The organism is Marinobacterium arenosum, assembly GCF_019795155.1.
GTDB classification, from domain to species: Bacteria; Pseudomonadota; Gammaproteobacteria; order Pseudomonadales; family Balneatricaceae; genus Marinobacterium_C; species Marinobacterium_C arenosum.
Genome location: NZ_JAILYN010000011.1, coordinates 1 through 98,195 on the forward strand (window position 1 = coordinate 1; position 98,195 = coordinate 98,195).

A 98,195-nucleotide genomic window follows, 5' to 3' on the forward strand; every position below is an offset into this window, starting at 1 on the left:
CTGCTACGGGGCTCTGTGGTAGCAGCCCGCTCCGAGGGCGAAATCCACGGGGCGTGCCAGACCTGTCGCGGTCGGAGCCCGCTGCTACGGGGCCTGTGGTAGCAGCCCGCTCCGAGGGCGAAATCCACGTCGGTGCCAGGCCTGTTGCGGTCGGTACCCAAGGGGCATGCCAAGCCCGCTGCTACGGGGCCTGTGGTAGCAGCCCGCTCCGAGGGCGAAATCCACGTCGGTGCCAGGCCTGTTGCGGTCGGTACCCAAGGGGCATGCCAAGCCCGCTGCTACGGGGTTCTGTGGTAGCAGCCCGCTCCGAGGGCGATATCCACGTACGGTGCCAGGCCTGTCGCGGTCGGAGCCCGCTGCTACGGGGCTCTGTGGTAGCAGCCCGCTCCGAGGGCGATATCCACGGACCGTGCCGGAACCCTCGCGGTCAGTACCCAAGGGGCATGCCAAGCCCGCTGCTACGGGCCTGGGAGGTTTGCCGCAGCAATAACCCCCTGCTACGTTTTACGCTGGTTGATGCCAGAGATAACAGGGAGGTTAGGTATGGCGACTGCAGGCTTTCGTAGCCAGAATCTACGTAAGGGGCGCAGTTCAGTGCCCCAGCAGATATACATGATCACTACCGTCACCCATCATCGGCTGCCGCTCTTCACAGATATCCAAACTGGCCGTTGTGTGGTTAAAGCACTTCAGGAGGCTAGTTCCTCCGCTCGAACCCTCGCCTTTGTCGTGATGCCCGACCACCTCCACTGGCTGATGCAGTTGAACGAGGGATATTCCTTGTCCCAGAGCGTTCAGTTCGTCAAAAGCACCTCCAGCCGGTTGATTAACCGATCTCTATCCAAGACGGGGCGGGTATGGAGCAAAGGTTATTATGATCAAACGTTACGTCGTGAAGACGATATTATCGGGTACGCGCGCTATATCGTGGCCAACCCGCTGCGTGCCGGTTTGTGTCGATCGGTTCGGTATTACCCATTGTGGGACGCCATCTGGTTGTAAAATCCGCACCGAGGGCGAAATCCACGGGGCGTGCTAGACCTGTCGCGGTCAGTACCCAAGGGGCATGCCAAGCCCGCTGCTACGGGGGCCTGTGGTAGCAGCCCGCTCCGAGGGCGGTATCCACGGACGGTGCCAGGCCTGTTGCGGTCGGTACCCAAGGGGCATGCCAAGCCCGCTGCTACGGGGCCCTGTCGTAGCAGCCCGCTCCGAGGGCGATATCCACGGACGGTGCCAGACCTGTCGCGGTCGGTACCCAAGGGGCATGCCAAGCCCGCTGCTACGGGGCCCTGTGGTAGCAGCCCGCTCCGAGGGCGACACCCACGGCGGTGCAGGGCCAGTCTGTAATCTCTACTTGGACAGGTATTTGATGCCTGCTTCCAGCCCTTCCAGCGTTAGCGGATACATATGGCCGTCGACCAGCTGGTTGATCAGCTCGATGCTCTGGGTGTACTGCCAGTAGCGTTGCTGGGCCGGGTTCAGCCAGATCACCTTGTCCCAGTTGGCCATGATCCGCTGCAGCCAGACCTGGCCAGGCTCCTCGTTCATGTGCTCGACACTGCCGTACTGGCTGACGATTTCGTAGGGCGACATCGAGGCGTCGCCGACGAAGATTACCCGGTAGTCGCGGGTATAGGTATGCAGCACGTCCAGGGTATCGATAGTGTTGTCGAAGCGGCGGCCGTTGTCCTGCCACAACTTCTCGTAGACGCAGTTGTGGAAGTAGAAATACTCCAGGTGCTTGAACTCGCTGCGGGCGGCGGAGAACAGCTCCTCGCAGGTGCGGATGTACGGGTCCATCGAGCCGCCGACGTCCAGGAACAGCAGTACCTTGGCGGCATTGTGGCGCTCCGGCACCAGCTTCAGGTCCAGCAGGCCGGCGTTGTTGGCGGTGGAGCGGATGGTGTCGTCCAGGTCCAGCTGGTCGGCGGCGCCGGTACGGGCGAACTTGCGCAGCTTGCGCAGTGCCACCTTGATGTTGCGGGTGCCCAGCTCGACGCTGTCGTCCAGGTTGCGGAACTGGCGTTTCTCCCACACCTTGACCGCGCGCTTGTTCTTGCTCTGGCCGCCGATGCGGATCCCTTCCGGGTTGTAGCCGCTGTGACCGAACGGCGAGGTGCCGCCGGTGCCGACCCACTTGTTGCCGCCGGCGTGGCGTTTCTGCTGCTCGTCGAGCCGTTCGCGCAGCGTCTCCAGCAGCTTCTCCAGCCCGCCCATCGCCTCTATCTGGGCTTTCTCCTCGTCGCTGAGCTGCTTGATGAAGTCGGCTTCCAGCCAGTGCTCGGGGATCAGCGCCTCGGCAAAGCCCTCAAGCGATTCCAGCCCCTTGAAGTAGTGGCCGAACGCCTGGTCGAAGCGGTCGAAGTACTTCTCGTCCTTGACCAGGCAGAGCCGCGCCAGCAGGTAGAATTCGTCGATGCTGCCGAAGGCGAGCCGCTGCTGCAGCGCTTCCAGCAGCACCAGCAGCTCCTTGATGGTGACCGGCACCTGCGCCCGGCGCAGGGTGTAGAAGAAATCGATCAGCATCAGCGCGACTCGCGGCGGGCCATGAATGCCAGCCGCTGCAGCATGTGCAGGTCCTGCTCGTTCTTCAGCAGGGCGCCGTACAGCGGTGGGATCGCCTGGCGGCTGTCGCGGTTCTGCAATACCTCGGCCGGGATGTTGTCGGCCAGCAGCAGCTTGAGCCAGTCGATCAGCTCGGAGGTGGAGGGCTTCTTCTTCAGGCTGTTGATCTCGCGGACCTGGAAGAAGATCTCCAGCGCTTCGCGTACCAGTGCCTGCTGGATATCCGGGTAGTGGACCTGCACGATCTGCTGCATGGTCTGCTTGTCCGGGAAGTTGATGTAGTGGAAGAAACAGCGGCGCAGGAAGGCGTCCGGCAGCTCTTTCTCGTTATTACTGGTGATGATGATGATCGGCCGGTGCCTGGCCTGAATACGCTGGCCGGTCTCGTACACCGAGAACTCCATCTTATCCAGCTCGACCAGCAGATCGTTGGGGAACTCGATGTCCGCCTTGTCGATCTCGTCGATCAGCAGCACCACCTGCTCGTCGGCTTCGAACGCCTGCCACAGCATCCCCTTGCGGATGTAGTTGCCGATGTCGTGCACCCGCTCGTCGCCGAGCTGGGAGTCGCGCAACCGCGATACCGCATCGTATTCGTACAGCCCCTGCTGGGCCTTGGTGGTGGATTTGATATGCCAGCGCAGCAGTTTCTTGCCCAGTGCGCCGGCCACCTCTTCGGCCAGCATGGTCTTGCCGGTACCGGGCTCGCCCTTCACCAGCAGCGGCCGCTGCAGGGTGATCGCGGCGTTCACCGCCATGCGCAGCTCCTCGGTGGCAACGTACTGATCGGTACCTTCAAACTTCATTGCAATGCCCTCGGCTGAAAACGTAACAGCCTGGCAGTGTACCAGAGCAATTAGGGTATATCCCAATGCTTTGGCGCGGCTGCAACAGTGCGTTGCCGGGATGGCGTATCAGGAGGGGAAAAGGGTGAAGCCGGGCAGAGAGATAATCAAGATGCCCGGCTTCATGGGCTAGCTGATGAAAGCTATAGGTTTGAGGAGCTTGCTGGACGGAAGTTCCCGCGCTGTCTGAATTTTTTGGTGCTTTGCGGATGCGGCTCTACAGAACATCATTCGTAAAACAAACAACCAGCCTTGCGGGCGATAGGCTCTGCGGTCATCGGCTCATCCGGATGGTCGCGGATAAATCCCCTCCTACTAAGAGGCGTCAACCGCCTGTGGCGGGCGACCTGGTTCGACGATCTGCTTGCCGCTTGCCGCTTGCCGCTTGCCGCTTGCCGCTTGCCGCTTTTCAGCTCGCTGAAAGCCTGAATTAGACGATTTGATAAGGGCTTCCGGCGGCCAGTCGGCACATTATGAAGTAGAGATCGAATAGCCGTGGAGGATGGCGCTTTGGTTGCGAATGACTGGCCGATCAGCCGATTGAATATGAATCTGCAGGGCATGGAGCCTTCTGCCACTGTATCGATCAACGAACGCAGCAATCAGCTGCGCGCCGAAGGCGTTCAGATCTACAAGTTGGGGTTGGGCCAGTCGCCGTTTCCGGTGCCGCCGTCGCTGGCCCAGGCGCTGCGCGACAACGCATCGCAAAAGGATTATCTGCCGTCGCAGGGGCTGCCGTCGCTGCGGCGGGCGATCGCCGATTACTACCATCGCGAGCTGTCGCTGAGCTATCAGCCGGAATCGATCCTGGTCGGGCCCGGTTCCAAGGAACTGATGTTCATCCTGCAACTGGCGCTTGATGGCGAACTACTGCTGCCGAGCCCCAGCTGGGTCTCCTACGCCCCCCAGGCGAAGATCATCGGCCGACCGGTCAACTGGTTGCCGACCCGTTACGAGGATGGCCTTAAGCTGACCGCCCAGACCCTGGAACAAAACTGCGAAAATGGGGGAGAGCGGCCGCGGCTGCTGGTGCTGAACAGCCCCAATAACCCGACCGGGGTCTGCTACCACCCCAACGAGCTGAAGGCGCTGGCCGACGTGGCGCGCCGCCACCGGTTGCTGGTGCTGTCCGACGAGATCTACGGTGCGGTGTCGTTCAGCGGCGAGCAGGACAGCATCGCCCGCTACTATCCTGAAGGCACCATCATCAGCAACGGGGTCAGCAAGTGGTGTGGCGCCGGCGGTTGGCGGCTCGGCGCCATGCTGTTCCCGCCGCAGCTGCAACCGCTGTTGCAGGCGATGATCACCATCGCCAGCGAGACGTTTACCTCCACCTCGGCACCGGTACAGTTCGCCAGTGTCTGGGCGTTCGAGGATTCCAGTGAATTGACCAGCTACCAGCGCGATTGCCGCGCTATCCTGAGCGGCCTGGGACGCCACTGCTGGCAGCGACTGCAGGCGGCGGGCGCCGAGTTGCCGGAGCCGAGCGGTGGTTTCTATCTGTTTCCCAGTTTCGAACCGCTAAGGGCGCAACTCGAGGCACGCGGCGTCAGCAACGGCCGCCAGTTGGCCGACCGACTGCTGGGGGACACTGGCGTGGCGGTCTTGCCCGGCGAGTGCTTCGGTCGGCCAGCGGAGGAGTTGTCGCTGCGATTGGCGTTCGTCGATTTCGATGGCACCCGCGCACTGGCCGGGCTGACCAACGCCAGCCGCCCTGAAGAGCACTGGCTGCGGCGCTACTGTGCGCCGGTGGTCACCGCCATCGACCTGATGGTGGACTGGCTGGGCAGTTAACCGCAATCCAGACTACATTGTCATAACTGCCTTCAATGACCATGGCCGGCTGTTGGGCTGGCCATTGCAATAAAAAAAACACAGGGAGCTGTGACGATGAGGAAAGGGATCGCTTTCAATTCTTTCAATGGTAAACGTATTGCGTTGCTGGGTGCCGGCAGCCTGCTGCTGGTGGCCTGCTCTTCACTGCCGGACCGTGAGCCGGTGGATAAGCAGGTCTGGCTGGAGCAGAACTGGAGCGAACAGCAGCGCCAGTGGTTCCACCACACCAGCCAGGGCACGGCGACCATTCCGCTACCCTATGAGTGGTTCGCCGCGCTGGAACAGCCCGGCCTGAGCCTGTTCGGCACGCCGAAGATGCTGCTCGATGCGGACTACATGCGCCAGCTGGGCTTTATCCCCGGCGAGATCAACCGGTTCAACCAGGCCGGCCTGCCGGTCGGGCTCTCGGTCGATTACGGCGCCACCAACCCGGTGACCGGCGAAAGCTATAACGCTATCGGTTTCACCTGCGCCGCCTGCCATACCGGCCAGATGACCTACAACGGCACCGCCATCCGCTATGACGGCGGCCCGGCGATGACCAACCTGCCGCAGCTGACCACCGTGCTGTTTCAGTCGATGCTGGAAACCCGCTACAGCAAACGGCGCTTCAACCGCTTTGCCGAGCGGGTATTGGGCGAGCGCAATACCGAGCAGAATCGCCAGGCGCTGAAGAAACAGTTTACCAAGGTGTTCAAGGGCTTGATCGCCAGCCAGTTCGCGGTGATCCGCGCATCGGACAACAAGGTGATCGAGGCCGACATCGAGGCCGGCCGGGAGAGCAAGATCCTGCGCGATATCGCCGAGAACATCGAGGACAACCTGCGCAATATCGAGGGCTATACCCGGCTGGACGCCCTGAACCGGATCGGCAATACGGTGTTCGCGATGGATACCGGCAAACTGGAGAACTACGTGCCGGTCAATGCGCCGGTCAACTATCCGCATATCTGGACCGCCTCCTGGTTCGACTGGGTGCAGTACGACGGTTCGGTGATGCAGCCGATGGTGCGCAATGCCGGCGAGGCGATGGGGGTGGCGGCGCTGGTCGATCTGCGCAGCGACAGTCCGAACCAGTACGCTTCGTCAATCCCGGTCAAAAATCTGTATCGCATGGAGGAGCTGCTAGCCGGACCGCATCCGTTGTCCAGCAAGCAGTTCGAAGGGCTGCGGGCACCACGTTGGCCGGACCAGATCCTCGGCCGGATCGACCTGCAGAAAGCGCGGCAGGGCGCCGGCCTGTACCGGGATAACTGCCAGCACTGCCACCTGCCGCCGACCGACAGCCAGGCGTTCTGGAGCGATAAGGTCTGGAGCGCCAAGGACCTCAGCGGCCAGCCGTTGCTGAAGATGCCGCTGGTCAAGCTGGACTATATCGGTACCGACCCCGGCCAGGCCGAGGTGCTGATGACGCGCAAGGTGAACACCGAGGGGTTGCAGCTGGGTACCGAGATCTATACCGGTGGCGAATGCAACAGCACCACCATCCAGCCGAGCAATGACACCCTGTTTGCCTTTGCGCTGGGCGCAGTGGTTCAGAACACCCTGGATCACTGGTATCGCACCCATCAGGTGCCGGCAGCGGAGCAGCGGCAGATGAACGGCGACCGGCTCAACTGCCTGCAGGCCGGTGCCGGTTACAAGGCGCGGCCGTTGAACGGCATCTGGGCCACCGCACCTTTCCTGCATAATGGCTCGGTACCGACCCTGTACCACCTGTTGTCGCCGGTCGAGGAGCGGCCCAGCGAGTTCTATCTCGGCAACCTGGAGTTCGACCCGCAACTGGTCGGTTACCAGAGCCACGAGGAGGATGGCCTGACGCTGCTGGATACCCGGCTGAAGGGCAACTCCAACCTTGGCCACGAGTTTGCCGACAAGCCGAAAGGTGGTGGCGTGATCGGCCGGGCATTGAGCGAACAGGAACGCTACGCGCTGGTGGAGTATCTGAAGACGCTGTAGTGCAGCAATTCGATTAAATCCGAAAACGCCGGTGGAAGCATCGCTACCATCGGCGTTTTTTTGCTTTCCGGTTTGTTCGTCGGTGTACGAAAAAGTCGCCCTCGGAGCGGGCTGCTACGGCAGGATCGCCTGTAGCAGAGGGCTTGGCATGCCCTTGGGTACCGACCGAGACCGGGGCGGCACGACGGTTCGAGGATGTCGCCCTCAGAGCGGGCTGCTACGACAGGCACCCGTAGCAGCGGGCTTGGCATGCCCCTTGGGTACCGACCGCGACGGGTCGGCACCGACGTGGATTTCGCCCTCGGAGCGGGCTGCTACGACAGGCCCCGTAGCAGCGGGCTTGGCATGCCCCTTGGGTACCGACCGCGACAGGCCTGGCACCGTGCGAGGGTGTCGCCCTCGGAGCGGGCTGCTACCACAGGCCCCCGTAGCAGCGGGCTTGGCATGCCCCTTGGGTACCGACCGCGACAGGCCTGGCACCGTGCGAGGGTGTCGCCCTCGGAGCGGGCTGCTACGACAGGCACCCGTAGCAGCGGGCTTGGCATGCCCCTTGGGTACCGACCGCGACAGGCCTGGCACCGTGCGAGGATGTCGCCCTCGGAGCGGGCTGCTACGACAGGCACCTGTAGCAGCGGGCTCTGACCGCGACGGGTTTGGCACCGACGTGGATGTCGCCCTCGGAGCGGGCTGCTACATACCCCGATCGACCTTAAATCAACGGTCGTTGTTAACCCATTTCTCGGCTGGTGGCTGGTAGCGGGCGAAGGCGTCCAGGATCAGCTCGGGCTGATCGTGCACGGTAACCATCTCGCGATAGTGCGGCCGCATGAACTCGGCGCTGACCATATTGTCGACGAAGTCGACCAGCCGGTCGTAGTAGCCGTTGACGTTCAGGAAGGCGCAGGGCTTGCGGTGGTAGCCGAGCTGGCCCCAGGTCCAGACCTCGAAGATCTCCTCCATGGTGCCGACTCCGCCGGGCATGGCGATATAGCCGTCGGCCAGTTCCGACATCCGCGCCTTGCGGGTGTGCATGTTGTCGACGATCTCCAGGCGGGTCAGGCCGGGGTGGGCGATCTCCTTGGTCTGCAGGTCTTCGGTGATAATGCCGGTTGCCCGGCCGCCTGCTTTCAATACCGCGTCGGCCACGGTGCCCATCAAGCCGACGTTGCCGCCACCGAATACCAGCTCTATATCGCGGGCCGCCAGTGCCTGGCCCATCGCTTCGGCCGCCTGTCGGTAGGTCGGGGAAGCTCCAAAGCTGGAGCCACAGTACACGGCAATTTTCATCGCTGTAGGTCCTTCTGCAAATGACGGAAAGGCGCCATGGAAGCGGATTTTTGGGGACTGGTCAAGTATCCAGTGTTTTCGGCCGGGGGATGGCGATCAGCGCAGCTGGCGTACCTTGAACTGGCGCCCTTTGATCTTGCCGTTGCGCAGCTTGGCCAGCGCCTTGCGTACCGCGCTGCGGCGTACCGCGACATAGGCGTGGAATTCGAAGATATCGATCTTGCCGACATCGGCGCCGGCGATGCCGTCCTGGCCGGTCAGTGCTCCGAGGATATCGCCGGGCCGTACCTTGTTCTTGCGACCGCCGTCGATCGCCAGGGTGGCCATCGACGGCGTCGGCAGCAGCTCGGGAAGCTCCGGCAGGGTAGCGGCATCGGCCCAGCTGACTTCGGCCTGCTGGTACTCTTCGATGGCGTTGACCTTGTAGGCCTCCTTCGGGGTCACCAGGCTCAGCGCCAGACCCTTCTGGCCGGCGCGGCCGGTACGGCCGATCCGGTGCACGTGCACCTCGGGGTCGCGCGACAGCTCATAGTTGATCACCGCCTGCAGGTCCTTGATATCCAGCCCGCGGGCCGCCACGTCGGTGGCCACCAGGATTGAGCAGCTCTTGTTGGCGAAGCGCACCAGCACCTGGTCGCGGATCTTCTGTTCCAGGTCGCCGTGCAGTGCCTGGGCATAGAAGCCGAGCTGGCTCAGGTAATCCGCCACCTCCTGGCAGGCTTTCTTGGTATTGCAGAACACCACTGCGGATTCCGGTTGGTGGTGGGCCAGCAGCCCGGCCAGCACCTGATTGCGCTGGTCCCGCTCGATCTCGTAGAACTGCTGCTCGATATGGCTGTGGCTGTGGATAGACTCGACGGTCACCTCCACCGGATCGGTCTGGAACTCGGCGCTGAGCTCGGAGATGCTGTCCGGGTAGGTGGCCGAGAACAGCAGCGTCTGGTGCGGTCCTGGAATATAGCTGACCACATTGCGCATCGCATCGGCGAAGCCCATGTCCAGCATCCGGTCCGCCTCGTCCAGCACCAGGGTGTTCAGATCGTCCAGGTGCAGGGTGCCCTTGCGCAGATGCTCCTGTACCCGGCCCGGCGTGCCGACCACGATATGGGCGCCGTGCTCCAGCGAGCCGATCTGCGGCCCGAACGGCATGCCGCCGCACAGGGTCAGCACCTTGATGTTCTGAGTGAAACGGGCCAGCCGGCGCAGTTCCTTGGCAACCTGGTCGGCCAGTTCCCGGGTCGGACAGAGCACCAGTGATTGCACCCGGTAGCGCTGTACTTCCAGTCGGCTGAGCAGGCCGAGCCCGAAGGCGACGGTCTTGCCGCTGCCGGTCTTGGCCTTGGCGATCACATCGCTGCCCTCCAGCATCGACGGCAGGCTCTGCGCCTGGATCGGCGTCATCTGCTCGAAACCGAGCGTATGGAGGTTTTTCAACATTGCCGGACTCAGCGGCAGCGAAGCGAAATCAGCTGTGCTCACAGGGGGACCAAATCAGTAGAGGGTGAAAAAGAGATGCGAAATCGAAGGCGACAATAGTAGCAGATTTAGCGCGGCAAGTTAGACGCACCCGCTATGAAGTTGTGTTACTGGTTTCTGTTAACTGGCAACTGTTCAATAATCAACCTTGCGTCGCAATGCCTTGTTGCGGCCGTGCTTGGTTTTGCTATCCATCCTGCGCTTTTGGGAACCGCGGGTCGGCTTGGTGGCCTTGCGCGCCTTCTGCACCACCATCGCACTACGGATCAATTCGGCCAGTCGCTGCAGCGCATCCTCGCGATTTTTCTCCTGGGTGCGGAAACGCTGGCCCTTGATGATGATCACCCCGTCGCTGCTGATGCGGTGGTCGCGCATTGCCAGCAAGCGCTCCTTGTAGATTGCCGGCAGAGACGAGGCATTGATATCGAACCGCAGGTGGACCGCGCTGGAGACCTTGTTGACGTTCTGGCCGCCGCTGCCCTGGGCACGGATATGACTCAGCTCGATCTCCTGATCGGGAATACTGACGCTATTGGAGATCGATAACATGAGGGGAACTTCCGACTACTGTCCAGCGGGGATGCTGGATTTTCCGCTCATTATAGCTTGTCCGGCTCGGTTGATCAGTGCCCGTTAACGGGAGACTTTGCTGTTTGGCTGGGAGAAGTCGAACAACTGCTTGACCGGCACCTCGAGCACATCGGCCAGCTTTTCCAGGGTATCGAACTTGGGGCCGAAGATGCCGCGTTCGATGTTGCTGATCGATTCGGTGGTCAGTCCGGTCAGGCCCGCCAACCCTTCCTGGGTGATGCCGTGACGCTTGCGAAGTTGTTTAAGTTGTTGACCGAATTGGACTTTCAGGGTGCTCATTTCACTTCCATCCTTAGCGTGAGTGCAGGATATTGAACCCGATCTTTATTGGTAATGAAGTATGGCTTCGAATTTCCGCTGCCGCCAACGCCGCAATTACCGGAGCCTCCCGGATGCGTTTCAATAGCTGTGCCGATCGGTGATTCGGGTTTTGGTGATCTTTTTTGTTATTGGATAATGCTAACAGCAAGTGGTTATTGAATGATCTTTATGACGGTTCGTCAATAACGATTTTTCTATGATTTTTGTCAATATTCGGAACACTGCGTTGGCGATTAGTTCCTAGCCTGATTGTGATGGCGGAACGAATGGGGGGGGGCTGCTAAACAAGTTCTTCGTGGGGTAGCGGGAATCATCTACATCAGGTAAACAAGCGCCGCGTGGGCACAAAAAACGTGCCCAACCTACAAGGTTGAACCTGACCGGCCAGAACGCCTCCTACAACGGGCCATCCTGTAGGAGGGGATTTATCCGCGACCAACAGAAGTTTGCCCTATTGCAGCGGTCTGGCAATCGCGTTGGCCGGATCAGTAGCTATAGGAAAGCGACAGCGAGCCGAAGGCGTGCCGCTTGGCCTGGCCGTGAAACTCCCGGCTGCGGTGGACCCGGGCGAAGCTGAGCTTCCAGCCACGGTAGAGCAGTGCCACACCGGTGGCCGCCTCGCCGACCAGCGAATGTTTGTTGACCGAATGGCTGTCTTCGAAGGTATTGCCGTCCAGGAAGATATCGCGCAGCACCCAGCGGCCGTCCATGGATACAAAGGCGTGTAGGCCCAGGTTGTTGTCGCGGCGGCTGGCCCGGTAGCGATCGTCCTGCAGGCCGGGTGCGCTGTTGTCGCCGCCGGTACGCAATGCGGAAGTACCGAAATCCTGTGGTAACCGCCAACCGAGCCGCCATTCTGCACCGCCGTTGACGAAAGTGGCGATGTTGCCCAGGCTGACGCCGGCGTGGCCGATCAGGTCGCTGCCGAGCACCCCGCCCAGCCGTGCGTTCCACAGCCGGCGCTTATGTTCGTACAGCAACTGGATGCCCGGTTCGTTCTCCAGTTGGTTGTCCCAGCCGTTGAACTTGTCGAAGCCGCGCAGCGAATGGATCCAGTCCTGGGCCTGTTCGCCCATTGCCGCCGGGCCGACGATGCCGAGATTAAGTGCCAGGGTATTGAGCCGGTTGCCGGTACGGGCATGGTAGGCGATGCCGCCATACAGCCAGCCGGCATAGGGGCGGTCGTTCGGGTCCACGTCGTAGCGCTCGATATCTTCCGGGGTGTAGATCTGCTGTCCGAGCGTCAGTACCAGGTTGCGCTGGACATTGGCATCGACCGGGTCGTCGGGGTCGGCGAGCAGCAGCCAGTCGTTGAGCCGGTTCAGCCAACCGGGCAGCTGCGGGTCGTCAAGGTAGCTGTCGATATTGGGCGATACCCAGGAGACGCGGATGCCGTTGGTGTAGTTCTGGTCGGTCTCGGCGAACAGGTCGTTTTCAAAATAAAGGTTGGCGGTCCAGGGCGCCGGCTCGGCCGGGCTGGTGCTGGCCGCTGAGACGGCAGGCAATATCAGCAGTGTGATCAGACCTGGCGCCAGCCGTATCATCAGCTGAAGATCGAGCGGTTGACCGCCCTCTTGCGCAGCTGCTTCCAGACCAGCAACAGCAGTAGGGCGAAGATAATAACCGCCTGTTGCGGCAGGCTCAGACCAAGCAGTGGCGGCGTGTTGATGGCGCACTCACTGCCGCTGTGCAGCAGTGTTTGCAGCGGATCGGCAAACGGCAACTGTTCGAGCAGTGGTTCCAGGCCGCTGATGCAGCGGGTGGCCAGCGGGTCCGGCTGCTGCTGCAGCCAGAGGTAGCGTGCCAGGCCAGCCAGGCCGGTCAGGCTTAGCAGCAGGTTGATCAGGCCGTAGAAGCGCTGGCCGGCGGTGCCGGGGTTGTGCAGAAAAGCCAGCAGAAAGACGCCGGCCATGCTCAGCAGCAGCAACCGGGTCAGCATACAGAGCGGGCAGTCGAGGGGGGTGGTGGGGGACTGCAGGTAGAGAGTGGCGGCACCGACGGCGCCCCCGCTTATCAGCAGGCCTAAAAGATTGATCCGTCGATAGTTGAGCATTTGGTGGTTGTTATTCTGGCTCAAGGTCGGTCCCTACATCTCAGAGCGCGTTATTTTTTTATCCACCGTCCATCGGAGCCGCGGATGAACTGACCGCTGGGCGCCCGTTGTTGCAACCGTTGGCCGATCCGCAGCTCCATCACACCGAGATCGACGCCGGCGTTGGCGGCTTTATCGCTATAGGCGGCGCGGCGTTTGCGGTTGATCTCCTCGACCAGCGCCCGTACCTCGCTGTTCGGTCGGCTGTCGACGATGCCGAGGTAGCCGTCGCTCTGCTCGCCGACCAGGCCGCGGGCCTTGGCGTCATCCAGCGAAAGTGCCCAGCCCGGCAGGCTGACCAGGAGCAGGGCGAGCATCATCAGCAGTGGCTTGAGCGGATTTTTCATGGTCGGGTCCCTAGAACAGATCGCTGTTTTCGTCGAACAGTGTGTCGATCTCTTTATCGACTTTCACCAGGATCTCGTGGCGGATCTTGACGTTCATATTGATCGTGATCGGCTCGTTCGGCATGGTGACCTGCACCTTCGGAGAGCAGGCCGCCAAACTGGCCGAACAGCCGAGCACGATCAACAGGCTAATCAGTATGCGTGGCTTGACCATCGCAGGCTCTCCCTTGGTCACTTGACCTTAACGGTAACGCTTCTCGATCGATTTCGTCAATCGATCGGTAATTTGCAGGGTTTTGATCAGCTGGGGCAGGTTTTCTTCAATATTGAGATTGAAATTGACCGGCTGCCCCGCATTCCAATCCGGGTTATGACCGCTTAGACGGGTATTGAGCAGGGTCGTTCCATCCGGTTGGTAATTGATGCCGACTTCCAGTTGTTGATATTGAAAGTTTTCCAGCGCCTGCAGTGCCAGGCCCAGGCTCGGCTGGCTGGCGGCCAGTGCGGCGACCCGCTGGTCTGGCTGAAAACGGATCCAGCCGCCGGGGGGATGGCTGCGGATCTGGCCGTCACTGACGCGGAATTTGCCCTGCTGGTAGTCGATCGGCACCGTGCCGGACAGTACCCCCTGGCCTGTGAGACCGGGCTGTTGCTCCAGGGCCAGCAAGCCCGCCAGTTGCAGTTGGTCCAGCGTCAGGGTGCTGTGGAAGCTGTCGTCGCGGCGAGTGTAGTTCAACGCCGCCAGGCTGGCCCGGCCGCCCAGCAGTTGCAGCTCGCTCGGTTGCAGCTCCAGCTGCCAGTTGCCGCTGGGTGGCCGGTAGAAACGGTAGCCGGTGCGCAGTTCTGTCAGTGGCAGACCGATATCGAGCCGGCGAGCGTTGAACCGGCCCTGGTCTATCAGGCTGCCTTTGGCCGTGAGACGGCTGCGCGATTGCCAGTGGCCCTGTTGCAATTCCATTTTGTCCCAGCGGGCCTGCAGCCGTTCGACATTCTGCCGGCTGCTGGCGTTCAAGGTGCCGGCCTGCCAGCGGGCCTGGCCGCGATGGTTCAGGGTGCCGGCCTGGATGCTCAGTTCCGCCGGCAGTGTCGGCAGGTAGTTGGCCAGCTGCTTTTCGATCCCTTTAAGGGCGCGCGGTTGTAGCTGCCAGCTGAGATCCAGTCGCTGATCGGCGGTGTGCCAGCCGGCCTTGCCATCCAGCTGCAATGCCAGGGCCGGGACTTTTAGTTGGTACTGCTGTTCGGCGTGTTCCGGGCTGGCATTGAAGTGACTGCTGAAATGCAATTCCGGCCACTGTTTCAGTAGCGGTTTCTGGCTGGCGGCAGGGAGCAGTTGTAAACGTTCGCTGCTAAGCCGGCCATGCAGCCGCGGCTGTGTTAATTGCAGCGGTTCCGTTGCCAGCTGCCAGTCGCTGGCGGCGAGACTGATCTGGTCCAGCTTGATCGGCGGCAGTTGCAGCTGCAGCCGTGCCTCGCCAACTCTGGCCTGGTCTGGTTGGCTTAGCGGCGCCTGCAGTTCGATCGGCTGCCGGCTGGTTAGCAGCAGAGGTCCGCCCAGCTGAGAAAGAGCGGCGGATGGCGTCAGCTGCAGCTGGCTGTCTGTTGCCAGCGAGGCGCCGAACTGGCCGGCGTCGAGCGTCAGCTGACCGCTGGCGTTGAGTTTAAGCCGCTCGATTTCGGTGGCGGTCGGGCGGCCCTGTAGCTTGATCTCGAAGTGGCCGTTCGCGGTCAGTTGTTGTTGCCATTGATTCTCGGCCAGTTGCAGCCGTTCCGGCAGTTTCACCACGCCGCTGGCCGTCAGGCTGCCGTTCAGCTCTGTGAGCGGAATGGTGTCGGTCTCCGATCGTTGCAGTGTGGCTAACCAGGGGGAGAGTTCAGCCAGGTTCAGTATCGGCGCCAGCTCCAGCTGAAAGCTGGGTGCGGTGGTTATCCGACCGTTCAATTGCAGCAGCGGCGGCTGGTCTGGACGGCGCAGCTGCCAGTGAAATTCCGATTGCCGGTTCAGGTAGAAGTCGCTCCAGCCGAGCGGCTGGTCATCGCGACTGACCAGGCTGTGGCCGATCAATTCGTCGCGGGTCAGGTCGAATGCGCCGGTGATCCGCCAGTACGGTTGCCCGGCTTGGCTGAAATGCAGGTCCAGCTGGCCAATCTGCAGCCGTTCGGCCGGTAAGCGGCCGATCAGCTCGCCGGGCAACAGCGGCAGCAGCGCCAGCTCGCCCTGTAATGGTTGGCTGCGTTCGGCGAGACTGTGCAGTTCGAGACGTGCCCGTGGGATCTGGATCTCGCTCAGGCGCCGTTCCAGCAGCAACTGCAGCGGCTGGTAGCGGATCAGGATCGGCCCGGCGTCCACCGCCAGCCGGCGCTCGTCACGTTGCCGGCTAAGTTGCAGGTGCTTGATGCGCAGTTCGTTCCAGGCCGGATGGCTGATCGAGAAGCGGGCCTGCTGGAAGCCCTGCTCGGTCAGCCAGAGTTCAACCAGCTGACGGGCGGCGTAGGGCAGCAGGGCGTAACCGAGCGTGACCGCCAGCAGCAGGACCAGGCATCCGATCAGCAGCCGACGCATCCGTTCAGTCCTCCCAGCCCTCCAACTCAAGGTCTTCCAGCCGCTCGATGGCGTCATTCAGATGGAAGATCAGGTTGGAGTAGCTATCGCTGTCCTGCTCCAGATCCAGCTCGCTGAGCCGATCGGCGGTCTGCGCCAACGACTCGCCGCGGTTGTCGACGCCGTGCTCGATCAGCAGCCACATCATCAGCCCTTTGATCTCCGCCTCTCCGGCGACCTGGTTCAGGTCGTCGAGGTAGTGCTGGCGCACCTGGCGCAGCAGCGGCTGCAGGGCATCGTTCTCGTCAGTATTGAAATAGAGTTGTAGCAGATCGTCGGCGCGGCGGATCGGCCGGTCGTCGGGCTGCAGCGCCGCATCCAGCGTTGCAGCCTCGGCAAAGTAGGTCAGTTCGGGCGGATCGCCGGTACGGATCAAAAAAAACATCAGCGGACCTTGCGTACCACGTTGAGGCCGTCGCGCACCGTCAGGAACACGTTCTCGACATTGTCGTCGGCGGCGATACGGCGGTTCATCTCAACCAGCACGTCGTCGATCTCCGATTCCGGCTGCAACACCTTGCCGGACCAGAGCACGTTGTCCAGCACGATCAGGCCGCCCGGGCGGGTCATCTCCAATACCTTCTCGTAGTAGTTCAGGTAGTTGCGCTTGTCGGCGTCGATAAAGCTGAAGTCCAGCTCCATATCGAGGGTTTCCAGCGTATCCAGTGCGCGGCCGAAGATCACCTCGATCTTGTGGCCGTGCGGGCTGCGCTCGAAGAACGTCTTGGCGAACTCGATGGCACGCGGGTTGGTTTCGCAGCAGATCATCTTGCCGTCGTCCGGCATCCCCTCGGCGATCGACAGCGCCGAGTAACCGGTGAACATGCCGATCTCTAGCACGTTCTTCGGTTGGGTCAGCTTGGCCAGCATCGCCAGGGTGCGGCCCACCAGCCGGCCGGACAGTTTTTGTGGCCAGCCCATGTTCTCGTTGGTGGCGTCGATCAGCTCCTGCAGCAGTTCCGGCTCGGCGCCGGTGTTCAGGAAGGCATAATCTTCAATCGCTTCGTTAACCAGAAATTCCGCCATGGCGTTTTCGTACTCACCTCGTTGACTGCTGTGTGCGGCGATGTTGTTTATATTCCAAGTTTTCCTGGGTCGGATTGCCGAATTGCCGGACCGCGGAGTGCCGAAACCCGGGGCACCGGACTGCCTGACCACGGACCACCGAAATAAACCGCTTGAAAGGGCGCGATCATACCATTTTTGCTGAGTTGGTGGGCTGGCTCGCCGGTCGCTGATCTTTTTCAGTGTAGCTGGCGCAGGTGGAGGAATCTGGATTGGAGCCCTACGGGCTCCTGGTCGGCTGAAGCCAACCCTACAATAAGGCGTTTTTGAACCTCTGTGGGCCCCTGCCCGGCCGGAGCCAACCCTACGATGCCACCGCCGCAGGTGATTAGCGTGATATCGCGTTAATCACCTGCGGCGATTTCACAAAAAACTCAGAGAATAATATGCGGCAGGAAGCGGGACAGGTCCTGGGTGATCGGGCCGGTGTCCTCGCGCAGCGAGATACCGGCCGGCTGGTCGTCCACCAGCCAGGAACCGATCAACGTGTGGTTGTCGCCGAACCGGGGCAGTGGCTGGTAGGCCTGCAGGATAAAGCCCTCGGCGCCGTAGTCGCCGTCGCTGTGGGCGATCCGCCGGCCATCGCGGACGATATCGATATTGGCCCCTTCGCGGGAGTAGATCGGCTTGCGTACGTAGCTGCGTAGCGCGCCGGCGGCCGGGTCGTCCTCGAAGTAGGCCGGCAGCAGGTTGGGGTGGTTCGGGAACAGCTGCCACAGTAGCGGCAGCAGCGCCTTGTTGGACAATACGGTCTTCCACAGCGGCTCGATAAAGCGGGTGTGGCTGTCTATCACCGACGGGCCAAACTCCTCGCGCTGCATGAACTCCCAGGGGTAGAGCTTGAACAGCCAGCTGATCGGCTGCGCGGCCAGGTCGCAGAAGCGGCCGTTGGCGAGCAGGCCGATATCGTCTATATAGACGAAGTCGCAGTCGATGCCGGCCTGTTCGGCACAGTCTTGCAGGTACTGCACGGTGCCGCGATCCTCGACGGTGTCCTTGCAGCAGGCGAAGTGCAGCCGCTGCTGCGGCATTCGTCGCTGCAATTGGCGAAAACGCAGGATCAGCCGCTCCTGCAGCGAGTTGAACTGGTCGGCTTGCGCCGGCAACTGGCCACGGTCGACCTGCTGCTGCAGCCAGAGCCACTGCCAGAATCCGGTTTCGTAGAGGCTGGTGGGGGTATCGGCGTTGTTCTCGAGCAGCTTGGCCGGCCCGTTGCCGTCGTAGGCCAGGTCGATCCGGCTGTACAGGCTCGGTTCGCGCTCGTACCAGCTGCGTGCCAGCGCATCCCAGTAGATCGGCGGGATCTGGAAACGTTGTAGCAGTTGTTCGTCGCGTACCACCCGCTCGACCACCTCCAGGCAGAGCTGGTGGATCTCGGCGGTCGGTTGCTCCAGGTCGCGCTCGATCTGCTCCAGCGTGAACTGGTAGTAGGCGCTCTCGTCCCAGTAGGGCTCGCCATACAGGGTATGGAAATGGAAACCGTACTGGCGGGCGGTCTGGCGCCAGTCCGGCCGTTCGGCGCCGCCGATCCTGAGCATCAGCTGCCCCAGCTGCCGCTGGAGCGTGCCCGGCTGCTGACGGTTTGGCCGAAGCCGCCGCGGCCGAGTACCTTGGCACCGCCTTTCAGCGGGCGCAGGGCGTCACGGCCCACTTTCAGCTGCTGCTTGCCGTAACTGCCGAACAGGGTGCCGTCGGCGCCGACCCACTTGTTGTAGGCCTGCGAGTAGCGCGACTTGCTGCGGCCCAGCGGTTTGGAGCGGCGGAAGTCGAGGTCGAAATCGTCGTCGGTGGCGAAGTTCTCGCCCAGCATGAAGCCGGCCATCAACGGGATGAACATTGCACCGAGACCGGGATGGGCTTCGCAGTTGTCGTTGCCGAAGTCGTACTCGCAGTCGCGTTCGCTGCGGTACTGCGGCGCGCTGCGCTGCCAGTCGGCCTGCGCGTTGCGATAGGCCAGCTCGCACTGCTGCGACTGGGCCGGGTTGTCCAGTTCGCACTCCAGCGGTGTCTGGTAGACCTTGGCCAACTGGCTGGAGTCGCAGCCGCTCAGGGTGGCGGCGCCGACCGCCAGCAGACCGGGTTTGCGCATCCAGTGTAGATCGATATGGCGGGTCCGTTTCATCGTGCCACCTCGCTCAGTAGGTCATGGATGCGGCGTTCAGCAGGCCGATGGCGATCGACACGCCGCCCAGCACCACGCCGGCCGGCCACTCGTCTCCCTCGATCCGCTGGCTGATCTTCGGCATGAACAGCCGTACGATCAGGTAAGCGAGGATCTGGGCGATCAGTGCCACCACCGCCCAGACCGCGAAGTCGAGTAGCGAGATCGAGTTGCTGGCGGCGCTGGCCAGGGCGATCGAGAAACCGATGATCGCACCGGTCAAGGCACAGGCGGCGGCGCCGTTGCGCTCCTTGACCAGCTTCCACTCGTCGTACGGGGTAAACAGGGTATAGAGCAGCTTGAACAGCAGCAGGGCGATCAGCGACAGGCCGAAGTACAGCGCGAAATCAACCAGGCCGATCAGGGTGTTGGTCAGGGCGTCCATGCGGTCTCCTCTGGATTAGACGCGTTGGGGATTGTCTCGGTACATACTCAGTCAGCGGGCCGCCAGGGCCTGCCAGTCGAAATTCTTGATGCGGCCCGGCGCTATATAGTAGATCAGGCTGCCCGCCTTGATCCGTTTATCCAGCGACGGATTCAGGTCGGGCCGGCCGTCATGGTCCAGGTCGACCGCGATCAGCGTGGCGCCGTAGTGTTCCTTCAGCGGGATGAACAGGTCGCGCACCGACAGCTCCGGCAGGCCGTCCGGGTAGGTGGTGGAGTACTGGGTCATGCCGCTGCCGGCGGTCAGCAACTCCTGGTGCAGCAGGCTGGAGCCGGGGTCCATCGCCGCCTTGACCAGCATCTCGGTGGAAACCGACGGGGCGCATTCGACGGTCGGGCAGTGCTGTTTCAGCAGCCGGCTGAGCGATTCGTCGCGGAAGTAGGCGATGATGTGGGCCTGCGGGTTGCGGCTGTAGGCGTAAAGCGCGGCGGTCAGGGTGCTGTCGTCGGTACCGGTATCGACGATCAGCGTCGAGGCGTCTGCGATGCAGGCGCGGTCCATATCCTCGTCGTCGTTGAATGCCTGGCTGCGGATGAATTCGATCTCGCCGGGCAGCGGGTTTTCCATCTCGTCGGTGACGCACAGGCAGAGATTGCGGTTACGGTACTGCCGCGCTTCCAGCTGAAGCAGCTTGAGCAGGCTGGTGGTGCGCTCCGGATTCCAGCCGATCACCAGTATATGGTCGTGCAGGTTCAGATCTTTTTGTCCCATGATGCCCTTTCTCCACTGTAAGGCACTGAATGCGGCCAGCTTGCCGACCGTCAGGGCGAACAGACCCAGGCCGAACGGAATCACCACCAGGGCGACAATCAGCTTGCCGCCGTGACTGGCGGGCGATAGATCGCCGTATCCGACCGTCGACGCGGTGACCACCAGCCAATACAGGAAATCGTCGCCCAGCAGGGCGGTTTCGCCGGCCGCCTTGAGCAGCAGCCAGCAGAGGCTGACATAAATAGCCAGCATCACCCCCAGCGCCTGCCAGTTCATCTGTTTCAGATGGCGGTAGATCAACCGGCGGATAAACTTGAACATCACTGTTGCATACCTGTCCGCGACTTGGTCAGCGATTATCTTAGCGGCTGTATCCGGCTGCTGGCAAAGATCGTTTGTACTGCGTGCCGGGCCGTGCGCTGACAGTTGGGACGGGGCCCGGATTCCCTTACAATGCGGCTCAATTTCATCTTAAGAGCTTGCTTGAGCAGGAGTAGCGCGTGGATCCACTGATTCTCTTTCTGATCACCGGGTTTGTTTCCATGTCGGCGGCGTTGAGTGCCGGCGCAATCAACAAGTTGCCGGATGAGAGCAAACCGGCCTTTGCGCAGACCCGCAACGGCATGGTCACCGTTGTGATGGCCGGCAACCTGGCGGCGCTGACGCTGGTCGGCGCAATGGCGTACGGTTTCCTGAAACTGGACTGGTGGATTCCGCTGCTGTGCATGTTCCTGACCTTCCCGGTGGTGCACCTGCTGTTTTTGCAGCGCCTGCTGGGCGAGGTGCGTAGTCTGATGCTGATGATGCCGTTTGTGCTGGCGGCGATCGGCGCACTTTACTACTACTGGTAAGCCCGGATGGATGCGACCTCGCTGCTGATCGGCCTGCTGCCCGGACTGCTGGGATGCGGCTTGTTGCTCTGGCGGCAGCAGCTGCTGCGTAACCGTTGGCAGCAGCAACAACATCAGCTGGAGCTGGAGCAGACCCGGCTGCAGACCGAGCTGGAACGGCTGCCGCAGCTGGAGCAGCGCCAGGCGGAACTGCAGCAGCAGCGTGACCAGTTGCAGCGGGTGTTGGCGGCGCGCAGCGAAGCGGTTGCCGAACTGGAAACCCGGTTGGCGGCGGAACGCGAGGCCCACGCCGATAAACTGGCGACGCTGCAGGAGGCGCGTGAGCAGCTGAAGGTGGAGTTCCAGCAGCTGGCCAACCGGATCTTCGAAGACAAGTCGGCCAAGTTCAGCAGCGCCAACCAGCAGCAGATCGGCCACCTGCTGACGCCGTTGCGTGAGCAACTGGGCGAGTTCAAGCGGCGGGTCGAGGACAGCTACGACAAGGAGTCCAAGGACCGGCGTGCACTCTACGAGCAGATCCAGCAGCTCAAGCAGCTCAACCAGCAGATGAGCCAGGATGCGCTGAACCTGACCAACGCCCTGAAAGGGGAGAGCAAGGCGCAGGGCAACTGGGGCGAACTGGTGCTGGAACGGGTGTTGGAGCAATCCGGCCTGCGCAAGGGCTACGAATACGAAGTGCAGGTGTCGCTCAACCAGCAGGGCCGTCGTTACCTGCCCGACGTGATCGTTCGGCTGCCGGACGACAAGGATGTGATCGTCGATTCCAAGGTGTCGCTGACCGCTTACGAGCGTTACTGCAGCAGCGACGACGAAACCGAACGCCAGCGCTACCTGCAGGAGCATCTGCAGTCGCTGCGCGGCCATATCAAGGGGCTCGGCGACAAAGCCTACCAGCAGCTGGAGGGGATACGCTCGCTGGATTTCGTGCTGCTGTTCGTGCCGGTGGAGGGGGCCTTCCTGCTGGCGTTGGAGCAGGACAGCAACCTGTTCGGCGAGGCGTTCGAGCGCAATATCATCCTGGTCAGCCCGGCCACGCTGCTGGTGACGCTGCGCACCATCCACAATATCTGGCGCTACGAGTACCAGAACCGCAACGCCCAGGAGATTGCCCGCCGTGGTGGCGAGCTGTACGACAAGTTCGTCGGTTTTATCGAATCGCTGGATGAGCTGGGCCGTCACCTGGATCGCACCCAGCAAGCCTACGAGACCGCGCGCAAACGGCTTAGCAGCGGGCGTGGTAATCTGGTCAATCAGGCGGCCGCACTGCAGAAGCTTGGCGTGGCCGGTAAGAAAAAGCTGCCACGGGCGCTCAGCGAGCAGGCCCGAGACAGCGATCCGCAGGAGCTTGAATCATGATTTCGGTGGTGGGTTACGGTTCGTTGCTGTCAGAACGCTCGGCCCGGGAGACGGTGCCGGGGCTGATCAATTACCGGCTGGTCGAGGTGCCCGGCCACCGGCGTATCTTCAACAAGGTCGGGGTGGTGTTCTTCAGTCGTCACGGTGCCAGTGCGGACAGCCTGGAGATCGCCTCCTGCTCCACCGAACCCTCACCGGGCAGCGCGATGATCTGCGCCCAATTCGAGCTGGATGAGGTGGATTTTGCCGCCCTCTACGAGCGCGAACACCGCTACCGCTGGATTGAGGTGGAAACCCATGACCGCCACGGCCATGTCCGCACCGGGCGGATGTGTACCGGCTACAACGACCGCGACTACCGGTTGAACAAATGCATCACGCCGCAGGAGTACCAGCAGCGGGTCGGCCAGTATTACGGCGGCGCACTCTGGCGTGACGATATTCTGCCGTTTCCCCGTTACCTGGCGTTCTGCCTGCAGGCGGCCGCGGAAAACGGCGCCGACGTCCTGGGCAATTTTCTCGATACCAGTTTCCTGGCCGACGGTATCACCAGCATTCGTCAGTATGTCTCCCAGCACCCGCAACTGCGCAACTGGCGCGAGATGGATACCGGTTACAGTTATCTGAAAGTCAGGTAAGCGGCGTACGGCCTGTTGCGCGAAGCGAACAGTCCGCACCGGGTGTGACCTCGGTCGTAGCGGCCCGCTTTTTATACGCCTTGAGTGCCGCAGGCGGCTGGCTTGGGGAGTGATCGGGTCTGAAGGTCGCGACTGAACCTGCCCGGCCGGAGCCCTCCTACAACGGTTCCGCTGCTTATTGCTAACTATCCGGCAATACCAAAGCCTGTAGGGGGCGGGCCCGGCTGACCAGAACGCCGCAGGTGTTCTGTTGCCAGCCCGAAAAATGACCAGTTTGTCATCGGAAGAAAATCAAAATTAAGTGTTGATTTTTCCGGTTTTTATCAAAATCAAGTTTTGATTATTCTGTTTCATATCAGCATTAAATCTTGATTTTTGTTTAAATTTTGAGCAGTAACTCGCAGCTGTGCTTTAATTGCAGGGGCGGCAAACTTATGCACCCTGGATCGGCTAGCAAATTGAAATGCAACAGAATTCAGATCTAAAGGTGGCAAAGATTTGCCGATACTAATAACCAGCCGATACTGACTCCCGGCTGAATACTCCATGAGCCAAAGCGTTGCCCTTTATTTACTGCTGGCAGTGAAAGTTGGTTTGGAATTTGCTTAAATCTGCACAAAGCCCTGTGCGACATGAGAACTACAGGTCCGCAAAAGATGCTTGCTGATAACAATATGATCGTTGCTCTCGATATAGGCACCTCGAAAGTGGTTTGCCTGGTCGGCGAAGTGACCCCCGATGGCGCCATCGAACTGGTCGGTATCGGCTCGCATCCGTCACGCGGTATGAAGCGCGGCGTGGTGGTCAATATCGAATCCACGGTCAGCTCGATCCAGCGGGCGGTGGAGGAGGCCGAACTGATGGCCGGCTGTAAGATCCACTCGGTCACGGTCGGTATTGCCGGCAGCCATATAAAGAGTATGAACTCGCACGGCATGGTGGCGGTGCGAGAGCGCGAGATCACCGAGTATGACCTGGAGCGGGTGATCGAGGCGTCCCGGGCGGTGGTGTTCCCGGCCGATCAGAAGATCCTGCATATTTTGCCGCAGGAGTACCTGATCGATAACCAGGAGGGGATCAAAGAGCCGCTGGGCATGTCCGGCGTGCGGCTGGAAGCGCGGGTTCACCTGGTGACCGGCTCGCTCAACGCGGTGCAGAACATCGACAAGTGTATCCGTCGCTGTGGCCTGGAAGTGGATGCCATCGTGCTGGAGCAGCTGGCGTCCAGCTACGCGGTGCTGACCGAGGATGAGAAGGAGCTGGGCGTCTGCATGGTGGATATCGGTGGTGGCACCACCGATATCGCGATCTTTACCGGCGGGGCGATCCGCCATACCGGGGTGTTGCCGATTGCCGGCGACCAGGTGACCAACGATATCGCCATGGCGCTGCGCACGCCGAGCCAGCACGCCGAGGCGATCAAGACGCGCTATGCTTGCGCGTTGGCGCAGTTGGCCAGTGTCAACGAGATGATCAAGGTGCCCAGCGTCGGCGACCGGCCGCCGCGTGATCTGTCGCGCCAGGCACTGGCCGAGGTGGTCGAGCCGCGCTACGACGAGTTGTTCAGCCTGGTACGGGCGGAGCTGCGTCGCTCCGGTTTTGAAGATCTGGTGGCGGCCGGTATCGTGCTGACCGGCGGTACCTCCAAGATGGAGGGCGCGGTCGAGCTGGCCGAGGAGATCTTCCATATGCCGGTGCGGCTGGCCAAGCCGCAGGGCGTACGGGGTATGGAGGAGGTGATGTCGAACCCGATCTATGCCACCGGCATGGGGCTGTTGCTCTATGCCAAGCAGAATTTTGAACCATCGCAATCACCGGTACCGCTGGTGGCTGAATCGATGGAACCGAGGGAACCGGCAGATGGGCTGATGAGCCGCATGAAAGCCTGGTTCCAGGGGAATTTTTAGCGCCCGGTCCTGCCGGCGCCGCAGTAAAAGATGACGACAGGCTCCGAAGTGGTAGTTGGAGCGCTGAACCTGGAAGGAGAAGAATAATGTTCGAGATGGTGGACAGTGTGCCGCAAAGCGCAGTGATCAAGGTGGTCGGCGTGGGCGGCGGCGGCGGCAACGCCGTACAGCATATGGTCAACACCTCGGTGGAAGGTGTTGAGTTCATCTGTGCCAACACCGATGCCCAGGCACTGAACAATATGGCGGCCCGTACCGTAGTCCAGATCGGCGGCGAGCTGACCAAGGGGCTGGGCGCCGGTGCCAACCCGGATGTTGGTCGCCAGGCGGCGATCGAAGACCGTGAGCGGCTGGCCGAAATGCTCGGCGGCGCCGATATGGTGTTCATCACCGCCGGCATGGGCGGTGGTACCGGCACCGGTGCCGCGCCGATCGTTGCCGAAGTGGCCAAGGAGCTGGGTATCCTGACCGTAGCGGTGGTCACCAAGCCGTTCCCGTTCGAGGGTCGCAAGCGGCTGAAGATCGCCGAGGAGGGGATCAAGGAACTGAAGGAATGCGTCGACTCGCTGATCATCATCCCGAATGAGAAGCTGCTGCCGGTACTGGGTAAGAACTGCAGCCTGCTGAACGCCTTCAACACCGCCAATGATGTATTGAAAGGTGCGGTGCAGGGGATCGCCGATCTGATCATCCGTCCGGGTATGATCAACGTTGACTTCGCCGACGTACGTACCGTGATGTCCGAGATGGGCATGGCGATGATGGGCACCGGCAGTGGTACTGGCGAGAGCCGCGCCGTCGAGGCGACCGAAGCGGCGATCAAGAGCCCGCTGCTGGAAGATGTCGATCTGAAAGGCGCCAGCGGCATCCTGGTCAACATCACAGCCGGCCTGGATCTGAGCCTGGGCGAGTTCTCCGAAGTGGGGCAGATCGTCGAGGAATACGCCTCCGAGGAAGCCACCATCGTGGTGGGTACCGTTATCGATCCGGAGATGACCGATCAGCTGACCGTGACCGTGGTGGCAACCGGCCTGGGTCGCGCGGTGCAGCAGGAGGTGCGGGTGGCCAACGGCGGTACCACCAGCGCGGTGGCCGCCGGCCGCAGCAGTACCCTGACCACCGACTTCAGCCAGCTGGAACTGCCGACCGTACTGCGCAACCGGCAGAGCGAATCGGCCCGGCCGAAAGTGGTCGAAGAGGTCGAGTCCTACGATCTGCCGGAACCGGCGCTGAAAACCGGTACCGACGATATGGAGTTCCTGGATATCCCGGCCTTCCTGCGTCGTCAGGCTGACTAATCCAGCTAACAGAACTTCCAGGTTCGAGCCGCCCGCACCGTCGGGCGGCTTTTTTATTTGGCAGTTTCCAGTTAACAGGATTGAGTTAACAGCGGGCCCTGAGGAGTGTCGCGGCGCTTAGTAGCAGCCCGCTCAGAGGGCGACCTCCGCGGACCGTGCCAAGTGCCGGTCGCGGTCGGAGCCCGCTGCTACGGGATCATCCTTTCGTAGCAGCCCGCTCAGAGGGCGATATCCGCGGACCGTGCCAAGTACCGGTCGGGTCGGAGCCCGCTGCTTCGGGATCCTGTCGTAGCAGCCCGCTCCGCGGGCGATGGGGATCGCGGGGGAATCGAATCCGTAAGGTTGCGGCTGAAGCCGCTTATCTAAAGCGGCTCTTAGCGTCATCCTCCAATTTGGAGTGCCCGCTCCTTGTAGGGCGCCACCTGGGGCGCCACCGCCGCCGGCGGTTGGTCGGCTGAAGCCGACCCTACAGGTGCTGTTAGGCGTAGCAGTCCGCCTTTTATGCCCGAGTGTGCTGCGGGCGACGGGTATTTGTTCAGCCGCCCGGGCTACTTCAACCAGAACGCGATCAGCGTGAACAGCGCGATCATGAACCAGACCAGCGACATCAGTTGCCAGAACAGCAGCGCGTTGGGGTTCTTCTGTTCCGCTTCGCGCGGGGTCAGGAAATCGGGGTTGGGTTCGGTCAGGTCCTGCATGAAATGGTCGAGGCTGTCATAGCGTTTGGTCGGGTCGATCGCCAGCGCCTTGGCCAGCGCGCGGTCGAACCAGATCGGGATGATCGGATTGTGACGGTCGGCCGGTATGTAGTTGAGCCGGCTCAGTTGCTGTGGTTTCTCGCAGTTCTCCAGACCGTCGCCGTAGGGCAGGTGTTGGGTGAAGATCTCGTAGGTGATCGCCGCCAATGAGAACAGGTCGCCCTTGATGCCGGTGTTCTGGCCGAGCCGGAACACCGGGTCGGAGTAGTTCATGGTGCCGAGGATCCGGTCGCGGGTCAGCGGCACGAAGATCTCGTTGATGCCGGCCACGTAGACCGAGCCGAAATCGACGATCTTGGCCCGGTTGTCCGGGGTGATGATGATATTGCTCGGCTTCAGGTCCTGGTGCAGGGTTTCGCGCTGGTGGAATGCCTTCAGGCCGGTGGCAATCTGCTTGACCAGCTCGATCGCCTGCGCCGGTTTCGGGTGCGGATTCTCGGCGATCCACTGCTCCAGCGTGACCCCTTCGACCTCCTCCATCAGGTAGTAGAGAAAGGTCTTGGCGCGGTTGGAGCTATGTACCTTCACCACGTGGGGGCTGTCGATCCGGCTGCCGACCCACTCCTCCATGATGAAGCGCTCGATATAGGCGGCGTCGTCGCTGAAGTTGTGCGACGGCGTCTTCATCACCCAGACGCTGTCGTCGGCCAGGTCGCGCACCCGGTACAGCTGGCTGCGGTTGCTGGCGTACAGCTCCTGCTCGATCAGGTAGCCGTCGATCTTCAGGCCCGGCTCCAGCTCCGGCGGGAACGGCAGCTCGGTGAGCCGGTCGGTTACCTCCTCCAGGCTGTGATCGGTGAGTTGGTCGACCCGTACCAGCTGGCAGCTCAGGTTGTCGCCGCTGCCGGCCCGGTAGGCGGCGTCGGTCAGCCGCTGGCAGGCCGCCTGCAGGTCGTCGTCGGCCAGTGCCAGTTGTTTCAGCTGCGACGGTTCCAGATAGTCGTGCACCCCGTCGGTGGTCAGCAGGAACAGGTCGCCCTCCTCGATATCGACCCGTCGGTAGTCGATCTCCAGGTGGGTATCCATCCCCATCGCCCGCGACAGGCAACTGTTGCTTTCGCTGAGTTGGGTGATGTGGTCGTCGGTCAGCAGCTCCAGGTTGTTGTTGCGGATCAGGTAGATCCGGCTGTCGCCGATATGGAACAGGTGGGCAGTGCGCGACTTGATGACCAGCACCGACAGGGTGCAGACATGGCCGCGGCTGGTGGACAGGTATTCGTGGCTGCGCGCGTACAGCAGCCGGTTGATGGCGGTCAGCACCTTCTGGGCGGAGGTCTTGACGGTCCAGATGTCGGGGGTGTCGAAGTAGTCGTTGATAAACTCCTGTACCGCGTACTGGGCCGCTTCGGCACCGGCCTCGGCGGTGCTGACGCCGTCGGCGATCACCGCGCAGGCGCCCTTGGTGGTCAGCAGGTTACCGTCCGGCTGGTAGAAGCCCAGACAGTCCTCGTTGCGCGCCTTGCGGCCGCGAACGCTCTGTTCGGCGGCGGAAAGACGCAGATCGCTGGCAAGGTGCATTTCCATAGCGGGTATCCCAAACGGTTAACCGGGAGCTGCAGGCAGCCCCCGGTCGCTGGTCGGCCGAATTCGGCTAACCCTTATTCAACATCAATCAGCTGTACGGTGCCATCGGGCAGGACTTCCGCCATCTGGCCGCTCGGCTCGTCCATGAACTGGACGAACAGGAACACCACCGCGGCGGAGGCGCTGATCACCATGAAGAAGGTGGCGTAGTCGACGAAGCTCAGTACAGTCAGGTAGCAGACCGCACCGACGTTGCCGTAGGCACCGGCCATGCCGGCGATCTGGCCGGTCATCCGGCGCTTGATCAGCGGCACCACCGCGAACACCGCGCCTTCGCCGGCCTGGACGAAGAACGAGCAGCACATGGTGGCGATCACCGCGGCCGGAATCCACCAACTGGAGTCGATCTGGCTCAGTACCAGGTAACCCACCGCCAGACCGGCGATCAGCACCGACAGCGCCTTGCGGCGGCCTATCTTGTCACTCAGGTGACCGCCGGTCGGCCGCGCCACCAGGTTCATGAAGGCGAAACCGGAGGCCAGCAGGCCGGCCTTGACCGGGTCCAGCCCGTCGAAGGTTTCCAGGAAGAACAGCGGCAGCATGGAGACCACCGCCAGCTCGGAGCCGAAGGTCACGAAGTAGGCCACGTCCAGTACCGCCACCTGCTTGAACTTGTAGCGCTGGATCTCCGGTACGCCCTCTTTAAGGTTCTCCTCGTTGACGTGGTAGATGGCGCGCAGCTGAACCACGAACAGGCCGACCAGCACCGCGTAGATGGCGTTGGTGCCGAACGCGTCCAGCAGACCCAGGTTGGTCGGCGACAGCTTCCAGGTCAGTACCGCCAGGGCGGCGTACATCGGGATGTTCATCAGGATGTAGAACAGGAAGTCGCCCTTGCTGGTCACCTCCAGGCCACCGCTTTTCTTCGGCTTGAAGTAGGTGGAGCCTTTCGGAGTATTGCGGGCCAGTTTGTAGTACAGCAGGCCGTAGCAGATGGCGATCACGCCGGTCATGCCCAGCGCATAGCGCCAGCCGTGCTCGCCGCCGAACAGCAGTGCGATGGTCGGCAGGGTCATCGCGCCGGCGGCGGAACCGAAGTTACCCCAGCCGCCGTAGATCCCTTCGGCGACCCCAACCTGCTTGGCCGGGAACCATTCGCCCACCATCCGGATGCCGATCACGAAGCCGGCGCCGATAAAGCCGCTCAGGAAGCGCAGGATTGCCAGCTGCTCGTAGGTTTGCGCCGAGGCGAAGCCCAGACAGATCGTGCCGCCAACCACCAGCAGCATGCTGTAGATGGCACGGGGTCCGTATTTGTCGACCAGCGTGCCGATGACGATTCGCGACGGGATCGTCAGCGCCACGTTAAGAATCATCAGCGCTTTTACCTCGGCGCTGGTCAGGTCGAACACCTCCTTGATATAGGCCAGCATCGGCGCATGGCTGAACCACACCACGAAGGTGAGGAAGAAGGCGAACCAGGTGACATGGAGGGTCTTGATCTTGGGATCGCCAAAATCAAGCAACCGCAGGTTGGTGGTAGACATGTGACTGCTCCTGAATGTGTTGCAGCTGAGTTCACGGGTCGGATCTGTGGCTGGGCACAGCCGACGCAGAGGCTCCGCGACCAAGGCGTGGTTCAAGGAGGAGGGTGCCGGGTCGCGGGAGCATGCGTTAGCGCCAAAATAGGCTTATCCGGTTTGGCAGTTGTTGATGTGCATCAACTGCCGGCAGCGCTCGTCGGACGGCGAAAAAGCCCACTACCACCATGGGGGTATGTTGGGGTTTGTTATTTAACTGTTTGAATATAAAGGATTTAAAAGTTGATTTTTGAGCCCGTCAGGGAGCTTTTCAAAGCCCTGTGGATAATAGGGGGTATCTGCGTAGCCGGGCCGGGCGCTGACAAAAAGAGCCAGAGTCTGGCGGCTGCCAGTTGGCCGGCCAATGACCAAGATCAAGTGGGCAGGGTTCATTGGAGGTAGGCGAAAGTTATGCCTTCAGAGGCATAGGCGGGGCCGGGCGAAGCGGCTATCTTGAATACCATTCTCGGCGCCATCGGCCGCACACCCCTCAGTGTCAGTCGTGTGGCGCGGGTTCAGCTCATAGCATCCCGTTGCTTCTGGTCAGGCGCGGGATGCCAGGCACCTCCTGGCACCCGGTAAGCAAGTTTAGATTCGACAGAGTCTGTTCCCGCCTACCGGGTTTTTTTTTTGAGGTTATGAGTTAACAGTTTTGAGCTGACAGAGGCCGATTTTTATAGCTTGGTAGGGTGGGCACGCTTTTGGTGCCCACGCGGACAGTGCCACAGCCCGGCCATGTTCGAATTGTGCAGCTTTGTCGATGGTCGGGTGGGCACCGAAGATCTGCTCACCAGACACGGCTGAAAGAGTGCCCTCCTTGTAGGAGAAACTCCGACCGCGACGGCTGGGTCCATGTATGCGGCTTCGTCGGGCAGCTTTAGCCGCGACCTTCGGCGGCCTTTTCGAAGTCCGTGGTCTGTCGCCCGCGGAGCGGGCTGCTACGGGTGGGTGCGTCAACCGTCCGATTCAGCCGCGACCAGGCCAGCAGCAGTGCCCCCGAGGCCAGCAGGTAGCCCAGGCTGGCGCCGATAAAGCCGGCCTGGTAACCCCACTGACCCATCAACAACGCACCGCCGGCGACCCCGAACAGGTTGCCGAAGCGGATGGTGCCCTGGGCGGTGCCGATCAGCCGGCCGTTGCGCGGGCTGTCGGCCAGCCGGATCAGCGAGGCCTGCACCATCGGCAGCATCGCCCCCAGACAGACGCCCCAGCCGAAGCGGATCAGCAGCAACGGTAGCCAGTCGCTGTATAGATGGGCCAGGTAGCAGCCGGCCGCCGCCAGCGTGAGCCAGCTCAGCAACAGCAGGCCGCTGGCCGGCGGGCGCCGGTCGAACAGCCGTCCCCAGCGCGACGCGCTGAGCATCATACCCACTCCGGCGCTGCTGAACAGCAGGCCGGTCAGCAGCGGCGTGGCGCCGAGTTGCTGTTCGGCGAACAGCGCGAAGAACGAGCTGGGCATCGCCTTGGCGATCTGCAATAGCAGGATCACCGTCAGCAACAGCCCCAGCACCGGCACTGGTTTTTGCACCGCCGGTTCTGCCGGCATATCGGCGCTGGCGTTGCGGGGTGCGCTGCGGTTGTCACCGGTTAACTTCCAGGCCAGCAGTAGCGTCAGCACCAGGCAGACTGCCGCCGAACTGAGGAAGATCGCCCGGTAGTCCAGCCACTCCACCAATGCGCCGCCCGCCAGCGGACCCAGGATGGCGCCGGCGGCGGTGGCCGAGGTCAGTTTGCCGACCACCGAGGCGCGCCGCTCGGCGGGGGCGATCGCGGTGGCGAAGCAGAGCGCGGCGGTGATGATGCCGGCCAGCGCGCCCTGCAGCAGCCGGTAGATCAGCACCTCCCACAGGCTGCTGCTGAAGAACAGCAGCGCCTGGCTCAGCATCAGGCCGAGCATCGCCCGCAGCACCATCGGCTTGTGGCCGAAGCGGTCGCCGAGCCGGCCCCAGACCGGCGCTGCCAGGCCCGAGACCAACAGCGGCGCGCCGTAGATCAGCGCACTCCAGAACGCCAGCGCCTGCGGATCTTGCGCCGGCTGCAGCTGGCGCAGGAACAGCGGCCAGAACGGTTCGCTCATCTCCATCGCCGCGATGGCGATCAACTGGCTCCACCAGAGCAGTCGTACCTGTGTCTGCCAGTCAGTCATCGTGGTCCATCAATGCCTTCTTCAGTGGGTTGGGGATCGGTTCGCAGACCGCCTGTTGCGACTGGTCCTGCAGCCGCATGCGGATGAAGGCGGTGCCCGGCCAGGGGGCGTCGAAGAATGCCTGCTGCTCCTGCTGGCGGGCGGAGTCGCCGTGGCGAACGCCGAACCGTTCGAGGTAACCGTCGAGCAGGCCGGCCAGATCGCGCCAGAGCTGCTCGGCGTTGAGCCCGAACTGGCCGTCCAGCAGCTCGATCAGCTCACCGAGATGGCTCTGCATCACCGCATGGGAGATGTTGACCCGTGCCTCGGCGCGGCTGTCGACCAGCGTGCTGGCGGCGCTGAAGGCGATCGGCCAGCCCTGCTCGGCCAGGCTCGACCGGTGGATGCAGACGCCGCCGACATCGCGGTTGATGAAACCGCGCGGCTGGCCGTCGGCGTCCAGCACCGCCATCAGGTTCTGCTGGTGGGCTTCCAGCGCGATACCGTAGTCCAGATAGAGCTGCAGCACGCCGGCGAACAGCAGGTCGCAGTAGCGCCGGAACCAGTCGCGAGCCTGGCCGGCGTTGCCGACCCCGGCCTGGCGCATCAGCTCGATCAGCAGCGGCTGGCCGGACAGCGGCGAGGGCACGAACAGCGCCGCCACCACCACCGCCTGTTCATCGTCGGCCAGCAGCCGGCAGGGGTTGCGGCGGAACAGCACCGCCAGGTAGCGGGCGTCGTCCCGGCTCTCGCTGTCGACCTGCAGATGCAGCCCCAGCTCGTCCCACTGGCAGCGCAGTGCGGTGGCGATATCCGGCCGCTGGCCAAAGATATCCTGCAATACCGCCGAGATGCGCGCGGCGTTCTCCACCGACGGGCTGGACAGGTTGCGTACCGAGCTGGTCATCTGCGCGGCGACCGGCAGTTTGATATAGGGCGCCTGCCGCGCCTCGGCCGGCGCCAGGGTGCGGAACGACAGCGTCGGCGCGGCGGCGAAGCGGGCGTCGGTCAGCCGGATCAGCCCCGCGGCCAGTTCGTCGGCGAACCGTTGCGGCAGGTCGTGCTCCAGCTGCCAGGGGTGGACCGGCAGCGGCAGGTAGTCGTCGTGGTCCGGCAGCTGCCCCTGCCACTGCTGGAACCAGGCCGGGTAGTGCCGGGCGAACCAGGCGCGGTAGTCGAGCCCGTCGATCATCCGGCTCAGCTTGGCCAGCGAGCGGTGCACCGCGATTAACGCCAGCGGCACCCGGGCGGCGAACTCGGGGGCATAGCGCCAGACCTCGTCGAGGCTCAGCCCCAGCTTGGTCTTGCAGCCGGGGTGGTAGGGGTGGCCGACCGCCGCCCACTGCTCCAGCCGGATGCTGCCGTTGCCGCCGTCCCGGCGCGCCCAGGCCAGCAGGTTGTCGATGCCGTCGGCCTGGCACTGGCGACGGATCTCGGCGTCCTGCCGGCGGCGCCAGGCCAGGGTCAGCGCCTCGTTGCGCAGGCCGTTGTCCAGTTCGGCGGCGATCCGCTGCCAGGCCGGGTCGGCACTGTCGCCGCGCAGTTCCAGCACCCGCCGCAGCGCGGTGAGCGGTTCTTCTAAGCCTTCTGCGCCTTCTGCATCTTCTGCGTCGTCGAGCGGCTGCCAGCTCAACTGCTTGAAATCGCTCAGCGCGCCCAGCCGGTTGAATCGGGCGCCGCTCAACAATAAACGGCCGGCCGGGCTGTCCAGCCGGTATTCGCCCGGTTGCTCGGCCACCGCCTCCATGACCAGCAGCCGTTCGCGCAACAGACTGCGCAGCAGCCGGAACAGGCCGTTGCGGGCGGCTTCCTTACGGTCTTCACCGCTGACGTTGGGCAGAGGCCGTGCGCCGATGGGGAGGATCGCGTTCATCCGTGTGCCTCCAGGTAGTGGAAAACCGGGGCCGGGTGGCACAGGAAGTTCTGGTGCGAGATGTTCCAGGCGTAGGCGCCGGCCAGCGGGAACAGCAGCAGGTCGCCGACCGCCAGCCGCTCGACCAAGCTGTCGCTGGCCAGGATATCCTTCGGCGTGCACAGCTGGCCGGCCACGCTGATTCGCGCCTGCTGCAACTCGGGCCCGCGACGGCGTTCGCCGGTGCCGGTCAGCACCACGAACGGGTGGCTGTGGCCCTGCGCCGGCGGCAGCCGGAACTGGTGGGTGCCGCCCCGGCAGATGGCGAACTGCTGGCCGTGATTCTGTTTCAGGTCGAGCACCTCCATCAGGTAGTAGCCGCAGAAGGCGGTCAGGTAGCGGCCCATCTCGAAGCGTAGCCGCACCCCTTGCAGGCCGGGCTGAGCCACCAGTTCGTGCAGCCCTTCGGCGAAGCGCGACCAGTCGTACTGCTGCTCCGGCTGGCGGTAGTTGATGCCGATGCCGCCGCCGAGGTTGAGCGTCTTCAGCGCCAGGCCGTGCTGCTGCGCCAACTGCTGGCAGCTCTGCAGGATATGGCCCAGTAGTTGCAGATGGCGCTCGGCATCCAGTTGGTGCGACAGCGCGTGCACATGGAAGCCCTGCAGCTCGATCCAGCGGCTGGCCTGGGCGCGCTCGATCACCGCCGGCAGCGCCTGCGGGTCGATGCCGAAAGCGGTGGCGCAGCCGGCCATGGTCAACCGGGTGCGCATGCTCTCCGGCAGGCTCAGGTTGATCCGCAGCAGTACCGGCGCCACCTGCTGGCGCGCCTCCGCCTGGGCAATCAGCCGCTCCAGCTCGCCGGCGCTCTCCACATGCAACGCCTCGACGCCCTGTTCCAGCGCCGCGGTGATATCGCTGTCCAACTTGCCCGGCCCGCCGAAGATGAACGGCTTGTCCGCCAGCAGCGGGGTGATCAGCTCCAGCTCGCCGCCGGAGGCGATCTCCAGGCCGTCGACCTGCGCCGCCACCCGCTGCAGGATCACCGGATTGGGGTTGGCTTTGACTGCGTAGAACAGCTCGACCTGGTTGGGCAGATCAGCCTGCAGCCGTTGCAGGTGGCTGTCCAGCGCCGGCAGGTCGTAGATGTAGGCCGCCAGCGGATCGGTTTGGGATTGCTGCAACTCAAGGGCCGCCTGTTTGACGGCCTGTGGGATCTCGATCACGTTGAACTCCTGATCAGCGGTTGAACGGGCTGGCGACCGGCACGTAGCCGGCCAGCCGGTCGGCGTGTTTGTGGAAACGCACCAGCAGGTTGGTCTTGCTCGGCAGCGGCTCGCCGGCCAGCAGCGCATCCAGGCTGGCGCGGGCGTTCGCCAGCGGGCACTGGTCGCGATAGCCGCGCACCACCTGTTCGATGATCCGCCACAGCTCCGCTTCCAGCCGCGGGCAGTCGTCGGCCAGGTAGTGCACCGCCTCGGCCAGGTTGTTGATGAACAGGCAGTAGCGCACCCGGTTCCAGCCCTGCTGTTCGCTGTACAGCACCGACTGACGGGCGCGCGGGCTGAGGTCGGCGGTGCGCTCGGCCGGCCAGAGCCGGTCGACCAGCTTGACCCCTTCGTAGTCGCGTACCGCGACGCCGCTCGGGTAGCCGTCGCGCAGGCAGATCAGGGTGTTCTGCAGGTGCGGCTCGAAGATCAGGCCGTGGCGGAAGAACGCCTCCAGCATCGGCGGGATCAGCGCCTCGGCATAGCTGCGCAGCCAGAGCGCCTTGTCGGCGACCGGCAGCCAGCGGGCCAGCGGCGCGCCCTGCTGGAACATGGCGCCGGCCATAATTGCCTCCTCGTCGCCGGCCAGCACGCTACGGATATTCTGCCGCACGATCATGCCGAACCCCTCCTGCACCGCCTTGTCGCTGTCCGGATCGCAGCCGGGCAGTTCGACGGTCAGGAAGCCCGGTTCGCTCAACAGCCGGAAGCCGGGGAACTGCTGCGCCCAGTCCGCCTGCAGCGGCTGCAGCCGGCGCTGGATCGCCAGCGCGCTCTCCAGTTCGTAGATCGCGTTCTTGCGCACGCAGTTGGTGATGCGGATATTCAGCGATCCTTTCAGGAACCAGGGCCGCTCCGGGTGGTAGAGAGTGCGCACCGAGGCGGTTGGCAGGTAGTGCTCGCCGGCCGGGCCCAGGTCTTCGATCAGGCCGTCGGCGATCGCCTGGCGCACCGCCGGCAGCTCGAGCAGGTAGCGCGCCTGCATCGGGTGGACCGGCACCGCCAGCCGCTCGCTGGCCGGCGCGTCCCGGCCGATATCGGCCAGCAGTTGCTCGGCGGTCAGCGGCGCCACGGTGTCCACCCGCAGCAGCGGTTCGGCGATGGCGAACCAGTGCAGCTGCAGGCGGCTGCGGTATTCCGGCGCATAGTCCGCCTCCTGTGCCGCGTGCCCCCACTGGCGGCACTTCGGGGTGGGGTGGAACGGGTGGCCGTAGCGCAGCGACTGTTCTGAGTAACGGTACAGGTCGTCCGGTTGCAGCGGCTCGGGCTGGCCGGCCTGGTGGGCCAGGATCTCGCCGGTGGTGGTCAGGCTGTGCTCGATCTGTTGCAGCAGCTCCAGGTTGAACGGCAGCCCCTCTTCGAGGCTGAGGTTGGCGATCAATGCGCGGGCCAGTTGCAGCGCGCCGAGCGGTTGCCAGGCGGCCGCCCCACCGGCGGTGTGGCGTGCCAGCACCGGCAGCGCGTAACGGTAGTTACCGGTCAGCGACGGCCGGCTGACGGCGATCATCAGCTGCTGACCGGTCTGCGCCAGGCTCAGCAGCAGCCAGTGATCCTTGCCGTGGCTGTGGCGCCAGCCCAGCGGCAGCGACTGGCGCAACGCCGGTTCGGGCTGCTGGCACAGCTGGCCGCGCGGGCCGGCCACCTCGCGCAGGTAGCAGTTCAGCAGGTTGCGGATGCAGCTGTGCTCGGCGGCCCGGCGGGCCGCATCGAAGGGGGCGGTGGCGTTGAGGCCGTCCGCCAACTGGTGCAGCGAGAGAAGCGGGGCGTTCATCAGGCGGCGGCCTCCTGTCCGTTGGTCAGCGGTGCCAGGCCGATCGCCAGCTCGTCGGCCAGCTGGTTCAGGGTGTCGATCAGCACCGCCTCCGATGGGCCGGTGCCGCGCAGGATACTCAGGTAGTCACGGTTGGAGTGCTGCTGCTCGATCCGATCACCCTGTCGGCACAGCGGCGCGAACTCGACGGCGCAGCCGTTGCGTTCGATGCGGCGGGCCTCAGGCACCCGCACCACGGTGCCGCTCCGCTCGGCGGTCTGGCAGTGGATTCGGGCACTGGCGGCGGTCTCCGGCAGGGCCGGCAGCGGCTCGCCCAGGTAGAGGCCGATCACCGCCTGGAACAGCTCGAAGCCCAGCGCCTGGGCCAGCAGGAAGTCGGACTGGTCGCCGATATTGCGGTAGTTCACCTCGATCAGCCGTGGCCCCTGTTCGGTCAGCACGAACTCGGTGTGGCAGCTGCCGAAACCGACTCCCAGCGCCCGCAACTGCTCCAGAATCCGCTGCTCGATCTCCGGTGCGGCGTGGCGCAGCAGCCGTTGGCCCAGCTCGATGAAGGCGGGCGGCTCCGACAGGAAGGTTTCGAAGCTGCCCATCACCTCCAGCCGCTCGCCGTCGCCCAGCGTCTCCAGAGTGTGCAGCGGCCCGGCCAGGTACTCCTCCAGCAGCAGTGGCGTGCCGGGATGCTGCTGCCAGTAGTCGTGGCAGGCCCGTTCCAGTTCCTGCGGGCTGCGCGCCAGGCTGACATGCTCGCTGGCCACCCCTTCGATCGGCTTGACCACGCAGGGCAGCGGCACCTCGGCCAGCTGCTGCGGCTGGCTGACGCAACGGAACCAGAGTGTATCCAGCCCGGCGGCCTGGATGGTCTGGCGCATCATCAGCTTGTTCTTGGCGCGCAGGCAGGCCTGCCAGGGTTTGCCGGGCAGGCCGTAGTAACCGGCCACGATGGCGGCGGCACTCTGCAGGTGGTCGCTGTTGCTGAACACCGCCAGCGGGGTGACCTGCTGCTGCGCCAGGGCGTTCAGTACCGCCAGCGGGTTGAACACGTCGGCCGGCAGGATCTCGTCGGGCGCCAGGATGGCCTGCTCAACCAGGGCCTGATGCCGTTCCGGTTGATCGGTGACCACCAGCAGTGGCAGCTGGCGCTGGCGGAGCGCCGGGATGAATCCGGCGGTAACGGAATCCGTGGGGACGTGGGCAAGGATGACGAAGCGTTCCTTCATGGCTGACCTCTCTAGCGGTGGGTGGAGATAGTGATATACAACTGCAAGCGCAATTGCGAATCACTATCATTCTGTTACGCTAGACGCTCGAGAGTTCAAACACCCAACCTAAGTTGTCTTAATGTCTACGAATTTTTATCAGCGGGCACTGCTTGCCAGTGATCTGACAGGGGACGATGATGGCGCCGGCAGTGCGTCCGAAGCCCAGCAGGTGCCGTCGCTGGATGCGCTCTATCAGCAGCACCGCCCGGCACTGTTGTCGCACCTGCAACGGATGGTGAAGGATCCGCATATCGCCGAGGAGTTGCTGCACGATACCTTCATCCGCCTGTCGCGGATGCCGGCATTGAGCAGCATCCGCCAGCCGAAATCGTTCCTGCTCAAGGTGGCCAGCAACCTGGCGCTGGATCATTTGCGCCAGTGCCAGCGACAGCCGGACAGTGGCGGCGAGGAGGAGCTGGCCGAGCAGGCGTCGTCCGAACCCGGCCAGCTGGACTTGCTGCTGCAGGAGCGCCGCCAGCGGCGGCTGCGGGAGGCGATCGACCAGCTGCCGCCGCGGGCGCGGGAGACCCTGCTGCTGGTGCGCTACCGGGAGCTGACGTTGCGCGAGGCTGCCCAGGAGCTGGGCATCTCTCAGACAATGGTGGAAAAGCACCTGAAGAATGCGTTACAGAAGTGTCGGGCGGTTTTGCAGTCGGACATGCAATAAGTGGGTTGTTTGATGACCAGAGAAGATTTAACGCCCGCTGATGGCCAGCGGGACTCGATCCATGAACAGGCGAGCCAGTGGTTTTTCCGCCTGCGCGAGCGGCCGGGTGATCCGGGCCTGCTGGCGCAGTTCGAGCGCTGGAAGGGCGACGATCCCGCAAAGGAGGCCTGTTACCTGGAATTGCTGCTGTTGTGGGATGAGCTGGAGCGGCTGGCGCCCGACAGCGACAAGCGGGCGCCGCCAGCGGTCGAACGCGCGGGCCCGCCGGCGGCCACCCGAACCGGTCACCGGCGCGGCCTGGCGGCGTTGCTGAGCCTGGCAATGCTCTGCCTGCTGGCCTGGCTGCTGCCGGCCCGCTACTGGCTGCCGGCGGCCGATTACGCCACCGGGGTCGGCGAGACGCGGGTAGTCGAACTGGCCGACGGCAGCCGGCTGCATCTGAATGGCCGCTCGGCGGTGACGGTCGATTTCGATAGCGCCGAGCGCCGCTTGCGGTTGCTGTACGGTGAAGCTTTCTTCGAGGTGGCCCGCGATGCAGCCCGGCCGTTCCGGGTCGCGGCGCGGGATACCACCACCGAAGCGATCGGCACCGCGTTCAATATCCGCATCACCGACGGGCGTGTCGATACCACCCTGACCGAGGGGCGGGTGAGGGTCCATCTGCCCGATCGCGCACCCCAACCGCTGCATGCCGGCCAGCGGTTGAGCTGGACCGGGGATCACTCGGTCCGGGTCAGTGATGGCCCGGGCCATTATCTGCCGGCCTGGAAGCAGGGGCTGCTCGCGCTGGACCGGCAGCCACTGGCGGAGGTGGTCGAGCTGCTGAACCGCCACTATCGGCCGATGATTCGGGTGGTCGATCCCGCCCTGTGGCAAACCCCGGTCAGCGGCACCTTGCCGCTGGACGATCTGCCGACCCTGCTGGCGATGCTGGAGCGCTCGCTGGCGGTGCGTCACTCCGCGATCGGCGAGCAGCTGTTGCTGCTGCATCGGTAGTTTTTAGGTTTTTCTCGGATTGGCGGGAAACACCTGCATCCGGTGAACAAGCGCCGCGTGGCCGCAACAAACTGGTTGGTTCTTCACTTTTTAATATTTTTTTAAAAAAGAGGGTTGGGTATTCAGCGCAGGTAAACGTCTTACTGCTGTTGCAAATGCAAATAATTAGCATTCATAACCGCAGACGGAAGTTACCGGGAGTCGCTTGCATGACAGATACTCAGCCTCGCACATCATCGCCAACCGCCAATCCACAGCTGAAGCGCCGCCTCAAACGGGCCTTCTGCCGCAGCGCGCTCTGCGCCGCCGTGCTCGCTGGCATATCCGGCCCCGCCTGGGCCCAGGACGCGGAGCGGTTGCAGCAGCCGCTGGTGCTGAGTATTCCGGCGCAGAGTCTGGCCCGCTCGATCACCGACCTGGCTCAGCAGGCGCAGCTGGTGGTCTTGCTGCAACCGGGCCAGTTCCAGCAGCAGGCCGCGCAGCCGCTGCAGGGCCAACTGACCCTGGCCGAAGCGCTGGATCTGCTGCTGGCCGACAGCGGTTATGGCTACAGCATCGAAGCGGGCAACCAGCTGGTGCTCAAGCCGCTCGGTCCGGTGGCGCAGGCCGAGCAGATGGCCAAGCTCGAGGTGGTCGGCAACTGGCTGGACAAGGTGGGCGAGCAGACCCTGCATGAATTTCCCGGTGCCCGTCACCGGCTGAGCCAGCAGGATTTCGAACAGGCCGGCGCCTTCAGCCTGACCGAGGCGTTCCGCAAGATCCCCGGTATGCAGGTGCGCGTGCCGGCGGAGAGCTACGGTGCCAACCACGCGCTCAGCGTCGGCGTGCGCGGCCTGAAATCCCGCTTCTCCGAGAAATCCACCATCCTGCTGGACGGCATGCCGCTGTCGTTCGCGCCGTACGGCCAGCCGCAGCTGTCCATCGCGCCGATCTCGCTGGGCAACCTGGCGGCGATCGACGTGGTCAAAGGGGGCAGCTCGGTACGTTACGGGCCGCAGAACGTCGGCGGGATCATCAACTTCGTCACCCCGGATATCCCGGAGCAGGCGGAAGGCCGGATCACCGTGCGCGGTGAGGGGGCGACCGGCGACGCCGAAGGCAACCTGCGCGGCCAGGTCAATGCGTTCTACGGCGGCAAGGTGACTGAGGATAGCGGCCTGGCACTGCTCTACTCCGGCAGTCACGGCGGCAACTACCGCGAGCACTCCGACGAGGATATCGACGACCTGATGGTCAAGGGCGAGACCTGGCTGAGCGACAACCAGCAGCTGGACGGTCACCTGCGCTACTTCAAGGCCAAGACTGAGATCCCCGGCGGTCTCAACGAGCAGCAGTTCGCCGAAGACCCCTACCAGTCGCGCTACAACTTCAACCATTTCGAGGGTGACCGCAAGGAAGCGCGGCTGCGCTACACCAACTACCTCAGCGACAGCCAGGAGCTGCAGATCCAGGGCTTCTACGCCACCACCTACCGGCTGTATGGCCTGCAGTTCAACCCCGACAGCCGCCAGCGCTACGACGAGTGGGGCCGCGAATACGATGTCTACGGCATTGAGCCGCGCTATAGCCAGCTGGTGGAGCTGGACAACAGCAGCCACGAGTTCTCGGTCGGTTACCGCTACGTCAAGGAGGATGCCAAGCTGAACCGCACCCGCTGGAACAACTTCGCAGTCGGCAGCGATCCGGTTACGGTCGATGGCGTGTTGCGTACCCTGGACGATGCCGGCACCACCGCTCATGCGCTCTACCTGGACGACCGTATCCAGTTCGGCGACTGGACGCTGACCCCGGGCGCACGGCTGGAGAAGGTGGAGGTGTTCCGCCACAGCCTGGTGAAGAAAAACCAGCCGAACGATTTCCGCAACGAGCAGGACTACACCGAGTTTCTGCCGTCGGTCAGCCTCGGCTACCGGTTGTCGCCGACCACCCAGCTGTTCGCCAACTACAACACCTCGTTCGGCACCCTGCAGCACCTGCAGCTGTCGGACTCCACGGAAAACGAGCTGGAACCGGAGATCGCCCGCACCGTCGAACTGGGCGGCCGTTACCGCAACGGCGGCCTGAGCGCCGACCTGACCCTGTTCAACATCAACTTCACCAACAAACTGCAGTGGGATGACAGCCTGGGCCACCACGTCAACCGCGGCAGAACCCGCCACTACGGGGTGGAGATGGGCGCCGCCTACGACTTTGCCGGTGGTTTGAACCTGCACGGCAACCTGGCCTACACCCACGCCGAGTTCCGCGAGGGCGACCTGGCCGGCAAGGAGCTGCCGTACTACTCCAACTGGGTCGGCAATCTGGGCGCGGAATACCGCTACGGCGACTGGACCTACAACCTGGAGGGTTACGCCCAGTCCAAGCAGTACTCCGACAACGAGAACACCGACCCGCTGACCGTGGTCAACAACACCTACTTCCGCGGCCATATGCCGGGCTACATGATCTGGAACCTGCGCGCCAGCTACCGCCTGGCCGGCCTGGCAGACGATGCCAGCATCGCCTTCGGCCTGAAGAACCTGTTCGATCAGGACTACTACACCCTGACCGGCCCGGACCAGCCGTACGGCGCCGGTATCGACGTGGGCGCGCCGCGCACCGCCTATGTCGAACTGTCGATGGGGTTCTGAGTCGCGTGCTACTGTGATCGTAAAATTTGACCGCTCTTGGCAGGGATGCCAAGAGCGGTCAATTTAGTTTGAGGCCTTTGAGGGTGGTCCCCGTCCAGGATGGCGTCCTACAGGGCTTGGAGTACAACCCGCTACTATGGGGGGGCGGTGCTTTGAAGCAGCCCGCTCCGCGGGCGACATGGCCGTTTACCCGTTCCCAACAGGGCTCAGCCGCAGCCAAGCCGAAGCGACTTTTTTGGTGCAAAAAAGAACGCAACGATTACACGAAAAACGCGGGCTTGGATGCCGGCTGTAGCAATTTGTTATGCATTTTTTGGATCTTATTCGAATGGGTGCTCATCAAATTGTTTTGCCATATCGCCAATTTTGAGCCAGCTCGGCTTCTCCGAAACGAATTCGTGAAATTTATTCTCCAAGCCGATATCCCCGTCGATACAGTTGGCTGCCAAGGGGAATGTGTCTTCTTCCGACAACACCTCACCCAGTGCTGACCCACAGACTGAGCAAAAACACCTATCGTACTTATATGGAGGCGTAGCCTTAAAGGTCGAAATTTGATCTCGGCCTTTCGTTATATGAAAAGTGTCAGACTTGACGAATACCAGAGTACTAGCCCCAACCTTTCGGCATCTACTGCAATGGCACGTCCCCATCATGCTGGGGGCTTCCGTCAACTCGAACTGTACGGCCCCGCAACAGCAGCTTCCTTTGATCATGTGTCACCTCAAGTAAGTGATTGTTCCCTTCACCTGAGAATCATACGCTGATACTGTTTATATATACAGTATTTTGTTCGGCTATCTATGCCCTGAGACACAACCTCAATTTCTGGCGTATGTAGAACGCTTGCAGCAGAGGCCGCCGAAACGAAGCGAAGCCACGAGGCGGCGATTCTTCCAGCTACATTTTTATGACAGTCTGGTAGGGTGGGCGCACTTTTGGTGCCCACGCGAAAAATGCCGCAGATCGGCCATTCTCGAATGGTGCTTGGTCCTCGACGGTGGTGTGGGTACCGAAGATGTGCCCACCCTGCAGGTTGTATTTGGTTACGATGGGAAAGGTAGTGGGTTGGTTCAGCCGCCGGCCCGAACAAGAGACGCCGCAGCTAACGGCCTGTCGCCCGCGGCACCCACGGGCATAAAAAGCGGGTTGCGACGGAGCACGGAACCCTGTAGCAGCGGGCTCCGATCGCGACGGGTTGGCACGGTCCGCGAATGTCGCCCACGGAGTGGGCTGCTACGGAGCACTGAACCCTGTAGCAGCGGGCTCCGATCGCGACGGGTTGGCACGGTCCGCGAATGTCGCCCACGGAGTGGGCTGCTACGGAGCACTGAACCCTGTAGCAGCGGGCTCCGACCGCGACAGGGTTGGTAGGGTCCGCGGATGTCGCCCTCGGAGCGGGCTGCTACGGAGCACTGAACCCTGTAGCAGCGGGCTCCGACCGCGACAGGGTTGGTAGGGTCCGCGGATGTCGCCCTCGGAGCGGGCTGCTACGACAAACGGGCTTACCGCTAAGTTAACCCAGTCCTTCCTGCACCGCCCAGACCGCCACTTCCACCCGCGAGCGCAGGTTGAGCTTCTTCAGCAGGTGCTTGACGTGCACCTTGACGGTGCCTTCGGTGATGCTGAGTTTGCGGGCGATCAGCTTGTTCGGCAGGCCGCCGGCGATCAGTTTGATGATCTGCTTCTCGCGCGGCGTCAGTGCGCTGATATCGGGCCCCTTGTTGCTGCGGCCGCTCTGCAGCGCCTTGGCCAGCAGGGTGGTCAGCCGCTCGCTGATCACCATATTGCCGAGTGCCGCCTGGTTCAGGTTGGCCAGCAGCTCCTCCGGCTCCATATCCTTTAAGAGGTAGCCGTCGGCGCCGGCCTTCAGTGCCGCCACCACGTCCTCCTCGTTGTCGGACACGGTGAACACCACCACCCGTGATGAGACGCCGGCGTCGCGCAGCATCTTCAGGGTTTCGATGCCGTTGATCTCCGGCATGTTGAGGTCCAGCAGGATCAGGTCCGGCTCGTGCTGCTCGGCCAACCGTACGCCGTCGCGGGCGTTGCTGGCTTCGGCGATCACCTGCAGGTCGTCGTCCAGCTCGATCAGCTGCTTGACCCCCTTGCGCAGCAGCGGGTGGTCGTCGATCAGCAGTACGCTGGCCTGGCTCTGGGATTCGATCTGCTCACTCATTGGGCACCTGTTGTTCGATCCATTGATGGTGTTGATTCTACTGCTGTTTGGCGCTGAAGGTCATCAATACGCAGACGCCGCCCTCGGCCCGGTTCTGCACCGACAGGTCGCCGCCGAGGGTGTGGGCCCGGTCGCGCATGATCACCAGTCCGTAGTGGTTGGTCAGGTCCTTGTCGTCCGGCAGGCCGACGCCGTTGTCCTCGATGCGTACCTCGATCTGGCCGCCGTTCTGCTTCAGCTGCACCGAAACCTCGCTGGCCTGGCTGTGCTTGACCACGTTGGCCAGCGCTTCGCGTACCAGCTGCAACACGTGGATCTCCTCGTTCGGGCTCAGTGTCTGGTGACGGATGCCGTAGTGCAGCGCGACCGGCAGGCCGAGTCGCTCGGAGAACTCCTTGACGGTGGTCTGCAGCGCCGGCTCCAGCCCCGGCTGGTCGAGCGACAGCCGGAAGGTGGTCAGCAGCTCGCGCAGCTGGCGATAGGCGTTGTTGAGGCCGTCCTTCAACTCATCGACCACGCCGTCGATCTGCTCCTCGGACACCTGCTTCTTGCGCAGCAGTTGCAACCGGCTGACCTGCATCTTCAGGTAGGAGAGCGACTGGGCCAGCGAGTCGTGCAGTTCGCGGGCGATCACCGCGCGTTCTTCCATCAACGACATCTGTTGTGCCTGCTCAGCCTTCAGTTCCAGCGACAGGACCACGCCGAGGTTTTCGACGATGGTCTTCATCAGTTTGATCTGCTCGCGGCTGGGCGGCTGATCGGCCAGGAAGTCGGCGTTGAACTCGCCGAAGTAGGCTTCGCGGGTCTGGATCGGCAGGCTGAGGGTCTCATGCGGCCGCTGATCAAGCTTGTCGATCAGGCAGTCGTTGCAGCTGTGGTCGGTGCAGTTGGCCGGCCGTTCCAGCAGCTGGGTGTTCAGCTGGCGGTAGCTGCGGCGCTGGTTCGGATCGCGCAGGGTGACGTTGACCGGGCCGATCGGGGTCAGCTCCTCCAATTGCTTCATCACCGGGATCAGCCGGCGGCAGATATCCTCGTCGTCGCGGTTGAAGCGGCGGGTGGTGTCGTACAGCAGCTGCAACGATTGGTTGGTACTGCGCAGTTCGGCGGTCTTGCGCTGTACCCGGTTCTCCAGATCGGTGTAGATCTTGGAGAGCTCCTCGGCCATGTGGTTGAAGGTGGCGCCCAGCACCCCCAGCTCGTCCTCGCTCTGGTAGTAGACCCGCGCGTCGAGCTTGCCCTGGCTGGCCTCCTTGGCGGCCATCAGCAGCTGGGCCAGCGGCTCCACTACGTTGCACTTGATGTCGTACATGGCGATGAAGATGATCAGCACCGTCATGAACAGGCTGATCCCCTGCACCAGGCTGAGCAGCTTGATCTTCGATTCGGTGCTGCGCTCCAGCAACTGCACCATGGCGTCGATCTTCGGCACGAACTGATCGACCCGTTGCGGATAGTCGCCGCTGCCGTGGCCGGATTTGACTACCTCCCGTAGCGCCGGCGCCAGCGAGTGTTGCCACTCGTCGATGATCGCCTGGTAGTGCTTCTGCAGTTCATGGTCGCCGCGGTCGGGGATTACGTTGGCCAGTACGCGGGAGCGGATCCGCTTGTCGAACTCGGCGATCGACTCGGCGGCCCGTTGTTGCACCTGCAGGTTACCGCTGGCCTCGTACTGCTGGGTCTGGGCGACGATCCGGTAGGACATCATCCGCAGCGAGCCGGCCAGGTTGATACCCGCCGCATCGCCCTGGGTGCTCTCGGCGACGATCACCGAACTGATCATGCTGATCAGCGCCATCAGGCTGATCGCGAACATCGCGACCCCGAGTCGGGCGATGATGGAGTGCTTGAAGAAGTTCATCGATGGCTCCGCGGTCGGCTGACCGACTGGCGAGGGCTAAGCTGGGATCGCCCCCTGTACTCACAAAGATTCGCAGGCTGTACCGATTTTTGATTCAGTGCGCTGCCTGAGTGTGAAATTACCAGCTAAAACATGTGGTTACAAAGGAAATGAGGAGTACCCCGAAAGGGGTATATCGGTAAAACTGTACGCTTTTCAGCAGCTTAGCGATTGATTTCGATCAATAACCGGTACTCGCGTGTGGCGTTAGCTTTAACGGCATACCGATAGCCGAGACCGATCCGATGTTCGCCCAGGACAGCCAACAACAGATTTCCGCACTGATCATGAGCACGCTGCTGTTCGCCGCCTGCTTCGCGGTCTGGACGCTGGTGTCTGTCATTGGCGTGCAGATAAAGCACGAGCTGGCGCTGAGCGAGACCCAGTTCGGCATCCTGGTGGCCACGCCGATCCTGACCGGCGCGCTGGCCCGGCTGCCGATGGGGCTGCTGGCCGAACGGCTGGGCGGCCGGCCGATGATGATCGGCCTGATCCTGCTGGTCAGCGTGCCGCTCTACAGCCTGTCGCTGGCGCAGGAGTACTGGCACTACCTGCTGATCGGGCTGGGCATCGGCCTGGCCGGCAGCAGTTTTTCGGTCGGCATCCATTACGTGTCCGCCTGGGCCTCGCGCGACAACCAGGGCTTGGCGATGGGGGTATTCGGTGCCGGCAATCTGGGCGCGGCGCTGACCAACCTGATCGCGCCGCTGATCATTGTCGCCTACGGTTGGCGGATGGCACCAGTAGCATACTCGGTGGTGCTGGTGATTCTGGCGATGCTGTTCTGGTTGCTGACCCAGGACGATCCGTTGCACCAGCAGCGCCTGGAGCAAGCCGACAAGCCGACCTTGGGTCAGCTGCTGACCCCGCTGGCCGACCTGCGGGTGTGGCGCTTCGGCTTATATTATTTCTTCGTGTTCGGCGGCTACGTGGCCTTGACCCTGTGGCTGCCGGACTACTACGTGACCCATTACCAGTTGGACCTGAAAAGCGCTTCCTTCCTGACCCTGCTGTTCACCGTGCCCGGTGCGCTGACCCGCATCATCGGTGGCTGGTGTGCCGACAAGCTCGGCGCACGGCGGGTCAACTGGACGGTGTTCTGGGTCTGTCTGGTCTGCATGTTCTTCCTGTCCTATCCACCGACCACCATGACCATTCATGGCATCGACCAGGACCTGACCGTCCTGCTGGAGATGCCGGTCTGGCTGTTTACTGTGCTGGTGATGGTGGTGGGTATCGCGATGGGGTTCGGGAAAGCCAGCGTGTTCCGCAACGTCTACGACTACTACCCAGACAGGATGGGGATTGTCGGGGGCGCGGTGGGCTCGCTGGGCGCGATCGGTGGCTTCGTGCTGCCGGTCATGTTCGGTCTGGTGACCGATCTGTTCGGGGTTCGCAGCTCCTGCTTCATGCTGCTCTACGGTCTGCTGGCGTTGTGCATGATCACCATGTACTTCGGCATCCGCATGGAGGACCGGCGGCGGCGGCTGCAGGACGCGATCCGCAATAACTTTCTGCACGAGCGGCCGGAGACCGGCCAGCAATTGGAGCTGAATCGTTCCTGATCGCTCGAGTGCTGTGGAAACGATGCTTTGAAACCGTGCACACGCGCAGCGGTCCGATAGGGCCCCGGCGCGCAGCCAGGAGAATCAGTCATGTCTGATCTGCAAAAGTGGGATGTCGAGGACCCGAAATTCTGGGCCTCGGAAGGCAAGTCGGTCGCCAACCGCAACCTGTGGATATCGATCCCCAGCTTGCTGTGCGGCTTCGCGGTATGGCTCTACTGGGGCATCATTACCGTACAGATGCTCAACCTGGGGTTCCCGTTCGCCAAGGCGGAGCTGTTTACCCTGGCCGGTATCGCCGGCCTGACCGGTGCCACGCTGCGTATACCCAGCAGCTTCTTTATCCGTATCGCCGGCGGCCGCAACACCATCTTCTTCACCACCGCCTTGCTGATGTTGCCGGCGATCGGTACCGGCCTGGCGCTGCAGGACAAGGATACTCCGCTGTGGGTGTTCCAGCTGCTGGCGTTCCTGTCCGGTATCGGCGGCGGTAACTTCGCCTCCTCGATGTCCAACATCAGCTTCTTCTTCCCGAAACGTCAGCAAGGGCTGGCGCTGGGTTTGAACGCCGGGCTGGGCAACGCCGGGGTGACCACCATGCAGATCCTGGTGCCGCTGGTGATGACCTTCGGCATCTTCGGCGGCGAGCCGATGATCCTGGAGAACACCTCCGGTACCCTGATCGGCAAGATTCCAGCCGGCTCCGAGACCTATATCCACAACGCCGGTTTCGTCTGGCTGCTGCTGCTGGTACCGCTGGCGATCGCCGGCTGGTTCGGCATGAACAACATCCGCACCGAGTCGGTGTCGCCGGATATCGGCAGCCCGCTGGGGTCGATGTCCAAGGTCGGCGGCTTGCTGCTGATCGGCTTCTTCACCGCCGCCTGCGGCCTGTACATCATCCTGCCGGCGCCGACCGGGCTGGGTGCGCCGGGCTGGGCCAAGTGGCCGGTGATCGCCGGTATCCTGTTCAGCACCGTGATGCTGATGAAGCTGATTCCGGGCGATATCCGGCCTAATCTGCAGCGTCAGTTCAAGATCTTCAACAACAAGCACACCTGGATCATGAGTGTGATCTATACCATGACCTTCGGTAGCTTCATCGGTTACTCGGCCGGCTTCGCGCTGGCGATCAAGGTGGTATTCGGTTATCAGCACATCATGGTCGATGGCGTACTGACCCATGACACCGTCAATGCCAACGGTCCGTCGGCATTGATGTACGCCTGGATGGGACCGTTCATCGGCGCGCTGATCCGCCCGGTTGGCGGCTGGATCGCCGACAAGATGGGTGGTGCCAAGGTGACCCAGTATGTGGCCATTGTGATGATCGCCAGCGCGCTGGGCGTGGCTTACTTCCTGCAGGCGGCTTACCAGTCGGCGACCCCGGAACAGTTCTTCGTGCCCTTCCTGCTGTTGTTCCTGGTGCTGTTTGCGGCTACTGGTATCGGTAACGGTTCCACTTTCCGTACCATCGCCATGGTGTTCCCGAAAGAGCAGGCCGGTCCGGCACTGGGCTGGACTTCCGCCGTGGCCGCCTACGGTGCCTTCCTGATCCCGAAAATCTTCGGTGAGCAGATCAAGCTGGCCACTCCGGAGAACGCGCTGTACGGCTTTGCCGTGTTCTACGCGGTCTGCCTGCTGCTGAACTGGTGGTACTACCTGAGCCCGAAAGCGGAGTTCAAGAACCCGTAATCGGTCGTATCAATCGATAGTCAGACGGGGCCTGCGGGCCCCGTTTTTTTGATAATGCTTTATCCAGAGGCTGGCACAGCTATTAGAGGCTGGTTGTGTGGTATGGGTCGCGGTCGAAGTCCCTCCTACAGTAGCCGTGTTTTGTAGCAGCCCACTCTGTGGGCGACCATCCGCGGACTTCGAAAGAACCTATGTGGGTCGCGGCTAAACCTGCCCAGCGGAGTTACTCCTACAGGGGCCGCACTTCGTAGCAGCCCGCTTGGTATGCCCTTTGGGTGCTGAGGGCGACAGCCGCGGACTGCGGTAAAACCCATCGCGGTCGGAGCCCGCTGCTACAAGGACCGTGCTTCGTAGCAGCCCGCTTGGTATGCCCTTTGGGTGCTGAGGGCGACAGCCGCGGACCGTGGTAAAACCTATCGCGGTCGGAGCCCGCTGCTACAAGGACCGTGCTTCGTAGCAGCCCGCTTGGTATGCCCTTTGGGTGCTGAGGGCGACAGCCGCGGACTGCGGTAAAACCCATCACGGTCGGAGCCCGCTGCTACAGGGGGGGCTTCGTAGCAGCCCACTCTGTGGGCGACAGCCGCGGACTGCAGTAAAACCCATCGCGGTCGGAGCCCGCTGCTACAAGGACCGTGCTTCGTATCAGCCCGCTTGGTATGCCCTTTGGGTGCCGCGGTCGACAGCCGCGACCAGGGTCCTCCGGTAACCAAGTTACCGGCTGCGCGCGCAACGGGCCCTAATGGCCGAATCAGCCATGTCCTGGATCGGCTAAACGCCTGCCATCCATCTGCCTCGCAGCTTCCAGCTGCCCCCCCCGTTCCGCATCTCCGAAGAGGGGATACCCATAAAGAACTGCGGGGTAACAAAATCACCTGCTACTCAACCCATTTGTCTGTTTAAACCCTTTTGTTTTCAGTGGGTTAAGGGTGTTTTTCAGAAATACCCCTTTGGTGGTATTCGGCGGGATAGCGCCGTTTCAGCGCTTTTTCGGTGTTGATCCAGGTCAATCCCCGCCAGCCGGGACTGGCTTACTTTTGCTCTCACAGTAAGCCGCGAACAGGGCAGTCAGGGATTGATTGCAGGTTCGTGATCAGACCAGCCGACGTCCGGTTCGGTCGCTCGATCGGCTCAGCCAGGCCAGCGAGCGACCCGCCGGGCACAAACCCGGAATCCGTTGCTTCAAGCGGATCAGTCCTGACCACGAGGTTTCAGGAGATAACATAATGAGCCACTTGCTTGATCGCTTAAAATTTCTCAAAAAGAAACAGGGCACCTTTGCCGAAGGTCACGGTGACACCGTTAAGGAGAAACGTGACTGGGAGGACGGTTATCGTCAGCGTTGGCAGCACGACAAGGTCGTGCGTTCAACCCACGGCGTTAACTGCACCGGTTCCTGCAGCTGGAAAATCTACGTCAAGAACGGTCTGATCACCTGGGAGACCCAGCAGACCGACTACCCGCGTACCCGGCCGGACCTGCCCAACCACGAGCCGCGTGGCTGCCCGCGTGGCGCCAGCTACTCCTGGTACATCTACAGCGCCAACCGGCTGAAATACCCGACCATCCGCAAGCGCCTGCTGAAGCTGTGGCGTGAAGCGCGCGCCACCATGGAGCCGGTAGCAGCCTGGGCCTCCATCGTCGAGAATCAGGACAAGGCCAAATCCTACAAGTCGGTACGCGGCCAGGGCGGTTTCGTCCGCTCCAGCTGGGACGAAGTCAACGAGATCATCGCCGCGGCCAACACCTACACCATCAAGCAGTACGGCCCGGACCGGGTGATCGGCTTCTCGCCGATCCCGGCGATGTCGATGGTCTCCTACGCCGCCGGCGCCCGCTACCTGTCGCTGATCGGCGGTGCCTGCCTGAGCTTCTACGACTGGTACTGCGACCTGCCGCCGGCCTCGCCGATGACTTGGGGTGAGCAGACCGACGTGCCGGAATCGGCCGACTGGTACAACTCCAACTACATCATCGCCTGGGGCTCCAACGTCCCGCAGACCCGTACTCCGGACGCCCACTTCTTCACCGAAGTGCGCTACAAGGGCACCAAGACCGTTGCCGTGACGCCGGACTACTCCGAGGTCGCCAAGCTGTGCGACCAGTGGATGAACCCGAAACAGGGTACCGACGCCGCACTGGCGATGGCGATGGGTCACGTGATCCTGAAAGAGTTCCACGTCGACAAGCCGAGCGAGTACTTCACCGACTACTGCCGCCGCTATACCGACATGCCTAACCTGGTGCAGCTGGAGCGGCGTGAGGACGGCAGCTATGTCGCCGGTCGCTTCATCCGCGCCGCCGACTTCGACGCCAACCTGGGCCAGGACAACAACCCGGACTGGAAGACCGTCGCCTTCGACGAGATCAGCAACGGTTTCGTGGTGCCGAACGGCTCCATCGGTTTCCGCTGGGGTGAGCAGGGCAAGTGGAACATCGAGCAGAAGGAGGGCGGCGCCAGCGCCGAGACCCGCCTGAAGCTGAGCCTGATCGACGACCACGACGAGCTGGCCAGTGTCGGCCTGCCGTACTTCGGCGGGGTCGAGAACGAGTACTTCAGCAGCAACGTGTTCAAGGATGTGATCCATCACAACCTGCCGGCCAAGAAGGTCAAGCTGGCCGACGGCAGCGAGTCGCTGGTGGTCACCGTGTTCGACCTGATGCTGGCCAACTACGGTGTCAACCGTGGCTTGGGCGGCGACTTCGTGGCCAACAGCTACGACGACAACGCGCCTTACACGCCGGCCTGGCAGGAGAAGATCACCGGCGTCGATCGCAAGGTGGTGATCCAGATCGCCCGCGAGTTCGCCGACACCGCTCACAAGACCAAAGGTCGCTCGATGATCATCGTCGGTGCCGGTATGAACCACTGGTACCACATGGACATGAACTACCGTGGCCTGATCAACCTGCTGGTGATGTGCGGCTGTATCGGCCAGACCGGCGGTGGCTGGGCCCACTATGTCGGCCAGGAAAAACTGCGTCCGCAGTGCGGTTGGTTGCCGCTGGCGTTCGGTCTCGACTGGCAGCGTCCGCCGCGTCATATGAACGGCACCTCGTTCTTCTACAACCACTCCAGCCAGTGGCGCTACGAGAAGCTGAATGTCGATGAGATCTTGTCGCCGCTGGCCGACAAGTCCAAGTACACCGGTAGCCTGATCGACTTCAACGTCCGTTCCGAGCGGATGGGCTGGTTGCCGTCGGCGCCGCAGCTGGGTGCCAACCCGCTGGAGCTGACCAAGGCCGCCGCCGCCGCCGGCAAGACGCCGCAGGAATACTGTGTCGAACAGCTGAAATCCGGCAAGCTCGGCTTCGCCGCGGAAGATCCGGACAACCCGCAGAACTTCCCGCGCAACATGTTCATCTGGCGCTCCAACCTGCTGGGCTCCTCCGGCAAGGGCCACGAGTACATGCTGAAGTACCTGCTGGGCACCAACCACGGTGTGCTCGGCAAGGACCTGGGTGAAGACGGCGGCCGCAAACCGGAAGAGGTGAAGTGGCACGACCAGGGCGCCGAAGGCAAGGTGGACCTGCTGGTGACGCTGGACTTCCGTATGTCCACTACCTGCCTGTACTCCGACATCGTGCTGCCGACCGCTACCTGGTACGAGAAGGACGACCTGAACACCTCGGATATGCACCCGTTCATCCACCCGCTGTCGGCTGCTACCGACCCGGCCTGGGAAGCGCGTTCCGACTGGGATATCTACAAGGGTATCGCCAAGAAGTTCTCCGAGGTCTGCGTCGGTCACCTGGGCGTCGAGCAGGATCTGGTCACCGTGCCGCTGCTGCATGACACCGCCGGCGAACTGGCCCAGCCGTACGACGTCAAGGACTGGAAAAAAGGCGAGTGCGATCCGGTACCGGGCAAGACCATGCCGAACCTGGCGCTGGTCGAGCGCGACTACCCGAACACCTACGCCCGCTTCACCTCGGTCGGTCCGTTGCTGGAGAAACTGGGCAACGGCGGCAAGGGGATCAACTGGGAGACTTCAGCCGAAGTCGACCTTCTGAAGAAGCTGAACTGGACGCATACCGAAGAGGGCGCCGCCGAAGGCCGTGCCAAGCTGGAAACCGCCATCGATGCGGCCGAAATGATCCTTGCACTGGCGCCGGAGACCAACGGTCAGGTGGCGGTCAAGGCCTGGCAGGAACTGGGCAAGGCGACCGGGCTGGATCACACCCACCTGGCCAAGCCGAAGGAGGAGGAGAAGATCCGCTTCCGCGACGTGCAGGCCCAGCCGCGCAAGATCATCTCGTCGCCGACCTGGTCCGGCCTGGAGGACGAACACGTCTCCTACAACGCCGGCTACACCAACGTCCACGAGCTGATCCCCTGGCGCACCCTGACCGGCCGTCAGCAGTTCTACCAGGATCATGAGTGGATGCGTGACTTCGGCGAGGCGCTGCTGGTCTACCGGCCGCCGATCAACACCAAGTCGGTCAAGCCGATCATGGACGCCAAGCCGAACGGCAACCCGGAGATCGCGCTGAACTGGATCACCCCGCACCAGAAATGGGGTATCCACTCCACCTACAGCGACAACCTGATCATGCTGACCCTGTCGCGTGGCGGGCCGATCATCTGGCTGTCCGAGGTGGACGCCCAGAAAGCCGGCATCGAAGACAACGACTGGGTGGAGGTGTTCAACACCAACGGCGCACTGGCCGCCCGTGCGGTAGTCTCCCAGCGTGTCAACGAGGGGATGACCCTGATGTATCACGCCCAGGAGCGCATCGTGAACGTGCCGGGTGCGGAAACCACCGGTACCCGCGGCGGTATCCACAACTCGGTGACCCGTGCCTGTCCGAAGCCGACCCACATGATCGGTGGCTACGCCCAGCAGGCGTACGGCTTCAACTACTACGGCACCGTCGGCTCCAACCGCGACGAGTTCGTGGTGGTGCGCAAGATGAAGAACATCGACTGGCTGGATGGTGAAGGCAACGACTACGTTCAGGAGGCAGCCAAATGAAAATCCGCTCTCAAGTAGGCATGGTGCTGAACCTCGATAAATGTATCGGCTGTCACACCTGCTCGATCACCTGTAAGAACGTCTGGACCTCCCGCGAGGGGATGGAGTACGCCTGGTTCAACAACGTCGAGACCAAGCCGGGCATCGGCTATCCGAAGGAGTGGGAGAACCAGGACAAGTGGAACGGCGGCTGGATCCGCAAGAGCAACGGCGAGATCGAACCGCGCATCGGCGGCAAGTGGCGGGTACTGGCGAACATCTTCGCCAACCCGGACCTGCCGGAGATCGACGACTACTACGAGCCGTTCGACTTCGATTACCAGCATCTGCACAACGCCCCGGAAGGCAAGCACCAGCCGGTGGCCCGACCGCGCTCGCTGATCAGCGGCCAGCGGATGAAGAAGATCGAATGGGGCCCGAACTGGGAGGAGATCCTCGGCACCGAGTTCGCCAAGCGTTCCAAGGACAAGAACTTCGACAACGTCCAGAAGGAGATCTACGGCCAGTTCGAGAACACCTTCATGATGTACCTGCCGCGCCTGTGCGAGCACTGCCTGAACCCGGCCTGTGTCGCCAGCTGCCCGTCCGGTGCGATCTACAAGCGTGAAGAGGACGGCATCGTCCTGATCGACCAGGACAAGTGCCGTGGCTGGCGGATGTGCGTCAGCGGCTGTCCGTACAAGAAGATCTACTACAACTGGAAAACCGGTAAATCCGAGAAGTGTATCTTCTGCTATCCGCGTATCGAATCCGGCATGCCGACCGTCTGCTCGGAAACCTGTGTCGGCCGTATCCGCTACCTGGGCGTGATGCTGTACGACGCCGACCGGATCAAGGAAGTGGCCGCGTCCGGCAACGAGCAGGATCTGTACGAGAAGCAACTGGAGATCTTCCTCGACCCGCACGACCCGGCGATCATCGCCCAGGCACGCAAGGACGGGGTATCGGACAGCGTAATCAAGGCTGCCCAGCAGTCGCCGGTCTACAAGCTGGCGATGGACTGGAAACTGGCGCTGCCGCTGCACCCGGAATATCGCACCCTGCCGATGGTCTGGTACGTGCCGCCGCTGAGCCCGATCCAGTCTGCCGCCGACGCCGGCCAGATCGGCATGAACGGCGCCATCCCGGATGTCGACAGCCTGCGGATCCCGGTCAAGTACCTGGCCAACCTGCTGACTGCCGGCGACGAGCAGCCGGTGCTGTCCGCCCTCAAGCGTCTGCTGGCGATGCGCGCCTACAAGCGTGACGAGCAGGTGGAGGGCAAGCGCAACCTGCAGGTACTGGAGGAGGCCGGTCTGACCGAGCACCAGGCCAAGGAGATGTACCGCTACCTGGCGATCGCCAACTACGAGGATCGCTTCGTGATCCCGACCAGCCACCGCGAGCTGGCCCGCGAAGCCTTCCCGGAACGTAACGGTTGCGGCTTCAGCTTCGGCAACGGCTGTGCCGGCGGCGAAACCGAGTTCAACCTGTTCGGTGCCAAGAAGCAGAACGTCACCATGGTGCAGAAGCTGGACTCGGTGAAGCAGGTCAACCCGAAGGAGCTGGAAGATGCGTAGTCTGAAAGTGATCTCCGCGTTGCTGGACTACCCCGAGGCTGAACTCTTCGAGGGCCGCAAGGCCCTCGTCGAGGAGCTGCGGGCCGATCCGCTGCTGGCGCAGGAGCAGAAAGAGGCGCTGATCGAGTTTGTCGATCAGCTCTGCACCGGCGATCTGATGGACGCTCAGGAAAACTACGTGGCGCTGTTCGACCGCGGCCGCTCGCTGTCGCTGCTGCTGTTCGAACACGTTCACGGCGAGAGCCGCGACCGCGGCCAGGCGATGGTCGACCTGATGTCGGTCTACGAGAAGCAGGGCTTCGAACTCGACGCCCGCGAACTGCCCGACTATCTGCCGCTGTTCCTGGAGTTCCTGTCGCTGCGGCCGGAGCAGGAGGTGCGCCAGTGGCTGGCCGACGTCAGCCATATCCTGGCGCTGGTGGAGACCCGACTGCACCAGCGTGGCAGCGGCTACGCGGTGCTGTTCGAGGCGCTGCTCGCCGTGGCCGGCGTGGCGGTCGAACGGGAGGAACTGCAACAGAAAGTCGCCAACGAGGCGCGGGACGATACGCCCGAGGCGATGGACAAGGTGTGGGAAGAGGAGATGGTGCGCTTTACCGAAAACAGCGCCCAGGATTGCGGCAACAACAGCGTGGCGCAGCGACGCCGCGAACTGGATGTGGTCAAGCCGCTGCATGTCCAGCCGGCCTCGCCGGCGGTCTCTTCTGGTACAGCAGGCTCGCACTGAGCCCGGGAGAATGACGATGTCTTATCTGAACGATCTGTTATTCGGGGTCTACCCCTACATTGCCGGCGCGATCTTCCTGATCGCCAGCTGGATCCGCTACGACCGTGAGCAGTTCACCTGGCGCGCGAGCTCCAGTCAGATGCTGCACTCGAAAGGGTTCCGCCGGGCCAGCAACCTGTTCCATGTCGGCGTGCTGGTGATCTTCTTCGGCCATCTGGTCGGCCTGCTGACGCCGCATGCGCTCTACGCGCCGTTCATGTCGGCCGGCACCAAGCAGGTGATTGCGATCATCGTCGGCGGTGCCGCCGGTGTCGCCTGCTGGATCGGCGCACTGCTGCTGCTGAAGCGCCGCCTCGGCGAGCCGCGGGTACGGGCGACCAGCACCAAGGCGGATATCTTCATCCTGGTGCTGCTGTTCGTGCAGGTATCGCTGGGACTGCTGACTATCCCGTTCGCCCTCGGCCACCTGGACGGTGGTGTGATGATCCAGCTGGCCCACTGGGCCCAGGGACTGGTGACTCTGCAGGCGGATGCCGCCAGCCATCTGACCGGAATCGGTCTGGTCTACAAGCTGCACATCTTCGTCGGCCTGACCATGTTCGTGGTGTTCCCGTTCACCCGCATGGTGCACATCTGGAGCGTGCCGGTGAAGTACTTCACCCGCAACTACCAGCTGGTGCGTACCCGTTAATGTCGCATCGGGGGCGCCCTCGGGCGCTCCCACTATATACAGATGACAGAGGGCCTTCCCTATAGCGGGTGTTGGAAACAGCTGTTTTTGAAAAAGCTGCGCCCTATACGGAAGACCTTTTACGAATGACAGCCAAGCCGGCAGGCCGCCGGTCCGGCGAGGAGAGACCCCCATGCAGATGATCGAAGTCAAAGAGCTGCCCACCGAAGCACCGGACTTTCCGGAGGTGGTGGTCAACGGCAGGGCCATCGAAGCCCACAGCATCCTGCAGGAGATGCAGTACTATCCGTCCGACTCGCTGGACATCTCCCGCCATCAGGCCGCCCAGGCGCTGGTGGTGCGCGAACTGCTGATGCAGCGGGCCGACGAGTTGGGGCTGGAACTGGCGCCGCAACAGCCGGATGAACCGGACGACGAAGCGCTGATCCGCCAGTTGCTGGAGCAGGAGGTGGAGCTGCCGCAGGCCGACGAAACCACCTGCCAGCGCTACTACGAGGCCAACCCCGAGCGGTTCAAAACCTCGCCGCTGGTGGCGGTCAGCCATATTCTGCTGGGCGCCGATCCGGCCGACCCGGAGGAGCGTGCCCAGCGCAAGGCCGAGGCCGAGGGGGTGATCGAAAAACTGCAGCAGGCCCCGGACAATTTTGCCCGGCTGGCCCAGCAGTGTTCCGATTGTCCGTCCAAGGAGGTCGGTGGCCAGCTCGGTCAGCTCGACAAGGGCCAGACCGTGGCCGAATTCGAACGCCAGGTGTTCAGCCTGCCGGAAGGGCTGGCGGCGCGGCCGGTGGAGAGCCGCTACGGTTTCCATGTGGTGCGCATCGACAAGCGGGTCGACGGCGAGTTACTGCCCTACGATATGGTCGCCAGCCGCATCCGCAGCTACCTGCAGGCGCGTAACTACCGCCGTGCGGTCAACCAGTACATCCAGCTGCTGGTCGGCAGTGCCGAGATCGAGGGGATCGAAATCCAGGCGGCCGACGGATTGTTGGTTCAGTAGGTGGAAGTGGTGAGTTAACAGTTAATGAGTTAACAGTTAATGAGTTAACAGTTAATGAGTTAACAGTTAATGAGTTAACAGTTAATGAGTTAACTGTTAACAGAGCCTGCTTCAGACTTCGGCGCTTTCGTAGAGCATTTTCTTATCTGGGTCAGTGGGTAGTAAACAGTGGCCGGGGGAAGTTATCGGCACCTAACCGGCAGCAAATGCGCGGCCTCGGAACTTCGACACTCCTCCGGATTATGGGGCTGTTCACTGTCCACTGGATAACTCAATACTCAGGACTTAATTATGCTGTCTGATCTTCTTGCCAATAACAAACGCTGGGCCGACCGTATGGAAACCCAGCACCCCGGTTTCTTCAAGGAGCTGGCGGCGCAGCAGAAACCGGAGTACCTGTGGATCGGCTGTTCCGACAGCCGGGTGCCGGCCAACGAGATTGTCGGGCTGATGCCGGGTGAACTGTTCGTGCACCGCAATATCGCCAATATGGTGCTGCACACCGACCTCAACTGCATCTCGGTACTGCACTATGCGGTCGAGGTGTTACAGGTGAAACACATCATCGTCTGCGGCCACTACGGTTGTGGCGGGGTACGCGCAGCGCTGGGCCGGCAGGACCTGGGGCTGATAGACAACTGGCTGCGCCACCTGAAGGATATCGGTTTCCGCGAACGCGACCTGCTCAGCGCCGAGAGTGACCCCGACCGCCGCGTCGACCGTCTTTGCGAGCTGAATGTGCGCTATCAGGTGGACAATATCTGCCACACCAAGGTGGTGCAGAAAGCCTGGCAGCGCGGCCAGCAGCTGGCGGTGCACGGCTGGATCTACAGTATCGAGGATGGGGTGATCAAGGATCTGAACGTGGATATCGACAGCTATCGCGATCTGCCGGAGATCTATTGCCTGGAGGAGGTTTGATCTGTTTTCTGATGAATAGCCCCCAAGATGTATTCCTGGTCGCGGCTGAAGCCCTCCTACGGAACCGCAGCATTGCTGAGCCCCTCCTGTAGGGTCGGCTTCAGCCGACCAAGCGCCAGAAGCGCTTAGACACCCGGTTTGGCATCACTGCCTGCTTTCGTCAGGGGGCTGCCCCCCGACACCCCCGTTCGCCTCCACAGAGCGCCTGATCCTGCGCGCGATTCGCTCCATCGGCTGGCGAAAAGAACTCGCTCGTGCCTCGCTCAAACAGCTTTTCGCCCTTTCGCCGCTGGATCAAACCGTGCTCGGGGCGCTCAGAGTCGGCAAAGTTACGGGTGCCACCGGATGGTCTTTCCTATTTGCTTATTTCCGTTTGAACATGCTGAAAGATCAATCTGCCCAGTTCTGCTTGTTTGGTTGCGGCTTCTCTTTGGCAAAGCTCTCAAAGATGCCTTGAATTCAGTGGCTCCAATACTCAGATAGTAGCTACGTTAGCTAGGAACTACCGGACGGCACCGCTAGCTTCGCCGACTCGGAGTGGCCCGAGCACGACTTGGTTGGCCGGCGATCAGTCAAAAAGCTGTCTGAGCGAGGTACGAGCGAGTTCTTTTTGACAGCCGGCCAACCGGGACGCGCGCAGGAAACAGCCGCTCTGTGGAGGCATCAGGGGGTGTCGGGGGCGAAGCCCCTGACGAATACCTCCAAACTCATGAAGCGCTTTTCAGCTACCCGTTGGTCCGACCGAAAAAACTGTAGGCTCCTTAACCCCTATGAACCCCCGATCTACCACTTGGTAGGTATAGGGTCGCCCCGGCCCGGTTGCGATAATCGAAAGCCTACGAATTACCCGCTTGGCAACGAAGAGAGGCATCCGGATGGCGGCTTCAGGTCCCGAACTGATCGATGGATTCGGTCGCAAGATCGACTACGTGCGGCTGTCGGTGACCGACCGTTGCGATTTCCGCTGTGTCTATTGCATGGCCGAGGATATGACCTTCCTGCCGCGGGCGCGGGTGCTGACGTTGGAGGAGCTGGCGTTGATCGGCCGGGCCTTCACCGAGCTGGGTGTGCGGCGGATCCGGCTGACCGGCGGCGAGCCGCTGGTGCGGCGCGATATCCTGTCGCTGGTGCAGCAACTGGGCCGGCTCGACGGGCTCCATGAGCTGACCATGACTACCAACGGCTCGCAGCTGACCCGCTATGCCCGCCAGATCCGTGCCGCCGGCGTCAAGCGGCTCAATATCAGCCTGGATTCGCTCGACCCGCAACGTTTCGCCGCACTGACCCGACGCGACAAGCTCGACCAGGTGGTCGCCGGCATCGACGCGGCAATCGAGGCCGGCTTCGAGCGGATCAAGCTGAACGCGGTGATTCTCAATGGCCGTAACGATGACGAGATCCTGCCATTGGTCGGATTCGCCCGCGAGCGGGGGATCGATATCAGCTTTATCGAGGAGATGCCGCTGGGCGCCATCTCCAGCCACAACCGCAGTGAAACCTACTGTTCCAGCGACGAGGTACAGCGTCGGATCGCCGAACGCTACTCGCTGCTGCCCAGCGCGGAAACCACCGGTGGCCCATCGCGCTACTTCCGGATGGCCGACAGCAACAGCCGGATCGGCTTTATCTCGCCGCACAGCCACAACTTCTGCGACAGCTGCAACCGGGTGCGGGTTACCGTCGAGGGGTTGCTGCTGCTCTGTCTCGGCCGCGAGAACGCGGTCGACCTGCGCGCCCTGTTACGGCGTCATCCGGGCGACCTGGAGCGGTTGAAAGCCACCATCTGCGATGCATTGCAGCACAAGCCGCAGCGGCACCATTTCGCCCTCGACGATCAACCGCAGGTGCTGCGCTTTATGAATATGACTGGAGGCTGAGGATGAGTCCTAGCGAGCTGGAACAGGCACTGCAGAAAGCCCATCAACATCCGCTGTTCAATGCCTTGAATCCCGAGCAGTTCCATCGCCTGGAGGAGCGGGTGCGGGTGATCGACCTGGCCGCCGGTGAAAGCCTGTTCCGCCAGGGCGAGCAGGCCGAGCGTTTCTATATGGTGGTGCGTGGCACCATGAAGGTGTTCCGGCTGTCCAGCGATGGCCAGGAGAAGATCATCGAGGTAATCGGCTCCGGCGAGACCCTGGCCGAGGCGGTGATGTTTCTCGATAAGCCGGCTTATCCGGCCAACGCCGACGCGGTGGAGGCCAGCCAGGTGTTGGTGTTCAGCAGCCAGGTTTACAAATCGCTGCTGGCCGAGTCCAGCGACTGCTGTTTCAAGGTGATGGCGGCGCTGGCGATCCGCCTGCACAGCCGGCTCAAGGAGATCGAGACGCTGACACTGCAGAACGCCCGCCACCGGGTGGGCCGTTTTCTATGCAGTCTGCTGCCGCCGGACTGTGGTGAGCAGAGCGAGATCCAGCTGCCGGTTGCCAAGCGGTTGATCGCCGCCCGGCTGGCGATGCAGCCGGAAACCTTCTCGCGGATCATGCATGACCTGAAGGAGCGGCAGTTGGTGGAGGTGCATGGCCGCAAGTTGCTGATCCGCGATGTCGCCGCGCTGCAGCAGCTGACCTGACCTGTGATTGAGCTAAAAGGGGGGATGCGATGAACGCCACCAAGCGCTCCGAACGCCCGCTGATTTACGCCTGCTCGGGCTGCTCCAACGTGGCCCAGCTGGCCAATGACGTGGCGCTCAAGCTGGACCACGCCGGCCTTGCGGAGATGTCCTGCATCGCCGGGGTTGGCGGTGACGTGCCGGCGCTGGTACGGGTCGCCAAATCGGGCCGACCGATGATCGGCATCGACGGCTGCCCGCTGCACTGTGTCGCCAACTGTCTGACGCGCCATGGCGTCGAGCCGGATCATCATGTGCGGTTGTACGACTACGGTCTGCGCAAACGCAACGGTTTGAAGGCGGACGAGGAAGACCTGCAGAGGGTGGTGGCCGAAGTCGAGCAGTTGATCTGCCGGCTGAGCCCGGCCTGAGCTGAATTGGCCGGACGGCGTTTTTTTCGGATTTTTCATAGATCGGTTGGCCGCCCGGGTGCGGCCCTACAGCGAGCCTGATGTGGCCGTTGGCAGGGCTGACTTTAGTCGGCTAGGTGCCATAGGGCGCCCATTCGCAGTTTTGCCTCTATCTGGCGGTATCGAGCTTAGCGTACCTCCTACAACCGTTGGTTGCCGCTAAATACCCCTTCGTCCGTTGACGCAGGGAACGAACAGTATCTAAAAGAACAGGAGTCAGCCGTTATGGGCCATGTCACTCGCGATGTACCTTTTCAGCCGCTGAATATCGCCGTGCTGACCGTTTCCGACACCCGTACGATGGAGAACGATACCTCCGGCGATACCCTGCAGGAGGGGCTGCTGGAGGCGGGTCATAAGGTTTGGGCGCGGCAGATCGTCAAGGACGACATCTATCAGCTGCGGGCGGTGGTGTCCGACTGGATCGCCCAGCCGGCGGTGCAGGTGGTACTGGTCACCGGCGGCACCGGCTTTACCGACCGGGATTCCACCCCGGAAGCCTTGCTGCCGCTGTTCGACAAGCAGGTGGAGGGCTACGGCGAGATGTTCCGGATGCTCTCCTTCCAGGAGATCGGCACCTCCACGGTGCAGTCGCGGGCGGTGGCCGGGGTGGCCAACCATACGGTGGTCTTCTGCATGCCGGGCTCGCCGAAGGCCTGCCGCACCGCCTGGAGCAAGATCATCCGTGAGCAGCTGGATGCCCGCCACCGGCCCTGCAACTTCGTCGAGATGGTGATGCCGAAGGCGGAAACCGCCTGTGGAGCACGCTCATGAGCTGCAGTTGCGACAGCGGCCGGCTGATGCCGTTCGAGCAGGCGCTGGAGACCCTGCTGCAGGCGGCGAGACCGGTCGGCGAAACCGAGTGGGTGGCGCTGGACGAAGCACAGAACCGGGTGCTGGCCGAGCCGGTGATCTCGAAGATCGACGTGCCGCCGGCCGACAACAGTGCGATGGATGGCTATGCGGTCAACACCGGCTCGCTGCCCGAGTCACTGATTCTGCCGGTATCGCAGCGGATTCCGGCCGGCCAGCCGCCGCAGCCGCTCGAGCCGGGCAGCGCGGCGCGGATCTTCACCGGCTCCGAGATTCCGGCCGGTGCCGATGCGGTGATCATGCAGGAAAGTTGCCGCAGTGAGGGCGGCCAGGTACAGCTGCTCAGCCGGCCGGCGGTCGGCGATCATATCCGCCGGGCCGGTCAGGATATCGCCGCCGGCGACTGCCTGCTGGCAGCCGGCGAGCGGCTCGGTCCGGCCCAGTTGGGAGTGCTGGCGTCGATCGGCGTCGACCGGGTCCGGGTCTATCGTCGGCTGACCGTGGCGGTGCTCAATACCGGCGACGAGCTGGTGATGCCGGGCGAGCCCTGCGGTCCGGGCCAGATCTACAACTCCAACCTGTTCACCCTGCAAGGGCTGCTGGCACGGCTGGATATCCGGCTGTGGAACCCCGGTGCGGTGGCCGATACGCCGGAGGCGACCCGCGAGGCCTTGCGGCAGGCCGCCGAACAGGCCGACCTGGTGCTGACCAGCGGCGGGGTGTCGGTCGGTGAAGAGGATCATGTGCGCGCTGCAGTCGAACAACTGGGTTCGCTGCAGCTCTGGCGGTTGGCGATCAAGCCGGGCAAGCCGTTGGCGTTCGGCCGTATCGGCGAGGTGCCCTTTATCGGCCTGCCGGGCAATCCGGCGGCGGTGCTGGTCACCTTCCTGATGCTGGCGCGGCCCTACCTGCTGCGGATGCAGGGGGTACGCGAGGTGGAACCGCTCAGCTTCCCGGTGCAGGCCGGTTTCCTGTGTGACAAAAAGGTGCCGCGCCAGGAGTACCTGCGGGTGCGTTTGCGGCGCGAGGCCGGTGGTCTGCAGGCCAAACCGGTGCACAGTCAGAGCTCCGGCGTGCTGAGTTCGGCGGTGCTGGCCGACGGCCTGCTGGTGGTACCGCCCGACCGGGCGGTGCAACAGGGTGATCTGCTGGAATTCATTCCGTTTAGCGAGTTGATGGGGGTGGGTTGATGGTGCGGATACGCTTCTTCGCCTCGCTGCGTGAGCAGCTGGGCCAGGCTGAGCTGCGGTTGTCGGTGCCGGATGGTATCGACGTCGAGTCGCTGATCAGTCAGTTGGGCCGCCAGCAACCTGGCTGGGCCGGCGCGTTGGCCTCGAACGAGTTGATCTGCGCGGTCAACGAGGAGGTGGTCGGTCGGCAGCACCCGCTGCACAGCGGTGACGAACTGGCGATCTTCCCGCCGGTAACCGGCGGCTGATAGTCAATTCAGCTGAACGCTGGCGCGGGCATGGAAACCTCCCGTCTTATGGGAGATCTATAGTGGCAGGCGCAAGGCGCCTGCCATCACAGCCATTCCGCTCCCGGCCTCAGCCCGGCGCCAGGGGAGCCGACAGCCGCCCGATAGCGCGACACGCTTACTGGCTGACATCTCCTTCCATTGACGAGTCCGTTCAACTGGCGCCAGTTGCTGGGTGGCTGAGCCGTTCGGACAGATAGCTACCCCGATCCTCCAGGAAACCAAGCAATCGCTGCGGATAGTCCACCGCCACCGCCTGCTGGACCGATGGCCGCTGTCGCAGCTGGTAACGCCAGTTTTGAACCTTTTCCAACCCTTCAAACAGGGCTAACGGCAGCACCCTGTCGATGACATCAAAGTAACGGAAAATCGGCCCGTAAACGGCGTCGATGATGTGGAAGATGTCACCGGAGAAAAATGGCGCGGCGACCACTCGGTTGTCCAACTGCTCGAGCTGCCGCCGCAGTTGCTGACGCTGGTGGTTGAAGGCCTGTTCGGTTTTAGCGTTATACAATTGCGCGATATTCTTCAGAATGTCCGAGCCGAATTCGATCCAGGCACGGTGCTCGGCGCGCTCCAGGGCGTCGCTGGGGTGCAGATCTCCCGGAGTGATCTCATTGAGGTACTCGCAGATCACCGCGGACTCGAACAGTGAGCGGTTATCCCCGGTGATCAGAACCGGAACCTTGCCCAGCGGTGAGCGCTGATGGAACCAGTCTGGCTTGTTGGCCAGGTCGATGTCGATGCGCCGGTACGGCAGGTTCTTTTCCAGCAATACAATCACGGAACGCTGCACATAGGGGCAGAGTGGGTGAGTGACCAATTCGAACGTCTGGGGAATCATGCCCGGCCCTCCACTGCATATCGATCCGGCCAGAGCACGGCCGCAAGCGCGAAACGCCCGTCACCCAGGCACGCCTGAACCCCGGCGATGACCGCCAGGAGCAGGGGGTACTCCCAACCGCCACCGGGATTGGTAAACAACCATCCATTGCCCAAGTGGGCCCAGGCCGCTCCCAGCAATACCGGCAGGACCGCCAGTGAGCAATAAGCCGAGAACACCCCCAACAGCAGGCCGGTCCCGGCCAGGACCTCGATGGCAAATACCCAGTAGGCAAGCGCCGGCCATAGGCCCAGGCTGGCGAAAAATTCGGCGGTGCCGCCGAGCGTAAATACCGTCAGTTTCAGATAGAGGCTATGGGCCAGCAAGACAGCGCCCAGCGCCACTCGCAATAAAAAGGCCGCCCAATCGGGATGATGGCGTAAGTTCATCGTTAACACTCCTCGTCGGTGGATAGTGCTACCAGTATCCTTCTTGCATAGTCGTCGTTGAATTCGCAATATTGGCAAGTTTGATTTGCAAAAACGCAATGTATAAAAAGCGGGAGAGGGCTCTTGGACTGGAATGCGCTGAAAGTGTTTATCGCCATTGAACAAAGCGGCTCCCTGGCCGGCGCCGCCAGAGCCCTGGGCGTGAATCATTCCACGATATTCCGGCGGCTTAATGCCTTCGAGGAGAGTTTGGGCGGTCGCCTGTTCGAACGCCTCAATACCGGCTACCGGCTGACGCCGCTCGGTGAAGAGCTGCGGGATATCGCCAATCGAATCGATGGCGCCTTCAACGATATGGAGCGCCGCATCGCCGGGCGTGACGTGCAGTTAAAGGGTAGGGTCAAGATCACCGCGCCGAACAATCTGGCGTATCACTACCTGCCGCGCTATCTGGACCAGTTCCGGCAGACGCATCCCGACATCGAGGTGGAGCTGCTGGTCAGCAACCTGGAGGTGAACATGTCGAGCCGTCAGGCCGATATCGCCGTGCGCGCCATTAGCTCGACCCCGCCGGAACACCTGGTTGGGCGCAAGGTGTGCGACATCGGTTGGAGTCTCTATGCCGGCGCGGCCTATCGCCATCGGTTCGGCCTGCCTGGCAGTATCGAGGATCTGCAGCAACATCGGCTGATTGGTGGCGCCGGTGCCATGCGCCAGCTGCCGGCGTTCTGCTGGCTGGAACGGCATTACCCCGACAACATCGTGGCCCGTTGCGACGATCTGGTGGCGATCTCCTATCTGGCCGAAGCCGGTCAGGGGCTGGCCTTGCTGCCTGACGACCAGCAACGCTCCGGCCTGGAAAAGGTCTTTCCCTTCCCGCCGGGCAAGACCTCCCATCTGTGGTTACTGACCCACCCCGACCTGCGCAAAGTCGAACGCATTCGCCGGGTCATGCAGCACCTGGCCGAGGCGTTTCAGCAGGACGAGCGGCTGTGAAAGCTCGTCGACAGCCTCTGTACTGCGCCCGATAGGGGGCGCGCTCACAGAGCCCGGCGAGAGCCCGCCGTTGTCGGGTGTCGCGGCCCTATCCCGGTGTTATACTCGGCGATTCCACTTTCCAAGCGAGGAGTTAAGCCATGAAATCTGAGCAACAGCGTACCGTCACCACCATGCTGGCCCGGCAGGTGTTTCGTTGGCGTCGCTGGCATTGATTCAGGTTTTTCATCGTTTAACCCTGTCTGCAGAAAGGCGGAATACACATGCTGTTAATGATCGATAACTACGATTCCTTTACCTACAACGTGGTGCAGTACCTGGGCGAACTGGGCGCCGATGTCCGGGTGTACCGCAATGACGAGATCACCATCGAAGAGATCGAGGCGCTGAACCCCGACCAGTTGGTGATCTCGCCGGGCCCCTGCACGCCGAATGAAGCCGGCGTATCGGTGGCGGCGATCGAACACTTTGCCGGCAAGCTGCCGATCTTCGGTATCTGCCTCGGTCACCAGAGCATCGGCCAGGCGTTCGGCGGCGATATCGTGCGCGCCCGCCAGGTGATGCACGGCAAATTGTCGCCGGTCTATCACAACAACAGCGGCGTATTCGAGGGGCTCAGCAATCCGGTCGAGGTGACCCGTTACCACTCACTGGTGATCGACCGCGACAGCCTGCCGGACTGCTTGGAGATCACTGCCTGGACCCAGCACGAGGACGGCTCCATCGACGAGATCATGGGGGTGCGTCACAAGACGCTGGATATCGAAGGCGTGCAGTTCCACCCCGAATCGATCCTCACCCAGCAAGGCCACGATCTGCTGGCCAACTTTCTCAAGCGCCGTGCGCGCGCGGCCTAAGGAGAGCAGCGAGATGAATATTCAACAGGCGATCAGCAAAGTGGTCGACCACCTGGACCTGAGCCGCGACGAGATGACCGATGTGATGCGGCAGATCATGACCGGCCAGTGCACCGATGCCCAGATTGCCGGTTTCCTGATCGCGTTGCGGATGAAGAGCGAATCGATCGACGAGATCACCGGCGCAGCCCAGGTAATGCGCGAACTGGCCACCCCGGTAAATATCGCGGTCGGCCCGCTGGTCGATATTGTCGGTACCGGCGGTGACGGCGCCAGCCTGTTCAACGTTTCCAGCGCCAGCACCTTCGTGGTGGCGGCGGCGGGCGCCAAGGTGGCCAAGCACGGCAACCGGGCGGTGTCCTCCTCCAGCGGCAGTGCCGATCTGCTGGAAGCCTGCGGTGTCGACCTGTCGCTGAGCGGCGACCAGGTGGCGCGCTGCGTCGAGCAGACCGGAGTCGGTTTCATGTTCGCGCCGGGCCATCACAGCGCCATGAAGCACGCCATCGGGCCGCGCCGTGAGCTGGGCCTGCGTACTCTGTTCAACATCCTCGGTCCGCTGACCAACCCGGCCGGCGCCAAGCGGCTGCTGATAGGCGTGTTCGGCGAAACACTCTGCCGGCCGATGGCCGAGGTACTGCGCGAACTGGGCGCCGAGCACGTGATGGTGGTCCACGCCAACGACGGTCTCGACGAGATCAGCCTGGCGACCCGCACCAAGGTGGCCGAGCTGCGTGACGGCGAGATCAGCGAATACAGCCTGTCGCCGGAGGATGTCGGTATCGACAGCCAGAGCCTGATCGGCCTGGAGGTGGATAGCGCCGCGCAGTCACTGCAGTTGATCATGGCGGCATTCAACAACGAAGACAGCGCCGTGGCGCGTAAGGCGCAGAGTGTCATCGCGCTGAACGCCGGCGCGGCGATCTATGTGGCCGGCCTTACCGAGACCCTGAAAGAGGGCGTGGTGCTGGCCCGTCAGCAACTGGAGAACGGCCAGGCGCTGGCCAAGATGGAGCAGCTGGCCGCTTTCAGCCAGCAGCTGGCAACACAGGCGAAGGAGCAGTAATGAACGATACCCCGACCGTTCTGAAGAAGATTCTGGCCCGCAAGGCTGAAGAGGTGGCCGAGCGATCCGCCAAGGTTTCCATCGCCGAGCTGAAAACTCGGATCGCCGCTGCCAAGGGCAGCGCCGCCGATCCGCGCGGCTTCGTCGACAATATGGCACGCGCCATCGCCAAGGGCCGCTCGGCGGTGATCGCGGAAGCCAAGAAGGCCAGCCCGTCCAAGGGGCTGCTGCGTGAGTCGTTCGATCCGGCGCAGATCGCCCGCTCCTATGAGGCCGGTGGCGCCAGCTGCCTGTCGGTGCTGACCGACCGCGATTTCTTCCAGGGGCACGAGGATTACCTGCAGCAGGCGCGAGCCGCCTGTTCGCTGCCGGTGATCCGCAAGGACTTCATCGTCGATCCTTACCAGGTTTACGAGGCACGGGCGATCGGCGCCGACTGTATCCTGCTGATCGTCGCCGCGCTGAGCGATGCCCAGCTGGCCGAGTTGAGCGACCTGGCCCATGAGCTGGGCATGGATGTGCTGGTCGAGGTGCACGGCGCCGACGAACTGGCCCGCGCGCTGCCGCTGAACACCCGGCTGATCGGCATCAACAACCGCAACCTGCACACCTTCGAGGTCTCATTGCAGAACACCTACGACCTGTTGGACAGCATTCCGTCCGACCGGATCGTGGTCACCGAGAGCGGTATTCACAGTCGCACCGATGTGCAGGCGATGCGCGAACACAATGTCCACAGTTTCCTGGTCGGTGAGGCCTTCATGCGGGCCGATGATCCGGGCGCGAAACTGAAAGAGCTGTTTGATTGAGAGATTCTATATATGAACGTTAGTGTGAAGTGGGATGGCGATCTGCGTTTTCAGGGCACCACCGGCTCCGGTTTCAACATCACCATCGACGGTGAACAGAAGCAGGGCGCCCGGCCGCTGGAGATGATGCTGCTCGGGCTGGGCGGCTGCACCAGCTACGACGTGATCAGCATCCTGAAAAAAGCGCGCCAGGACGTGGTCGACTGCGTGGCCGAGATCGACGCCGAGCGGGCCGACACGGTGCCGTCGGTATTCACCAAGATCCACGTCAAGTTCGTGGTCAGTGGCCGCAACTTGAAGGAATCCCACGTCAAGCGTGCGGTACAGCTGTCGGCAGAGGAGTACTGCTCCGCATCGCTGATGCTGGAGAAAGGTGGCGTCGAAATCAGCCACAGCTACGAGATCGTCGAGGTTGAATAAGCCTTCCTCCTGACCGTAGCCGTATTCCGGCACCCGAAAAACCCGCCGATGCCTGCGCATCGGCGGGTTTTTCTTTGCCGCGATGGCGTGGTGTTATTTCTACGTTATTTGTTGGTCCACCGGGTCCTCTGTCGCCGGGAACCAAGCCTGGGCGGGTATACTCAAAAATAGAGAAGGCTGAAAGACGACGGAGGGCGATCATGCGCAGTTTTTCGCTAATCTGTCTGCTGTTAATGTTGGCAGGCTGCGCCAGTCTGGACCGCCAGGCCTGCCTGAGCGGCGACTGGTATTCGATTGGTTTGGCTGACGGTCGTAACGGTTACCCGCTGTCCCGCATCGAAGCGCACGACCAGACCTGTGCCGATTACGGGGTGGTATCGGATTACGAAGCCTACCAGCAGGGACAACAAAAAGGGCTGGAGGAATACTGTACCCCGATGGGCGGTTTCCGCGCCGGCCGTGACGGCTACGAGTATTACGGTCTCTGTGAAGGCGAGGGTGAGCCGGTGTTCCTGGAAGCTTACCAGGCTGGCCGCGAGGCGTACCGCGAGCGTAAGCATCTGGAAAACCTGGAAGACATGTACTATTTCCGTAGCCACGCGTTTCCCTTCCACCACCACCGCCACATCCACCATTTTCACCGCCATTGAACAGGGACCTTCATGGTGAAGTGCTAGCCGCGGCGCTTGGCCGCAGGGCCGCGGCTGTCCGGTTGACTGTTTGCCGGGCGGTTCCGCTTGCCTCGCTCCGAGGTCATATGTAGAATTACGCGTCCTATATTTTCCTCCTTGCTTCCGGCTGCTTGGTAAGTCCGGGGGCTATTAACCCGTAAGGAGCTACAATGCGTCATTACGAAATCGTATTCCTGGTTCACCCGAACCAGAGTGAGCAGGTTCCGGCGATGGTTGAGCGTTACACCTCTCTGATCGAAGGTGCTAACGGCAAGATCCACCGTCTGGAAGACTGGGGTCGTCGTCAGATGGCTTACCCGATCAACAACGCTCACAAAGCACACTACGTGCTGATGAACGTAGAAGCCGACCAGGCAACTATGGACGAGCTGGACAGCATCTTCCGTTACAACGATGCCGTTCTGCGTAACATGGTTATCCGTCGTAAAGAAGCGATCACCGAAATCTCTCCGATCAAGGCAGCTGAGGCGCGTGAAGAGCGCAAAGCTCCGCGTCGCGAAGAAAAGCGTGACGAGCAGCCGAAAGCAGAAGCTCAGCAGGAACAGTCTGCTGAAGCTACTGAAAGCGCCGCTGAGTAATCGATCGATTAATCTGACGAATAACTAGGAGAGACCCCATGGCTCGTTTTTTCCGTCGTCGCAAGTTCTGCCGCTTCACTGCGGAAGGTGTTACTGAGATCGATTACAAAGATCTGGACACCCTGAAAGGCTACATCACTGAAACTGGCAAGATCGTACCGAGCCGTATCACCGGTACTAAAGCACGTTACCAGCGTCAGCTGGCGACTGCGATCAAGCGCGCGCGTTTCGTTGCGCTGCTGCCGTACACCGACGCTCACGACTGATTGAGCGCTACGGACGCCTCGGCGTTCCGTTGCTCCGGTGATGTAGGCTGGGCTGCCGCCTGAAGGTGCAGGCCAGATAAGATTCAGCCCGGTGCTTGGCAGCGCGACTGCCGGGTACCGGACGCGAAAACTGCAAAGTGATTTGCAGATTCAAAGAGGTTTGACGAGATGGAAGTTATCCTGCTCGAAAAAATTGGCAAGCTGGGCAACCTGGGTGACAAGGTTTCCGTTAAAGCTGGCTTCGGCCGCAATTTCCTGATCCCTCAGGGCAAAGCGGTTCCGGCAACTGCCGCGAACGTAGAGAAATTCGAAGCTCGCCGCGCCGAGCTGGAAGCTGCTGCCCTGGAGAAGCTGAACGCTGCTCAGGCACGTGCTGAAGCTCTGGAAGGCAAGGAAGTAACCATCGTTTCCAAAGCTGGCGACGAAGGTAAGCTGTTCGGTTCTATCGGTACTCGCGACATCGCTGACGCTGTTACTGCGGCTGGCAGCGAAGTCTGCAAGTCTGAGGTCCGTCTGCCGGAAGGCGCGCTGCGTAACGTCGGTGAATTCGACGTTTCCCTGCAGCTGCACCCGGAAGTTTCCACAGTTATCAAGGTAACTGTCGTTTCCGAGTAAGCCGCACCGACCGTTTTTGCGGTTGGCGCATAAAAAAGCACTGCGTAGAATACTGCGCAGTGCTTTTTTTATGGTTTTTCCGTGGATGGCGATCATCCGCTTCGCCGACGCCGAGAACCCCCGGTCGCGCCCTTGCCTGGGCACTGGCACCGGCCACCCCGGTTATCCGGCTGTCAGGATTTCGACATTAACAGGCATTTCATTGTTTAACGCGTAAGGCTGAGATGTAGCGATGGAGTACGAGGATACAGAGCAGCAGGAGCTGGCCAATATCAAGGTACCGCCGCACTCTGTGGAGGCGGAGCAGTCGGTACTGGGCGGTTTGATGCTGGACAACAACGCCTGGGATGCGGTCGCCGAGATCGTGATGGAGGAGCAGTTCTACCGTCATGAGCACCGGTTGATCTACCGCACCATGCAGAAGCTGATCAACGCTTCCAACCCGATCGATGTGGTGACCCTGTCCGAAGAGCTGGACCGGATCGCCGAGCTGGACAATGCCGGCGGCATGGAATACCTGGTCGACCTGGCGCAGAATACCCCCAGTGCCTCCAATATCCGGGCCTATGCCGAGATCGTCCGCGAGCGGGCGCTGTTGCGGCAGATGATCCGGGTCGCCAACGAGATTGCCGATAACGCCTTCAACCCGGACGGCCGCGCCGCCGATGACATCCTCAACGAGGCGGAAGGCAAGATTTTCAAGATTGCCGAGGAGCGCCCCAACGAGGGCGGGCTGGAGAATGTCAATCCGTTGCTGAAGGAGGCGGTCGACAAGATCGACTACCTGTTCAACAACGACGAGGAGCTGACCGGTGTTACCACCGGTTTCGACGACCTGGATGACCGTACCGCCGGCATGCAGCCGTCGGACCTGATCATCGTCGCGGCACGACCCTCCATGGGTAAGACCACCTTCGCGATGAACCTGGTGGAAAACGCGCTGATGGGCCAGGACAAGCCGGTGCTGGTGTTCAGTCTTGAAATGCCCTCGGACCAGATCATCACCCGTATGTTGGCGTCGCTCGGCCGGATCAACCAGACCAAGGTACGTACCGGTAAGCTGGATGAGGAGGATTGGCCGAAGCTGACCACCGCGGTCAACATGCTGCGCGACAAGCCGCTGTTCATCGACGATACCGCCGGCCTCAGCCCCAACGAGATGCGTACCCGGGTACGCCGCATCGTCCGTGAGCACGGCCCGATCGGCATGATCATGGTCGACTACCTGCAGCTGATGCAGGTCAAGAACAGCAATATCGAGGGTCGAACCAACGAGATCTCCGAGATCTCCCGCTCCCTGAAGGCGCTGGCCAAGGAGATGGAATGCCCGGTCGTGGCGCTGTCGCAGCTGAACCGTTCCTTGGAGCAGCGTCCCAACAAGCGGCCGGTCAACTCCGACCTGCGTGAATCCGGTGCGATCGAGCAGGACGCCGACGTGATCATGTTCATCTACCGTGATGAGGTCTACAACGAGGATTCGCCCGACAAGGGGATCGCCGAGATCATCATCGGTAAGCAGCGTAACGGTCCGATCGGCAGCATCCGGCTGGCTTTCATCGGCCAGCACAGCCGGTTCGAGAATCTGGCGCCGGGCTCCTACGACGACTACGGCCCGATGGAGTGATGTCGCGCCTTTCGCGCCTTTCGTGGTGTTGTGATCAGGCCGGGTGGCTTCGAGGTTGCCCGGCTTTTTCATATCTGCCGCAACAGTTAAGGAGGGTGGCACCTGTTTTGTGCCCACGCGACGGTTCACAGGTCCAATGCTCCGGCTGCCAGCCCGTCATCTAGCACATAACAAGCACCGGGTATCTGCGGCAACCCCGCCGAGCTTTTTCGTATCTGCGCTAAAAAGCCGCCTTTACATGACAATTGGTTACAACTTCGTTAATCTTGCCCCGAATTTTTTCCCACCTTCTCCGAAAGTCGAAGCCGTCGATAGAACTCCGAGGTAACCGATGAGCGTTTACGAGATCAAGCACCCGCTGGTACGACACAAGATCGGCCTGATGCGCAGAAAAGATATGAGCACCCGCAGCTTCCGCCAGCTGGCGTCCGAGGTTGGTTGCCTGCTGACCTACGAGGCCACCAAGGATCTGGAGCTGGAAACCTATACGGTAGACGGCTGGTGTGGTGAGGTGCCTGCCGAGCGGATCAAGGGCAAGAAGATCACTGTGGTGCCGATCCTGCGGGCCGGTCTGGGGATGCTGGACGGCGTGCTGGAGCTGGTGCCCAGCGCCAAGATTTCGGTGGTTGGTCTGTACCGTGACGAGGAGACCCTGGAGCCGGTGGCGTACTTCGAAAAGCTGGCCAGCGACATCGAAGAGCGGATCTCGCTGATCATCGACCCGATGCTGGCGACCGGCGGCTCGATGATCGCCACCATCGACATGCTGAAGAAAGCCGGCTGCAACTCGATCCGCGCACTGGTGCTGGTGGCGGCGCCGGAGGGGATCGAAGCGGTGCAGAAAGCGCACCCGGATGTCGAGTTGTTCACCGCCTCGATCGACGATCACCTGAACGAGCAGGGCTATATCGTGCCGGGCCTGGGTGATGCCGGCGACAAGATCTTCGGAACCCATTAATAGGGGAGTAACAGAATGAGTGACCTGAATCCGGCCTACGCCGGCGGTTGGCGCACCGCGCTGGCGGGCTCGCAGATGCTGTTCGTGGCGTTCGGCGCGCTGGTGTTGATGCCGCTGCTGACCGGCCTGGACCCGAGCGTGGCGCTGTTTACCGCCGGTATCGGTACCCTGCTGTTCCAGTTCGTGACCAAGCGTTCGGTGCCGATCTTCCTAGCCTCTTCGTTCGTGTTCATCGCCCCGATCGCCTACAGCAGCAAGACCTGGGGCGTCGCTGCCACCATGGGCGCGCTGTTCACGGCCGGTGTCGTCTATATGCTGCTGGCGGCGATCGTCAAGATCAAAGGTTCCGGCTTCCTGCACCGGCTGATGCCGCCGGTGGTCACCGGCCCGGTGATCATGGTGATCGGCCTGGGGCTGGCGCCGATCGCGGTTAACATGGCGATGGGCAAGGCCGGCGACGGCTCTATCCAGCTGTTCCCCTATATGGATTCGATGATCGTGTCGATGTCCGCACTGGTGGCGACCTTGCTGATGGCGACGCTCGGCAAGGGGATCTTCCGGTTGGTGCCGATCCTGGCCGGCGTGCTGGTCGGTTACTTCGTGGCCTCCAGCATGGGAATGGTCGACCTGACCAAGGTGAACGAAGCGCCGCTGCTGGCGGTGCCGAACTTCGTTGCGCCGGAGTTCAACCTGCAGGCGATCATGTTCATGATTCCGGTGGCACTGGCACCGGCTATCGAGCATGTCGGTGATATCCTGGCGATCAGCAACGTCACCGGCAAAGACTACCTGAAGAAGCCGGGCCTGCACCGTACCCTGTTCGGTGACGGTATCGCCACCTCGGCAGCGTCGCTGTTCGGCGGCCCGCCCAACACCACCTACTCCGAGGTGACCGGTGCGGTGATGCTGACCAAGGCGTTTAACCCGGTGGTGATGACCTGGGCGGCGGTGTTCGCCATCCTGCTGGCGTTCGTCGCCAAGTTCGGCATCCTGTTGCAGACCATCCCGGCGCCGGTGATGGGCGGTATCCTGATCCTGCTGTTCGGCTCCATCGCCGGGGTAGGCCTGAACACCCTGATCAAGGCCAAGGTCGATCTGGCGCAGCAGCGCAACCTGGTGATCGTCTCCACCACGCTGGTATTCGGCATCGGCGGCATGGCGATCGGCAACGGCGACCTGAACCTGCAGGGTGTCAGTCTCTGTGGTCTGGTGGCGATCCTGCTGAACCTGATCCTGCCGGCTGCCGGCGAACGTGATGACCTGTCGGAGGAGAAGCAGGTGGTCGACGACCTGGTCGAGCACAGCCGTTGATTCGGTCTGCTTTTAGAATCGAAAAAAGCGCCTTCGGGCGCTTTTTTTGTACGTGTGCGCGATTACGCTAGCCGTCTGTATCATCTATTTAACAGCTGTTAAAAAAAGCGAACACTCAACAACGGGGTGTTAGAATGTTCGTCTGCCTAATAGCGGCCCGGGTGCCCTTTTGGCTGAAAAGGAGCCAGCCCAGATAAAACAATAAAAAAGGAGGGCGGATGGTACGCATCCTTCTGATACTGCTGTTGATGGCGGCGCCCTGGCGAGCGGCCTGGGCGCTGTCCGTTACCTTCATCAATCCCGGCAAGCAGGGTGAGCGCTTCTGGGATATGGTCACCGAGACCATGACCGCCGCCGCGGCCGATTTCGACATCCGGCTGGAAGTGCTCTATGCCGAGCGCAACCGGGTGCGTATGAAGGAGCTGGGGATTGCGGTGACCGAGCGGGCGGAAAAGCCTGACTACCTGCTGCTGGTCAACGAGGAGCAGGCCGCCGAAGAGATTCTGGCGGCGGCGGAGCAGGCCGGCATCCCCAGTCTGATGCTGCTGAGCGACTTTATCGGCGAGCAGCGCCAGCGGATCGGCCAACCGGGCGAGCGCTACCATTATCTGCTGGGCTCGTTGATTCCGGATTACTTCGGCGCCGGTGCGCGCATGATGCGGGCACTGGTCGACTGTGTCCGCCAGCAGGGCGGCGCACCGCCCTACCATCTGCTGGCGTTGGGCGGCGATCAACTTACCCCAGCCTCCATTGACCGCAACCGTGGCGCGCTGGCGGTGCTGGCGGAAAACGTCGATTTCAAGCTGGACCGTTTTCTGTTTGCCCACTGGAATTTTCAGGAAGCGCAGTGGCTGAGCGATCGCTATCTGGCCTGGGCGATGCGTAACGACATCCGGCCGGTCGCGGTCTGGGCCGCCAACGATCCGATCGCCGCCGGTGCGGCGGCAAGCTTCAGGCGCTATGGTCGCAAACCTGGTGAAGACCTCTGCCTGGTTGGCTTGAACTGGTCGCCGGAGGGGGTGGCGGCGGTCCAGCGCGGCGAGCTGTTGCTGACCGATGGCGGCCACTTCCTGGGTGGCGGTTGGGCGATGGTGCTGCTGTACGACCATCACCAGTCGGCTAACGGCGCACCGATCGGCGCGGTGCGTTTTCCGATGCAGGCGATCGACCGGGGCAATATCGCCGACTATCTGCGGCTGTTCGGCGAGCGGCAGTGGGCACGTATCGACTTCCGCCGGTTCTCCCGTACCCTGAACCCCGCCGAGCAAGGCTACCAATTCACCCTCGACAACCTGATGCGGCACGCGCACTGATGGATATGTTGCAGAAGTTACGTTCGGTCCAGTTCAAGTTTTTCCTGACCCTGCTGCTCGGCACGCTGCTGGCGTTGGTATTGGCCTACCTGTACAGCTCACAGCGTGCCCAGTTACAGTTCGAGCAGCAGCTGGAGGATAAGCAGCGCGCCCTGCGCAGCTACGCCTCGTTGCTGGCGGAGCCGGTCTGGAACTTCAACGAGATGGCGATCAGCAACATCCAGCGTTCGCTGATGCAGGATCAGGATATTCTGCGGGTTCAGGTGCACGACGAGGGCGGCCACCTGATTGCCGAGCTACGCTCCGACCTGTTCGACGATCAGCCGATCGCGTTCAATATCGAAGAGCCGATTATCTACTCCAACGCCCATATCACCCAGCGGGCCGGCACCTTCTCGGTGACGGTCGGCAAGGCGTCGTTGAATGGGCAGGTGCGCAATCAGATCAGCGAGTTGATGCTGATGCTCGGTCTGCTGATCCTGGTGCTGGCGTTGTCGGTCTGGTGGTTGCACAGCCGGATGATCGGCGCGCCGTTGCGGCTGCTGATGGAAGCGATCGGTCGTTCGGGCAATGGTCGCGAGTTCGCCCAGGTGGATCAGATCGCCGATGACGAGTTCGGCGAGATCTTCAGTGCCTTCAACCAGATGCAGACCGCTATCGCCGACAAGCACCAGGCGCTGGCCGCCAGCGAGCGCCGCTTCCGCACGCTCTATCACTCTACGCCGGCGCTGTTGTTCAGTATGGCCCGCGACGGCAGCGTGCAGCACGCCAGTGAATATTGCCTCAGCTACCTGGGGCTGGAAGGGGTGGAGTTGCGTGGCCGCAGGCTGGAGCAGCTGTTCGACAACGATGATCCGGCCGATCTGCAGCAGATGCAGACCCAGCTGTGGCGGCAGGGGCGGGTGCGTGGTTGGGCGGTGACCATCCGCGGCGAGCGCAACGAGCCACTGGAGCTGTTGCTTGATGCGGTTTGCGATCCCCAAGCGCCGGAACTGGGGGCACTGGCGGTGATGTCCGATATCACCAGTCTGAAACGGGCGCACCGGCTGATCGACCATCAGGCGAATTACGACGAGCTGACCGAGCTGCCCAACCGCACCATGTTCCGCAAGACTCTGCAGCGGGAGCTGAATCGCCAGGCCCATGACCAGGGGATGCTGGCGGTACTCTATATCGACCTGGACCACTTCAAGTGCGTCAACGATACCTTCGGCCACGCCACCGGTGATCAGCTGCTGCAGGTGGCCGCCCGTCGGTTGCAGTCGGTGGTGCGGCCGCGCGATCTGGTGGCCCGGTTGGGCGGTGACGAGTTCGCGATGGTGTTGTCCGGACTGGACGATCCCGGTTATGCCGAACAGGTCGCCAGTCGGATCCTGACCCGGCTGACCACCCCTTACCACCTGCAGGACAGCGAGATCTACGTGTCCGGTTCGGTCGGCATCGCCATGTTCCCGACCGATGCCGAATGCCCGGAAGCGCTGCTGCAGAAGGCGGATATCGCCATGTATCGGGCCAAGCAGGAGGGCCGTAACCGGTTTGGCCTGTTCCTGCCGGAACACCACCAGGCCGCTCAGGAGCGGCTGCAGATGGAAGCGGTATTGCGCCGGGCGCTGGATGAGCAGCTGTTCGAGCTGCACTACCAACCGATCGTCGAGCTGGCCAGTGGTCGGCTGGTGGGGGCCGAGGCGCTGATCCGGCTCAATCATCCGCAGTTGGGGCTGGTGTCGCCGGCCCAGTTCATCCCGCTGGCCGAAGAGAGCGGGTTGATCGTGCCGATCGGCAACTGGGTGTTGCAGCAGGCGTTGGCGCAGCTGACGCAGTGGCGCGATCGGGTCGGCGACGCGTTCTACCTGTCGGTCAACGTCTCCAGTCGGCAGTTCCAGTCGTCCCAGTTCCTGCGCACCGTCGAGCAGACGCTGGCACGCTATAAACTGGAACCGTCGCGGCTGATGGTCGAGATCACCGAGAGCCTGCTGATGCAGGACAGCGACAGCAACGAGCGGGTGATGGAGCGGCTCAGTCGGATGGGGTGCCGGATCGCCATCGACGACTTCGGTACCGGCTATTCGGCACTCAGCTATCTGCAGAAGTTTCCGCTCAGCACTTTGAAGATCGATCGCTCGTTCATCCATGACTGCGTCGAGTGCGAGGTCCATCGCGGGCTGGTCGAGGCGATCGTGGCGATGGGGCGTAGCCTCAAGCTGACGGTGATCATCGAGGGGATCGAGAACGATCGGCAACTGGTACTGCTGAACCGGATGCAGTGCCAGCTGGGGCAGGGCTACCATTTTTCGCGGCCGCTGGATGCGCAGGCCTTTGCTGAGCGCTATCTGGCCGTGCCGGTGGTGTGAGGGCGCCCTGAGGCTGTCGTTATGTGGCGGCTTTGTTACACTGCTGTCTTTCTCCGGCAGATGAAAATAATAATGAAGTATGTGCTGCGTACAGCTTGGCTGCTCGGCTGGCTGCTGCTGGCAACCGGTCAGTCGGCCCAGGCGGAGAACCGGCTGCTGTCGCTTGGTACCGGTGGCGTGACCGGCGTCTACTATCCGGCGGGCGGGGCGATCTGCCGGTTGGTCAACCTGACCCGTCAGCAGCACGGTATCCGCTGCGCCGTGGAGAGCACCCGTGGCTCGGTGGCCAACCTGGAGCGGGTGCGCAGTGGCGAGCTGGACCTCGGTATCGCCGAATCCTACTGGCTGTTTCACGCCTACCACGGTAGCGAACGTTTTCAGCCCGCCGGCAGCGACACCAAGCTGCGTACCCTGCTGACCCTCTATCCCGAATATTTCACCCTGCTGGCCCGGTCCGATTCGGCCATCCGCAGCTTCGACGACCTGCGTGGCAAAAGGGTCAGCATCGGCAAGCCCGGTTCCGGCCAGCGCGCCACGCTGGAAACCCTGCTACGCAAAAAGGGCTGGCGACTGGCGGATTTCTCCGAGGCATTGGAGTTGGAGCCGGCCGAGCAGGCCAGTGCGCTCTGCGATGGCCGTATCGACGTGATGATCTACACCGTTGGCCACCCCAGCGGCGCCACCAAGGAGGCAACCCGCGAGTGCGGTAGCCGGCTGGTGGAGGTGGCGGATGACGACGTGGCGGCGGTGGTGGAGCAGAATCCCTACTACCGCTGGGTAAGCATTCCCGGCGGTCTCTACGATGGCAACCCGCAGGATACCCGTACCTTCGGCATGAGTGCGGTGTTCTTCGCCAGCAGCGAGCTGCCCGAGCCGGCCGCTTATGCGATCGTCAAGGCGGTGTTCGAGCAGTTCGACCGCTTCCGGCGGCTGCATCCCGCGTTCGCCCGGCTGGAGCCCGGTCATATGGTGAAGGGGCCCTACGCGGCGCCGCTGCACCCCGGCGCCGAACGCTACTTCCGCGAATCCGGTTTGCTTAATTAGCTGAAATGACTGAAGTCACCGTGCCGGTCAGTCTTTCAGCATCAGCGGCAGGTCCAACTGGAAGTGGGCGCCATGCTCGCTGGCCAGGCAGCGCAGTTCGCCCTGCAGTAGCTGGCTGACCAGGTTGTAGCTGATATGCATCCCCAGGCCGCTGCAGCCCTGGTGGCGCTTGGTGGTGACGAACGGCTCGAACACCTTGTGTTGCCACCCGTCCGGTAGGCCGACCCCATCGTCGCGGTAATCGATCCGCAGACGGTCGCCCTGGCACTGCAGCTTGATCCGGATGGTGCCGCCGGTGCGACCCTCGAAGCCGTGGATCAGCGAGTTGAGAATCAGGTTGGTGAAGATCTGGTAGTAGCTGCCCGGGTAGCTGTCGATCTCCAGCTCGGCCGGGCCGTCGATCTCGATCCGCGGATTGCACTGCTTCAAGCGTGGTTTCAATGACAGCAGAATCTCATCCAGGTATTCGACCAGGTCGAAGCGGCGGCGCTGCTCGCTGGACTGGTCCACCGACACCTGCTTGAAGGCGCTGACCAGCTGGGCGGCCCGTTCCAGGTTCTGGCAGATCAACCGGCTACTCTCCAGTGCGGCTTCCGCCAGCGGTCCGTCTGGATGCTGCTCGACCTGCTGCTGCAGGTAAGAGGCGGCGGTAAAACCGATACCGATCGGGGTGTTGATCTCGTGGGCCACCCCGGCAACCAGGCCGCCCAACGCCGCCATCTTCTCCGATTCCACCAGTTGCTGCTGGGTGCGGCGCAATTCGTCCAGGGTGCTGCGCAGCTCGTGGTTGGTCTGCGCCAGCTCCCGGGTGCGCTCCTCCACCCGTTGTTCCAGTTCGGCGTTCAGCCGGGCCAGCGCCTGCTCGGCCTGTTCGCGCTTGCGCATGTCTTGCAGCATCGATTCACGCATGCCGTTCATCGCATCGACCACCTGGCTCAGTTCGTCGTCCCGGTGGTGGGCGCTGCGCTTCAGGTTCAGCGGGGTGCCGAGCCGGTCCAGCTTAAGGCGCCGGGCGTAGCTGGCCATGGTGCCTAGGTGTTGGGTCACCAGCCGATAGAAGATGGTCAGGATAAACGCGGATACCAGGAAGGTCTTGATCCCCTGCGACAGCAGGATCACCAGCACCCGGTCTTCCAGCCGCTGGTAGATCTCGTCGAGCGAGATAATCAGTTTCAGGGTGCCGAGCGGAAAACGACGGCCATCCTCGGCGCGGTGCTCCAGCGGATAGCTGCGGCTGACGGTGGCGTCCGTGTTCGGCAGGTTGCCGGCGGCGAACAGTTCGCCGAACTGGGTGCTGATCTCCAGGTAGCGCACGTCCGGCAATTGGTGCAGGCCGTTCAGCTGGATCTGTACCTGCTCCGGACTGATTTCCCACAGGCTGTTGGCCAGGCTGTCCAGTGAGCTGGCCTCGATCTGGCGCAGTCGCTCGTCGATCGACGACAGTTCGTAGCGGTAGTCCAGATAAAGCTGGCTGCCGGTGGCGATCAGGGTGATCAGCGAGCTGCACAACAGGATCGCCGCCAGCAGGCGGACACCGAGGGGATTCTGTTGCCAGTATTGCTTGAGGCGCGGGATCAGGGGCATGGCGGTACTGTTCGATTCGGGTCGGCTCATGGTAACGGCATTGACAGTTCGGGGCTATGCGGTCGCGCCGGCGGCGGGGCGGATTTTTATCCGGTTGGCACGGCAGGAGGTCTTATTGGCATGGCAGGCGGTCTGGTTGGTCGGCGTATCGCCGTATGCTTGGCCGATCTCATCACAGGGAATCCAGGTGAGTGAGCAGGCCGGCAGCCTTTCGGTCTTGGCCACAGCAGATCTGTGGCAAGTTCGACAGGCAGCCCCTGCACCGGGTATCCGGTACCGGCAGTGCCGGGCCGAATAGAAGACTTCACAAACTGCCGCCCTGAGCGGTGGATAACAATAAGAAGGACTCCCATGTCTCTGAAGAACAAACTCGCATCCACTCTTCTCTCTTCCTCCGTGGCTCTGGCTGCCGGTTTCGGCGCTTCCGCCGCCAGCGCCGAGCAGACCTACGTAACCATCGGTACCGGCGGTCAGACCGGCGTGTACTACGTGGTCGGCCAGTCGATCTGCCGCCTGGTCAATCGTGGCACGGAAGAACACAACCTGAAGTGCACCGCACCGTCCACCGGTGGTTCCGTGGTCAACATCAACGCCATCCGTGAAGGCCAGCAGGATATGGGTATGGCCCAGTCCGATTGGCAGTACTACGCGATGAAGGGCACCAAGCATGACTCCTTCAAGGCGGCCGGTCCGTTCAAGGAACTGCGTGCGCTGTTCGCGGTACACAACGAGCCGTTCACCGTGGTGGCCCGCGCCGATTCCGGTATCGAGACGTTCGACGACCTGGTAGGCAAGCGCGTCAACCTGCAGAACCCGGGTTCCGGTACGCGTGGCACCATGGAACTGATCATGGCTGAGAAGGGCTGGGACAAGGGCACCTTCAAACTGGCCGCCGAGCTGAAAGCCTCCGAGCAGGCCCAGGCACTGTGCGACAACAAGATCGACGCAATGCTGTACTCCGTCGGTCACCCGAGCGGCGCGATCAAGGAAGCGACCACGTCCTGTGACTCCAAGGTGATTCCGGTTACCGGTCCGGTAATCGACAAGCTGATCAACAGCAACGATTTCTACGCTCAGGCGACCATCCCGGCTGGCCTGTACCGTGGCACCGACAAAGATGTCACTACCTTCGGTAACGCGGCCACCATGGTAGCCTCTGCCAACGTGGACGAAGAAACCGTTTACCAGGTGGTGAAAGCGGTATTCGACAACTTCGATCGCTTCAAGCGCCTGCACCCGGCCTTTGCGCACCTGGACCCGCAGCAGATGATCTCCGGCGGCCTGTCCGCTCCGCTGCATGACGGCGCCGTGCGTTACTACAAGGAGCGCGGCTGGCTGTAAGCCGCTTCGTTCTGCCTGAGATAGCAGTCGCGCCGGCAGGCCGGCTGCAATCGGACAGCGAGAGGGCCCTCGGGCCCTCTCTGCAGTATGTGCTGGCGACGCGAAGCGGCTCATGCCGCTATGCCGGGCTGTTTGCATGGTTTTTTGCAGAACCGCTTCGCGTCGGCACCCGATACCGAGCTTTCTGACCGGGGCCTGATATGACGACAAACACGCGTACCGACCAGACTTCAATCGACGAACAAGAGTTGCAGGCGATGGTGGCCGCCGCCGATACCGGCGCCCGCATCCCGGAAGGCTGGCAGGGCAAGACCCTGTTGGCGGCAGCACTGATCTGGTCGCTGTTTCAGCTATGGATAGCCTCACCACTGCCGTTCTATGACTGGCCGATCATCGGCAGTTTCGGCATCTTCAACGACACCGAGGTGCGTGCCATCCACCTTGGCTTCGCGGTATTCCTGGCGTTTACCGCTTATCCTGCATTCGGCGGCTCGCCGCGTCACCATATCCCGGTGAGCGACATCGTGCTGTCGCTGGCAGCAGCGTTCTGTGCCTCCTATCTGTTCGTATTCTACCATCAGCTGGTGACCCGTCCTGGCCTGCCCAACACCCTGGATATCGTTTCCTCGGTGGCTGGTCTGGTGCTGCTGCTGGAAGCGACTCGCCGCACGCTGGGGCCGCCGTTGATGATCGTTGCCATCGTGTTCCTGGTATACAGCGTGGCCGGGCCCTACATGCCCGAGATCATCGCCCATAAGGGCGTCGGTCTGGCCGAGCTGATCAACCACCAGTGGCTGACCACCGAAGGGGTGTTCGGTATCGCGTTGGGGGTATCGTCAGGTTTCGTGTTCCTGTTCGTGTTGTTCGGTGCGCTGCTCGATAAAGCCGGCGCCGGCAACTACTTCATCCAGGTGGCGTTCTCGCTGCTCGGTCATATGCGCGGCGGTCCGGCCAAGGCGGCGGTGGTCTCCTCCGGCCTGACCGGACTGATCTCCGGTTCGTCGATCGCTAACGTGGTGACCACCGGCACGTTTACCATCCCGATGATGAAGCGGGTCGGCTTCAGCGCCGAGAAAGCCGGTGCCGTGGAAGTGGCTTCGTCGGTCAACGGCCAGATCATGCCGCCGGTGATGGGGGCGGCGGCGTTCCTGATGGTCGAGTATGTCGGCATCTCCTATTTCGAGGTGATTACCCACGCCTTCCTGCCGGCGGTGATCTCCTACCTGGCACTGATCTATATCGTCCACCTGGAAGCCCTCAAGCAGCATATGCAGGGGCTGCCGCGTCGCGGGGCGATCAAGCCCTGGCAGTTGCGCCTGCTCGGCCTGCTGACCGGCTTCCTGGTGACCGGTGTGCTGGCTGGCGCGGTCTACTTCGGTATCGGCTGGATCAAGCCGCTGTTCGGCGACTACGCCTCGCTGGTGATCGCCCTGCTGCTGGCGGCGGTTTATCTGCTGCTGGTGCGCTACGCGGCCCAGCAGCCGGACTTGACGCTGGACGACCCGAACGCGCCTATGGCTCAGTTGCCGGCGGTGGGGCCGACCGTCAAGTCCGGCCTGCACTTCCTGCTGCCGGTGGTGGTGCTGGTCTGGTGCCTGATGGTGGAGCGGCTGTCGCCGGGGCTGTCGGCGTTCTGGGCCACGGTGTTGATGATCGTGATCCTGGTGACCCAGCGTCCGCTGATCAGCTATTTCCGTAACGAAAGCAACCCGCTGGCCAAATTGAAGCAGGGCGTTGCAGAGCTGGTCGATGGCCTGATCGTTGGCGCCCGCAACATGATCGGCATCGGTATCGCCACCGCCACCGCCGGTATCATTGTCGGTGCGGTGTCGCAGACCGGGGTTGGCTCGGTACTGGCCGACCTGGTCGAGCTGCTGTCGATGGGCAACCTGCTGCTGATGCTGGTGCTGACCGCCGTGCTGAGCCTGATCCTCGGTATGGGGCTGCCGACCACCGCCAACTACATCGTGGTTTCCTCTTTGCTGGCACCGGTGGTGATCTCACTGGGCCAGGAGTCCGGCCTGATCGTACCGCTGATCGCGGTGCATCTGTTCGTGTTCTACTTCGGGATTATGGCCGATGTGACACCGCCGGTCGGGCTCGCCTCTTTTGCCGCAGCGGCGGTATCCGGCGGCGATCCGATCCGCACCGGCTTCCAGGCGTTCGCCTACAGCCTGCGGACCGCCGCGCTGCCGTTCCTGTTCATCTTCAACACCGACCTGCTGCTGGTCGATGTCGGCTGGGCGCAGGGCATTCAGGTGTTCATCGTGGCAACGGTTGCGATGCTGGTGTTTACCGCCGCCACCCAGGGCTACTTCTTTGCCCGCAGCCGCTGGTATGAGAGCGCACTGTTGCTGCTGATCGCCTTCTCGCTGTTCCGGCCGGGCTTCTGGATGGACCGTATCGTGGCGCCGTACCAGCAGGTCGAACCGCAGGTGCTGGTGCAGGCGGCCGACTCGCTTGAGGCGGGTACCGAATTGCGGTTGTGGGTCGACGGCCAGGATGCGGTCGGCAATCCGCGCTCATTCCTGGCGCTGCTGTCGCTGGGCGAAGGTGAGTCCGGTGCCGAGCGGCTGGCGGCCACCGGTGTCGAGCTGCTGCAACAGGGTGAGCGCACCATCGTCGACTACGTGGCGTTCGATAGCGCCGCCGAGAAGGCCGGTTTGCAGTTCGACCAACGGGTGACTGCTATCGAGGTGCCGCAGTCTCAGCCGGCCAAGGAGCTGATCTACCTGCCGACCCTGTTGTTGCTGGTGATGCTGGCGCTGGCGCAACGTCGTCGCAAGCGTCAGCAGCTAGAGACCGCGCCGGTCACCGCTGCCGGCTGAACCCAATGGCCGCCGGGCTGTTCCCGGCGGCCTGCTGAATCCGACCATGGAGTCAAAGAGCATGTTCAAGAAAGTGCTGGTCCCGATCGATCTGCAAGAACCGGAGTTCAGCCAGCGGGCGCTGCAGCTGGCGCTGCGTGAAGTACGCGACAGCGATGGTGAGCTGCATATCATCACCGTGGTGCCGGGCTTCGGTAACTCTTTCGTCGCCTCCTATTTCAGCGAGAAGGATCATCAGGCGGCGGTTAACGATGTCGCTCGTAAACTCAAGGCTTTCGCGGCCGAGCAGGTGCCGGCGGAGATCCCGCGCACCCTGCGGGTATACGAGGGCTCGCCGGCGGAAGCGGTAACCCGCTATATCCGCAAGCAGGGGATCGATCTGGTGATCATGACCGCCCACCACCGCAATGTGGTTGACGAGTTCCTGCTCGGCTCGGTGTCGGCACGGGTGGTCGAGCGGGCGAGCTGCTCGGTGCTGGTGATCAAGGATTGATCGGCGCTGAGTGAAAAAGTGGTGCTGTGGAGAAAAGCGCAATTTTTTCGTAGCTTTCCGCAACTTTTTTATAAAACAACAGCATAGAGTTCTACCGCCTGCAACTAGCATCAGGCGTGCGTAGCCGGGGCCTGCCAGTGCGGCTACGCTGAATTGGAGTGCATGCCCTCGCTGTCGCTCCCGAATACTTTACGGATACCAGAACGGCCCGTTGGCAGCGGCGATCCCGCACCGGCGGACCAGATAACAACATCAATCATCCGGGTTGAAAACAGAAGATCATGTCCGAACGACCTTGCGATAACCACAAATTGCTGTCTCAACTGACCGAGCTCTTTAATGAAAAGCTGGCCCCCGACACGGCTGCCGCCGTTGCCGGTTTTGCCGGTCAGTACTACCGGACCTCGACGCTGGAAGGGCTCTACGAGCGCCAGCTCGATAACCTGTACGGCGCCACCCTGTCCAGCTGGCAACTGCTGCAGAGTTTCAACCCGGAGCAGGCGCGGGTGCGTGTTTACAACCCGGACCTGGAACAACATGGCTGGCACGCTCAGCACACGGTTATCGAAGTGCTGCATAGCGACATGCCGTTCCTGGTCGATTCGGTCCGCATGGCGATCAACCGCCGCGGCCTTGCGATCCACACCATCCACAATGCGGTACTGCGGCTGGAGCGAGACGGCGAGCAGCTGGTGCGCCTGTTCGACAGTGAACAGGCGGATGACGGCAGCCGCGAATCGCTGATCTATCTGGAAGTCGATCGCACCACCGATGCTGCCGAACTGAAAGCGATCGGCAATGAGCTGATCGACGTGCTGAACCACGTTCGGGCGGCGGTCGCCGACTACCAGCCGATGCGGCAGCAGGTGGCGCAGCTGCTGGCCGAACTGGCCGAAAGCAACGAGGCCGACAGCGAGGAGGCGCAGGCCTTCCTGCGCTGGATGCTGGACGATCACTTTACCTTCCTGGGCTATGACGAGGTCAGCATTGACCGTAGCGGCGAACGCGCGGTAATCCGCCGTGTCGAGGGCAGCGAGCTGGGCACCATAAAGCTGCACGGAATTCAGCAGGGCAGCCGCGAACTGGACGCGTTGCGCGACGAGGAGCGCGAGTTCCTGTTGGAGCCGAGCCTGCTGATGTTCGCCAAGGATGCCCGCCGTGCTTCGGTGCACCGGCCGGCCTACCGCGACCGGGTGGTGATCAAGCGCTTCGACGAGCAGGGCAACGTGATCGGCAAGTGTCGCTTCTACGGCCTGTACACCTCGCCGGTTTACTCCGAATCGCCGGCGGCGATCCCGGTACTGCGCCTCAAGACCGAGGCGGTGCTGCAGGCGGCCGGATTCGATCGTAGTGGTCACAACGGCAAGGCGCTGCTGCAGATTCTCAACGAACTGCCGCGCGACGAACTGTTCCTGTCCAGTGAACAGGAGTTGCTGGATACCGCACTGGGCATCTTCGGCTTGCAGGAACGCCGCAAAGCCCGGCTGCTGGTTCGCCGCGATCGCTGCAACCAGTTCGTCACCTGCCTTTACTACGTACCGCGCGATATCTACACCACCGCGCTGCGTGTCCAGGTGCAGGATATCCTCAGTAAGGCTTTCCAGGCGGAAGATGCCGAATTCACCACCTCGTTCAGCGAATCGATCCTGGCACGGGTGCAGTTCCTGCTGCGGATCGACCCGGAAAAACCGGTCGATGTCGACTTGGCCGAGCTGGAAGCCGATGTGATCGACGTTTCGCGCAGCTGGAGCGACGAACTGCATGACGCGCTGAGCGAGATCTGCGGCGAGGAGCAGGGCAACAGCCTGTTCAATCGCTACCGCAGCGCTTTTACCTCCGCCTACCGCGAGCACTTCACGCCGAACAGCGCAGTTTACGACGTGCAGCGGATCGAGGCGCTGTCCGACAGTACTCCGGTTACCATGAGCTTCTACCGGGTGCTGGAACAGACCCGTGATCTGTTGCGCTTCAAGCTGTTCAAGGCCGACCGGCCACTGGTGCTGTCCGATGTGATCCCGGTGCTGGAGAACCTGGGCATGCGGGTGGTCGGCGAGCACCCGTACGAGGTGCGCAGCACCGACGGTCGCAGCTTCTGGATTCATGACTTCACCCTGCTGTACCGCAGCGGCGAGCCGGTTGAGCTGGAGGAGGTCAGACAGGTGTTCCAGGATGCCTTCGCGGCGATCTGGAGCGGCCAGGCCGAGAACGACGAGTTCAACCGGCTGGTGATCGGCGCCAACCTGAGCTGGCGCGAAGTGGCGATGCTGCGTGCCTACGCCCGCTACAACCGCCAGCTGCGATTCGGCTTTTCGCAGCCGTTCCTGGCCGATACCCTGGCCCGCCATCTGCATCTCAGCAAGCTGCTGGTGGCGTTGTTCCGCGCCCGCTTCGAGCCGGGCCGTCAGAGCGCCAAGGTTTCCCAGCGTCTGGAAAACAGCATCCTGGACGCGCTGGACAAGGTCGACAGCCTGAACGACGACAAGGTGCTGCGCCGATTCCTGGAGTTGATCAAGGCCACTCTGCGCACCAACTACTTCCAGCGTGACGCCGATGGCGAGCTGAAAAACTACTTCTCGTTCAAATTGAACCCGCATGCCATCGCCAACATCCCGCTGCCGCGGCCGATGTTCGAGGTGTTCGTCTACTCCGCTCGGGTGGAAGGTGTCCACCTGCGTGGCGGCAAGGTGGCCCGTGGTGGTCTGCGCTGGTCCGACCGTCGTGAGGACTACCGCACCGAGGTGCTGGGTCTGGTCAAGGCCCAGCAGGTGAAGAACGCGGTGATCGTGCCGGTCGGCGCCAAGGGCGGCTTCGTCGCCAAGCAGCTGCCGGAGAAGGGCAGCCGCGAAGAGATCCAGGCCGAGGGTATCGCCAGCTACCAGACCTTCATCAGCGCGCTGCTGGACATCACCGACAACCTGGTGGCCGGTGAAGTGGTACCGCCGGTCGATGTGGTGCGCCACGACGAGGACGACCCGTACTTCGTGGTCGCCGCCGACAAGGGCACCGCCACCTTCTCCGATATCGCCAACGCGATCGCCGAGGAGCGCGGTTTCTGGCTGGGCGACGCGTTCGCCTCCGGCGGCTCGCAGGGTTACGACCACAAGGGCATGGGCATCACCGCCCGCGGCGCCTGGGAATCGGTCAAGCTGCACTTCCGCGAGCTGGGCTTGGATACCCAGTCCGAAGCGTTCAGCGTGATCGGCATCGGCGACATGGCCGGCGACGTGTTCGGCAACGGCATGTTGCTGTCCGAGCACATCCAGCTGGTGGCCGCCTTCAACCATATGCACATCTTCATCGATCCGAACCCGGATGCGGCGGCCAGCTACGCCGAGCGCAAGCGGCTGTTCGAGCTGCCGCGCTCCAGCTGGGAGGATTACAACGCCGAGCTGATCTCCGCAGGGGGCGGGGTGTTCTCCCGCGCCGCCAAGTGGATCGAGCTGACGCCGCAGATCAAGCAGCGCTTCGACATCCGGGCCGACCGGCTGTCGCCGAACGACCTGATCCATGTCCTGCTGCAGGCGCCGGTCGACCTGATCTGGAACGGCGGCATCGGCACCTACGTCAAGGCCAGCAGCGAAAGCCACGCCGACGCCGGCGACAAGGCCAACGACAGCCTGCGTATCGATGGCAGGCAGCTGCGCTGCAAGGTACTGGGCGAGGGCGGCAACCTGGGCTTCACCCAGCGCGGCCGGATCGAGTTCTGCGCCCAGGGCGGCAAGTCCAACACCGACTTCATCGACAACGCCGGCGGGGTGGACTGCTCCGACCACGAGGTCAACATCAAGATCCTGCTGAACGAGGTGGTCGCCAACGGCGACATGACCGTCAAGCAGCGTAACGTGCTGCTGCGCGAGATGACCGACGAGGTCGCCGAGCTGGTGCTGCAGAACAACTACAGTCAGGCGCTGGCGCTGAGCCTGGCGCAGAGCCATGCCAGGTTTCAGCTGGATGAATACATCCGCCTGATCCAGCGGCTGGAGAGCGAAGGCAAGCTGAACCGCGAGCTGGAGTTTCTGCCGGATGACGAGGGGTTGCAGCAGCGTGCCGCCGATCAGAGCGGACTAACCCGGCCGGAGCTGTCGGTGCTGATCTCCTACGCCAAGGCGGAGCTGAAAGAGAAGCTCAGCAGCAGCTGGATCACCGACGACGATTACCTGGCCCGTGCGGTCGGCACCGCCTTCCCGTCGGTGCTGAACGAACGCTTCCCGGAACAGATCGCCAACCACCGGCTGCGCGGCGAGATCATCGCCACCCAGGTGGCCAACAGCATGGTCAACCACATGGGGATCACCTTTGTGCAGCGGCTGCAGCAGGCCACCGGCATGGACTGTGCCGACGTCGCCGCGGCCTATGTGATCGCCCGCGATGTGTTCGACCTGGACCGTCTGTGGAGTGAGGTGGAAGCACTGGACAATCAGGTCGACGCTGACGTTCAGCAGGCGATGCTGGCCGACCTGATCCGTCTGGTCCGTCGCGGTGCCAACTGGTTCCTGCGCCAGGGCCGGCCGACCGACGGGGTGGCCGCGCTGGTCGAGCAGTTCCGTCCGGGCGTGCAGCAGATCAGCCGTCAGCTGGCTGAGCTGGTCAAGGGCGAACCGCTGCAGGTCTGGCAGCAGAAGCATGCCGAGCTGGTCGATGCCGGCGTACCGGAAGAGCTCGCCGGCGTGGTGGCCGGTGCCGACAGCCTCTATTCGTTGCTGGGTATCATCCAGGCCGCCGAGCAGACCGGCCAGCCGCTGCAGCAGGTGGCGCAGACCTACTTCGATCTGGGCGAGCGGCTGCAGTTGCACTGGTTCGATCTGCAGGTCAAGGAGATCGAGGCCGGCAACCACTGGCAACTGCTGGCCCGCGACGGCTTCCGCGAGGACCTGACCAGCCATCAGCAGGCGATCACCGTCAACGTGCTGCGCCGTGCCGAAGGCGAGGCGGACAGCTGCACATTGATCGACCAGTGGCTGGCAAGCAATGCCACGCTGCTGGGGCGCTGGCAGCGTCTGCTGGAAGAGATCCGCAGCCATGCGACACGCGACTTCGCGATCTTTACGGTGGCGATTCGCGAGCTGCTGGAACTGGCAATGGCCCGCTGAACGGGCCGGAAACAGCAGGCGGTGTTTTTCACCGCCTGCGATTAGACCCTTTAAACCGACGACTACTTAAAAAATAAAGCCATGACAACAATGACCGCTTTCCGCCCGTTTGCGCCGATCCGTTTTGTCCACAACATCTACGAAGCTGCCGCCAACAGCTGGTGGGTCTACCGCCAGGAGATCGGCAACGACGGCTCTTTGAAGCCGATGCCGCGGGTGGTGTTCTTCGGCCGCTCCCGGAATGAGGTGGAGCGCTGGATCGCCGGTCACCGGGAAGAGACGGTGTTCGTGTTGTCCGACAACTGATTTGGTCGCTGCCGCCCGGTACCCGGTTGGCCCGGGCGGTGGCGCACGCTTTCATGGGGCATTGTTTGTTTCGGCGGATGTTGAAGGGGTTCCGCATCCGTCAGGGATCGTTGGCTTTCGCAATGCTCCATGTTCTTTGTTCAGCAGCGATGCTGGCCCTCAGGGTAGCGCGCTGCGTCGGTTCTCCTGTCGACGTAGCCTGCTGCCCGCCTTAGCCTGATTGGCTAATCTCAACTCACTCTTGCCTGACGTCTTGTCAGCCCCGGCCCATTCGGGCCGGGTGATTTTTCCCTGTTCAGCTTTTCGTTAACCGTCCTGTGTTAACACTGTTGCAAGCGCTCTGCTTGCCCCTCTCAGCTGACGCCTTACCGCTTGTTAAGGTACACTAGCGGCCGTTTGTCTGGCAGTTGCCGGCCCACTGGACGGGCAGGGAGCGCTGCTGATTGTCATGCTGCGCCGAAGTTATCCGGCGACAGCCTTTGTAACTGTTGATCTGTAAATCTAGGAACACTACGGATGTTTATTCCTGTTGTTATGGCCGGTGGTTCCGGCACCCGTCTCTGGCCCCTGTCCCGCAAACAATTTCCGAAGCAGTTCCTGAACCTGACCGCCGACAACAGCATGCTGCAGCAGACGCTGCAGCGGTTGAACGGCACCGCTCATGGCGCCCCGATTCTGGTGGCCAATGAGAGCCACCGCTTCCTGGTGGCGGAGCAGCTGCGTGAAGCCGGCATCCATGGCGGCCGCATCCTGCTGGAACCGTTCGGCCGCAACACCGCGCCGGCGATCGCGCTGGCGGCACTGATGGCGGCCGAGGATTCGCCGGAAAACACCCTGCTGGTGTTGGCGGCGGACCACGTGATTGCCGATGTGGCCGCCTTCCAGGCGGCGATCGCTCAGGCGGAGACGTTGGCTGAACAGGGCCGGCTGGTGACCTTCGGCATCGTGCCGGACGCGCCGGAAACCGGTTACGGCTACATCCGCAAAGGCGCCGAGCTGGGCGAGCAGGGTTTCGAGGTTGCCGAGTTCGTCGAGAAGCCGGACCTGACCACTGCCCGCGATTACCTGGCCAGCGGCGAGTTCTTCTGGAACTCCGGCATGTTCATGTTCAAGGCCGGCGCCTTCCTGGCCGAGCTGGAGAAACACCAGCCGGAGGTGCTGGCGGTCTGCCGCCAGGCGCTGGCCAAGCTGACCTCCGATACCGATTTCGACCGCATCCCGGCGGATATCTTCGAGCAGTGCCCGGATATCTCGGTCGACTACGCGGTGATGGAACACACCAGTCTGGCGGCGATGGTGCCGCTCAGTGCCGGCTGGAACGATGTCGGCAGCTGGTCGGCGCTGTGGCAGGTGGCCGACAAGGATGACCAGGGCAACAGCCTGCGCGGTGACGTGATTGCAGAGGACAGCCGCAACAGCCTGGTGATGGCCGAGCACCGCCTGGTCGGCACCGTCGGCGTCGAGGATCTGGTGGTGGTCGAAACCAAGGATGCGGTGATGGTTGCCCATCGCGATCGGGTGCAGGACGTCAAGAAGATCGTCGAGCAGCTGAAACAGCAGAGCCGCACCGAGGCGGATGCCAACCGTGAGGTCTACCGTCCCTGGGGCCACTACGACTCGATCGACAGCGGCGAGCGCTACCAGGTCAAGCGGATCTGCGTGGCGCCGGGCGCCAAGCTGTCGGTGCAGATGCATCACCATCGTGCCGAACACTGGGTGGTGGTGTCCGGTACCGCCAAGGTCACCTGCAACGACAAGGAGATCCTGCTGACCGAAAACCAATCCACTTTCATTCCGGTCGGTGCGGTGCACTCGCTGGAGAATCCCGGCAAGATCCCGCTGGAGGTGATCGAGGTGCAGTCCGGCGCCTACCTGGGTGAGGACGATATCGTCCGCTTCGAAGACCTGTACGGCCGCGCACAGATCTGACGAAGGCCGCAATCCAAATAAACCGGCGCATATCAGGCGCCGGTTTCTGTTTGTAGATCGGCTTGATAGGGAGTGAAGCGAAAATGAAGCGGACATATGGCAACTAAGCAGATTCTGGTGACCGGGGCCGGTGGCTTTATCGGCCGCACCGTCGCGCCGGCGTTGGCCGCGGCTGGCTTGTCTGTGCGAGCGTTGAGCCGGCAGCCATTGGCACTGCCAGGCTGCGAGGTTCGGCAATTGGAACAGTTCGACAGCGAGGCGTTGCTGCCGCAATTGGCCGGCGTCGATACGGTGGTGCACCTGATCGGTCGCAGCCACCTGTTGAACGAGCGGGCGGCCGACCCGCAGGTGGCGTTCGATGCGGTCAACCTGCAGCTTTCCGAGCGATTGGCCGAAACGGTCGCCGAGGCCGGCGTACGCCGGCTGGTGTATCTGAGCAGTATCAAGGTCAACGGCGAGGGGAGCGGCCGGCCCTATCGCCACGACGACCCGCCCCAGCCGGAAGACTGCTACGGCATCTCCAAATGGCGCACCGAGCAACGGCTGCGGGAACTCAGCGAGCAACATGGCTTCGAGCTGGTGATCATCCGGCCGGTGCTGGTCTACGGCGTTGGCGTCAAGGGCAACCTGGCCCAGCTTTGCGAGGTGCTGAAAAAGGGCTGGCCGCTGCCGCTGGCGACGATCGACAACCGCCGCGATCTGCTGTCGGTCGATAACCTGGCCGAGCTGATCCGGCTGGCCGCCACCGAGCCGGCCGCCGCCGGCGAGGTGTTCCTGGCCGCCGACGGCGAACCGTTGTCCACTCCACAGATGATTCGGGCGCTGGCCCGGGGATTGGGCGTGCCGGCCAAGCTGCTACCACTGCCGCCGGCGCTGTTGCAACTGGCCGGCCGGTTGACCGGGCGTCAGGGGCAGGTGGCGCGGTTGTGCGGAGATCTGCAGGTGGAGATCGACCATGCCCGTCGACTGCTCGGCTGGCAGCCGGCGCTGTCCAGCGAACCGGGGCTGCAACGGATGGCGGAAGGAGGGCACTGATGCTGATCGCGTTTCTGCTGTCATTGGCGTCGGCCTGGGCGCTGACCGGCCTGGTGCGGCACTACGCCGTCAAGCGCAGCCTGATGGATATTCCCAACGGGCGCAGCTCGCACAGTGTGCCGACCCCGCGCGGTGGTGGCCTGGCGATTATCCTGGTATTGCTGCCGCTTCTGGCCTGGCAGTGGCAGCTCGGCTGGCTGGGTGATAGCACGCTGCTGGCATTGCTGGCGCCGACCCTGCTGCTGGCGTTGGTCGGTTGGCTCGACGATCTGTGGTCGCTGCCGGCCAAGGCACGCTTTGCGGTGCAGGGGATCGCAGCACTGGCCGGCCTGCTGGCGCTGCAGGCGTTGCCGACGCTACCGCTGTTCGGTTGGCAGCTGCCGCTGGATGGCTGGCTGCTACCGTTGCTGCTGCTGGTACTGCTCTGGCTGACCAATCTCTACAACTTCATGGACGGTATCGACGGCATTGCCGCGCTGGAGGCGATCAGCGTGCTGGCCGGTGCCGCTCTGCTATTGGCCGGGCTCGGCGAAGCGGCGCGATCCGCTTTGCTGTTGCTGCTCTGCGCGCCGCTGGTCGGCTTCCTGGTTTGGAATTTTCCGCCGGCGCGGATCTTCATGGGCGATGTCTGCTCGGCGCCGCTCGGCCTGCTGCTTGGTCTGCTCGGCGTCTGGCTGGCAGCGCAGACCGGCCTCAACCTCTGGGCCTGGCTGATCTTGCTGGGGGTGTTCGTGGTCGATGCCAGCTGGACCCTGCTGGTGCGGATGCTCAGCGGCCAGCGCTGGTCGCAGCCGCACCGCAGCCACAGCTACCAGATTCTGGCACGGCGCTGCGGCGGCCACCGGCCGGTGAGCCTGGCGGTGGCGGCGATCAACCTCATCTGGCTGCTGCCCTGGAGCTGGCTGGCGGTGCGCTATCCCGGCGCCGGCTTGTTCTGCCTGCTGGCGGCTTGCATGCCATTAGGGCTGGTCTGCTACAAGGTCGGCGCGGGCAAGCCGGAGTCCTGACGCGGGCTGTCACTTTTACCGATCCGGGGCTCTGTTAAAATGCGCCGCTGATTGCCCACCTGTTTCAGATTGAATGGCTGGATTCCGAGAGGAAGGTAACGGATGAACAACAAGAGCTTGATAACCAACGCCCTGGCGTTGCTGTTGGTATTGGCCGGCTGGAAGACCGGCGATTCGGTATTACTCAGTGTCGGCCTGTTCGCCCTGTCCGGGGCGCTGACCAACTGGTTGGCGGTGCATATGCTGTTCGAGCGGGTACCGGGCCTGTACGGTTCCGGGGTGATTCCGGCGCGCTTCGAGGACTTCAAGGCCGGTATCAAGAGCCTGATGATGGAGCAGTTCTTCACCGAGCAGAACATCGAGCGTTTCCTGGCCGCCGACAACGGCAAGCAACCGGATCTTCATCTGGCGCCGGTGATCGACAAGCTCGACTTCGAGCCGACCTTCGATGCGCTGGTCGACGTGATCCAGCAATCCTCGTTCGGTGGCATGCTGGCGATGGTCGGCGGCGTCGAGGTGTTGCAGCCGTTGCGTGAGCCGTTCTGCAACAAGATGAAGCTGAGCCTGGAGGATATGACCCGCGACGAGCGCTTCGTGCGGTTGCTGAAGGATGAATTGGAACAGCCGGACGTGTTGGCCGAGATGCAGGCCAAGGTCGAAGCGATCGTCGATCAGCGCCTGGCCGAGCTGACCCCGCAACTGGTCAAGGAGATCATCCAGCGGATGATCCGCGAGCACCTCGGTTGGCTGGTGGTCTGGGGCGGCGTGTTCGGTGGCCTGATCGGCCTGCTGGCCGGGATGCTGGGCGCCTGAGCCGGCCGGTTCGCAGCCGTGCTTTCCTATGGAGGAGGGGCTTCGGCCGCGACCTGAGGCGGTTCCGTCGGCACCATGGCCGATCGCCCTCGCTACCCAAGGGGCATGCCAAGCGGGCCGCTACGAAGTAGAAGCCCTTGTAGCAGCGGGCTCCGACCGCGACAGGGTTGGCGTAGTCCGAGGAGGTCGCCCTCGGAGCGGGCTGCTTGTATCTCTCGTTGATGGGTGATTAGCTACCGCCCATCGCAAGGAGCCGGTGAGCCAGGCGGGCTGCGAAGTCGAAAAGACTGCCCTGTAGATGAGGCCCC

The 98,195-nt window shown here is 62.6% G+C and carries 80 protein-coding genes; 49 read left to right on the top strand and 31 right to left on the bottom strand.

Features of this window, described 5'->3' with window-relative positions:
* Positions 1–543 precede the first annotated feature (543 nt).
* Entirely contained in the window at positions 544–1,002 is a 459-nt protein-coding gene (locus tag K6T12_RS06970; RefSeq protein ID WP_315853575.1) for an REP-associated tyrosine transposase, read from the top strand.
* Positions 1,003–1,350: 348 nt separating this feature from the next.
* Here K6T12_RS06970 and K6T12_RS06975 read toward each other — a convergent pair whose 3' ends face one another.
* Both K6T12_RS06975 and K6T12_RS06980 read right to left on the bottom strand, forming a co-directional pair.
* Positions 1,351–2,526, bottom strand: a complete 1,176-nt coding sequence (locus K6T12_RS06975) for a vWA domain-containing protein (protein WP_222220849.1) — start codon at positions 2,524–2,526, stop codon at positions 1,351–1,353.
* Positions 2,526–3,371 carry an AAA family ATPase gene (locus K6T12_RS06980; protein ID WP_222220851.1) on the bottom strand — a complete coding sequence of 282 codons (846 nt, stop codon included), beginning with the start codon at positions 3,369–3,371 and terminating at the stop codon, positions 2,526–2,528. Before K6T12_RS06980 ends, K6T12_RS06975 begins: the two co-directional genes overlap by 1 nt.
* 549 nt (positions 3,372–3,920) lie before the next feature.
* Between K6T12_RS06980 and K6T12_RS06985 the strand changes: the two genes are divergently transcribed.
* Both K6T12_RS06985 and K6T12_RS06990 read left to right on the top strand, forming a co-directional pair.
* Positions 3,921–5,204 carry a pyridoxal phosphate-dependent aminotransferase gene (locus K6T12_RS06985; RefSeq protein ID WP_255611614.1) on the top strand — a complete coding sequence of 428 codons (1,284 nt, stop codon included), beginning with the start codon at positions 3,921–3,923 and terminating at the stop codon, positions 5,202–5,204.
* Between the two features lie 96 nt (positions 5,205–5,300).
* Positions 5,301–7,205 carry a di-heme-cytochrome C peroxidase gene (locus tag K6T12_RS06990; RefSeq protein WP_222220853.1) on the top strand — a complete coding sequence of 635 codons (1,905 nt, stop codon included), beginning with the start codon at positions 5,301–5,303 and terminating at the stop codon, positions 7,203–7,205.
* A gap of 714 nt (positions 7,206–7,919) precedes the next feature.
* Here the strand turns inward: K6T12_RS06990 and K6T12_RS06995 are convergent.
* The 15 genes from K6T12_RS06995 to K6T12_RS07065 form a co-directional block, all read right to left on the bottom strand.
* Positions 7,920–8,492, bottom strand: a complete 573-nt coding sequence (locus K6T12_RS06995) for an LOG family protein (protein ID WP_222220855.1) — start codon at positions 8,490–8,492, stop codon at positions 7,920–7,922.
* Positions 8,493–8,588: 96 nt separating this feature from the next.
* A complete protein-coding gene (dbpA, locus tag K6T12_RS07000) occupies positions 8,589–9,971 on the bottom strand; it encodes an ATP-dependent RNA helicase DbpA (RefSeq protein ID WP_222220857.1) in 1,383 nt (460 codons plus the stop codon).
* 132 nt (positions 9,972–10,103) lie between these two features.
* Positions 10,104–10,517, bottom strand: a complete 414-nt coding sequence (gene arfB / locus K6T12_RS07005; RefSeq protein ID WP_222220859.1) for an alternative ribosome rescue aminoacyl-tRNA hydrolase ArfB — start codon at positions 10,515–10,517, stop codon at positions 10,104–10,106.
* A gap of 84 nt (positions 10,518–10,601) precedes the next feature.
* On the bottom strand, positions 10,602–10,838 hold the full coding sequence (locus K6T12_RS07010) for a helix-turn-helix domain-containing protein (RefSeq protein WP_222220860.1): 237 nt from the start codon (positions 10,836–10,838) through the stop codon (positions 10,602–10,604).
* 527 nt (positions 10,839–11,365) lie between these two features.
* Positions 11,366–12,424: a lipid A deacylase LpxR family protein gene (locus tag K6T12_RS07015; RefSeq protein ID WP_222220862.1), complete on the bottom strand. Its 1,059-nt coding sequence runs from the start codon at positions 12,422–12,424 to the stop codon at positions 11,366–11,368.
* On the bottom strand, positions 12,424–12,957 hold the full coding sequence (locus K6T12_RS07020; protein WP_222220864.1) for a disulfide bond formation protein B: 534 nt from the start codon (positions 12,955–12,957) through the stop codon (positions 12,424–12,426). The genes K6T12_RS07015 and K6T12_RS07020 overlap by 1 nt, the downstream gene beginning before the upstream one ends.
* A gap of 26 nt (positions 12,958–12,983) precedes the next feature.
* A complete protein-coding gene (locus K6T12_RS07025; protein WP_222220866.1) occupies positions 12,984–13,319 on the bottom strand; it encodes a YdbL family protein in 336 nt (111 codons plus the stop codon).
* A 10-nt stretch (positions 13,320–13,329) separates the two neighbouring features.
* On the bottom strand, positions 13,330–13,533 hold the full coding sequence (locus K6T12_RS07030) for a YnbE family lipoprotein (protein ID WP_255611615.1): 204 nt from the start codon (positions 13,531–13,533) through the stop codon (positions 13,330–13,332).
* Positions 13,534–13,560: 27 nt separating this feature from the next.
* Positions 13,561–15,879: an intermembrane phospholipid transport protein YdbH family protein gene (locus tag K6T12_RS07035; protein ID WP_222220868.1), complete on the bottom strand. Its 2,319-nt coding sequence runs from the start codon at positions 15,877–15,879 to the stop codon at positions 13,561–13,563.
* Positions 15,880–15,883: 4 nt separating this feature from the next.
* The gene (locus tag K6T12_RS07040; RefSeq protein ID WP_222220870.1) at positions 15,884–16,303 is read right to left on the bottom strand and encodes a hypothetical protein; all 420 of its coding nucleotides are present in this window, start codon (positions 16,301–16,303) and stop codon (positions 15,884–15,886) included.
* Positions 16,303–16,944 carry an O-methyltransferase gene (locus K6T12_RS07045; protein WP_222220872.1) on the bottom strand — a complete coding sequence of 214 codons (642 nt, stop codon included), beginning with the start codon at positions 16,942–16,944 and terminating at the stop codon, positions 16,303–16,305. Before K6T12_RS07045 ends, K6T12_RS07040 begins: the two co-directional genes overlap by 1 nt.
* 413 nt (positions 16,945–17,357) lie before the next feature.
* Entirely contained in the window at positions 17,358–18,521 is a 1,164-nt protein-coding gene (locus K6T12_RS07050; protein ID WP_222220874.1) for a glutathionylspermidine synthase family protein, read from the bottom strand.
* Complete coding sequence (locus K6T12_RS07055; RefSeq protein WP_222220876.1) at positions 18,521–19,105, bottom strand: DUF1190 domain-containing protein; 585 nt, start codon at positions 19,103–19,105, stop codon at positions 18,521–18,523. Before K6T12_RS07055 ends, K6T12_RS07050 begins: the two co-directional genes overlap by 1 nt.
* Positions 19,106–19,118: 13 nt before the next feature.
* Positions 19,119–19,529, bottom strand: coding sequence for a DUF350 domain-containing protein (locus K6T12_RS07060; RefSeq protein ID WP_222220878.1), 411 nt, complete (start codon positions 19,527–19,529; stop codon positions 19,119–19,121).
* A 51-nt stretch (positions 19,530–19,580) separates the two neighbouring features.
* Complete coding sequence (locus K6T12_RS07065) at positions 19,581–20,621, bottom strand: ion channel (RefSeq protein WP_222220880.1); 1,041 nt, start codon at positions 20,619–20,621, stop codon at positions 19,581–19,583.
* A gap of 179 nt (positions 20,622–20,800) precedes the next feature.
* On the opposite strand from K6T12_RS07065, the gene K6T12_RS07070 reads away from it, so the two are divergent.
* From K6T12_RS07070 to ftsZ, 5 genes are all read left to right on the top strand, one after another.
* A complete protein-coding gene (locus K6T12_RS07070) occupies positions 20,801–21,151 on the top strand; it encodes a hypothetical protein (protein WP_222220882.1) in 351 nt (116 codons plus the stop codon).
* A gap of 6 nt (positions 21,152–21,157) precedes the next feature.
* Positions 21,158–22,507, top strand: a complete 1,350-nt coding sequence (locus K6T12_RS07075) for a DNA recombination protein RmuC (RefSeq protein ID WP_222220884.1) — start codon at positions 21,158–21,160, stop codon at positions 22,505–22,507.
* Positions 22,504–23,145, top strand: coding sequence for a gamma-glutamylcyclotransferase (locus K6T12_RS07080; RefSeq protein WP_222220886.1), 642 nt, complete (start codon positions 22,504–22,506; stop codon positions 23,143–23,145). Before K6T12_RS07075 ends, K6T12_RS07080 begins: the two co-directional genes overlap by 4 nt.
* Before the next feature lie 656 nt (positions 23,146–23,801).
* Positions 23,802–25,052 (top strand): cell division protein FtsA, encoded by a 1,251-nt coding sequence (gene ftsA / locus K6T12_RS07085; RefSeq protein WP_222220888.1) that lies wholly within the window; start codon positions 23,802–23,804, stop codon positions 25,050–25,052.
* 86 nt (positions 25,053–25,138) lie between these two features.
* Positions 25,139–26,350, top strand: coding sequence for a cell division protein FtsZ (gene ftsZ, locus K6T12_RS07090; protein WP_222220890.1), 1,212 nt, complete (start codon positions 25,139–25,141; stop codon positions 26,348–26,350).
* Between the two features lie 548 nt (positions 26,351–26,898).
* On the opposite strand, the gene K6T12_RS07095 is transcribed toward ftsZ, so the two are convergent.
* The 7 genes from K6T12_RS07095 to K6T12_RS07125 form a co-directional block, all read right to left on the bottom strand.
* The gene (locus tag K6T12_RS07095; protein WP_222220892.1) at positions 26,899–28,632 is read right to left on the bottom strand and encodes a bifunctional protein-serine/threonine kinase/phosphatase; all 1,734 of its coding nucleotides are present in this window, start codon (positions 28,630–28,632) and stop codon (positions 26,899–26,901) included.
* 74 nt (positions 28,633–28,706) lie between these two features.
* Positions 28,707–30,179, bottom strand: a complete 1,473-nt coding sequence (locus K6T12_RS07100) for a NarK family nitrate/nitrite MFS transporter (protein ID WP_222220894.1) — start codon at positions 30,177–30,179, stop codon at positions 28,707–28,709.
* Between the two features lie 910 nt (positions 30,180–31,089).
* The gene (locus K6T12_RS07105; RefSeq protein ID WP_222220896.1) at positions 31,090–32,358 is read right to left on the bottom strand and encodes an MFS transporter; all 1,269 of its coding nucleotides are present in this window, start codon (positions 32,356–32,358) and stop codon (positions 31,090–31,092) included.
* Entirely contained in the window at positions 32,351–34,210 is a 1,860-nt protein-coding gene (locus K6T12_RS07110) for an IucA/IucC family protein (protein WP_222220898.1), read from the bottom strand. The genes K6T12_RS07105 and K6T12_RS07110 overlap by 8 nt, the downstream gene beginning before the upstream one ends.
* The gene (locus tag K6T12_RS07115; protein WP_222220900.1) at positions 34,207–35,412 is read right to left on the bottom strand and encodes a type III PLP-dependent enzyme; all 1,206 of its coding nucleotides are present in this window, start codon (positions 35,410–35,412) and stop codon (positions 34,207–34,209) included. The genes K6T12_RS07110 and K6T12_RS07115 overlap by 4 nt, the downstream gene beginning before the upstream one ends.
* A gap of 13 nt (positions 35,413–35,425) precedes the next feature.
* Positions 35,426–37,225 carry an IucA/IucC family protein gene (locus tag K6T12_RS07120; protein ID WP_222220902.1) on the bottom strand — a complete coding sequence of 600 codons (1,800 nt, stop codon included), beginning with the start codon at positions 37,223–37,225 and terminating at the stop codon, positions 35,426–35,428.
* Positions 37,225–38,445: an ATP-grasp domain-containing protein gene (locus tag K6T12_RS07125; RefSeq protein ID WP_222220904.1), complete on the bottom strand. Its 1,221-nt coding sequence runs from the start codon at positions 38,443–38,445 to the stop codon at positions 37,225–37,227. Before K6T12_RS07125 ends, K6T12_RS07120 begins: the two co-directional genes overlap by 1 nt.
* Before the next feature lie 121 nt (positions 38,446–38,566).
* Here K6T12_RS07125 and K6T12_RS07130 point away from each other — a divergent pair, with 121 nt between their 5' ends.
* From K6T12_RS07130 to K6T12_RS07140, 3 genes are all read left to right on the top strand, one after another.
* Entirely contained in the window at positions 38,567–39,154 is a 588-nt protein-coding gene (locus K6T12_RS07130) for an RNA polymerase sigma factor (protein ID WP_222220906.1), read from the top strand.
* A gap of 12 nt (positions 39,155–39,166) precedes the next feature.
* On the top strand, positions 39,167–40,150 hold the full coding sequence (locus K6T12_RS07135; RefSeq protein WP_222220908.1) for a FecR family protein: 984 nt from the start codon (positions 39,167–39,169) through the stop codon (positions 40,148–40,150).
* Between the two features lie 209 nt (positions 40,151–40,359).
* Positions 40,360–42,780: a TonB-dependent receptor family protein gene (locus tag K6T12_RS07140; protein WP_222220910.1), complete on the top strand. Its 2,421-nt coding sequence runs from the start codon at positions 40,360–40,362 to the stop codon at positions 42,778–42,780.
* A gap of 320 nt (positions 42,781–43,100) precedes the next feature.
* On the opposite strand, the gene K6T12_RS07145 is transcribed toward K6T12_RS07140, so the two are convergent.
* The 3 genes from K6T12_RS07145 to K6T12_RS07155 all read right to left on the bottom strand — a co-directional run bounded on the left by K6T12_RS07145 (position 43,101) and on the right by K6T12_RS07155 (position 46,817).
* Entirely contained in the window at positions 43,101–43,496 is a 396-nt protein-coding gene (locus K6T12_RS07145) for a GFA family protein (protein ID WP_222220912.1), read from the bottom strand.
* A gap of 800 nt (positions 43,497–44,296) precedes the next feature.
* The gene (gene narL / locus K6T12_RS07150; RefSeq protein WP_222220914.1) at positions 44,297–44,959 is read right to left on the bottom strand and encodes a two-component system response regulator NarL; all 663 of its coding nucleotides are present in this window, start codon (positions 44,957–44,959) and stop codon (positions 44,297–44,299) included.
* 37 nt (positions 44,960–44,996) lie between these two features.
* Complete coding sequence (locus tag K6T12_RS07155; protein ID WP_222220915.1) at positions 44,997–46,817, bottom strand: type IV pili methyl-accepting chemotaxis transducer N-terminal domain-containing protein; 1,821 nt, start codon at positions 46,815–46,817, stop codon at positions 44,997–44,999.
* 284 nt (positions 46,818–47,101) lie between these two features.
* Here K6T12_RS07155 and K6T12_RS07160 point away from each other — a divergent pair, with 284 nt between their 5' ends.
* From K6T12_RS07160 to moaD, 14 genes are all read left to right on the top strand, one after another.
* A complete protein-coding gene (locus K6T12_RS07160) occupies positions 47,102–48,421 on the top strand; it encodes a nitrate/nitrite transporter (RefSeq protein WP_222220917.1) in 1,320 nt (439 codons plus the stop codon).
* Positions 48,422–48,511: 90 nt separating this feature from the next.
* Positions 48,512–50,116: an MFS transporter gene (locus K6T12_RS07165; RefSeq protein WP_222220919.1), complete on the top strand. Its 1,605-nt coding sequence runs from the start codon at positions 48,512–48,514 to the stop codon at positions 50,114–50,116.
* A gap of 1,223 nt (positions 50,117–51,339) precedes the next feature.
* Positions 51,340–55,089 (top strand): nitrate reductase subunit alpha, encoded by a 3,750-nt coding sequence (locus K6T12_RS07170; protein ID WP_222220921.1) that lies wholly within the window; start codon positions 51,340–51,342, stop codon positions 55,087–55,089.
* Positions 55,086–56,648, top strand: a complete 1,563-nt coding sequence (gene narH, locus K6T12_RS07175; protein ID WP_222220923.1) for a nitrate reductase subunit beta — start codon at positions 55,086–55,088, stop codon at positions 56,646–56,648. The genes K6T12_RS07170 and narH overlap by 4 nt, the downstream gene beginning before the upstream one ends.
* Positions 56,641–57,375, top strand: coding sequence for a nitrate reductase molybdenum cofactor assembly chaperone (narJ, locus tag K6T12_RS07180; protein WP_222220925.1), 735 nt, complete (start codon positions 56,641–56,643; stop codon positions 57,373–57,375). Before narH ends, narJ begins: the two co-directional genes overlap by 8 nt.
* Positions 57,376–57,391: 16 nt before the next feature.
* Entirely contained in the window at positions 57,392–58,066 is a 675-nt protein-coding gene (narI, locus tag K6T12_RS07185; RefSeq protein ID WP_222220927.1) for a respiratory nitrate reductase subunit gamma, read from the top strand.
* 172 nt (positions 58,067–58,238) lie between these two features.
* The gene (locus K6T12_RS07190; RefSeq protein WP_222220929.1) at positions 58,239–59,063 is read left to right on the top strand and encodes a peptidylprolyl isomerase; all 825 of its coding nucleotides are present in this window, start codon (positions 58,239–58,241) and stop codon (positions 59,061–59,063) included.
* A 291-nt stretch (positions 59,064–59,354) separates the two neighbouring features.
* Positions 59,355–59,984, top strand: a complete 630-nt coding sequence (gene can / locus K6T12_RS07195) for a carbonate dehydratase (RefSeq protein ID WP_222220931.1) — start codon at positions 59,355–59,357, stop codon at positions 59,982–59,984.
* Between the two features lie 875 nt (positions 59,985–60,859).
* Complete coding sequence (gene moaA, locus K6T12_RS07200; RefSeq protein WP_222220932.1) at positions 60,860–61,861, top strand: GTP 3',8-cyclase MoaA; 1,002 nt, start codon at positions 60,860–60,862, stop codon at positions 61,859–61,861.
* A 2-nt stretch (positions 61,862–61,863) separates the two neighbouring features.
* Positions 61,864–62,553, top strand: coding sequence for a Crp/Fnr family transcriptional regulator (locus K6T12_RS07205; protein WP_222220934.1), 690 nt, complete (start codon positions 61,864–61,866; stop codon positions 62,551–62,553).
* Positions 62,554–62,582: 29 nt separating this feature from the next.
* Positions 62,583–62,963 carry a putative zinc-binding protein gene (locus K6T12_RS07210; RefSeq protein WP_222220936.1) on the top strand — a complete coding sequence of 127 codons (381 nt, stop codon included), beginning with the start codon at positions 62,583–62,585 and terminating at the stop codon, positions 62,961–62,963.
* Between the two features lie 264 nt (positions 62,964–63,227).
* Complete coding sequence (gene moaB, locus K6T12_RS07215) at positions 63,228–63,776, top strand: molybdenum cofactor biosynthesis protein B (protein ID WP_222220938.1); 549 nt, start codon at positions 63,228–63,230, stop codon at positions 63,774–63,776.
* Positions 63,773–65,005: a molybdopterin molybdotransferase MoeA gene (locus K6T12_RS07220; protein WP_222220940.1), complete on the top strand. Its 1,233-nt coding sequence runs from the start codon at positions 63,773–63,775 to the stop codon at positions 65,003–65,005. Before moaB ends, K6T12_RS07220 begins: the two co-directional genes overlap by 4 nt.
* The gene (gene moaD / locus K6T12_RS07225; protein WP_222220941.1) at positions 65,005–65,253 is read left to right on the top strand and encodes a molybdopterin converting factor subunit 1; all 249 of its coding nucleotides are present in this window, start codon (positions 65,005–65,007) and stop codon (positions 65,251–65,253) included. The genes K6T12_RS07220 and moaD overlap by 1 nt, the downstream gene beginning before the upstream one ends.
* 193 nt (positions 65,254–65,446) lie before the next feature.
* Here the strand turns inward: moaD and K6T12_RS07230 are convergent, their stop codons facing one another.
* Together K6T12_RS07230 and K6T12_RS07235 are read right to left on the bottom strand one after the other, a co-directional pair.
* The gene (locus K6T12_RS07230; RefSeq protein ID WP_222220943.1) at positions 65,447–66,136 is read right to left on the bottom strand and encodes a glutathione S-transferase family protein; all 690 of its coding nucleotides are present in this window, start codon (positions 66,134–66,136) and stop codon (positions 65,447–65,449) included.
* Complete coding sequence (locus tag K6T12_RS07235) at positions 66,133–66,564, bottom strand: DoxX family protein (RefSeq protein ID WP_222220945.1); 432 nt, start codon at positions 66,562–66,564, stop codon at positions 66,133–66,135. The genes K6T12_RS07230 and K6T12_RS07235 overlap by 4 nt, the downstream gene beginning before the upstream one ends.
* A 123-nt stretch (positions 66,565–66,687) precedes the next feature.
* Between K6T12_RS07235 and K6T12_RS07240 the strand changes: the two genes are divergently transcribed.
* From K6T12_RS07240 to K6T12_RS07310, 15 genes are all read left to right on the top strand, one after another.
* Positions 66,688–67,560, top strand: coding sequence for a LysR family transcriptional regulator (locus K6T12_RS07240; RefSeq protein WP_222220947.1), 873 nt, complete (start codon positions 66,688–66,690; stop codon positions 67,558–67,560).
* A 263-nt stretch (positions 67,561–67,823) separates the two neighbouring features.
* Positions 67,824–68,417 carry an aminodeoxychorismate/anthranilate synthase component II gene (locus tag K6T12_RS07245; protein ID WP_222220949.1) on the top strand — a complete coding sequence of 198 codons (594 nt, stop codon included), beginning with the start codon at positions 67,824–67,826 and terminating at the stop codon, positions 68,415–68,417.
* Between the two features lie 13 nt (positions 68,418–68,430).
* Positions 68,431–69,480: an anthranilate phosphoribosyltransferase gene (trpD, locus tag K6T12_RS07250; RefSeq protein WP_222220951.1), complete on the top strand. Its 1,050-nt coding sequence runs from the start codon at positions 68,431–68,433 to the stop codon at positions 69,478–69,480.
* On the top strand, positions 69,480–70,289 hold the full coding sequence (gene trpC, locus K6T12_RS07255) for an indole-3-glycerol phosphate synthase TrpC (protein WP_222220953.1): 810 nt from the start codon (positions 69,480–69,482) through the stop codon (positions 70,287–70,289). Before trpD ends, trpC begins: the two co-directional genes overlap by 1 nt.
* 12 nt (positions 70,290–70,301) lie before the next feature.
* Positions 70,302–70,709: an OsmC family protein gene (locus K6T12_RS07260; RefSeq protein ID WP_222220955.1), complete on the top strand. Its 408-nt coding sequence runs from the start codon at positions 70,302–70,304 to the stop codon at positions 70,707–70,709.
* 200 nt (positions 70,710–70,909) lie between these two features.
* On the top strand, positions 70,910–71,359 hold the full coding sequence (locus tag K6T12_RS07265) for a DUF2799 domain-containing protein (protein WP_222220956.1): 450 nt from the start codon (positions 70,910–70,912) through the stop codon (positions 71,357–71,359).
* 191 nt (positions 71,360–71,550) lie between these two features.
* The gene (gene rpsF, locus K6T12_RS07270; RefSeq protein WP_222220958.1) at positions 71,551–71,979 is read left to right on the top strand and encodes a 30S ribosomal protein S6; all 429 of its coding nucleotides are present in this window, start codon (positions 71,551–71,553) and stop codon (positions 71,977–71,979) included.
* Positions 71,980–72,017: 38 nt separating this feature from the next.
* Positions 72,018–72,245, top strand: coding sequence for a 30S ribosomal protein S18 (gene rpsR, locus K6T12_RS07275; RefSeq protein WP_222220960.1), 228 nt, complete (start codon positions 72,018–72,020; stop codon positions 72,243–72,245).
* 168 nt (positions 72,246–72,413) lie between these two features.
* Positions 72,414–72,860, top strand: a complete 447-nt coding sequence (gene rplI / locus K6T12_RS07280) for a 50S ribosomal protein L9 (RefSeq protein ID WP_222220962.1) — start codon at positions 72,414–72,416, stop codon at positions 72,858–72,860.
* Positions 72,861–73,092: 232 nt separating this feature from the next.
* On the top strand, positions 73,093–74,484 hold the full coding sequence (gene dnaB, locus K6T12_RS07285; RefSeq protein WP_222220964.1) for a replicative DNA helicase: 1,392 nt from the start codon (positions 73,093–73,095) through the stop codon (positions 74,482–74,484).
* 331 nt (positions 74,485–74,815) lie between these two features.
* Positions 74,816–75,442: a uracil phosphoribosyltransferase gene (gene upp / locus K6T12_RS07290; RefSeq protein WP_222220966.1), complete on the top strand. Its 627-nt coding sequence runs from the start codon at positions 74,816–74,818 to the stop codon at positions 75,440–75,442.
* Positions 75,443–75,457: 15 nt separating this feature from the next.
* Positions 75,458–76,753, top strand: coding sequence for a uracil-xanthine permease family protein (locus K6T12_RS07295; protein WP_222220967.1), 1,296 nt, complete (start codon positions 75,458–75,460; stop codon positions 76,751–76,753).
* Positions 76,754–76,971: 218 nt separating this feature from the next.
* The gene (locus K6T12_RS07300; RefSeq protein ID WP_222220969.1) at positions 76,972–78,066 is read left to right on the top strand and encodes an ABC transporter substrate-binding protein; all 1,095 of its coding nucleotides are present in this window, start codon (positions 76,972–76,974) and stop codon (positions 78,064–78,066) included.
* 5 nt (positions 78,067–78,071) lie between these two features.
* Positions 78,072–80,417 (top strand): putative bifunctional diguanylate cyclase/phosphodiesterase, encoded by a 2,346-nt coding sequence (locus tag K6T12_RS07305; RefSeq protein ID WP_222220971.1) that lies wholly within the window; start codon positions 78,072–78,074, stop codon positions 80,415–80,417.
* Positions 80,418–80,489: 72 nt separating this feature from the next.
* A complete protein-coding gene (locus K6T12_RS07310) occupies positions 80,490–81,461 on the top strand; it encodes a TAXI family TRAP transporter solute-binding subunit (RefSeq protein ID WP_222220973.1) in 972 nt (323 codons plus the stop codon).
* A 27-nt stretch (positions 81,462–81,488) separates the two neighbouring features.
* On the opposite strand, the gene K6T12_RS07315 is transcribed toward K6T12_RS07310, so the two are convergent.
* Together K6T12_RS07315 and K6T12_RS07320 are read right to left on the bottom strand one after the other, a co-directional pair.
* Positions 81,489–83,045 carry a sensor histidine kinase gene (locus K6T12_RS07315; RefSeq protein WP_222220975.1) on the bottom strand — a complete coding sequence of 519 codons (1,557 nt, stop codon included), beginning with the start codon at positions 83,043–83,045 and terminating at the stop codon, positions 81,489–81,491.
* Positions 83,046–83,099: 54 nt separating this feature from the next.
* Positions 83,100–83,270: a hypothetical protein gene (locus K6T12_RS07320; RefSeq protein WP_222220977.1), complete on the bottom strand. Its 171-nt coding sequence runs from the start codon at positions 83,268–83,270 to the stop codon at positions 83,100–83,102.
* A gap of 126 nt (positions 83,271–83,396) precedes the next feature.
* On the opposite strand from K6T12_RS07320, the gene K6T12_RS07325 reads away from it, so the two are divergent.
* From K6T12_RS07325 to K6T12_RS07365, 9 genes are all read left to right on the top strand, one after another.
* Positions 83,397–84,386, top strand: coding sequence for a TAXI family TRAP transporter solute-binding subunit (locus K6T12_RS07325; RefSeq protein ID WP_222220979.1), 990 nt, complete (start codon positions 83,397–83,399; stop codon positions 84,384–84,386).
* Between the two features lie 200 nt (positions 84,387–84,586).
* Positions 84,587–87,214 carry a TRAP transporter permease gene (locus K6T12_RS07330; protein ID WP_222220981.1) on the top strand — a complete coding sequence of 876 codons (2,628 nt, stop codon included), beginning with the start codon at positions 84,587–84,589 and terminating at the stop codon, positions 87,212–87,214.
* 61 nt (positions 87,215–87,275) lie between these two features.
* On the top strand, positions 87,276–87,707 hold the full coding sequence (locus K6T12_RS07335; RefSeq protein WP_222220982.1) for a universal stress protein: 432 nt from the start codon (positions 87,276–87,278) through the stop codon (positions 87,705–87,707).
* A gap of 281 nt (positions 87,708–87,988) precedes the next feature.
* The gene (locus tag K6T12_RS07340; RefSeq protein ID WP_222220984.1) at positions 87,989–92,797 is read left to right on the top strand and encodes an NAD-glutamate dehydrogenase; all 4,809 of its coding nucleotides are present in this window, start codon (positions 87,989–87,991) and stop codon (positions 92,795–92,797) included.
* An 81-nt stretch (positions 92,798–92,878) separates the two neighbouring features.
* Positions 92,879–93,103, top strand: a complete 225-nt coding sequence (locus K6T12_RS07345; protein WP_222220986.1) for a hypothetical protein — start codon at positions 92,879–92,881, stop codon at positions 93,101–93,103.
* 516 nt (positions 93,104–93,619) lie between these two features.
* Positions 93,620–95,032 carry a mannose-1-phosphate guanylyltransferase/mannose-6-phosphate isomerase gene (locus tag K6T12_RS07350; RefSeq protein ID WP_222220988.1) on the top strand — a complete coding sequence of 471 codons (1,413 nt, stop codon included), beginning with the start codon at positions 93,620–93,622 and terminating at the stop codon, positions 95,030–95,032.
* Between the two features lie 96 nt (positions 95,033–95,128).
* Complete coding sequence (locus K6T12_RS07355) at positions 95,129–96,067, top strand: NAD-dependent epimerase/dehydratase family protein (protein WP_222220990.1); 939 nt, start codon at positions 95,129–95,131, stop codon at positions 96,065–96,067.
* Complete coding sequence (locus K6T12_RS07360; RefSeq protein ID WP_222220992.1) at positions 96,067–97,074, top strand: glycosyl transferase; 1,008 nt, start codon at positions 96,067–96,069, stop codon at positions 97,072–97,074. Before K6T12_RS07355 ends, K6T12_RS07360 begins: the two co-directional genes overlap by 1 nt.
* A 102-nt stretch (positions 97,075–97,176) precedes the next feature.
* Positions 97,177–97,887: a DUF445 domain-containing protein gene (locus K6T12_RS07365; protein ID WP_222220994.1), complete on the top strand. Its 711-nt coding sequence runs from the start codon at positions 97,177–97,179 to the stop codon at positions 97,885–97,887.
* The last annotated feature ends 308 nt before the right edge of the window (positions 97,888–98,195 follow it).

What these genes read in the sequence shown, in the direction of transcription:
- K6T12_RS06995 (WP_222220855.1), bottom strand. Translation starts at nt 8,492, where the DNA reads ATGAAAATTGCCGTGTACTGTGGCTCCAGCTTTGGAGCTTCCCCGACC.
- K6T12_RS07265 (WP_222220956.1), top strand. Translation starts at nt 70,910, where the DNA reads ATGCGCAGTTTTTCGCTAATCTGTCTGCTGTTAATGTTGGCAGGCTGC.
- trpD (WP_222220951.1), top strand. Translation starts at nt 68,431, where the DNA reads ATGAATATTCAACAGGCGATCAGCAAAGTGGTCGACCACCTGGACCTG.
- K6T12_RS07075 (WP_222220884.1), top strand. Translation starts at nt 21,158, where the DNA reads ATGGATGCGACCTCGCTGCTGATCGGCCTGCTGCCCGGACTGCTGGGA.
- K6T12_RS07080 (WP_222220886.1), top strand. Translation starts at nt 22,504, where the DNA reads ATGATTTCGGTGGTGGGTTACGGTTCGTTGCTGTCAGAACGCTCGGCC.
- K6T12_RS07345 (WP_222220986.1), top strand. Translation starts at nt 92,879, where the DNA reads ATGACAACAATGACCGCTTTCCGCCCGTTTGCGCCGATCCGTTTTGTC.
- K6T12_RS07235 (WP_222220945.1), bottom strand. Translation starts at nt 66,564, where the DNA reads ATGAACTTACGCCATCATCCCGATTGGGCGGCCTTTTTATTGCGAGTG.
- K6T12_RS07130 (WP_222220906.1), top strand. Translation starts at nt 38,567, where the DNA reads ATGTCTACGAATTTTTATCAGCGGGCACTGCTTGCCAGTGATCTGACA.
- K6T12_RS07145 (WP_222220912.1), bottom strand. Translation starts at nt 43,496, where the DNA reads ATGATCAAAGGAAGCTGCTGTTGCGGGGCCGTACAGTTCGAGTTGACG.
- K6T12_RS07355 (WP_222220990.1), top strand. Translation starts at nt 95,129, where the DNA reads ATGGCAACTAAGCAGATTCTGGTGACCGGGGCCGGTGGCTTTATCGGC.
- moaB (WP_222220938.1), top strand. Translation starts at nt 63,228, where the DNA reads ATGGGCCATGTCACTCGCGATGTACCTTTTCAGCCGCTGAATATCGCC.
- rpsF (WP_222220958.1), top strand. Translation starts at nt 71,551, where the DNA reads ATGCGTCATTACGAAATCGTATTCCTGGTTCACCCGAACCAGAGTGAG.
- K6T12_RS07340 (WP_222220984.1), top strand. Translation starts at nt 87,989, where the DNA reads ATGTCCGAACGACCTTGCGATAACCACAAATTGCTGTCTCAACTGACC.
- can (WP_222220931.1), top strand. Translation starts at nt 59,355, where the DNA reads ATGCTGTCTGATCTTCTTGCCAATAACAAACGCTGGGCCGACCGTATG.
- K6T12_RS06975 (WP_222220849.1), bottom strand. Translation starts at nt 2,526, where the DNA reads ATGCTGATCGATTTCTTCTACACCCTGCGCCGGGCGCAGGTGCCGGTC.
- K6T12_RS07095 (WP_222220892.1), bottom strand. Translation starts at nt 28,632, where the DNA reads ATGGAAATGCACCTTGCCAGCGATCTGCGTCTTTCCGCCGCCGAACAG.
- K6T12_RS07325 (WP_222220979.1), top strand. Translation starts at nt 83,397, where the DNA reads ATGTCTCTGAAGAACAAACTCGCATCCACTCTTCTCTCTTCCTCCGTG.
- rpsR (WP_222220960.1), top strand. Translation starts at nt 72,018, where the DNA reads ATGGCTCGTTTTTTCCGTCGTCGCAAGTTCTGCCGCTTCACTGCGGAA.
- K6T12_RS07050 (WP_222220874.1), bottom strand. Translation starts at nt 18,521, where the DNA reads ATGCTCAGGATCGGCGGCGCCGAACGGCCGGACTGGCGCCAGACCGCC.
- K6T12_RS07110 (WP_222220898.1), bottom strand. Translation starts at nt 34,210, where the DNA reads ATGAACGCGATCCTCCCCATCGGCGCACGGCCTCTGCCCAACGTCAGC.
- moaD (WP_222220941.1), top strand. Translation starts at nt 65,005, where the DNA reads ATGGTGCGGATACGCTTCTTCGCCTCGCTGCGTGAGCAGCTGGGCCAG.
- K6T12_RS07365 (WP_222220994.1), top strand. Translation starts at nt 97,177, where the DNA reads ATGAACAACAAGAGCTTGATAACCAACGCCCTGGCGTTGCTGTTGGTA.
- K6T12_RS07035 (WP_222220868.1), bottom strand. Translation starts at nt 15,879, where the DNA reads ATGCGTCGGCTGCTGATCGGATGCCTGGTCCTGCTGCTGGCGGTCACG.
- ftsZ (WP_222220890.1), top strand. Translation starts at nt 25,139, where the DNA reads ATGTTCGAGATGGTGGACAGTGTGCCGCAAAGCGCAGTGATCAAGGTG.
- K6T12_RS07140 (WP_222220910.1), top strand. Translation starts at nt 40,360, where the DNA reads ATGACAGATACTCAGCCTCGCACATCATCGCCAACCGCCAATCCACAG.
- K6T12_RS07300 (WP_222220969.1), top strand. Translation starts at nt 76,972, where the DNA reads ATGGTACGCATCCTTCTGATACTGCTGTTGATGGCGGCGCCCTGGCGA.
- narH (WP_222220923.1), top strand. Translation starts at nt 55,086, where the DNA reads ATGAAAATCCGCTCTCAAGTAGGCATGGTGCTGAACCTCGATAAATGT.
- K6T12_RS07260 (WP_222220955.1), top strand. Translation starts at nt 70,302, where the DNA reads ATGAACGTTAGTGTGAAGTGGGATGGCGATCTGCGTTTTCAGGGCACC.
- K6T12_RS07230 (WP_222220943.1), bottom strand. Translation starts at nt 66,136, where the DNA reads ATGATTCCCCAGACGTTCGAATTGGTCACTCACCCACTCTGCCCCTAT.
- K6T12_RS07360 (WP_222220992.1), top strand. Translation starts at nt 96,067, where the DNA reads ATGCTGATCGCGTTTCTGCTGTCATTGGCGTCGGCCTGGGCGCTGACC.
- K6T12_RS07040 (WP_222220870.1), bottom strand. Translation starts at nt 16,303, where the DNA reads ATGTTTTTTTTGATCCGTACCGGCGATCCGCCCGAACTGACCTACTTT.
- K6T12_RS07030 (WP_255611615.1), bottom strand. Translation starts at nt 13,533, where the DNA reads ATGGTCAAGCCACGCATACTGATTAGCCTGTTGATCGTGCTCGGCTGT.
- K6T12_RS07245 (WP_222220949.1), top strand. Translation starts at nt 67,824, where the DNA reads ATGCTGTTAATGATCGATAACTACGATTCCTTTACCTACAACGTGGTG.
- ftsA (WP_222220888.1), top strand. Translation starts at nt 23,802, where the DNA reads ATGCTTGCTGATAACAATATGATCGTTGCTCTCGATATAGGCACCTCG.
- K6T12_RS07315 (WP_222220975.1), bottom strand. Translation starts at nt 83,045, where the DNA reads ATGCCCCTGATCCCGCGCCTCAAGCAATACTGGCAACAGAATCCCCTC.
- K6T12_RS07210 (WP_222220936.1), top strand. Translation starts at nt 62,583, where the DNA reads ATGAACGCCACCAAGCGCTCCGAACGCCCGCTGATTTACGCCTGCTCG.
- K6T12_RS07105 (WP_222220896.1), bottom strand. Translation starts at nt 32,358, where the DNA reads ATGACTGACTGGCAGACACAGGTACGACTGCTCTGGTGGAGCCAGTTG.
- K6T12_RS07060 (WP_222220878.1), bottom strand. Translation starts at nt 19,529, where the DNA reads ATGGACGCCCTGACCAACACCCTGATCGGCCTGGTTGATTTCGCGCTG.
- K6T12_RS06980 (WP_222220851.1), bottom strand. Translation starts at nt 3,371, where the DNA reads ATGAAGTTTGAAGGTACCGATCAGTACGTTGCCACCGAGGAGCTGCGC.
- K6T12_RS07310 (WP_222220973.1), top strand. Translation starts at nt 80,490, where the DNA reads ATGAAGTATGTGCTGCGTACAGCTTGGCTGCTCGGCTGGCTGCTGCTG.
- K6T12_RS07305 (WP_222220971.1), top strand. Translation starts at nt 78,072, where the DNA reads ATGTTGCAGAAGTTACGTTCGGTCCAGTTCAAGTTTTTCCTGACCCTG.
- narL (WP_222220914.1), bottom strand. Translation starts at nt 44,959, where the DNA reads ATGAGTGAGCAGATCGAATCCCAGAGCCAGGCCAGCGTACTGCTGATC.
- K6T12_RS07055 (WP_222220876.1), bottom strand. Translation starts at nt 19,105, where the DNA reads ATGAAACGGACCCGCCATATCGATCTACACTGGATGCGCAAACCCGGT.
- K6T12_RS07065 (WP_222220880.1), bottom strand. Translation starts at nt 20,621, where the DNA reads ATGTTCAAGTTTATCCGCCGGTTGATCTACCGCCATCTGAAACAGATG.
- K6T12_RS07170 (WP_222220921.1), top strand. Translation starts at nt 51,340, where the DNA reads ATGAGCCACTTGCTTGATCGCTTAAAATTTCTCAAAAAGAAACAGGGC.
- K6T12_RS07100 (WP_222220894.1), bottom strand. Translation starts at nt 30,179, where the DNA reads ATGTCTACCACCAACCTGCGGTTGCTTGATTTTGGCGATCCCAAGATC.
- K6T12_RS07165 (WP_222220919.1), top strand. Translation starts at nt 48,512, where the DNA reads ATGTCTGATCTGCAAAAGTGGGATGTCGAGGACCCGAAATTCTGGGCC.
- K6T12_RS07045 (WP_222220872.1), bottom strand. Translation starts at nt 16,944, where the DNA reads ATGGCGGAATTTCTGGTTAACGAAGCGATTGAAGATTATGCCTTCCTG.
- K6T12_RS07160 (WP_222220917.1), top strand. Translation starts at nt 47,102, where the DNA reads ATGTTCGCCCAGGACAGCCAACAACAGATTTCCGCACTGATCATGAGC.
- K6T12_RS07120 (WP_222220902.1), bottom strand. Translation starts at nt 37,225, where the DNA reads ATGAACGCCCCGCTTCTCTCGCTGCACCAGTTGGCGGACGGCCTCAAC.
- trpC (WP_222220953.1), top strand. Translation starts at nt 69,480, where the DNA reads ATGAACGATACCCCGACCGTTCTGAAGAAGATTCTGGCCCGCAAGGCT.
- K6T12_RS07010 (WP_222220860.1), bottom strand. Translation starts at nt 10,838, where the DNA reads ATGAGCACCCTGAAAGTCCAATTCGGTCAACAACTTAAACAACTTCGC.
- K6T12_RS07025 (WP_222220866.1), bottom strand. Translation starts at nt 13,319, where the DNA reads ATGAAAAATCCGCTCAAGCCACTGCTGATGATGCTCGCCCTGCTCCTG.
- K6T12_RS07205 (WP_222220934.1), top strand. Translation starts at nt 61,864, where the DNA reads ATGAGTCCTAGCGAGCTGGAACAGGCACTGCAGAAAGCCCATCAACAT.
- K6T12_RS07350 (WP_222220988.1), top strand. Translation starts at nt 93,620, where the DNA reads ATGTTTATTCCTGTTGTTATGGCCGGTGGTTCCGGCACCCGTCTCTGG.
- dnaB (WP_222220964.1), top strand. Translation starts at nt 73,093, where the DNA reads ATGGAGTACGAGGATACAGAGCAGCAGGAGCTGGCCAATATCAAGGTA.
- K6T12_RS07330 (WP_222220981.1), top strand. Translation starts at nt 84,587, where the DNA reads ATGACGACAAACACGCGTACCGACCAGACTTCAATCGACGAACAAGAG.
- K6T12_RS07015 (WP_222220862.1), bottom strand. Translation starts at nt 12,424, where the DNA reads ATGATACGGCTGGCGCCAGGTCTGATCACACTGCTGATATTGCCTGCC.
- K6T12_RS07125 (WP_222220904.1), bottom strand. Translation starts at nt 38,445, where the DNA reads ATGAAGGAACGCTTCGTCATCCTTGCCCACGTCCCCACGGATTCCGTT.
- K6T12_RS07220 (WP_222220940.1), top strand. Translation starts at nt 63,773, where the DNA reads ATGAGCTGCAGTTGCGACAGCGGCCGGCTGATGCCGTTCGAGCAGGCG.
- narI (WP_222220927.1), top strand. Translation starts at nt 57,392, where the DNA reads ATGTCTTATCTGAACGATCTGTTATTCGGGGTCTACCCCTACATTGCC.
- K6T12_RS07335 (WP_222220982.1), top strand. Translation starts at nt 87,276, where the DNA reads ATGTTCAAGAAAGTGCTGGTCCCGATCGATCTGCAAGAACCGGAGTTC.
- K6T12_RS07135 (WP_222220908.1), top strand. Translation starts at nt 39,167, where the DNA reads ATGACCAGAGAAGATTTAACGCCCGCTGATGGCCAGCGGGACTCGATC.
- K6T12_RS07155 (WP_222220915.1), bottom strand. Translation starts at nt 46,817, where the DNA reads ATGAACTTCTTCAAGCACTCCATCATCGCCCGACTCGGGGTCGCGATG.
- rplI (WP_222220962.1), top strand. Translation starts at nt 72,414, where the DNA reads ATGGAAGTTATCCTGCTCGAAAAAATTGGCAAGCTGGGCAACCTGGGT.
- K6T12_RS06970 (WP_315853575.1), top strand. Translation starts at nt 544, where the DNA reads ATGGCGACTGCAGGCTTTCGTAGCCAGAATCTACGTAAGGGGCGCAGT.
- K6T12_RS07295 (WP_222220967.1), top strand. Translation starts at nt 75,458, where the DNA reads ATGAGTGACCTGAATCCGGCCTACGCCGGCGGTTGGCGCACCGCGCTG.
- narJ (WP_222220925.1), top strand. Translation starts at nt 56,641, where the DNA reads ATGCGTAGTCTGAAAGTGATCTCCGCGTTGCTGGACTACCCCGAGGCT.
- moaA (WP_222220932.1), top strand. Translation starts at nt 60,860, where the DNA reads ATGGCGGCTTCAGGTCCCGAACTGATCGATGGATTCGGTCGCAAGATC.
- arfB (WP_222220859.1), bottom strand. Translation starts at nt 10,517, where the DNA reads ATGTTATCGATCTCCAATAGCGTCAGTATTCCCGATCAGGAGATCGAG.
- K6T12_RS06990 (WP_222220853.1), top strand. Translation starts at nt 5,301, where the DNA reads ATGAGGAAAGGGATCGCTTTCAATTCTTTCAATGGTAAACGTATTGCG.
- K6T12_RS07190 (WP_222220929.1), top strand. Translation starts at nt 58,239, where the DNA reads ATGCAGATGATCGAAGTCAAAGAGCTGCCCACCGAAGCACCGGACTTT.
- upp (WP_222220966.1), top strand. Translation starts at nt 74,816, where the DNA reads ATGAGCGTTTACGAGATCAAGCACCCGCTGGTACGACACAAGATCGGC.